Origin of the sequence: Eubacterium callanderi, assembly GCF_900142645.1 — a bacterium.
GTDB lineage: Bacteria > Bacillota > Clostridia > Eubacteriales > Eubacteriaceae > Eubacterium > Eubacterium callanderi.
The window spans coordinates 142,004-257,346 of the sequence record NZ_FRBP01000007.1 but is presented as its reverse complement, the minus strand read 5'-3'; the positions used below and the strand labels follow the sequence as shown (position 1 = coordinate 257,346).

General features: G+C 47.8%; 115 protein-coding genes and 1 riboswitch (2 of these 116 running past the window's edge). Of the genes, 33 read left to right on the top strand and 82 right to left on the bottom strand.

What is annotated here, in order from left to right:
- The 13 genes from BUC22_RS11415 to BUC22_RS11355 all read right to left on the bottom strand — a co-directional run.
- Positions 1–715: the 5' portion of a replication initiator protein A gene (locus BUC22_RS11415; protein WP_073382898.1), read on the bottom strand. The gene continues 65 nt to the left of window position 1, outside the view; the window shows 715 of its 780 coding nt (coding positions 1–715); its start codon is at positions 713–715; the stop codon falls past the left edge of the window.
- A gap of 90 nt (positions 716–805) precedes the next feature.
- Complete coding sequence (locus BUC22_RS11410) at positions 806–1,090, bottom strand: CD1845 family protein (protein WP_073382895.1); 285 nt, start codon at positions 1,088–1,090, stop codon at positions 806–808.
- 158 nt (positions 1,091–1,248) lie between these two features.
- Entirely contained in the window at positions 1,249–2,622 is a 1,374-nt protein-coding gene (rlmD, locus tag BUC22_RS11405) for a 23S rRNA (uracil(1939)-C(5))-methyltransferase RlmD (protein ID WP_073382892.1), read from the bottom strand.
- Between the two features lie 159 nt (positions 2,623–2,781).
- Positions 2,782–3,378 carry a GNAT family N-acetyltransferase gene (locus BUC22_RS11400; RefSeq protein ID WP_013382757.1) on the bottom strand — a complete coding sequence of 199 codons (597 nt, stop codon included), beginning with the start codon at positions 3,376–3,378 and terminating at the stop codon, positions 2,782–2,784.
- Between the two features lie 99 nt (positions 3,379–3,477).
- The gene (locus tag BUC22_RS11395; RefSeq protein ID WP_013382758.1) at positions 3,478–4,275 is read right to left on the bottom strand and encodes an ABC transporter ATP-binding protein; all 798 of its coding nucleotides are present in this window, start codon (positions 4,273–4,275) and stop codon (positions 3,478–3,480) included.
- Positions 4,262–5,158 carry an ABC transporter permease gene (locus BUC22_RS11390; RefSeq protein ID WP_013382759.1) on the bottom strand — a complete coding sequence of 299 codons (897 nt, stop codon included), beginning with the start codon at positions 5,156–5,158 and terminating at the stop codon, positions 4,262–4,264. Before BUC22_RS11390 ends, BUC22_RS11395 begins: the two co-directional genes overlap by 14 nt.
- 165 nt (positions 5,159–5,323) lie before the next feature.
- Positions 5,324–6,331: an ABC transporter substrate-binding protein gene (locus tag BUC22_RS11385; protein WP_013382761.1), complete on the bottom strand. Its 1,008-nt coding sequence runs from the start codon at positions 6,329–6,331 to the stop codon at positions 5,324–5,326.
- 546 nt (positions 6,332–6,877) lie between these two features.
- Positions 6,878–7,699: a MurR/RpiR family transcriptional regulator gene (locus tag BUC22_RS11380; RefSeq protein WP_013382764.1), complete on the bottom strand. Its 822-nt coding sequence runs from the start codon at positions 7,697–7,699 to the stop codon at positions 6,878–6,880.
- Positions 7,700–7,759: 60 nt separating this feature from the next.
- Positions 7,760–8,653, bottom strand: coding sequence for an ROK family protein (locus BUC22_RS11375; RefSeq protein ID WP_041689960.1), 894 nt, complete (start codon positions 8,651–8,653; stop codon positions 7,760–7,762).
- A gap of 12 nt (positions 8,654–8,665) precedes the next feature.
- Positions 8,666–8,899, bottom strand: coding sequence for a YhcH/YjgK/YiaL family protein (locus tag BUC22_RS11370; protein WP_013382767.1), 234 nt, complete (start codon positions 8,897–8,899; stop codon positions 8,666–8,668).
- A complete protein-coding gene (locus BUC22_RS11365; protein WP_013382768.1) occupies positions 8,896–10,425 on the bottom strand; it encodes a sodium:solute symporter family protein in 1,530 nt (509 codons plus the stop codon). The genes BUC22_RS11370 and BUC22_RS11365 overlap by 4 nt, the downstream gene beginning before the upstream one ends.
- Positions 10,426–10,464: 39 nt before the next feature.
- Positions 10,465–11,334, bottom strand: coding sequence for an N-acetylneuraminate lyase (locus tag BUC22_RS11360; RefSeq protein ID WP_013382769.1), 870 nt, complete (start codon positions 11,332–11,334; stop codon positions 10,465–10,467).
- A gap of 50 nt (positions 11,335–11,384) precedes the next feature.
- A complete protein-coding gene (locus tag BUC22_RS11355; RefSeq protein WP_013382770.1) occupies positions 11,385–12,062 on the bottom strand; it encodes an N-acetylmannosamine-6-phosphate 2-epimerase in 678 nt (225 codons plus the stop codon).
- A gap of 247 nt (positions 12,063–12,309) precedes the next feature.
- Here BUC22_RS11355 and nagB point away from each other — a divergent pair, with 247 nt between their 5' ends.
- Entirely contained in the window at positions 12,310–13,050 is a 741-nt protein-coding gene (gene nagB, locus BUC22_RS11350) for a glucosamine-6-phosphate deaminase (protein WP_013382772.1), read from the top strand.
- Complete coding sequence (gene nagA, locus BUC22_RS11345; protein WP_013382773.1) at positions 13,047–14,162, top strand: N-acetylglucosamine-6-phosphate deacetylase; 1,116 nt, start codon at positions 13,047–13,049, stop codon at positions 14,160–14,162. Before nagB ends, nagA begins: the two co-directional genes overlap by 4 nt.
- A 60-nt stretch (positions 14,163–14,222) precedes the next feature.
- Here nagA and trxA (BUC22_RS11340) read toward each other — a convergent pair whose 3' ends face one another.
- The 6 genes from trxA (BUC22_RS11340) to rd all read right to left on the bottom strand — a co-directional run bounded on the left by trxA (BUC22_RS11340) (position 14,223) and on the right by rd (position 20,435).
- Positions 14,223–14,546: a thioredoxin gene (gene trxA, locus BUC22_RS11340; RefSeq protein ID WP_013382774.1), complete on the bottom strand. Its 324-nt coding sequence runs from the start codon at positions 14,544–14,546 to the stop codon at positions 14,223–14,225.
- A gap of 11 nt (positions 14,547–14,557) precedes the next feature.
- A complete protein-coding gene (locus tag BUC22_RS11335; RefSeq protein ID WP_013382775.1) occupies positions 14,558–15,115 on the bottom strand; it encodes a flavodoxin family protein in 558 nt (185 codons plus the stop codon).
- Positions 15,116–15,156: 41 nt separating this feature from the next.
- Complete coding sequence (locus BUC22_RS11330; protein WP_013382776.1) at positions 15,157–18,327, bottom strand: AAA family ATPase; 3,171 nt, start codon at positions 18,325–18,327, stop codon at positions 15,157–15,159.
- Positions 18,324–19,487, bottom strand: coding sequence for an exonuclease SbcCD subunit D (locus BUC22_RS11325; RefSeq protein ID WP_013382777.1), 1,164 nt, complete (start codon positions 19,485–19,487; stop codon positions 18,324–18,326). The genes BUC22_RS11330 and BUC22_RS11325 overlap by 4 nt, the downstream gene beginning before the upstream one ends.
- Before the next feature lie 145 nt (positions 19,488–19,632).
- Positions 19,633–20,145 (bottom strand): hypothetical protein, encoded by a 513-nt coding sequence (locus tag BUC22_RS11320; protein ID WP_013382778.1) that lies wholly within the window; start codon positions 20,143–20,145, stop codon positions 19,633–19,635.
- 128 nt (positions 20,146–20,273) lie between these two features.
- Complete coding sequence (gene rd / locus BUC22_RS11315; protein WP_013382779.1) at positions 20,274–20,435, bottom strand: rubredoxin; 162 nt, start codon at positions 20,433–20,435, stop codon at positions 20,274–20,276.
- Between the two features lie 177 nt (positions 20,436–20,612).
- Between rd and BUC22_RS11310 the strand changes: the two genes are divergently transcribed.
- The 5 genes from BUC22_RS11310 (at position 20,613) to BUC22_RS11290 (ending at position 28,210) form a co-directional block, all read left to right on the top strand.
- Positions 20,613–21,512, top strand: coding sequence for a DMT family transporter (locus tag BUC22_RS11310; RefSeq protein ID WP_013382780.1), 900 nt, complete (start codon positions 20,613–20,615; stop codon positions 21,510–21,512).
- Between the two features lie 365 nt (positions 21,513–21,877).
- Positions 21,878–23,287, top strand: coding sequence for a trimethylamine methyltransferase family protein (locus BUC22_RS11305; protein WP_013382783.1), 1,410 nt, complete (start codon positions 21,878–21,880; stop codon positions 23,285–23,287).
- A 105-nt stretch (positions 23,288–23,392) separates the two neighbouring features.
- Entirely contained in the window at positions 23,393–24,673 is a 1,281-nt protein-coding gene (locus BUC22_RS11300) for an MFS transporter (RefSeq protein WP_123876106.1), read from the top strand.
- Positions 24,674–24,839: 166 nt separating this feature from the next.
- Complete coding sequence (locus BUC22_RS11295) at positions 24,840–26,459, top strand: BCCT family transporter (protein WP_013382785.1); 1,620 nt, start codon at positions 24,840–24,842, stop codon at positions 26,457–26,459.
- 164 nt (positions 26,460–26,623) lie between these two features.
- On the top strand, positions 26,624–28,210 hold the full coding sequence (locus BUC22_RS11290) for a BCCT family transporter (protein ID WP_013382786.1): 1,587 nt from the start codon (positions 26,624–26,626) through the stop codon (positions 28,208–28,210).
- Positions 28,211–28,308: 98 nt separating this feature from the next.
- On the opposite strand, the gene BUC22_RS11285 is transcribed toward BUC22_RS11290, so the two are convergent.
- The 20 genes from BUC22_RS11285 to BUC22_RS11190 form a co-directional block, all read right to left on the bottom strand.
- Complete coding sequence (locus BUC22_RS11285) at positions 28,309–29,742, bottom strand: sigma-54 interaction domain-containing protein (protein WP_013382787.1); 1,434 nt, start codon at positions 29,740–29,742, stop codon at positions 28,309–28,311.
- Positions 29,743–29,853: 111 nt separating this feature from the next.
- Positions 29,854–31,218, bottom strand: coding sequence for a lipopolysaccharide biosynthesis protein (locus BUC22_RS11280; protein ID WP_013382788.1), 1,365 nt, complete (start codon positions 31,216–31,218; stop codon positions 29,854–29,856).
- A 4-nt stretch (positions 31,219–31,222) separates the two neighbouring features.
- Positions 31,223–32,317: a glycosyltransferase gene (locus tag BUC22_RS11275; protein ID WP_013382789.1), complete on the bottom strand. Its 1,095-nt coding sequence runs from the start codon at positions 32,315–32,317 to the stop codon at positions 31,223–31,225.
- A 13-nt stretch (positions 32,318–32,330) separates the two neighbouring features.
- Positions 32,331–33,404, bottom strand: a complete 1,074-nt coding sequence (locus BUC22_RS11270; protein WP_013382790.1) for a glycosyltransferase — start codon at positions 33,402–33,404, stop codon at positions 32,331–32,333.
- A 3-nt stretch (positions 33,405–33,407) separates the two neighbouring features.
- Positions 33,408–34,601, bottom strand: coding sequence for a glycosyltransferase (locus BUC22_RS11265; protein WP_013382791.1), 1,194 nt, complete (start codon positions 34,599–34,601; stop codon positions 33,408–33,410).
- Positions 34,588–35,844 carry a hypothetical protein gene (locus tag BUC22_RS21860; RefSeq protein WP_013382792.1) on the bottom strand — a complete coding sequence of 419 codons (1,257 nt, stop codon included), beginning with the start codon at positions 35,842–35,844 and terminating at the stop codon, positions 34,588–34,590. The genes BUC22_RS11265 and BUC22_RS21860 overlap by 14 nt, the downstream gene beginning before the upstream one ends.
- Positions 35,845–35,883: 39 nt before the next feature.
- Positions 35,884–36,858, bottom strand: coding sequence for an SDR family oxidoreductase (locus BUC22_RS11255; RefSeq protein ID WP_013382793.1), 975 nt, complete (start codon positions 36,856–36,858; stop codon positions 35,884–35,886).
- A 1-nt stretch (position 36,859) separates the two neighbouring features.
- Positions 36,860–38,173 carry a nucleotide sugar dehydrogenase gene (locus tag BUC22_RS11250; protein WP_013382794.1) on the bottom strand — a complete coding sequence of 438 codons (1,314 nt, stop codon included), beginning with the start codon at positions 38,171–38,173 and terminating at the stop codon, positions 36,860–36,862.
- Positions 38,151–39,239 carry a glycosyltransferase family 4 protein gene (locus tag BUC22_RS11245; RefSeq protein ID WP_013382795.1) on the bottom strand — a complete coding sequence of 363 codons (1,089 nt, stop codon included), beginning with the start codon at positions 39,237–39,239 and terminating at the stop codon, positions 38,151–38,153. The genes BUC22_RS11250 and BUC22_RS11245 overlap by 23 nt, the downstream gene beginning before the upstream one ends.
- Positions 39,239–40,366 (bottom strand): non-hydrolyzing UDP-N-acetylglucosamine 2-epimerase, encoded by a 1,128-nt coding sequence (wecB, locus tag BUC22_RS11240; protein WP_013382796.1) that lies wholly within the window; start codon positions 40,364–40,366, stop codon positions 39,239–39,241. The genes BUC22_RS11245 and wecB overlap by 1 nt, the downstream gene beginning before the upstream one ends.
- Positions 40,323–41,519: a polysaccharide biosynthesis C-terminal domain-containing protein gene (locus BUC22_RS11235; RefSeq protein WP_013382797.1), complete on the bottom strand. Its 1,197-nt coding sequence runs from the start codon at positions 41,517–41,519 to the stop codon at positions 40,323–40,325. The genes wecB and BUC22_RS11235 overlap by 44 nt, the downstream gene beginning before the upstream one ends.
- 10 nt (positions 41,520–41,529) lie before the next feature.
- On the bottom strand, positions 41,530–42,573 hold the full coding sequence (locus BUC22_RS11230) for a polysaccharide biosynthesis protein (RefSeq protein ID WP_073382890.1): 1,044 nt from the start codon (positions 42,571–42,573) through the stop codon (positions 41,530–41,532).
- Positions 42,574–42,581: 8 nt separating this feature from the next.
- Complete coding sequence (locus BUC22_RS11225) at positions 42,582–43,778, bottom strand: glycosyltransferase family 4 protein (protein ID WP_013382799.1); 1,197 nt, start codon at positions 43,776–43,778, stop codon at positions 42,582–42,584.
- Positions 43,775–44,431, bottom strand: coding sequence for a sugar transferase (locus BUC22_RS11220; protein WP_013382800.1), 657 nt, complete (start codon positions 44,429–44,431; stop codon positions 43,775–43,777). The genes BUC22_RS11225 and BUC22_RS11220 overlap by 4 nt, the downstream gene beginning before the upstream one ends.
- A 405-nt stretch (positions 44,432–44,836) precedes the next feature.
- Complete coding sequence (locus BUC22_RS11215; RefSeq protein WP_013382801.1) at positions 44,837–45,007, bottom strand: DUF362 domain-containing protein; 171 nt, start codon at positions 45,005–45,007, stop codon at positions 44,837–44,839.
- Positions 45,008–45,073: 66 nt separating this feature from the next.
- Positions 45,074–45,973: a PSP1 domain-containing protein gene (locus BUC22_RS11210; protein WP_070081186.1), complete on the bottom strand. Its 900-nt coding sequence runs from the start codon at positions 45,971–45,973 to the stop codon at positions 45,074–45,076.
- A 19-nt stretch (positions 45,974–45,992) separates the two neighbouring features.
- Positions 45,993–46,955 carry a DNA polymerase III subunit delta' gene (gene holB, locus BUC22_RS11205; RefSeq protein WP_013382803.1) on the bottom strand — a complete coding sequence of 321 codons (963 nt, stop codon included), beginning with the start codon at positions 46,953–46,955 and terminating at the stop codon, positions 45,993–45,995.
- Positions 46,956–46,967: 12 nt separating this feature from the next.
- Complete coding sequence (locus BUC22_RS11200) at positions 46,968–47,231, bottom strand: hypothetical protein (RefSeq protein WP_013382804.1); 264 nt, start codon at positions 47,229–47,231, stop codon at positions 46,968–46,970.
- Positions 47,218–47,904: a dTMP kinase gene (locus BUC22_RS11195; protein WP_013382805.1), complete on the bottom strand. Its 687-nt coding sequence runs from the start codon at positions 47,902–47,904 to the stop codon at positions 47,218–47,220. The genes BUC22_RS11200 and BUC22_RS11195 overlap by 14 nt, the downstream gene beginning before the upstream one ends.
- Positions 47,905–47,963: 59 nt before the next feature.
- A complete protein-coding gene (locus tag BUC22_RS11190) occupies positions 47,964–49,376 on the bottom strand; it encodes an aminotransferase class I/II-fold pyridoxal phosphate-dependent enzyme (RefSeq protein ID WP_073382887.1) in 1,413 nt (470 codons plus the stop codon).
- A gap of 97 nt (positions 49,377–49,473) precedes the next feature.
- Between BUC22_RS11190 and trxA (BUC22_RS11185) the strand changes: the two genes are divergently transcribed.
- The 3 genes from trxA (BUC22_RS11185) (at position 49,474) to BUC22_RS11175 (ending at position 50,950) form a co-directional block, all read left to right on the top strand.
- A complete protein-coding gene (gene trxA / locus BUC22_RS11185; RefSeq protein WP_013382807.1) occupies positions 49,474–49,797 on the top strand; it encodes a thioredoxin in 324 nt (107 codons plus the stop codon).
- A gap of 216 nt (positions 49,798–50,013) precedes the next feature.
- Positions 50,014–50,349 carry a helix-turn-helix domain-containing protein gene (locus BUC22_RS11180; protein WP_013382808.1) on the top strand — a complete coding sequence of 112 codons (336 nt, stop codon included), beginning with the start codon at positions 50,014–50,016 and terminating at the stop codon, positions 50,347–50,349.
- A 91-nt stretch (positions 50,350–50,440) separates the two neighbouring features.
- Positions 50,441–50,528: riboswitch (cyclic di-GMP riboswitch) on the top strand.
- An 89-nt stretch (positions 50,529–50,617) separates the two neighbouring features.
- Positions 50,618–50,950, top strand: coding sequence for a helix-turn-helix domain-containing protein (locus tag BUC22_RS11175; protein ID WP_013382809.1), 333 nt, complete (start codon positions 50,618–50,620; stop codon positions 50,948–50,950).
- Positions 50,951–50,989: 39 nt separating this feature from the next.
- On the opposite strand, the gene BUC22_RS11170 is transcribed toward BUC22_RS11175, so the two are convergent.
- From BUC22_RS11170 to BUC22_RS11135, 8 genes are all read right to left on the bottom strand, one after another.
- A complete protein-coding gene (locus BUC22_RS11170; protein ID WP_013382810.1) occupies positions 50,990–52,993 on the bottom strand; it encodes an LTA synthase family protein in 2,004 nt (667 codons plus the stop codon).
- A gap of 82 nt (positions 52,994–53,075) precedes the next feature.
- Entirely contained in the window at positions 53,076–55,019 is a 1,944-nt protein-coding gene (gene metG / locus BUC22_RS11165; protein ID WP_070081185.1) for a methionine--tRNA ligase, read from the bottom strand.
- A 564-nt stretch (positions 55,020–55,583) separates the two neighbouring features.
- Positions 55,584–56,414 carry a 16S rRNA (cytidine(1402)-2'-O)-methyltransferase gene (gene rsmI / locus BUC22_RS11160; RefSeq protein WP_013382813.1) on the bottom strand — a complete coding sequence of 277 codons (831 nt, stop codon included), beginning with the start codon at positions 56,412–56,414 and terminating at the stop codon, positions 55,584–55,586.
- A 14-nt stretch (positions 56,415–56,428) separates the two neighbouring features.
- Entirely contained in the window at positions 56,429–57,814 is a 1,386-nt protein-coding gene (locus tag BUC22_RS11155) for an NAD(P)/FAD-dependent oxidoreductase (protein WP_013382814.1), read from the bottom strand.
- A gap of 135 nt (positions 57,815–57,949) precedes the next feature.
- On the bottom strand, positions 57,950–59,290 hold the full coding sequence (dnaB, locus tag BUC22_RS11150) for a replicative DNA helicase (protein ID WP_013382815.1): 1,341 nt from the start codon (positions 59,288–59,290) through the stop codon (positions 57,950–57,952).
- A 57-nt stretch (positions 59,291–59,347) separates the two neighbouring features.
- Positions 59,348–59,797, bottom strand: a complete 450-nt coding sequence (rplI, locus tag BUC22_RS11145; protein ID WP_013382816.1) for a 50S ribosomal protein L9 — start codon at positions 59,795–59,797, stop codon at positions 59,348–59,350.
- Entirely contained in the window at positions 59,794–61,773 is a 1,980-nt protein-coding gene (locus tag BUC22_RS11140; RefSeq protein ID WP_013382817.1) for a DHH family phosphoesterase, read from the bottom strand. Before BUC22_RS11140 ends, rplI begins: the two co-directional genes overlap by 4 nt.
- Positions 61,770–62,738 (bottom strand): YybS family protein, encoded by a 969-nt coding sequence (locus BUC22_RS11135; RefSeq protein ID WP_013382818.1) that lies wholly within the window; start codon positions 62,736–62,738, stop codon positions 61,770–61,772. The genes BUC22_RS11140 and BUC22_RS11135 overlap by 4 nt, the downstream gene beginning before the upstream one ends.
- Positions 62,739–63,022: 284 nt before the next feature.
- Here BUC22_RS11135 and hslO point away from each other — a divergent pair, with 284 nt between their 5' ends.
- Positions 63,023–63,928, top strand: coding sequence for an Hsp33 family molecular chaperone HslO (gene hslO / locus BUC22_RS11130; RefSeq protein WP_013382819.1), 906 nt, complete (start codon positions 63,023–63,025; stop codon positions 63,926–63,928).
- A gap of 181 nt (positions 63,929–64,109) precedes the next feature.
- On the opposite strand, the gene pdxS is transcribed toward hslO, so the two are convergent.
- A complete protein-coding gene (gene pdxS / locus BUC22_RS11125; RefSeq protein ID WP_013382821.1) occupies positions 64,110–64,982 on the bottom strand; it encodes a pyridoxal 5'-phosphate synthase lyase subunit PdxS in 873 nt (290 codons plus the stop codon).
- Between the two features lie 125 nt (positions 64,983–65,107).
- On the opposite strand from pdxS, the gene pdxR reads away from it, so the two are divergent.
- The gene (gene pdxR / locus BUC22_RS11120; RefSeq protein ID WP_013382822.1) at positions 65,108–66,526 is read left to right on the top strand and encodes a MocR-like pyridoxine biosynthesis transcription factor PdxR; all 1,419 of its coding nucleotides are present in this window, start codon (positions 65,108–65,110) and stop codon (positions 66,524–66,526) included.
- 7 nt (positions 66,527–66,533) lie between these two features.
- Positions 66,534–66,806: an acylphosphatase gene (locus BUC22_RS11115; RefSeq protein ID WP_176731165.1), complete on the top strand. Its 273-nt coding sequence runs from the start codon at positions 66,534–66,536 to the stop codon at positions 66,804–66,806.
- A gap of 40 nt (positions 66,807–66,846) precedes the next feature.
- On the opposite strand, the gene rpsR is transcribed toward BUC22_RS11115, so the two are convergent.
- From rpsR to rpmH, 18 genes are all read right to left on the bottom strand, one after another.
- Positions 66,847–67,074, bottom strand: a complete 228-nt coding sequence (rpsR, locus tag BUC22_RS11110; RefSeq protein ID WP_013382824.1) for a 30S ribosomal protein S18 — start codon at positions 67,072–67,074, stop codon at positions 66,847–66,849.
- Between the two features lie 17 nt (positions 67,075–67,091).
- Positions 67,092–67,556 (bottom strand): single-stranded DNA-binding protein, encoded by a 465-nt coding sequence (locus tag BUC22_RS11105; RefSeq protein ID WP_013382825.1) that lies wholly within the window; start codon positions 67,554–67,556, stop codon positions 67,092–67,094.
- 10 nt (positions 67,557–67,566) lie between these two features.
- Positions 67,567–67,854 (bottom strand): 30S ribosomal protein S6, encoded by a 288-nt coding sequence (gene rpsF, locus BUC22_RS11100; RefSeq protein ID WP_013382826.1) that lies wholly within the window; start codon positions 67,852–67,854, stop codon positions 67,567–67,569.
- A gap of 124 nt (positions 67,855–67,978) precedes the next feature.
- A complete protein-coding gene (locus BUC22_RS11095; protein ID WP_013382827.1) occupies positions 67,979–68,182 on the bottom strand; it encodes a DUF951 domain-containing protein in 204 nt (67 codons plus the stop codon).
- Between the two features lie 12 nt (positions 68,183–68,194).
- Positions 68,195–69,076, bottom strand: coding sequence for a mechanosensitive ion channel family protein (locus BUC22_RS11090; protein ID WP_013382828.1), 882 nt, complete (start codon positions 69,074–69,076; stop codon positions 68,195–68,197).
- A gap of 12 nt (positions 69,077–69,088) precedes the next feature.
- Positions 69,089–69,739: a CvpA family protein gene (locus BUC22_RS11085; RefSeq protein ID WP_013382829.1), complete on the bottom strand. Its 651-nt coding sequence runs from the start codon at positions 69,737–69,739 to the stop codon at positions 69,089–69,091.
- A 2-nt stretch (positions 69,740–69,741) separates the two neighbouring features.
- Positions 69,742–70,818 (bottom strand): G protein-coupled receptor family protein, encoded by a 1,077-nt coding sequence (locus BUC22_RS11080; protein ID WP_013382830.1) that lies wholly within the window; start codon positions 70,816–70,818, stop codon positions 69,742–69,744.
- Complete coding sequence (locus BUC22_RS11075; RefSeq protein WP_013382831.1) at positions 70,805–71,704, bottom strand: ParB/RepB/Spo0J family partition protein; 900 nt, start codon at positions 71,702–71,704, stop codon at positions 70,805–70,807. The genes BUC22_RS11080 and BUC22_RS11075 overlap by 14 nt, the downstream gene beginning before the upstream one ends.
- Before the next feature lie 3 nt (positions 71,705–71,707).
- On the bottom strand, positions 71,708–72,472 hold the full coding sequence (locus tag BUC22_RS11070) for a ParA family protein (RefSeq protein WP_038353486.1): 765 nt from the start codon (positions 72,470–72,472) through the stop codon (positions 71,708–71,710).
- 302 nt (positions 72,473–72,774) lie between these two features.
- Positions 72,775–73,584 (bottom strand): ParB/RepB/Spo0J family partition protein, encoded by an 810-nt coding sequence (locus tag BUC22_RS11065; protein WP_013382833.1) that lies wholly within the window; start codon positions 73,582–73,584, stop codon positions 72,775–72,777.
- Between the two features lie 50 nt (positions 73,585–73,634).
- The gene (gene rsmG, locus BUC22_RS11060) at positions 73,635–74,354 is read right to left on the bottom strand and encodes a 16S rRNA (guanine(527)-N(7))-methyltransferase RsmG (RefSeq protein ID WP_013382834.1); all 720 of its coding nucleotides are present in this window, start codon (positions 74,352–74,354) and stop codon (positions 73,635–73,637) included.
- Positions 74,347–76,248 (bottom strand): tRNA uridine-5-carboxymethylaminomethyl(34) synthesis enzyme MnmG, encoded by a 1,902-nt coding sequence (mnmG, locus tag BUC22_RS11055; protein WP_013382835.1) that lies wholly within the window; start codon positions 76,246–76,248, stop codon positions 74,347–74,349. Before mnmG ends, rsmG begins: the two co-directional genes overlap by 8 nt.
- Before the next feature lie 9 nt (positions 76,249–76,257).
- On the bottom strand, positions 76,258–77,634 hold the full coding sequence (gene mnmE, locus BUC22_RS11050) for a tRNA uridine-5-carboxymethylaminomethyl(34) synthesis GTPase MnmE (RefSeq protein ID WP_073382885.1): 1,377 nt from the start codon (positions 77,632–77,634) through the stop codon (positions 76,258–76,260).
- A 180-nt stretch (positions 77,635–77,814) separates the two neighbouring features.
- Positions 77,815–78,441 carry an RNA-binding cell elongation regulator Jag/EloR gene (jag, locus tag BUC22_RS11045; protein WP_013382837.1) on the bottom strand — a complete coding sequence of 209 codons (627 nt, stop codon included), beginning with the start codon at positions 78,439–78,441 and terminating at the stop codon, positions 77,815–77,817.
- Between the two features lie 62 nt (positions 78,442–78,503).
- Complete coding sequence (locus BUC22_RS11040) at positions 78,504–79,427, bottom strand: YidC/Oxa1 family membrane protein insertase (RefSeq protein WP_013382838.1); 924 nt, start codon at positions 79,425–79,427, stop codon at positions 78,504–78,506.
- Positions 79,428–79,460: 33 nt separating this feature from the next.
- A complete protein-coding gene (yidD, locus tag BUC22_RS11035; protein ID WP_013382839.1) occupies positions 79,461–79,673 on the bottom strand; it encodes a membrane protein insertion efficiency factor YidD in 213 nt (70 codons plus the stop codon).
- Positions 79,666–80,016 carry a ribonuclease P protein component gene (gene rnpA / locus BUC22_RS11030; protein ID WP_224168776.1) on the bottom strand — a complete coding sequence of 117 codons (351 nt, stop codon included), beginning with the start codon at positions 80,014–80,016 and terminating at the stop codon, positions 79,666–79,668. The genes yidD and rnpA overlap by 8 nt, the downstream gene beginning before the upstream one ends.
- Before the next feature lie 94 nt (positions 80,017–80,110).
- Complete coding sequence (gene rpmH, locus BUC22_RS11025) at positions 80,111–80,245, bottom strand: 50S ribosomal protein L34 (protein WP_013378361.1); 135 nt, start codon at positions 80,243–80,245, stop codon at positions 80,111–80,113.
- A gap of 511 nt (positions 80,246–80,756) precedes the next feature.
- Here rpmH and dnaA point away from each other — a divergent pair.
- Complete coding sequence (gene dnaA, locus BUC22_RS11020; RefSeq protein WP_013378363.1) at positions 80,757–82,106, top strand: chromosomal replication initiator protein DnaA; 1,350 nt, start codon at positions 80,757–80,759, stop codon at positions 82,104–82,106.
- 102 nt (positions 82,107–82,208) lie between these two features.
- On the opposite strand, the gene BUC22_RS21855 is transcribed toward dnaA, so the two are convergent.
- Positions 82,209–82,367, bottom strand: a complete 159-nt coding sequence (locus BUC22_RS21855) for a hypothetical protein (RefSeq protein WP_013378364.1) — start codon at positions 82,365–82,367, stop codon at positions 82,209–82,211.
- A gap of 96 nt (positions 82,368–82,463) precedes the next feature.
- On the opposite strand from BUC22_RS21855, the gene dnaN reads away from it, so the two are divergent.
- The 9 genes from dnaN (at position 82,464) to BUC22_RS10970 (ending at position 92,103) form a co-directional block, all read left to right on the top strand.
- Positions 82,464–83,579, top strand: coding sequence for a DNA polymerase III subunit beta (dnaN, locus tag BUC22_RS11015; protein WP_013378365.1), 1,116 nt, complete (start codon positions 82,464–82,466; stop codon positions 83,577–83,579).
- Between the two features lie 216 nt (positions 83,580–83,795).
- A complete protein-coding gene (gene yaaA / locus BUC22_RS11005) occupies positions 83,796–84,014 on the top strand; it encodes a S4 domain-containing protein YaaA (protein ID WP_013378367.1) in 219 nt (72 codons plus the stop codon).
- Complete coding sequence (gene recF / locus BUC22_RS11000; RefSeq protein WP_013378368.1) at positions 84,011–85,126, top strand: DNA replication/repair protein RecF; 1,116 nt, start codon at positions 84,011–84,013, stop codon at positions 85,124–85,126. The genes yaaA and recF overlap by 4 nt, the downstream gene beginning before the upstream one ends.
- A gap of 130 nt (positions 85,127–85,256) precedes the next feature.
- Positions 85,257–87,179: a DNA topoisomerase (ATP-hydrolyzing) subunit B gene (gene gyrB / locus BUC22_RS10995; protein ID WP_013378369.1), complete on the top strand. Its 1,923-nt coding sequence runs from the start codon at positions 85,257–85,259 to the stop codon at positions 87,177–87,179.
- 179 nt (positions 87,180–87,358) lie between these two features.
- Entirely contained in the window at positions 87,359–89,854 is a 2,496-nt protein-coding gene (gene gyrA, locus BUC22_RS10990) for a DNA gyrase subunit A (RefSeq protein ID WP_050814089.1), read from the top strand.
- Between the two features lie 4 nt (positions 89,855–89,858).
- Complete coding sequence (locus BUC22_RS10985) at positions 89,859–90,314, top strand: PTS sugar transporter subunit IIA (protein ID WP_013378371.1); 456 nt, start codon at positions 89,859–89,861, stop codon at positions 90,312–90,314.
- Positions 90,315–90,364: 50 nt separating this feature from the next.
- Entirely contained in the window at positions 90,365–91,024 is a 660-nt protein-coding gene (rpe, locus tag BUC22_RS10980; protein WP_041689790.1) for a ribulose-phosphate 3-epimerase, read from the top strand.
- Positions 91,021–91,305 (top strand): PTS sugar transporter subunit IIB, encoded by a 285-nt coding sequence (locus BUC22_RS10975; RefSeq protein ID WP_013378373.1) that lies wholly within the window; start codon positions 91,021–91,023, stop codon positions 91,303–91,305. The genes rpe and BUC22_RS10975 overlap by 4 nt, the downstream gene beginning before the upstream one ends.
- 153 nt (positions 91,306–91,458) lie before the next feature.
- Positions 91,459–92,103, top strand: coding sequence for a DUF1638 domain-containing protein (locus BUC22_RS10970; RefSeq protein ID WP_013378374.1), 645 nt, complete (start codon positions 91,459–91,461; stop codon positions 92,101–92,103).
- Here BUC22_RS10970 and BUC22_RS10965 read toward each other — a convergent pair.
- The 12 genes from BUC22_RS10965 to BUC22_RS10910 form a co-directional block, all read right to left on the bottom strand.
- A complete protein-coding gene (locus BUC22_RS10965; protein ID WP_013378375.1) occupies positions 92,093–92,668 on the bottom strand; it encodes a chromate transporter in 576 nt (191 codons plus the stop codon). The two genes, BUC22_RS10970 and BUC22_RS10965, sit on opposite strands and share 11 nt — an antisense overlap.
- A 9-nt stretch (positions 92,669–92,677) precedes the next feature.
- Positions 92,678–93,244, bottom strand: a complete 567-nt coding sequence (locus BUC22_RS10960; protein ID WP_013378376.1) for a chromate transporter — start codon at positions 93,242–93,244, stop codon at positions 92,678–92,680.
- Between the two features lie 96 nt (positions 93,245–93,340).
- On the bottom strand, positions 93,341–94,234 hold the full coding sequence (locus tag BUC22_RS10955) for a hypothetical protein (protein WP_013378377.1): 894 nt from the start codon (positions 94,232–94,234) through the stop codon (positions 93,341–93,343).
- Positions 94,235–94,245: 11 nt separating this feature from the next.
- On the bottom strand, positions 94,246–95,349 hold the full coding sequence (locus tag BUC22_RS10950; protein ID WP_073382882.1) for an ABC transporter substrate-binding protein: 1,104 nt from the start codon (positions 95,347–95,349) through the stop codon (positions 94,246–94,248).
- A 12-nt stretch (positions 95,350–95,361) separates the two neighbouring features.
- The gene (locus BUC22_RS10945; protein ID WP_013378379.1) at positions 95,362–96,156 is read right to left on the bottom strand and encodes an ABC transporter ATP-binding protein; all 795 of its coding nucleotides are present in this window, start codon (positions 96,154–96,156) and stop codon (positions 95,362–95,364) included.
- Positions 96,153–97,196, bottom strand: a complete 1,044-nt coding sequence (locus BUC22_RS10940; protein WP_013378380.1) for a FecCD family ABC transporter permease — start codon at positions 97,194–97,196, stop codon at positions 96,153–96,155. Before BUC22_RS10940 ends, BUC22_RS10945 begins: the two co-directional genes overlap by 4 nt.
- Positions 97,186–98,583, bottom strand: coding sequence for an FAD-dependent oxidoreductase (locus BUC22_RS10935; protein WP_013378381.1), 1,398 nt, complete (start codon positions 98,581–98,583; stop codon positions 97,186–97,188). The genes BUC22_RS10940 and BUC22_RS10935 overlap by 11 nt, the downstream gene beginning before the upstream one ends.
- 1 nt (position 98,584) lies before the next feature.
- Positions 98,585–99,568, bottom strand: a complete 984-nt coding sequence (locus tag BUC22_RS22455; protein WP_278286329.1) for an NAD(P)/FAD-dependent oxidoreductase — start codon at positions 99,566–99,568, stop codon at positions 98,585–98,587.
- Positions 99,565–100,023 carry an NAD(P)/FAD-dependent oxidoreductase gene (locus BUC22_RS22450; protein WP_073382877.1) on the bottom strand — a complete coding sequence of 153 codons (459 nt, stop codon included), beginning with the start codon at positions 100,021–100,023 and terminating at the stop codon, positions 99,565–99,567. The genes BUC22_RS22455 and BUC22_RS22450 overlap by 4 nt, the downstream gene beginning before the upstream one ends.
- Positions 100,023–100,655 (bottom strand): Ig-like domain-containing domain, encoded by a 633-nt coding sequence (locus tag BUC22_RS10920; RefSeq protein ID WP_013378383.1) that lies wholly within the window; start codon positions 100,653–100,655, stop codon positions 100,023–100,025. The genes BUC22_RS22450 and BUC22_RS10920 overlap by 1 nt, the downstream gene beginning before the upstream one ends.
- Before the next feature lie 147 nt (positions 100,656–100,802).
- Positions 100,803–102,161 carry a radical SAM/SPASM domain-containing protein gene (locus BUC22_RS10915; RefSeq protein ID WP_013378384.1) on the bottom strand — a complete coding sequence of 453 codons (1,359 nt, stop codon included), beginning with the start codon at positions 102,159–102,161 and terminating at the stop codon, positions 100,803–100,805.
- 178 nt (positions 102,162–102,339) lie between these two features.
- Positions 102,340–103,131 carry an HAD-IIA family hydrolase gene (locus BUC22_RS10910; RefSeq protein ID WP_013378385.1) on the bottom strand — a complete coding sequence of 264 codons (792 nt, stop codon included), beginning with the start codon at positions 103,129–103,131 and terminating at the stop codon, positions 102,340–102,342.
- A gap of 263 nt (positions 103,132–103,394) precedes the next feature.
- On the opposite strand from BUC22_RS10910, the gene BUC22_RS10905 reads away from it, so the two are divergent.
- The 3 genes from BUC22_RS10905 to BUC22_RS10895 all read left to right on the top strand — a co-directional run bounded on the left by BUC22_RS10905 (position 103,395) and on the right by BUC22_RS10895 (position 105,487).
- The gene (locus tag BUC22_RS10905; RefSeq protein WP_013378386.1) at positions 103,395–103,769 is read left to right on the top strand and encodes a hypothetical protein; all 375 of its coding nucleotides are present in this window, start codon (positions 103,395–103,397) and stop codon (positions 103,767–103,769) included.
- 169 nt (positions 103,770–103,938) lie between these two features.
- Complete coding sequence (locus tag BUC22_RS10900; RefSeq protein ID WP_073382875.1) at positions 103,939–105,219, top strand: S-methyl-5-thioribose kinase; 1,281 nt, start codon at positions 103,939–103,941, stop codon at positions 105,217–105,219.
- A gap of 52 nt (positions 105,220–105,271) precedes the next feature.
- Positions 105,272–105,487, top strand: coding sequence for a sulfurtransferase TusA family protein (locus BUC22_RS10895; protein WP_013378389.1), 216 nt, complete (start codon positions 105,272–105,274; stop codon positions 105,485–105,487).
- On the opposite strand, the gene BUC22_RS10890 is transcribed toward BUC22_RS10895, so the two are convergent.
- Complete coding sequence (locus BUC22_RS10890; protein WP_073382873.1) at positions 105,477–106,376, bottom strand: LysR family transcriptional regulator; 900 nt, start codon at positions 106,374–106,376, stop codon at positions 105,477–105,479. The genes BUC22_RS10895 and BUC22_RS10890 overlap by 11 nt on opposite strands.
- A 178-nt stretch (positions 106,377–106,554) precedes the next feature.
- Here BUC22_RS10890 and BUC22_RS10885 point away from each other — a divergent pair, with 178 nt between their 5' ends.
- Genes BUC22_RS10885 through BUC22_RS10870 form a run of 4 tightly spaced genes read left to right on the top strand, consistent with a single transcriptional unit; the run spans position 106,555 to position 109,331 of the window.
- Entirely contained in the window at positions 106,555–107,238 is a 684-nt protein-coding gene (locus tag BUC22_RS10885) for a YeeE/YedE thiosulfate transporter family protein (RefSeq protein ID WP_013378391.1), read from the top strand.
- A gap of 42 nt (positions 107,239–107,280) precedes the next feature.
- Positions 107,281–107,508 (top strand): sulfurtransferase TusA family protein, encoded by a 228-nt coding sequence (locus BUC22_RS10880; protein ID WP_013378392.1) that lies wholly within the window; start codon positions 107,281–107,283, stop codon positions 107,506–107,508.
- A 26-nt stretch (positions 107,509–107,534) separates the two neighbouring features.
- Positions 107,535–108,083, top strand: a complete 549-nt coding sequence (locus tag BUC22_RS10875) for a YeeE/YedE thiosulfate transporter family protein (RefSeq protein ID WP_013378393.1) — start codon at positions 107,535–107,537, stop codon at positions 108,081–108,083.
- A 24-nt stretch (positions 108,084–108,107) separates the two neighbouring features.
- Positions 108,108–109,331: an FAD-dependent oxidoreductase gene (locus BUC22_RS10870; protein ID WP_013378394.1), complete on the top strand. Its 1,224-nt coding sequence runs from the start codon at positions 108,108–108,110 to the stop codon at positions 109,329–109,331.
- A 279-nt stretch (positions 109,332–109,610) separates the two neighbouring features.
- On the opposite strand, the gene BUC22_RS10865 is transcribed toward BUC22_RS10870, so the two are convergent.
- The gene (locus BUC22_RS10865) at positions 109,611–110,471 is read right to left on the bottom strand and encodes a LysR family transcriptional regulator (RefSeq protein WP_013378395.1); all 861 of its coding nucleotides are present in this window, start codon (positions 110,469–110,471) and stop codon (positions 109,611–109,613) included.
- 245 nt (positions 110,472–110,716) lie between these two features.
- Here BUC22_RS10865 and BUC22_RS10860 point away from each other — a divergent pair, with 245 nt between their 5' ends.
- From BUC22_RS10860 to BUC22_RS10850, 3 genes are read left to right on the top strand one after another with little or no spacing between them, the layout of a single operon-like run.
- Positions 110,717–111,814, top strand: a complete 1,098-nt coding sequence (locus BUC22_RS10860) for an alcohol dehydrogenase family protein (RefSeq protein WP_013378397.1) — start codon at positions 110,717–110,719, stop codon at positions 111,812–111,814.
- A gap of 44 nt (positions 111,815–111,858) precedes the next feature.
- Positions 111,859–112,908, top strand: a complete 1,050-nt coding sequence (locus tag BUC22_RS10855) for a proline racemase family protein (RefSeq protein WP_013378398.1) — start codon at positions 111,859–111,861, stop codon at positions 112,906–112,908.
- 19 nt (positions 112,909–112,927) lie between these two features.
- Positions 112,928–114,196, top strand: coding sequence for an MFS transporter (locus tag BUC22_RS10850; RefSeq protein ID WP_013378399.1), 1,269 nt, complete (start codon positions 112,928–112,930; stop codon positions 114,194–114,196).
- A gap of 123 nt (positions 114,197–114,319) precedes the next feature.
- Here the strand turns inward: BUC22_RS10850 and BUC22_RS10845 are convergent, their stop codons facing one another.
- Positions 114,320–115,343, bottom strand: the 3' portion of a protein-coding gene (locus BUC22_RS10845) for an RNA polymerase sigma factor (protein ID WP_158308573.1). Its footprint extends 221 nt past the window's final position; 1,024 of the gene's 1,245 nt are visible here — the last part of the coding sequence; the start codon falls outside the window, past its right edge — the gene reads right to left on this strand; the stop codon is at positions 114,320–114,322.

Below are 115,343 nucleotides of genomic sequence, written 5' to 3'. Positions count from 1 at the left end.
TTCTTCCCTGATCTTTATAGAACCAAGAAAGGATTGTTGCCTTATGGTCTTTATATGTCTTTCCGGTGCTTTTGATATATGCGGATAAGCGTTCGATGTAATTTTCAAGCTGCGAATTTAATGTAATTTGTAAATCGGATATATCTTCTGCCGTTAAAAATACATTTTGAAATGTTCCAAGTCCGTTTTTACCAAAACTATTATCTCTCTTACTATACTTACTCTTATTATTCTCTATATAGTTAGAGTCAACATTCTTAACCTCTTGAAGTTCATTTTCTTTACTTCTGAGGTCAATATTTTTTACTTCTGAAGTAAAGTTTTTTAACTTCTGAAAGTCATTTTCTTTTACCTGAAATACACTCATAAAATCTTTGACATAAATAATGTTTGGCTTTCCAAGTCCAAGCCTTACTCTTTCAATCAGTCCAATTCCTTTTTTCATATCAAGCTCATCCAATGTTTTTATGGCAGTCGGCTTTGAAATATTTCTTTTTTTCATAATTTCTTCGACTGTGAAATAGATAAATACTCTGCCCTCCTTATCCACCCAGTTATTCTTAAAGGACATACCTGTGCGTTTTAAAAGCATGGAATAAAGGATAATTGCTTCTGCCGATAATCCCTTAAATTCTTCTCCATCAACTAATATCTCCGGAACTTTCAGGAAATTAAATTTCTCAGCTTCTCTGTTATAGAAATAGTCAAAGTCCATACAGGATCACCTCCCTCCTTAAAATTTTGCAAAGAAAAAGACGATAGTTTTTTTCTCTATCGTCTTTGGTAACCATTTGTATGAAATTTTTTAGATTGATTTTATTACTTCGTTTATACCTTTAAGGAAGGCTAAAACTGTTGCTCCAACCATAGGTATTCCATAAGGACTTAACAAAAATCCTAATACCAGTGCTTCAATGCCAAGTGATATATCTTTTTGCATAAATGATCCTATTGCAGTAACAATACACATTAGCATTAAGAAATACAGAATAGTTGTTCCTATGCCGAGCAGGAATGTTAGAAAGGCTGTGAGGATACTAAGTAGCAAGCTGAATGGAAACAATATTATTTTTATTATCCACCTAATCATTTCTTATTCCTCACTTCCCAATTCATTCCTTGTATCTCCACACACCATATCAATGCAAACATAAACATCAATATAATTTTTTAGGACTTTTTTTCTTCCTCCATCGCCATCTTCATTAAAGACATAATGCTTGTAAAACTGCTTAAAATGCAGGATTTTTATGATTTCACTCTTTGTATCAACGCTATGCACTCCACATGTCCCACATGCGGAAACATATCCACACAGCAGACTTTCTCCACCCCATACCCTGCTTCCTTAAAAAACGGCAGGTCCCTCGCCAGGGAGGTGGCTTTGCAGGACACGTAGATAAAGGTATCAGGCTTGAAGCCGATAATTTTAAAGATCGCTTTGGGATGGATGCCATCCCTCGGGGGGTCGAGGATGATGATATCGGGATTGTCGGGCAGCTCGGCTACTTTCTCCATAACATCGCCGGCGATAAACGCGCAGTTGTGCAGGCCGTTGGCTTCGGCGTTGATCTTTGCGGCTTCGACGGCTTCCTCGATAAGCTCGATACCGATGACTTTTTTCGCCACCGGGGCCAGGACCTGGGCGATGGTGCCGGTGCCGCAGTACAGGTCGAAGATGGTCTTATCCTGGCGGTCTCCGACGTAATCGCGGACAACAGAATACAGCTTTTCTGCGCCCAGTGTATTGGTCTGGAAAAAGGAGAAGGTCGAGATTTCAAATTCCAGGCCGAGGATTTTGTCGTGAATACAGTCCTCGCCGTACAGAATATGCAGGTCATCTTTTTTTACCACATCGGCCACTCCATCGTTGATGGTATGGAGGATGCCCTTAATTTCGCCGGACAGCTCAAGGGTCAGAAGTAGCTCGGTAAAATCCGCGCTGTCCAGTTCTGACTGGGAGGTGGTAACCAGATTGACGAGGATTTCTCCGGTCTGCCTGCCTTTCCGGATAACCAGATGGCGCAGGAAGCCCTCATGGCTCCGCTTGTGGAAATAGGTCTGGTCTTTTTCCTGAAAATAGCCGAGGACGGCTCGCTGGATAATGTTGAAGTCTTCGTCTGTCAGGCGGCAGCAGTCGGTTTTGACAATGTTGTAAAAACTGCCGCGCTCGTGCATGCCCAAAAGCAAGGGGCCGTCCTTCACGTCGTCGCCAAAGGAGTATTCCATTTTATTACGGTACTCAAACACTTCCGGGCTGGGGATAATCCCTCCAAACTCGAAGCCGTCGATTCCGGCTTTACCCAGCAGGCTTAAAACATAATTGGCCTTTAGCTCAAGCTGTTTCTCGTAGGGAAGGCTCTGGTAGGTACAGCCGCCGCATTTGCCAAAGGCCGGGCATTCTGCTGGAATTTCCAAGGGGGAGGCCGACAGAATTTCCAGGGGCTGCCCTTCGATTTTCTTACTGCGTTTTTTGGTAATCCGGGTTTTAACGAGCTGCCCGGGAATACCGTTTTTAATCACAACCTTTTTGGCGCCGCTCTCTTCCTCCACCATTCCCCAGGATTTCCCCGGAAATTCAATGCCTTCTATTCTAATATCGATAATATCGCCTTTTTTCATTGGTTCCTCTTTCTCGTATTTAAATATATTGATAATTTATTGTATCATCTTTGGGTAAAAAAAGAAACGCCGCGGCTATATTAACAGACAAAAGGTATAACCTGCTGTGAAACAGAAAACACGTATAAAAAAACGGAGGATCATTATCCTCCGGGTTTTTTATTCGTATAACTCTTTTTTCATAATCAGCAGCTTACGGATGCCGGCTATGCGCAGCAGCAGGTTGTCCTGTATTTCTGTGGTCTTAAAACCCAGATGGCGGTACAGGCGTATGGCATTTCCATTGCCGCCGATCACGTCCAGGCTCAGACTGGAAATTCCGGCATTTTCAGCCACATAATTGATCATCTTTGTGGCAATGCCCTGTCCTCTGCAGGCCGGGTCAGTGGCCAGAAAATCGATGTAGCCCTCGTCGTCCCTTTTCACAGCGGGCTTTCCAATGATAAACATAAGCTGCGTCTTGATGACTCGGCTCTTTACAGGCCCAAACACCCGGGACACCCCGCTTCTTTCTATATCAAAGGCGCGGCGTTTATTGTCGGAGTAAGCCAGAAGCCCCACAACCTTTTCGCCGTCAAGGCAGACGTAGGCCATATCATTTCGCAGCGCTGGCTCAAAAAGCTGAAACAGCACATCCTTATCAGCTGAAATGGACTTGATCATATCGTAAAAGCCCTCGACAAACAAGCGGACAGCCTGGTGCCGAAAGCCGGACTCCAGTGTGTTGAGTTTGGTAATTTTATAATCTTTCTTCATGATTTCCTCCCGGTGTTAATACAATCATTATACCCCGTCTCGCTTAAAGAAAAATCAGACCGTTTAAAAAAAGACCTGTTTTCGCAGATCCTTTTCTTTTTATAACGAATTGCCATCCTCAATACTGATTTCATTAAATTTATCCGTCAAGTCTCTGACCACCAAGGCGTCCTTCATATCGTCGGATTTATCAATCACGATATTGCCGCGGTGCATCATGACCAGCCGGTCGCCGTAGTTGATGGCAAATTTGAGGTTATGCGTCACCATGAGGGTGGTCAGATGTTTTTCGCGCACCAGCTTTTCGGTGAGCTCCATGACGTTCTCGCTGGACTTTGGATCAAGGGCGGCAGTGTGCTCGTCCAGAATCAGCAGGTCAATGGGCGTCATGGTGGAGATGAGCAGCGCCAGCGCCTGACGCTGGCCGCCGGACAGGCTGCCGACCTGCAGATCAATTTTATTCTCCAGCCCCAGCTTTAAAAGCTCCAGCTGGCTTTTATAAAAATCAATACGCTTTTTATTGACGCCAATGCCCAGTCCATAGGGCTTGCCCTTCCGGTCTGCCAGCGCCATATTTTCAAGGATGGTCATGCTGGGGCAGGTACCCAGGGACGGGTCCTGGAACACACGGCCGATAAAGGCGGAGTGCTGGTATTCCTTGAGCCCGGTAATGTCCTTGCCGCCGACATATATTTTCCCCTGATCCACAGGCAGGCTGCCGCAGAGCAGGTTTAAAATGGTCGTTTTTCCAGAGCCGTTGCTCCCGATGACGGAGACAAAGCGGCCTTTTTTAATGCTCAGGTTAAAATCCTCAAACAACACCACTTCGTTGACAGAATCCGGATTGAAGGTTTTGTAAATATGTTCCATACGGACAAGAGGTTCATGATTCTGCATGGTTTTTCTTTCTCCTTTCCGGGAAAAGCTTGCCGCCTACCAGAGCGATGGTAAAAATAACGGCCATGAGCAGCTTGAGGTAGTTGGTCGGCAGGCCGATCTGCATGGCGATGGCCAGGCAGGCCTTGTAGATGATGGCCCCGAAGATCACCGCGAGGGTCGGTTTTACAAAGGATACCCGCTTGAACAGGTTCATCCCAATGATGACTGAAGCCAGTGCCATAACGACCATCCCTGTCCCCACAGCCACATTGGCGGATTCGGTCTGCTGTGCCAGAATACAGCCGGACAAGGCTGTACAGCCGTTGCCGATGGCCAGACCGATGATTTTCATCTTTCCGGGATCACGCCCCTGTGAGACAACATACTGCGGGTTATCCCCGGACGCCCGGAGCAGCATACCGGACTGGGTTTTTAAATACAGGTCAATGAGCAGCTTGACCACAATACAAATCACTGCCACCATGATGACAAGACCGTAGCCTGAGGGCAGAACGGCTGCCAGCCCGGTGTTAAAAATGGTGGGCATATTGTAAAAGGGCAGCACTGCGCTGCCGCCGGTCAGGGCCAGGTTGATACTGTAAAGCCCTGTCATCACAAGAATTCCGGAGAGCAGGTCGGTGATGCCGAGCTTCACATGAAGAAAACCCGTAATACAGCCAGCCGCCGCTCCCACAACAAAGGCCGCCACGCACGCAAGCCACGGATTGACCCCGGCAGTAATCAGCATGGCGGTAAGACACATCCCCAGCGGGAAGGTTCCGTCCACTGAAAGGTCGGGAAAATCCAGAACTGAATAGGTAATGTACACCCCGACGGCCATAATCCCGTAGATAAAGCCTTCCTCGAGGACGTTGATAACTAATCCGGATATGATATCCATTGACATTTTCCTTTCAAACTTAAAATTTTACACACTGCTAATGGAGAATTGAGAATGCAGAATGGAGAATTAAAGGTGCGAACCGGCTTTGCCGATTCGATCATCATCAAAACCACTCTGTGGTTTTGTTCCTGTAATTCTCCATTCTCAATTCTTCATTCTCAATTATTTACTGACCACGGTCGCTGTGCTTAAATCCTGGGGCAGTGTTAAACCGAGGGTTTCCATCACTTCTTTGTTATAAACCGGTGAGCTTTCAGTCACTTCCTGAACCGCCATATCGGAAGCTTTTTCTTCACCCTTTAAGATTTTAGCGGCCATTTCCCCGGTCTGTTTTCCAAGGGCGACATAGTCGATGCTCTGAGAAGCCAGGCAGCCGTTTTTAACCTGTTCCTCCTCTGAGCCAAACACTGGGATTTTCGCGTCGTTAGCCGCTTTTAACACAGTGCTCAGATTATCGACAACATTGTTATCGGTAAAGTTGTTAATGCAGTTGACACCCTTTGACACCAGTGTCTGTGCGCCTGCGGCAACCTCTGAAGCGTTGGTCACGCCCACAGCCTCTACCTCAAAACCGTAGTTCGGGGCAATCTGTTTGAATTTTTCCAAATGCGATACGGAGTTCGGCTCGCTGGTGGTGTACAGGATACCGATTTTCTTGGCGTCTGGAAGGAAGGAGCGGATCATTTTAATCTGGGCTTCCAGAGGCAGCACATCGGCCGTACCGGTGCAGTTGTCGCCGGGTTTTTCCATGGACTGGACGATCTTGGCAGATACCGGGTCTGATACTGCGGTAAAGACCACTGGAATATCACCGCCCTTTGTGGCAGCATAGGCGGACATCGCTGCTGGTGTGGCGATACCGGCAATCAGGTTATCCTTTTTAGACACCATATTTTTCGCAGCCATGTCGGCATTGGCGACATCACCCTGGGCGTTCTGGAACTCGATGGTGAGGTTCTCGCCTTCTTTAAAGCCGCCGGCTTCCAGGCCCTGCTTAAAGCCCTCATAGCAATTATCAAGGGACGGGTGTGTGGCGTACTGGATGACCCCGACGGTGACCTTGCCGTCGTCCGACGCGCTGCCGCCATTACTGCTGCACCCAGCTGTAAAACCTGCCACCATCGCGACACTTACCACACCAACCATTACTTTTTTAAATAATTTATTCATTTCTTTTTTCCTCTTTCTGTTTTAATTTTCTTTTTTCCGTTTTTTATCTTTATCGTATTTTATATTGATTTTCCACCAGCCAACCATATGGCATCAACTCCTTTTTTTGTTATGGATCATATTTTGTTGCCGTTCGTCCGCTAACGCTCCTTACTCACTGCCAGATTCCCATGGAATTTGGACAAAACATCAAAAAGAGCCTGCCCCTTACACAAGGGACAAGCTCCATAAGCCTGCGGTACCACCCAAATTGACGATAAATCGCCCACTTAAGTCCGTATACTAACATACACGCTCCCTTTGTAACGGGTGGAGATCCCGTCAGAGATACTCGGACCACTGTCCTTTTGCTCTGCCCTCATAAGCCCATTCAACGGACCGCACCTCACCGCTTTTCCACCGTCCGCGGCTCTCTATCCAGATGACATGCCTGTTTACTTACTCTTAATCACAGGTTTATTTTTTTGTTATTGTTCGTATTATATGCCTGCCTGTGTCTTTTGTCAAGCCTTAAATTTTTTACCCTGTTTTCTGTCATTTATTCAGCTATTCTTCTGGCACTTTACTCAGCGCCCCCAGGGTGTTTAGATACAGCGCAGATTTGCTGACCAGATCCGTATTTAAAAAATAAGCGTAAAAAATATCAACCATGACTAAAATGGGAAACTGCGGAGAAATAATATTTCCACCTTCCAGATTTTTGGTAACAGCTATGGGCAGGATTTCATCGCAGTAAGGGTAACTGCCAGCAGCATTTCCGGTAATTAAGACTGTTTTCGCGCCATGCTCCTTGGCCGCCCTGAGCGAGGAGAGAACCTCCGGCGTTTTCCCCCGGATACTGATCCCGATAACCAAAGATTTCTCATTGACGAGCACTGAGTTCATTTTCATAATATGGGTATCCACGATGGCCTCGACATCCAGCCCAAGACGCATGAACCGCAGCTTTACCTCCTGAGCTGCCATACCAGAGCTCCCCTTGCCGTACACAAAAACCCGCGGATTCCTGCCCAGGCGCAGAGCGATCCGCTGCATCTGCTGCTCATCCACCAAAGCGTAACTTTTATTCAGCAGCTCCTGATAGGTATTCAGCACACCCTTGGTCAGGTTGTCCACGACCTTTTTATTTTGAGTAAAGGTGCTGTCGTAGTGATACAAGAACTCCCGGTATCCCTTAAAACCGCACTTCTTGGCAAAACGTGACAGCGACGCCTCTGAAACGAAAAGCCGCTGCGCGACACGCTTCGCCGCAAAATCCATCCTCTCGTTATTGTTAATAAAAAAATCCGCAATGGTTTTCTCCACTGCAGTCATACTGTCATAGGCCGCCTCGATTACAGGAATAACCGTCCTCTGATAATCACTCATTGTTACAATCCCCGTTCATGATTCTGTTATTAAAGATCATATCAGAAATACTGGCTTTTTTCACCTACTTTTTTCTTCTTTTAACAAATTCAGCAGCGCGCCTACCATGCCGGCATCATTTCCATTTTGGGCAAAGGCCAGACGGGTGTTTCTGTAAACAGCGGGAATAATTTTTTCGCTGAGCGCAGCTTGCAGCCGCTTCTCCAGATATTCCCTCTGAGTCATAATTCCTCCTCCCAAAACAACCACTTCCGGATTCAGAATATAAACCATGTCTGCAATTCCGAGGGATAATGCTTCAACCATCTCGTCAATGGCCTGGACACAGTCCGCGGCTCCCTTTTGCGCTTCACTGAAAATCTGTTTTCCGTCAAGCTGATCCTCTGAAATTCCGCGCAGGTCCGCTATCTTCCGTACCAGCACACTGGCGGCAGCTTTTTCCTGAAGGCTCTCTCCTCCCACACTCAGATAACCTGCCTCGCAGGCGCTGTTGCTGAAGCCATGGTAGATTTCTCCGTTCAGAATCAGACAGCCGCCAACACCCGTACCGACGGTCAGGCACAGACAGCTGGACGCCCCCTTTCCGGCGCCAGTCACACTTTCCGCAAGCCCCGCGCAATTTACATCGTTCTCCACGGCACAAGGCAGCCCAGAGGCTGCCTCCACAATTTTTTTTAATTCTGTGCCTGTATAACCGGGTATCAGCTCACAGGAATAGATGATTCTTCCCTCTTTTGGTTCCACCATACCCGCAGTGGAAATTGCCACGCCGGAGATATCGTAGCAGCGCCGCCAGTTTTCTACAAGCTTCAGGACTTTCTTAACAATTCCCGGCCCTCCGTCAACCTGGCTTTTGGTTGGTATCTCGCTTTTTTCAAGCAGCCTCAGCCCTTCATCGGCCACCCCATGCTTAATGGCAGTGCCGCCAATATCAATACAAATATACTTTTTCATCATAGCCTCACTTTAAAAATCGCCTTGCGGATCATCTGAGGCGTCTCTGTCTGAATCCCGGGCTTTTTCCGCCCGGTCACCTGTCTCATATTCAACAATATTCACAAAAATATTTTCACCGCTGATCTCATGGGAGCCCTTTTCCAGTTCACCCAGTTTTCCGCTCTGGCAGCAGTCAAAGCACTGCAGTACCGAAGGCGGCAGAAACTCGATATGTTCTCTGTCTTCTATTCTACCAAAGATCATGCTTTTTCTCCTGTTTCCTGTTTATCTTTTTTGAAAAAGATGGTGGTCCGGTCATCATAATTGAAGCTCTTTTTGCTGACTGCCCGGTGTACCGCGCTGATGATATAACCGACTATGAGTGATACAAAAATTGAAATAATGGCGTAAGCCCAGATTGAAACTTCCGGCACATTGTACTTCAGATAGATCACTACCGCTGCAGATACCGCAAAAGCCGCATATGCCCCGATATCTGTAGCCTTTTTAGTAAAAGCCCCCAGCACAAAGGTTCCGCCCAATACACCAAGGACAAGCCCCATAAATCCATTAAACCATTCATAGGCAGACTTAATTTCTCCATTGGCTAAAACCATGGAAACCACAATGGCAATGATCCCTACTCCAAGGGTAATAAACTGGGCAATCCGGGTCTGATTTTTAAAGCTCATCTCCTTTTTGCTCACCATGGTCTGGATATCAAGGGTCCAGCTTGTCGCCACAGAGTTCAATCCTGTGGACAGGGTTGACTGAGAAGCCGCGTAGATAGCCGCCAGCAGAATGCCCGTAATGCCCACAGGCAGCTGATACGCGATAAATGAGCCAAAAATCTGGTCCTGCTGAGCGGTCTGAGCCAGCGCAGGGTTTTGACCGTAGAAAACATAAAGGCCCGTACCAATAAGGTAAAAGACTGTTGCCACAAAAATGGACAGCGCGCCGTTTGTCAGCATCATTTTGTTCAGCTTTTTAACATCTGTTGTGGTCGTAAAACGCTGTACAATATCCTGACTTGAGATATAGGATGAAAAGGTATTAAAGCCCGCGCCCACCAGGATGATCAAAACACTGTCCTTCCATATTTTCGGATCAATAAGCATCTGGGTATCGGACAAAAATTTCCCATTCGCCAGCTCACCCATCACAGCGCCCATGCCGCCATCGATGCTGCAGATCAGGAAGATCAAAGCGAAGACAACGCCGGCAATCAAAACACAGCCCTGAATAAAATCGGTCCATAAAACAGATTTTATCCCACCAGCGTAAGAATAGGCAATGGCCACAATGCCCATAAGAATAATCAGAATATTGACATTGATATTCATCAGGTTAGCCAACACCATGGATGGCAGGTACATAATGATGGACATACGGCCGATCTGGTAAATGATAAACATAATGGCCCCGAGAATACGGAGACCCCTGCTGTCAAAACGCAATTGAAGATACTCATAGGCCGTGTCAATATTCAGGCGGCTGTACATGGGCAGGAAAAACCGGATGGTGACTGGAATGGCAATCAGCATACCAAGCTGCGCAAACCACAGAATCCATGTGCCGGCATAAGAATTTCCCACCAGTGACAGAAAAGAGATCGGACTCAACAGTGTGGCGAAAATCGAGACAGAGGTCACCCACCATGGAATCGTTCCGTCCCCCCTGAAGAATTCTTTTCCCTGCATGTCTTTCTTTGCAAAAGCCAGCCCGATAACCAGGACAGCTGCCAGATAAACGATCAGAATAATTAAATCAATTGTTGTAAAACCCTGCATTTATTTTCCCCCCTGTAAAAACAATCTTTTGGTTTCTTTTTATTTAATATACTGCTTGTAAATTTCTCTGGCGCGTATACGCGCTTCCGGTGTGGCGCTGGCCATCGGCTTACGGCAGCAGCCCGCGTGCACGCCCTGTTCCTCAAGAATACATTTGATGGTGGGATACAGGCCATTGTCCAAAATAGCGGCAATCAGATCATTGGTGGTATGCTGGATTTCTCTGGCTTCCTCAATTTTTCCAGCTTTTGCCAATTCATAAATCTGTCTGGCGCGTGGGCCGTTCACATTAAAGGTTGAGCCAATGGCTCCATCTACATCCAGCACCGCCGCTGACAACATCATCTCGTCAAATCCGGCAAAAATCAGCTTATCAGGGTAAGCTTTTCGCATTCTTTCCAGTAAAAAGAAATCCGCCGCGGTAAATTTAACGCCAATAATCTTTGGATTTTCAAAAAGCTCCCCAAACTGTTCAACACTCATGTCCACACCGGTTAAAAACGGAATGGAATAGATAATCAGCCTGTTGTCCACACTGTCAATGATCATATTGTAATAGTCCTTGATTTCCTCAAAACTGAATTTATAATAAAATGGCGTTACAGCCGAGATCGCGTCATACCCCAGCGCAGTGGCATGCTTTGCAAGGTCAATGGACTCATAGACGTTAATAGAACCCACCTGGGCAATCAGTTTAACCTCACTGCCCGCTTCGTCCTTGGCAATTTCAAAAATCTGTTTTTTCTCCTCGGTCGACAGCATAAAGTTTTCACCGGTACTGCCTCCAACGTACAGCCCGTCAACCATCATTTTGTCAATATTGTGACGAACGATTTCCCGGACCCCCTGTTCGTTAATCTTTCCCTGTTCGTCAAAGGATGCCAGCAATGCAGAATAAATACCTTTCATTTTATAACTCCTTCTAAAAAATTATTATATTAAACCTGAACGCAGTGACCTTACCGCGCCTCAATGGCTTTTACAAAATTACGGGTGATGACTTGCGGCCTCGTAATAATCGACCCCACCACAACGCTGTAGCAGCCGAGCTCCAGCACTCTCGCCGCTTTCTCCGGCGTATTGATATTGCCTTCGGCAATGACCGGAGTCTTGCTTTTTCTAAGGATTTCCCGAATGATTTCGAAATCATTGTTTTCAATTCTCATTCCCTCGCTCTGTTTTGTATAGCCCACCAGTGTTGTCCCGATAAAATCAAAGCCAATGGCCGCGGCGTGCAGGGCCTCCTCAACGGTCGAGCAGTCCGCCATGAACATCTGGTTTGGATATTGCTCTCTGGCTGTCTTAAAAAATTGATCCAAAGTTATCTTTCCCGGTCTCAGGTTAACCGTTGCGTCCATAGCGATGATCTCTGCCCTGGCTTCTGCCAGCTCCTTCACTTCCGCCATGGTGGGCGTAATGTAAACCTCGCTGTCAGCATAATTTTTTTTGACAATTCCAATCACTGGCAGATCTACGTTTTTCTTTATCTCAGTAATGTCGGCCTTTGTGTTCGCGCGGATCCCCCTCGCGCCACCTTCCTCTGCTGCTTTGGCCATCCGTCCCATAATAAATGAGGAATGCAGCGGCTCGTCGGGCAGGGCCTGGCATGAAACGATTAAATGATTCTGTATATCCATTTTAAAACTCCTGTTCCTTTGTACTTCTTGCTGTTGAAACCAGTATATTTTCTTTGAACTTTATTTTCAATATTTATTTATTTTTAGAAAGTTCTTTCTTATTTATGCCTGAAACCCTTTAATATTAAAATCTAAACGTTTTCCTTTGAAAGTTCTTGCTAAAATTTTTCTTCCGTTGAAATTTTTCTTTATCCTACCTATAATGGACACAACAAACAAAACAAGTTAACCAGAAAGGCAAAACACAATGAAAATATATTCTGCGGAAAATTATGAAGATTTAAGCCGAAAAGCGGCAAATATTGTTTCGGCACAGATTATCATGAAACCTGACTGTACCCTTGGACTGGCCACTGGTTCAACCCCTGAGGGGCTGTATGCCCAGCTGGTGGAATGGTATAAAAAAGGTGACCTGGATTTTTCCGGGGTGCGCTCGATCAACCTGGATGAATATAAGGGCCTTGCCGGCAGTCATCCCCAGAGCTACCGCTATTTTATGGACAGCCACCTGTTTGACCACGTCAATATCAAAAAAGAAAACACCCACCTGCCAAACGGCATGGAGACCGATACCCACAAAGAATGTCTGCGCTACAACGCTCTTCTTGCAGAGTCCGGCGGCATTGATCTCCAGCTCCTTGGCCTCGGACGCAATGGACATATCGGCTTTAACGAACCCGGCGAAGCCTTTGAAAAAGAGACCCACTGTGTCGCGCTGACCGAAAGTACCCTCCAGGCCAACGCACGCTATTTTGAAAGTCCTCAGACAATGCCGCGCCATGCCTATACGCTGGGAATTAAAGCTATCATGCAGGCTCACTGTATCCTGATGGTCGTCAGCGGGCCAGCGAAAGCCGAGGCCCTTTGCAAAAGCCTTTATGGTCCCATCACGCCACAGGTTCCGGCATCCATTTTACAGCTCCATAACCATTTGATAGTCGTAGCGGACAGAGCGGCCTTGTCCATTATTAACGAGGTCCGGAGATGATTCTAAAGAACGCTTTGATCTATACGCCGGAAAATACCTTTAAAAAAGGGGATTTGGCAGTAAACGGCAGCGTGATCTCTGAGCCTGCTGCCGGGGATTCTAAAATTTTTGATGCCTCCGGCCTCTACGCCATTCCCGGGCTCACCGATATCCACCTTCACGGCTGCATGGGCCATGATTTCTGTGACGCCGCCGAAGATACTCTTGAGGCCATAGCGGCTTACCAGGCACGCAGTGGTGTGACAGGCTTTGTGCCTGCCTCCATGACCTTTTCTGAAAAAAAGCTGTCCGGCATTTTCGAAAACGCTGCCCACCAAGAGCAGGAAGCCGGCGCCATGCTTTTGGGCGTCAACATGGAAGGGCCTTTTCTCGCCGAAAAAAAGAAAGGCGCACAAAACGCCCGTTATCTTATGCCGCCGGATATCCCGATGTTCCGCCGGCTGAACGCCATCTCAGGCGGCCGTATCAAGCTGGTCACCCTGGCGCCTGAGCTTGCCGGCGCCTCTGAGTTCATCACTGCCCTGAAAGATGAAACCGTCATTTCACTCGGCCACACCGAAGCCTCTTTTGAGACAGCCTCCAATGCCTTTGATCTGGGGGCCTCCCATGTAACGCACCTCTTTAACGCCATGCCGCCCTTTAACCACCGGGAGCCTGGGCTCATCGGCGCGGCCTTTGACCATCCCGGCGTTACGGCCGAGCTCATCTGCGATGGTGTTCACGTCGCCCCGGCTATGGTCCGGGCGGCTTTCAGGCTTTTCTCAGCCGAACGCATTGTTCTCATCAGCGACAGCATGCGGGCCACAGGTCTGGACGACGGCGACTATACTCTCGGCGGACAGTCTGTACATGTCCACGGAAACCGGGCAACCCTTGCGGACGGCACTTTGGCAGGCTCAGTTACCAATCTTATGGACTGTCTGAGAAACGCTGTGGCCTTTGGCATTCCTCTGGCAGACGCGGTACAGGCTGCGGCTGTCAATCCGGTGCGCGTCATCGGTGAGTCTGACCGTCTGGGCAGTCTGGAACCCGGCAAGCTCGCCAATATGGTGCTGCTTGATAAAAGCCTGAATGTTGTGAAAGTTTTTATCAAGGGAAAATCCATGGTATGAAAAAGCCCCGGTCAGGACTGCTCTTGGCAGCCTTGACCGGGGTCTCTGTTTTTTATTACTCTATTCCGCTGAGTAGTAATTCAGCTTATCTCTGAGCTCGGACTCTGGTCTCAAACCAACCAGGGTCTCTACCACCTCACCGTTCTTGAACAGCTTCATGGTCGGGACACTCATGACACGGTATTCTGTGGCCAGGGCGCTGTTTTCATCAATATCAACCTTGACGATCTTTACTTTGCCGCTCATTTCCTCAGACAGCTTGTCCACAATGGGTGTTAAAGCCTTACAGGGTCCGCACCAGGTCGCGAAAAAGTCGACCAGGACAACGCCTTTATGATCTAAAACTTCACTCTTAAACTCGCTTGAATTTACTTTCTTTGCCATTTTAATGCCTCCTATAAATTTTTAATCTGCTGTGCCTGCGCATCCAGCTCTGCGACAGCTTTTTTATTTTCAAGTGCCGGCGTCTCATCGGTGTGGGAAATCTCCACAAAACCCATGGGTACGGCGTTCAGATTTTTCAAATACCATTCCAGCGTGTATTCCATGCCTTTGAACTGGTGCCCGTAGGACGGGGCGCCGCCCACTCCGATAAAAATGATTTTCTTGTTTGGAATATGGGAGTGATCCCCCAGATTATAGATCATCTGGGTCCGGTCAATAACAGTTTTCAGCTTGGAGGGAAACGCGGTAAAGTACACAGGGCTTGCGATGACCAGCAGATCACAGTCCATAAAATCGTCGTAGATCCATGTCATATCATCGTCCTTGATCACACACTCGCCCTGATGGGGAATGCAGTAATCACAGCCCTTGCAGTGCTCCACATGCACCTTGTTTACATTGATGAGTCGGAGCTCGTTATCCTCCCGGATCTGCTCCAGAAAATAATTCAGTATTTTACTGGTGTGGCCATTATTCCGATGGCTTCCCATAATCGCGGTAATTTTCATTCTTTTCTCCTCGTCCTGTTGGTAACTCTATCCTAAACCCTTTAACAGGAAATGTCAATATGACTTCCCGCTTCGGTTTTTTCCACAATAATTTTGGTATCAATACGGTCCTTAAGCTCTTCGACGTGAGAGATGATGCCCACGGTACGGCCGTCATTTTTGATGGACAGCAGACAGCTGATGGCATTATCAAGGGCCTCTGGGTCCAGGGTGGCAAAACCTTCATCAATAAAAATCGTATCCAGTGAAATGCCGCCTGCGTAGGACTGGACAATATCCGAAAGTCCGAGGGCCATGGACAGTGCCGCCATAAAGGTTTCCCCGCCCGACAGGGTGTTGGCGCTGCGGCGCAGCCCGGTATAGGCGTCGACCACCTCGATTTCAAGGCCGCGGTTGCCGGATTGCTTGAAGTCACCCATGACCTCCAGGCGGTAACGTCCTGAGGACATTCTTTCCAGAAAAACATTGGCGCTTTCCAGAATATCCTGCAAATACGCAGACAGGATATACCGCTCAAAGCTGATCTTTGGCTTTCCTGCCAAGGTTCCCTTGATGGTCTGGTCCAGATGGGTGTAAATTCCCTGAAGGCGCTCGACCTCTTTCAGTTCCTGTACCAATCCCTCTATTTTCCCGATCTGCTGACGGTTCTGGGTGATCTTTTCATTCAGAATCGTTATCTCCCGGCGGTAGCCTTCGATCTGCGCTTCCAGTGCCTGCTGGTCTTCACGGTAACGCGTAAGCTCAACGGGTTTCTTATCCCTGAGCCCGTCCTCAAGCTCCTGCACCCTTTCGGCAGTGCTTTTGAGGTTAAACCGGTACTGCTCCAGCCCGGCTTCCATTGTCTGGATCGCTTCATCACTCATGTTATGGCAGCCCGCATAGATTTCCGATGTAAGCCCCGCATCTCTGAGGGCTCTGCTGTAGTCTTCACTCTGCTTGATTTCTTCCTCGGCGGCCTTTTCCAAAGCCTGACTGCCATTTTTGAAGTTGGCTGCCTGTACGGCTTCCTCCTGCAGCAGCTTCTGGTGGTTGGCCTGAATGTTATCTTTATACCCCTTCTTTTCAGCGATTAACGCACTGGTATTGCGCTCAAAGCTTTCAACTTTTTTCAAAAACGCCTTTGGGTTTTCCATTTCGGGCGGAAATCTTAAAGCCTCCGCCAGATTTGTTATCTGTTCCTCCATCTGGGAGAGCTGCCCGCGCAGCAGCCCAGTTTCTTCCCGGGCTTCCCTCAGCTGTCCCTCCAATGCCCCGTAGCTTTCCAGCTGAGTTTTCAGTTTCTTTGCCACAGACTCCAGGCCGCCTTTTTCCTTCTGCCTGGCCTTGAGCTCCTTCTCAGCATTCTGACATCTGGCGTGCAGAACCTCAAAGCTCTCCTCCAGATGCTTTTGCAGTCTGGTCACTTCCACTTTATCTGGAAGCACATTATCCACGGTATCCATCATTTCCGCAAGTCGGCCTGAAAGCTCTTTCTGGCGTGTCTCAATTTCTTTGCGCTGCAGGGTACCCTCATTTTTCAGGGAGCCGCTTTTAATTTTGAGTGTATTCAAAGCCTCTGTCATCTCGGCCAGAGCCGACGCATCGACAGACTCCTGGAGCTCGGCCTTCCGGGGATGGTGGACGCTGCCGCACACCGGGCAGGGCTGTCCCTCCTCAAGCCCTGCGGCCAGTCCCGCGGCGGTTTGCTGCCGCTGCTTCTCAATTAAAGCCTGACAGGCGGCCTCCTGTGCCTTGATGCGGTTCTGGTTTTCCTTCCATTCCTTTCTCAGGGCTGTAATCCGGCGCTCACGGTTTTCGATGACACTGTAAATTTCCAGAGCCTCCTCCACCCGCTTCTGCCGGCTAGTCAGATTTTCCAGCTCATGGCCGCTTCGCTGAAAAGCTTTTTCCAGCTCGAATATTTCCTTATCCAGCGTGTAGCTCTCATGCTCCAGCTTTTTTAAGGACTCACTGTCTTCCTGCTGGCGTTTTCCTTTTTCCTCGAGCTGTGCCAGCTCCCCGCTTCGTCTTTGTAATCCAGTGTGCTTTTCCTCAAAAGCACGCAGGCTTTCGGACAGCCTCTTTTCAATGTCGAGCTTTTCCTGAAGCTGCTCAACAACCGCGCTGTATGCGGGTGCGCTGACTGCCTCGTATTCTGCTTTTGATTTTTCAAGGTCTTTCTGACAGCTTTCCAGCCGCTCTTTAATCATTTCAAGCTCTGCCGCTGCCCCTTCCTTCTTGCGGTAGGCCCGGTTCCAGGCTTCCTCATAGGGTTTGACCGACAGTGCTTTCTTTGACAGGGCCAGGGCCTCTTCTCTTTCCCGGATAACATCCTGCTCATCCTGCAGCGCCTTCAGGCGTTTCCTTTGGTTTTCCAGCTGTTCAAACCGGCTGTTAATCTGCTCGCCGGCGGTCAGAGTGATGCGCAGCTGCTCCAGTGACCGGACAGCCTCTTTCTCCTGTTCTGCCAGCGCATCAATTTTGGCCGTGTCAGCCTCGATTTCTTTCCGGGTTAAATCCAGCACGTAATCCATGGTTTTATCATTCTGTGTCAGGGTGTCCGCAAGCTCGGAGTCTCCGCCGCATTTGATGTGCTGGCGCTCCGTTTCCATCTCAACGCTTAAGTCATTGTGGCGCCCTCGGATTTCCCGCAGGCCTGAGGCTACCTTATCCTTGAGGTTATTGTACAAATCCATCCGAAAAATACTTTTTAAGAGCTCAACCCGTTCCTCCTCCTTTGCTTTCAAAAGACGGCTGAACTCCCCCTGAGGCAGCATGACAATCTGGCGGAACTGGTTGGCATTGATGCCGAGGATTTCCTGGATCTTTTCTCCCACCTCAGCTACTGAGGCGGAAATCAGTTTTTCCTCACTACCCGCTATCTCGTACAGCGCCGCCTCGTGCTTTTGCCGGGCAGTGCCCTGTCCACGCTCTTTTTTCCGATCCTGCTCAGGGATTCGCCTGATACGATAGGTCTTTTCCCGCAGCTCAAAGGTAAAATCCACCCACATCATTTCCAGCGGATCGCCAAACTGGCTTTTCATCTCTCTTGACTGCCGGAAAGTATTGCTGCCCTCGCCGTACAGCGCGTAACACAGCCCGTCAAAAATAGTGGTTTTCCCACTGCCGGTGGGGCCGGTAATCAGAAAAAGTTCCTTGTCCAGCTTTGTAAAATCAATCTGCTCCTCCATAAAAGGGCCAAAATGGTGCATGTAAAGGGCAATGGGTTTCATCTTTCTTCCTCCATGGTGGTCTCAAGCAGCTCCGTAATCACTGCCTGCTCGTCCGCCTGCATGGCCTCTCCGTTGACAAAGGCGTAAAAATCCTCGAACAGCTTCAGCGGGTCCTGTATCCGCTCCTTGATACGGCGACTGCTCTTCTGAGCCTCGGTTTTCTCCCGTTTCTCATAGGCCATCTCCAGCACATTCGGATAAACCCTGCGGAGCTTGTCCATTGGGTTTACCAGTCGCTCCTGATCCTCCAGAATCACCTTCAGATAATCTTCCCGGCCTTCGGCTTCATAGGCCTCAAGGGCCGTCAGTTCTTCAAGTCTTCCGTGGATGACGCGCAGGTCACGCATCGGCTTAAAGCTCACCGGCTCCAGACTCAGCGCGCCCTTTTCACCAAGCTCCACCAGCGTTACGGATTTTTTCTGGTTCCACTCCGAAAAGGAATATTTCAGCAGAGACCCTGAGTAGCGCACTTTGTCCCACAGCGCCTTCTGCGGCCTGTGCAGATGCCCCAGTGCTACATAGTCAAAGGCCTCAAAGATCTCGGCGCAGGCGTACTCAATGCCGCCGATCTCAATGGGCCTGACTGAATCGTCAATGGTCTGAATATCCGCCATATTACCTAAAATCAAGCCGTGAGAGACCAGGACGTTACGTTTGGATGTATCCATACGCCCGGTGATCTCAGCGGTAATCTCCCGGTACATCTCATCGTAGCCCATGGGCTTTTCAAGCTTCATCAGGCTCCGGTATTCCACCGGCTTGATGAAAGGCACACTCCAGAAACAGACCTCGCCCCAGTCATCGCTCAGTGTCACAGGCTCCTGCCCCGGCAGATAATTTCCCGCGATATGGAGTCCCTGCTTTTCAAGAATACCACCATTCATGGCCAGCCGCTCACGACCGTCGTGGTTGCCGCCGATGAGCAGAACCGGTATCCCCAGCCTGAGAATAATTTCAGAAAGTACTGTGTCCACCAGCCCCAGCGCCTCCCTGGAAGGGACCGACCGGTCATAGATATCGCCGGCGACTAAAAGGATGTCCGGCCGCTCCCGGTCAAGCCAGGTGAGCAGCTGTGTGAGCAGAGCCTCCTGATCCTCCAGCAGGCTTTTTTCATTGAGTGTCCGGCCAATATGCCAGTCTGAGGTGTGTAGTATTTTCATGATCGTTCTCCTTTATGACAAGTATAGCGGATTCAGGCAAAAAACACAAAAGCCGGAGTAAGAATACTCCGGCTGGTTTGTAAAAATTTTGAAAGAGGGTAACTTGTTTACGTCATTATCATACTGCTTTTTGCTTAATTACCCCTTAAGCTTTTTTGGCGTTTTTGTTCTGGCTGACCACGCTTTTCAATGCCTTGTGAAATTTGGAAGAGCACTGGATTTTGGCGCCGCGTACCTGGTCTCCCTCCCGGTAGAGTACCACATACTTGGCTTTATTCTCAATCCGGGCAACGGTATAATTCTTAACCTTGCCATTAATCCCCTTAAAGGCATCTTCCGGCACCACATCAAACATTGCCTTGACCGGAATATCTGCAACTTCCTTGCGCCAGAAAAAGATTTTCCGCTCAATGTTCAGGCTCTGATGCGTCAGCAGCATAAAGAACCCGGTGGTAATAAACCTGAGAATCACGACAAACACTACAATCATCACGATCAGAGCCGCGATACCGATCCCTGTTTTTAAAGCGTAGTCATCCATCTGGCTGATGGAGCGGTTATAAATAAATACATAGGCCACGACAAACAGCCCGATAAGTATCATGCCAATGGCGCTGAACTCACGGCTGCGGACCTCTTCTCTTGCTTTAACTGCCATAATAATCTCCCTTGATAATCGATTCTTTTCAATTATCATACCCGATTTAGGGAAGTTTTGCAAGGCCGTCAAAAACCGAAAAAAATAAAAAATCCCCGGCAATCCAGGGACTTATTCAAAAGCCTTAATTAAGCTTCCGGTGAAAATTCATCTTTGCTGACGCCGCATTCCGGGCAAACCCAATCTTCCGGCAGATCAGCGAAAGCTGTTCCAGGAGCTACACCATTATCAGGATCACCTACAGCGGGATCATAAACATAACCACAGATATCACATACATATTTTTGCATTTTTTTCTCCTCCTTCGAAGGTCTAGAATTTATTTATCTTGTATATACCCCGGAGAATTTGATTTTAAACTCCGTTACCGCAATTATAACGAAATTTTCGCTATTTTTCAATGGAAACTTAAATATTTCGGGATTTTAAGGTATAATAGTTTTCGACACCTGTCATCGGAGGCACTTATGCAAAAAATAAAACCCTATCTGGCTATTTCTTACACCCTGGTTTTCTGGGGCATTTCTTTTATCAGTACAAAAATCTGTCTTCAGGCTTTTTCGGTATACGCTTTAATTTTCGGACGCTTTGCCATTGCGGCGATCATTCTGTTTCTGGTCAAGCGAAAGCTCGAACCAGAGCAGCGGCTTCTGAAAAAGGATCTTCCCCGTGTTTTAATCGCAGGGCTTATCGGCTTCACAGGCTATTATGTGTTTGAGGCGGTGGGTGTAGACCTGACCGGAGCCTCCATGGCCTCCATTTTATTGAGTCTTGTGCCGATTTTCTGCATGCTCATTGACACGGTAATTCTTAAACGGCGGTTTACTTTCATAAAGGCAGGTGCTGTGGCCTTTTCCGTAGTGGGCGTTATCATGATTGTGGGGCTTTCTGAGATTGAGATCAACCCCTGGGGATGCGGCGCCATGATTTTATCAGGCCTTGGCTGGCTTTTATATAATTATTTGGCCAAGCCTCTTTACAGCCGTTATACAGGGCTGGATATCACCACCTACCTCTCGGCCTGCATTGCGGGAGTTACACTGCCGCTGGCCTTCGCCTTCCCACCGGACTTCAGCCTTTTTACCGGAGAGATCATCATCAATTTCCTGTTTTTGGCTGTACTGGTCTCCGCCACGGCCAACCTCACCTATATGTATGCCTTGCGGAGCATCCCTATTCTTACTGTGACCATCCTCGTCAATTTTGTGCCGGTCGTCACCATTGTCTTCAGCGCCCTGGTGCTCGGTGAGACATTCACGGCGCTGCAGCTGCTCGGCGCGGCTCTGGTGATTGCATCAGTCTGTCTGACCGCACTGCCGGAAAAGCCTTCGGGCAATTCTGAAGATGAAATCGAACCTGAAGGCTGATTTCATTTTTGAATTTTTTTAACTTTAAATTTTATTTTCTGCCGGAGAGCGCGCTGCGTTTTCCGGCTTTATATTTAGCTTTTCATCTCCTGTAAATATCTCTGTCCTTCCTTATTATATATAGGGCAAACCATTTTCTTTCAAAAAGATTTATTCTATTTTTCGTAAAATATTGTAAATTTTAAAATAGAAATCTAAAAACATGGATAAAAATCTTCATATTTCATCTTTGAAATCCTTTAAAATTTATTTTTACAAAAAACGGCTGATTCTAGCCATTCCTTCGCTTTTGATTTTTTGGCACGGGACTTGCGTTATATAAAGGCATAAGAAAAAACACATAATGATCATGGAGGGTAATGATTATGACACGTAACTTTTATTCCAATTTATTCACTCGCAAAGAGGACATTGAACTCATTCACGACAAAAGCTTGTATCTGCTCGCAAATAAGGGGATTTTATTTGATAACGAAGAAGCACGCGATATTTTAGCAAAAGCAGGCTGTAAGGTAGACGGCAAGATCGTTTATATCGACAAAGACCTGGTCGAAAAATGTGTGGCTCTGGTTCCAAAGACCTTTGATATGTATTCAAGGGGTATGAAATTCACAACAGGTGTTGGTCAGGAAATGATGGTTCAGTCTTCACTGGGTCCAGTCAATGTTCTGGATAACGGCGAATACCGCAAGGCCAACGCTGAAGATTATATCAACTTTATTAAAATTCATCAGGACAGCGACATCATGCACCTGATCGACGCGGATATCGTCGTGCCAAACGATATTCCGACTAAGATCCATACCGAATGGACAACACTGGCAAACTTGAAATATTCTGATAAATTAATCGGTGGTCACAATGGTACCAAGGAACGTTGTGAAAAATTCATCAAGCTGGTTCAGGACTTCAATGACGACCACGAACACTGTCAGACCATTACTCTGGCCACCAACTCCGCTCCATTTGCATGGAACAAGGAAATGTGTGATACCATCATCACCTACGCCAGAATGGGCCAGGCCCTGGTTATCACAGGCGTTGGCTTAGCCGGTATGACTTCTCCGCCGACCCTGGCTTCCACCACTGTTCAGAACAATACCGAACTGCTGGCCGGTCTCGTATTGTCTCAGCTTGTTCAGCCAGGCGCACCGGTTATTTACCAGTTAAGCTCTCTTGAATGTGACTTGAGATACTCTCTGTGCGTATGTGGCGGACCTGAAACCTTCCAGTCCTTCTGTACCATGCGTGAACTGGCAGACTTCTACGGACTGCCTTGCCGTGCCAACGGCTGTCTCGCAGACGCCAAACAGGACGACTACCAGAGCGGCGCTGAATCCATGCTGATCTGCTTATCCGGCTATATGGTAGAACCTGAACAATTATACATGCTCGGCGGTATCTTAGATTCCTACGGTGCTTTAGGCTATGAAAAATATATGCTCGATGAACAAACTGCCCGCATTGTCAAACATCTCTTAAAGGGAACCACCATCAATGACCAGACACTCATGATGGACAAAATGGAAAAAGTTGAACACAAAACAAACTATATCGCCCGTACCAATAAGCTGTATAAGGCGGACTACTTCCTGCCACCACTGTACAACCGTCAATCCATCGGCAACTGGGAAGCTGCTGGCAGTCCAACTGTACAGGAACTTGCACGCAAAGCCTGGCAGGACCGCGTAGCCAACTACGAACTGCCAACCAAGCTCGAAGCATTCCAGGAAAAAATGATTGCAGATTTGATTCCTGAAGAATTCAGATTCTAAATTCCTTAACGAATTAACTAACCCATTTTATTAGTGCAAAATAGGGATTCGGCAATACCAGAACTTATTTTGCACTAATTTTTTTATCAAGGAGAGAGGAGACCTATGATGAATAAAAGTGTTATCAATAAGGACGATTTAAGCAAATTCAGAACCATGCTGATTGTTTTCCTGGTCAGCTTCGGCTCGGCCGTTCTTTTTCAGATTATTTACTTCCGTTTTTCGTTTTATGACACCATGATGACAAGCCTGAACATCAACAACGCCCAGCTCGGCGCCACCGGTGGTATTTACGGCCTGGTCGCCACGATCTGCTATCTTCCGGGAGGGATTATCGCAGATAAGATCCGGGCAAAATATCTTGCAGCTGTTGGTTTTTTCACCACCGCTGCCGTTATCTGCTGGTTCGCGACGCTTCCGTCCTACACCAGCATCATGATCATTTTTGGCCTTCTCGGCGTTACCAGTACCCTTATTTTCTGGGGTATCCGTTATAAGCTGATCCGCCTGGTCAGCGATGACAGCACCTATTCGCGAAACATTGGCCTGAGCTACGGGATTTATGGCGTCGGCGGCCTGCTTTTGGGCTTTGTCTCTCAGCAGATTTTCAACGCCTTTGTATCTGACTCCGCGGCTGGCTTTATTGTTGTCTTGATTGTCAGCGCTATTTTAAATGTTATTTTTGGTATCGCCACCTTGCTTTTTGTTCCAAAATTCGATGATGAAATCAAAGAGGGACAGGGCTTTAACCTCAATGAATTTAAAGAAGCCATCAAGCATCCTGGTGTCTGGCTGACCACTGCGTCCATGTTCTTTGTCTACTGCGCCTATGCCGCAATGGCCTATACCACACCATATCTGACTGACGTCTTTGGCGCTTCCATGGGTATTACCTCAACCGTTGGCATGATCCGTACATATGGTATCGCCCTGCTCTCTGCGCCCATCATCGGCAGTATTGCCACAAAAATTAATTCACCGGCCAAGGTACTCATTTTGATCATGGCCTTAACCGCTGTGTGCTCAGCTATTCTGATCTTCCTGCCAACCACAGCCGCTATGCTGATGATCGCCATCATACTTATTCTGGCGGTTGGTTTCTTCCTGACCGGCGCTTATGGCGTTGCGTCCTCACAGTTCACTGAGTCTGGTGTTCCCACTACCATCTTCGGTGCCGCTACAGGTATCCTGTCGGTTATCGCCTTTATTCCGGATATGTTTGTACCAGTTATCACTGGTAACTGGCTGGATCAGCATCCGGGTATGCTTGGCTATCAGATGAGCTTTGGATGTTTCCTGATCGCAGCTTCCATCATCGCGGTACTCTGCTCGGTGGCTATCCGTATCTATGTTAAGAAAAAGAATATTCAACCTGAAGATAAATAGCATACACCTGCGCGGGGAGGCTACGGCCTTCCCGCAAAAATATAAAATAGCCTGTTTACCATAATTTATCCGTTAAATCATTGGACTAAACCATCAAATCGTAGTAAGATACAATTATCTTACGAATGCTAATGTGTGATTGTGAAAGACAGAAGGGGGCGGACTTATGAAAAAATTTAAAATCGACAAATGGGCTATTATTATTACGCTGATCATTGTACTGGCGCTCAGTATCTACATTGTACTCCTGCCGGAGCAGGCAACTGCAACGCTCAATAACCTGCGCGTTTTTACAACATCCAAAATGGGGTTTTACTTTGTTTTGATTACCATCGGTATTTTTGCTGTAAACATCAGTCTTGCCTTCTCTAAATATGGAAACATTAAACTCGGCAAGGGCGACCCAAATTACAAAACCTTTAGCTGGATTGCCATGATCTTTTGTGCCACCATGGGGACCAGTATTCTGTACTGGGCCACACTGGAATGGGTTTATTATTATACCGGTCCGCCAATGGGGCTGGACCCGCAGAGTATGGCCGCCGCGGAGGTTGCCGTATCCTACAGTTTTTTCCATTGGGGTATTCCGGCCTGGGGGATCTATGCCATTGGCACAATCCCCATTGCTTACCGCTACTACATCCGCCAGAAAGACGGCCTTTCTCTGGCCGGTGGCTGTGAAGGGGTTACGGGCGGAAAGCCTGTCTGGAATAAAATCATCAATATCGTTTTTATTTTTGGTATTGTATCCGGCATTATCATCAGCTTTGGAACAGGGATTCCAATGCTGGTCAATAATCTGCACAACAGCGTTGGAACGCCAGATACCTTCATCATGCAGGTAATCATGGTGGTGGTCGTCACTTTTATTTTTACGCTCAGCTCATATGCCGGCCTTGACAAAGGGATGAAATTCTGTTCAGATTCTACAACATACCTCTTTTTTATCCTTCTGGCTTTTGTATTTATCTTCGGGAACCCTTTATTCCAGATTGAAAATACCATTAAAAGCCTCGGACTTATGATTAACAACTTTGTCCCGATGATCTTTGAGACAGAACCTATTGTTAAAACTGGATTCACCGCAGACTGGACGGTCTTTTACTGGGCCTGGTGGATTACACTGGCGCCCTGGATGTGGATTTTTATCGCAAAAATCTCCAAGGGCCGCACCATCAAGCAGGTCGTTCTCACCATATCCCTGGCCGGTCTCATCAGCACCGTACTCTTCTTTGGTATTCTTTCAAACTACGGCTTGAATTTACAGCTGACCGGACAGTTTGACTTTGTCTCCATTCTGCAGAACCAGAGTCCTGAGCAGGTCATCTCCTCGGCTATTATGGCACTTCCGCTCGGCAAAATTGTGCTCTTTGTCTGGTTTATCGTCGGTCTTATGCTGCTGGTCACTACGCTGGACTCTGCTGTGTTCACACTGGCGGCTGCCTCAGTTACCAACCTGAAAACTGATGAGATACCGCCGAAGAGCCTGAAGCTTTTCTGGGCTGTCATCATCGCTGCGATTCCGCTGTGCCTGATGTTTGCCAAGGCTCCGCTGGATTCGCTGAAATCGACCATTATCATCACAGCGATTCCGGTTTCCATCACGCTGATTTTCTGCATCATTTCCATTTTTAAATGGCTGAAGCAGGATTACGGTGACATGACAAGAGATGAAATCACCCGCAAGGAAAAGGAAACGGTTCCAGACTTCCCTGAAAAAGAACCGCTCTCCCCGAGTTCATGTGAAAAAGCAAGTGTGATCGATGCGTTGAATGAACACGAGTGATGTTTATAAAGCCTGGATGTTTTTATAGCATCCAGGCTTTATTAGTAACTTTAATGAAGGAGCATTGGACAAAACACCAAAAATATAGTAAAATAATAATACCTTGCGAATGTAAAGATTTTCCTAGCTAGCTTATCTTTGCATATCAAAGGAGGTATAAACCCATGAAAAAATATAAAATTGACAAATGGGCAATCATTATCACTCTGGCACTGGTTGCTGTCTTCAGTGTGTATATCATACTGATGCCCACAGCAGCGACGGAAATTCTGAATAATATTCGAATTTTCATTACAACCAAGATGGGCGTTTACTTTATTGTAATCACTATCGGTATCTTCGTCTTTAACTTCGCCGTTGCTTTTTCCAAATTTGGGAATATCAAGCTTGGCAAGGATAAGCCGGAGTACAAAACCTTCAGCTGGATCGCCATGATCTTCTGCGCAACGATGGGTGCTGCGCTTTTGTACTGGGCCGTTCTCGAATGGGTCTATTACTACATCACGCCGCCCCAGAGCATTACACCCGAGAGCATCGCTGCCGCGCAGGTCGCTGTATCCTACAACTTTTTCCACTGGGGCGTTCCCGCCTGGGGAATCTATGCCATTGGCACCATTCCTCTGGCCTACCGTTTTTATGTCCGCAGACAGGAGGGCCTCTCACTGGCAAACGGCTGTGAAGGTGTTACCGGCGGCCGGCCAATCTGGAATAAGATCATTAACATTATTTTTATTTTTGGAATCGTTTCAGGTATTATTTTAACCTTTGGAACAGGGGTTCCAATGCTGGTCAACAATCTGCACACCAGTCTCGGCACACCCGATAACTTTATCATGCAGGTCGTTATGGTGGTCGCAGTCACCATATTCTTTACCGCCAGTTCCTATGCAGGGCTTGAAAAGGGAATGAAATTCTGTTCAGACTCCACCATTTACCTGTGTTTCTTTTTACTGGCTTATGTCTTTATTTTTGGCGGGCCTCAATTCCAGCTTGAAAATACCATCAAGAGCTTTGGGATGATGCTCTCTAATTTTGTGCCCATGATCACCGAAACTGAGCCCATTATCAAGACTGGTTTTACAGCAGACTGGACCGTTTTTTACTGGGCCTGGTGGATTACCCTGGCGCCCTGGATGTGGATCTTCATTGCTAAAATCTCCAAGGGGCGGACCATCAAAGAGGTTATCCTGAGCATCACTGGCGCAGGTATGCTCAGCACACTTCTGTTCTTTGGTGTATTGTCCAACTACGGACTCCAGCTGCAGCTTACCGGCTCCTTTAACTTTGTCGAAATCCTCCAGACCCAGAGTCCGGAACAGGTTATTTCAACGGTTATCGCGGCCCTGCCTCTCGGGAAAATCATCCTGCTTGTATGGTTTCTCACTGGCACCATGCTGCTCATCACCACTCTGGATTCCGCTGTCTTTACTCTGTCCGCGGCTTCCATCAAAAATATTAAGGATGACGAAATCCCGCCGAACCATCTCAAACTGTTCTGGGCCATTGTCATTTCCGCGATTCCGCTGTGCCTCATGTTTGCAAAGGCGCCGCTGGATTCTCTTAAATCGGCCATTATTATATCAGCGCTCCCGGTGTCTGTAACGCTCATCCTCTGTGTTGTATCTCTGTATAAATGGATGAGAAAGGACTTTGGAAGCCTGACGCGGGCGCAGATTATTGAAAAGGAAAAAGACCCCACACCAGATTTTGAACCGGGTGATTTTACCTTACCACATGCTGACAAAAAATAAAAAAAGGCAAAGTAAGCGATCTGTCTCAGAACGCCTTGCTTTGCCTCTTTTTTATTTTAATGCTGATATTTTTTTAATAAACACTTAATCTAAATTCTCTATTTTTTCATTAAATCCTTACAGTATTCACTTACCAGCCGAAAAGCCTTGGAATGGCTGATGTCCAGATCTTCAGCGACCTTTTTCATGTTTCTGTGTTTTTTATAGGACTCACGGATCAGCTGTTTCCCAACGCTTTCCAGAATATAATCATAGCTTTCCTTATAGGTCTCCTCTGCCATGGCCGTACCCTCGATCATAAATTCTGGCAGCTCTTTCGGCGCAACCGGGCCGCTGGTGGACAGAAGAACCGTCCGCTCAATGAGATTCTTCAGCTGCCGGATATTTCCCGGCCAGTCGTAGGCAATAAGGATCGCCATGGACTTGGGAGAAAAATCAATGTCTTTTCCATATTTTTTATTATATTTTTTCAGAAAATAGGCTGTCAAAGGAAGAATATCTTCCCGGCGCTCCCTGAGAGCAGGAATCTCAATATTGATGGTGTTGATCCGCCAGTACAGATCTGAGCGGAACTTCTTTTCCGAGACCAGTTTTTCGAGGTTGGCGTTGGTAGCTGCCACAATACGGATATCCACATGTTTCATTTCACTTCCGCCCACCTGGATAAAGCGCTTGTTTTCCAGAACGTCCAGCAGCTTGGCCTGAAGCCCCGGGGCCATCTCACCGATTTCATCAAGGAACAGCGTGCCACCATCGGCCAGTTCCACAAGGCCGACCTTCCCCTTGGCGCTGGCTCCTGTAAAGGCATGGGGCGCATAACCGAATAATTCCGATTCCAGAAGGTTTTCCGGTATCGTGGCACAGTTAATAGCCCAGAACGGCTTTGAGGCCCTCAGGCTCGTTTTATGCACATATTCGGCAATCAGTGTCTTGCCTACCCCCGACTCTCCGGTTAAAAGAATCGGGACGTCGGACTCTGAAACTTTTTTGATGGTCAGCAGAATCTTGCAGAAAATATAGCTCTGACCGACAATCTCATCATCGTCCTTGCCGTCCTCAGCCTCTATTGTGTGGGTTTTGCTCCTGCTCCCGGCTTTACTCTTTTCACCGTCCAGCTTTCGCCAGGTCATGTCATATTTTTCAGGGATTTCATTGGCAATGGTCACGACCATTTCAATCTCCCCATCCTTATCAAAAATGGGCGTGAGCACCGTTGAAACGCTTTTTCCAATGAGCAGATAGTTCTGCTCCGCAAAAACAGTCCGTTTTTCCCCGACACACTTTTCCAGAGCCGTTGGCGTCCACTTCCCTTTTCTGAAAGAGTAGTTATTCTGACCGATCATCTCTTTCGGGTCTACCCCATAATGGCGGATGGAATTGGGATTAACATAAATAATCTTCCCTTCTTTGTCCATCACATATACATCCGATGAACAGTTTTCCAGAATTTTAATATAGACGTCCACCGGAATGGAACGGAGATATTCTAGGTACTCCTCATCAATTCCAAATTCTTTGTTTATTTTTCCCATAAGGCACCTCTGTTGTCTTCTGAATCCTCTCAAACGCTATACGGTTTCAATAGAAGTATTATATCATAGAAAGACCCGTTTTTTCTACCTAAAATCACAGCCTGGCTGTTTTTATAAGAATACTTTCCGGGCTCTTAAAAAGGTGGGGACGGTGATAAAGAACAGATAAAAGACTGCCCCGGTCCAGGCAATGGCAGCGGGCCCCAGCATTTCCGCGAGAAAGATTTTCAGGGGCAGGGATACCGCCGCGAAAACCAGATACATGACCACCTGAAAACGGATAATTTTGGCGCCGTTGAGCACCATAAAAAAAGGACTTGTAAAAGACAGCAGTACCTGCATCAGACACATCCCCAGCAGCGTCCCGTAGGATACAGCAACTGCCCCGCCAGACAGAATATCCAGCACTGGCTTTGCAAACAACAGGCACCCGACCGACGCCGATGCTGAAAACAGCAGAGATATCCAGACGACTTTGCGGGTCGCCTTTTTTACCCAGTCATAGTCGCCCCGGCTCAGTGCTTCGCCGTTTGCTGTCCACATGGGTGTGCTGAGCATCAGCGTCACTGTGCTGATCATGCCTGCAATTTTATATTGCAGGGCATAAGGAGTCACCGCATCCATTCCGGCAGCCTTTCCCACCAGGTAATTGTCCAGAGACAGGCTCAGGGCTGTCAAAACAGACAGGACAAAAAAAGCAAGTCCGGTTTGCAGCAGCCTTTTCGATATCTGTGAATCAAAAAAGCGGAGTGACGGGCGGAGCCCGGGCTGTTGAAAACCGTAGTACACAAAGGAGTTTAAAATCGCAGTAACCACCGTCACAGAAGATACCGCACCAATCATAACCACCGGTCCCAGATTAATCTTTGCCACAAGCAGTACCAGTAAAAGCCCCAGACAGCTTCCAGCACACTGCCATAAATGGTAGCGGTATCCCTCCTGAAGAGCCAGCTGTGTCCGCTGGATTAAAGACGCGGGAATATTGATAATAGTCGGCACCACAATCACAAACAGCACACAGCCTGCCATCTGTGCACCTTCACCATCCTGGACGTTTAACACCGCGGGCCAGTCCACAAAGGAATACGCCAGCCCCCAAAAAACGGACATCAGGAATGCCACACCTGCCATCATGACATAGACGCTTGTTATAATCTTTCGGTTGACTTCTCCATCCCCAAAAGTTGCAGCACGGCTTAACTCTGTCTGCAGACCGCTTCCAAGCCCCAGATCCGCAAAGGAAAACATGGCAAAAAACGAGGTGGCCGCATTCCATAAGCCGTAGAGCTCTATCCCCAGATAATCCAGAGTGATCCGAACTGTAATCAGGGGGATCAATGTCATAAAAACTTTGGATACCGCTGCTGCTCCGGCGGTCAGAATAACACCGCGCTGCCTTTTTTGTTTTATTTCCGCCTCAGAACAGCTTTCCTTTTTTCCAAAAAACAATCTTACAATTCCCTCTATCCGGCTCACGCCATCACCTCATCTCATTTTCCATTACCGCCAGCCATTGATCCCGGATCACCGCTGGATCAAAAAGGCACTGGGCCATTTCTTTTGATTTCTGCCCCATTATGCGCCGTTCCTCCTCTGAGGTTCCAGCTATTTTCATGAGTGCCTCTGCCATTGATGGCACTTCATGGGGATCGCACAAGATCCCGTTGCCGTTCACAATAACCCTGTAGTCTGAGACGAAGCTCATGACAATGGGTTTCCCAAGGCACATCCCCTCGCAGATTACATTAGGCAGGCCTTCAGCCTTGCTGAAAAGTGCGACCGCATCTGCCTCAGCCGTCCTTTCATAAATAAACGGCGTCTCGCTGTGGAGATGGATTGTTTTTTCCAGACCATAATCTATAATCTTTTTATCCGCGTTGCGGTAGGTCTGATCATCTCCCCGTATGGCTTCCTTTCTGCCATACCAGTCAATTCTCAGCTTTTTCCGGACAGCTTCTGGCAGAGTGTGGACCGCCTCGATCACCCCGACCACATTTTTTATTGGCTGATAACTTGCGGCGACCAAAAGCCGGACAACCTCCTGCTCCTCAGAAGACCTTTTCTGACCGTATCCGGTCAGGCTCACGGGATTATAGATTACCTTCAGCTTATCGGCATAATCCGGGTAATGCCTGAGCCACATACCGCGCGCCCTCTCTGAATTGCAAATTTTAGCGTCTGCTCTGCGCTCGAGTCGGTTTGCCACCTTTCTTTTGAACGACTGGAAAGTTTGCTCCCGGCTGCTGCTTTCCGTTGTGATCAGCTTCCAGCCCGTTGACTTTATCTTTGCCAGACAGGCCAGAGCATTAGGGGACTCCATCACAGAAATTACCACGTCACCGTCAAAATTCCTGAGAAAACGGATGATCTGTAAAAATTTAAAAACCTTGGAGGGGACGCTGATTTTTGTCACAGGAATTTCGGCTTTATCCAAAGTTTTTTTGAAAAAATCACCCTCGCTGTAAGTCAGGAAGGAGATCTGATGCCCCGCTTTTCTGAACAGCACCGCCAAATTCGTGAAGCGCCGCTGGGCGCCGCCAGACCCCAGGTTATCGATAAAGCATAAAATTTTCATTCGTTAAACCTCCTCAGCAGATGGCCTCCCCGATACACTTCTTCCAGATTTTTAAAACCCGCTCCGGACGGTAGCGCTTTAATCTGCTCAGAGCCTCCTTCCCCATCTTTTCCCGAAGTTCGCTGTCTTGGCATAATAATAAAGCTTTCTTCATAAATTCCTGCTGGTCGCCCGGCTGTACGGCAAAACCGCCTGCCCCCACTAAGTCTCTGATGCCCTCATGGCATTCAAAAACTACTGAGGGCAGTCCCACAGCCATGGCTTCCCCAAGAGCATTGGGAAATCCCTCCTGCTCTGAGGTCATCAGATAGATATCATTCTTTACAAGCTCAGCACAAGGGTTGCTGGTCTTTCCTCTCAGCAGCACCGTGTCCTCCAGTCCATAGCGGATGACCAGCCCCTGCAGGTATTTTCTTTCCCTCCCCTCGCCGTAAATATTCAGCTGTGTCCGGGGATTATGGTCATGAATTTTTTTAAAACACTCAATCATCGTATCAAGCCCTTTGACCGGGACAAGGCGGGCGCAGGAGACGAAGTGGATAACCGGGGTATCCTCCTGTCTCCGGTAATCTTTGACCGCCGGGGCCGCCTGTATGATATTCGGCGTCACCACTGTTTTATGCCTGAAGCGGCCTTTATCAAAATCCCGGAAATGTTCAAACTGTACCGTCACACGGGAGGCTCTGCAGTAGGCAAGCCGCATCAGAAGCCGCCACATTCCTTCAGGTATCCGGGCTTTGATATTATACCTTTCCGAGGCGATCACCGGCATCTTTTTCCCAAGCAGAGCAAAAACAGCCAGTATACTGTTGTTGGTGATAAAGGAGACCACTGCGTCAAAATCCTCAGCCGCCACCGTTCTCCGGATAAAAACCATGGCTCTCAGAAGATTCAGAACCCTTGATTTTAGGTTTGCCGCACGGTTTTCAAAACATTTAATCCCACTCAGGTTATACCGGGGACGCGACTTTACCCAGAGCGGCAACAGGCTCACGTCAAGACCCTGCTTTTTTCCATTCAATGCCAGCAGCTGCGCCATATTTCCCGCGCCGCCACTGTAATCATCCACGATAATTAACAGCCTCATTTTTTACCTCTTTTCCATCAGCTTAAGCAGCGGAGCCGCGTAAGCCGCTGGCGAAAAAAGCACCTTTGCTTTTTCCCGGGCCGCTTCTTTTATCTCTTTAATACGGTTCTGCTCCATGCCCGCAACCTTTTCCAACATCGCTTCAAGCTCCTCCAGACCCGCGATGACAAAACCCTCCCGGCCATTCACCAGCAGCTGCTCCGGCCCGGATACATCGTTGCAGATCATCGCTGTGCCGCTGCTCATGCACTCAGCCATTTTGGTGGAAAATCCTGCCCGGGCATAACGTTTGGCTTTTCTAAGCAGCACACAGAAATCCGCCCGATATCCAAGGAGAAGGGCCTCCTCGCGGCTGACTCTGCCATGAGCAAAAATGCCCAGTTCACTGTAGCTTCCATGTTTCCATACCACTTTCAGATACTCCTCTCCCACACCCGCGATGTCCAGCCGAAACCGCAGCTTTTTCCGGTTAAGGTGTTCCACTGCCTCAAACAGCGGCACCAGCAGATCCTTCTCCCCGGGTGAGCCCGTATAAACCAGATTGATAACCGGATGTGTGTAATAATGGTACTTAACAGCTGTTTGCTGGCCGCTGCCCTGCATAAGCGGAGGAATAAAAATGGTTTTCATGCCTTTTCTGCGGTAATAATCATATAAAAAAGGGCTCACCGCTATCACTCCGTCGAGACAGCATTTGTCCAGCCTCCGTATTCGGTGGCCGACCATCAAAGGCATCAGCCGCTCGCCAATTTTACCTCTGCTTCGCGGCGCATACCACTCGGTAATGTCCCCGATAAGCTGGACACACTGCTGCGCGCAGTATTTTCTCAGTCTCCAGGTCAGCGGGCCGGGGTCATTGTACAAAACAAACACATCATATCCTTCGGCACACTGGTGTTTTTTCACCCGGCGGCAGAGCCTTTCGGCGGTGACCAGCTCAGCAAGGTTTCTGAATCTGCCTCTTTCAGAGGGCTCTGGCACAAAATAGCGAAAGCCCTGATAGCTGTAAACCCGGTCTCCGGTCTGCTGGTCATGTCCATGGTTCGCCGCACCTTCGGCAGCCACAGGGTCCGCGCAGAGAAAATCCACAATATATCCGTTTTTCTGAAGCAGGCGCGCCATTTGGAAAACACGAATCCCAGCCGCGCTTTCGGGAAGTCCGCAGCGGATAATATATAAAATTTTATGGTCTGGCATCTGTTTTTGCTCCCTTCTCTGATTTTTTTCTTTTTTCCCGGTGAATAGCAAGGCACCGCCCGATAACGACTGCGATGGCCAGACATTTAATATCAAAGACCAGCATTGTATATACAGACAGCCCGCCGAGAGCGCACATCCACATGATAAGCACAAAGCTGTACCCCCGGACCAGCCGTTCCTTGTTGTAAAAAAGGCTGTTGTAAATCCCCATAACCAACAGCAGTACATAAGGCAGGCAAATGGAAATACCGTAACGCATCATCAAAAACAGGTAGCCGTTATCAATATAGCTGTAAAAGCCACCCATCGTCGGTGAGTAGTACTGAAAAGCATAACCCTGCCCGATGAGAAAGTCCTTCAGATTGGTCTGGGAAAAAAGCTCAATATATTGGAAAGACCGGGTATCCCGGTCGGTTTTTTCCATAAAAGTCTCAAACAGGTGCGGCTCAAAGTTTGCCACAAATGCAAAAGCCAGTCCTCCGATGACCACAGCTGCCCAGACGCCCCTGAACCGCCCCCGTTTCCCCTTCTGTGTCGTGATATAAGGGAACACCAACGTCCAGATAAGGCTTTGGATCACGTAGCTTCTGGCGTTAAACAGAAGCGCCAGCACCATACATATGGTCATCAGAAAACAAATGAAAGCTCTCTTTTTCCTTTTCTTAAAATAATCAATGCTGCCGATAACCACAAGCCAGAAGCCCTGGACATAAAGGATCAGGGCCGCTGTATTCCCCATAAGTCCAGAGGGGTGTTTACTAAGAAAAAGCAGATAGGAAGTCAGGCTGGCCGCCAGAGAGAAAACACCCATGCGCAGGGCTATTCTGCTGAAGCTTCCATAGAGCTTGTCGTCCACACCTACCACCACTGCCAAAATGGTCAGATAGACCTCGGGCGTGGTCTCCGAGTACAAAACAGTCTTTGCCCCATAACGTATGAGGGTAATAAACGCCCAGCACACCACTGCCCCGGTCATGACCAGCAGCGCGGTCATTCCAAGCTCAGTCAGCTTCCGGATAATTTTGGGGTATTCCACCAAAAACAGTGTGATGAGCAGTGCCAGCGCCAGGTAATCCAGAGCGATGGTGACACCCCCAATCCTCGGCAGCTGCTGGAAGCCATAGGTGCTGTTTTCAATCAGTGTATAGCCCATCCCTGCGTAACTGTAAAGCTGCTTGATCATCAGAATAAAAAAGATCAGATAGACCATGGCTTTTCGTACCGGTATTTTCTTTGGCATTTACCGCCTCGCAGTCCTTTGTGAATTCTCGTGTCCGTCTTATATATGCTCCCTGTACCATTCAATGGTTTTCTCAATACCATCCTCAAAGCTGTAATCCGGATCATAGTTCAGCAATTCCCTGGCCGCTGTAATATCCGCACAGGAATGGCGAATATCTCCCGGACGCTCTGGTCCGTAAACCGGGGGCAGCTCCCGGTTCAAAAGTCCGCAGAGGGTATAATACAGCCTGTTCAGGCTGATCTGGCCGCCGCAGGCAATATTGTATGCGGCTCCGGCCGCTTCCTTCGGTGCCAGCATTCCCTTCAGGTTTGCCTCCACTGCGTTTTCAATATAGGTAAAATCTCTGGACTGGCTGCCGTCGCCATTGATCCGGGGTGCCTCGCCAGCCATCAGGCTTTTGACAAATTTCGGTATAACCGCAGCGTAAACGCCTTCAGGATTCTGGCGTTTTCCAAAAACATTAAAATAGCGGAATCCGATGGTTTCAAGGCCATAAAGCCTGGTGTATAGCCCTGCGTATTCCTCCGCCGTTTTCTTGGTCAGGGCATAGGGCGACAGGCAGTTTCCCATTTGGCTTTCTGTTTTAGGGAGTCTCTCCTCATCGCCGTAAACCGATGAGGACGAAGCATAAACAAAACGCCTGACGCCCTTCTGTCTTGCCGCCTCCAGCATATTCAGTGTTCCCTTGACATTGATGCCCTCGTAAAGCAGCGGCAGTTTGATGCTGCGGGGCACGCTGCCCCAAGCCGCCTGGTGCGAGACATAGTCTATTCCTCCACATGCCTCCAGACAGATGTCATAATCCTGAATATCCCCCTTTATAAACTCAAAGCCGGGATTATTAAAAAAGGGCCGGATATTTTCTTTACTTCCAGTTGACAGATCGTCCAGACAGCGGACAAAATAGCCCATGGAAAGCAGTGCCTCGCAGACAGCGGAGCCAATAAAGCCCGCCCCGCCTGTCACCAGAAAGCGACTTCCCTTCGGAAATATCAAATGCTTATATCCCATCTTAAAGCCTCCAATAAGTATAATTCTGCGTTTCACAGTCCTTTTTTTCATAAACGCCCTTCAAGTCAAAAAGGATTTTTTTCTTTTTATTTTTAAAAAACAGGTTAAGCTCCTCAAGGGGTAATTCTTTAAAGCGGCTGTGTGCCACCGCGATGATCAAAAGATCCAGCTCCTCAAGATCAGTGATATTTGAAAGCTTTATATCAAAATGAGCCCTGGCCTCCGCGGGATCGGCCTCGGGGTCACACACCACTGGCTCAATGCCATATTCCCTGAGCTCCCTGATGATATCCATTACCTTAGTGTTCCGGCTGTCCGGGCAATTTTCCTTAAATGTAAAACCCAGAATCCCCACACGGGCCTGCGGAATAGTCACATCCTTTTTGATGAGCTGTTTCACAGCATTTTCAGCCACATAACAGCCCATACTATCATTAATCCGGCGCCCGGAGAGGATCACCTGAGATTTGTAGCCTAACATCTCTGCCTTATGGGTCAGGTAGTAGGGATCTACTCCGATACAGTGACCGCCCACCAGACCAGGGGTAAACTCCATAAAATTCCATTTGGTGCCTGCGGCTTCGAGAACGGCCTTTGTGTCAATACCCATCCTGTTAAACATGATAGACAGCTCATTCATAAAGGCGATGTTAATATCCCGCTGACTGTTCTCAATAACCTTAGCCGCCTCAGCTACCCGGATGCTCTCTGCCCGGTGCACACCAGCCTCTACTACCATGCTGTAAACCTCCGCCACTGTATCCAGAGTTTCAGCGTCCATGCCGGATACAATCTTGACAATATTCTCCAGCCGGTGTACCTTATCTCCAGGATTGATACGCTCTGGTGAATAGCCAATCTTAAAATCCCTTCCACATTTAAGGCCAGAGGTTTTTTCCAATATTGGGAGACAGATTTCCTCGGTAACGCCAGGATAAACCGTGCTTTCATAGACTACCACCGAACCCTTTTTCAGATTTCTGCCAAGAATCCGGCTGGCTGCCTTTACCAGAGAAAGATCCGGTGTTTTATCACGCCTGACCGGAGTGGGCACAGTGACGATATGGAAACGCGCTTCCCCCAGCCTTTTTTCATCCCCTGTGAAATCCACAGAGCAGTTCCTGACCGCCTCATCACCTACTTCCCTTGTGGGATCTTCACCTTGCCTGTAAACTTCTATTTTTTTCTGGTTCGTGTCAAAGCCGATGACAGGTACCTTTTTTGAAAAAGCCGCGGCTATAGGCAGGCCCACATAGCCCAGTCCGATAACAGATAGTTTTGTCTCTCTATTTTTAAGCGCTGCATAATGTTTCATTATTCCTCCATATCTCATTGTACAGTTCAATCACTTTTTCCAGATTGTACTGATTAGTCACTTTCACAAAGGCCCTGTCACCAAGCTTCTGCCGCAGCACAGCATTATCCATCAGTCCATCAAGGGCTTTCCTGAGATTATCCGGACTGTGTTTTTCAACCAATATGCCACAGTTTTCCAGCATATCTGGTATGGCCCCTACCCTGGTGGCAACAACAGCCTTTCCCAATGCCATCGCCTCTAAAACTGCGTTTGGAAACCCCTCAGTGTGGCTTGGCAGAACAAAAATTTCCGCCTCATTCAGGCGTTTTATTGCCTGAGTGTGCGGCAGCTCACCAACCAGCTCAACGCCTTCAAAGCTAAATTTTCTTTTTAAAGTCCTGGCAAAATCCTCCTGAAAAGGCCCTATAATTTCCAGTATCCAGTCTGGGTACTCCTGCTTTAAGTCCTGCCAGGCTTCGAGAAGCTCCCAGGTTCCTTTTTCCCGTGTCACCCATCCCAAGAAAACAATCTTCCGGCCTCTTTTTTCCCCGGGATCAGGAAGTTCCTCAAGATTGATAGGATTTGGCACATAAGACAGCTTTTCCTCTGGCAAGTAATGTCTTAGGCAGGCATAGCTTTTAGAATCAATGACAATTACCCGATCAGCCAGCCGGCAGGCCTTCAGCTGATACCTCCATTCCCCGGAATGCTCCTTTTCAAGCTGTGGGATTCTGCCGTAACGGATGTGGTAGTTTGTGGGAATACTGTTTTTCCGCGCGGTTTTCAGAAGCAGGCCATCCCGGATCAGGCCAAGGCTCCCGCTGGTGGTGAGATGAATGACATCAGGCCGTTTGTTTTTTATTTCACGGATTAGGCGTCGCTTCAGTCCCAGCATTTTTATGCCGCTGACCACCACGCGGTCCCAGAGGCTCCTCCCCTCGGTCGTCCTTCTTCCAGTGCCGGTATCTAAAATATTCAACTCAATATCCTGCTGCTTTTTCTCAATGTGTTCACTGATCAGCCGCGTCCAGTTGGCAATGCCGCCATAAGGTGGCGGTATGGGGGCAATTAAACAAAGTCTCATTATTTTTTCCTCCAGATTGTTTCATTTACAATGGCGGTATAACTCTGGACCAGCTTGACGACTTTGACGCTGACGTTGGTGTCTGTGTAATCCCCTGCCATGACCAGAGGTTCATTGTTTTCAGCCATCTGTACTGCCAGTTCAACAGCCTGCTCAATTTCCTTTGTGGTTATGCCGCCAATGACCATAGTCCCCTTGTCAAACACCTCCGGGCGTTCAGTCGATGTCCGGATCAGCACTGCAGGAAAATTCAGCAATGCGCTTTCCTCTGAAAGGGTGCCACTGTCTGACAGGACACAGCGGGCATTTTTTTGTAGCTTGTTATAGTCAAAAAAGCCCAGAGGTTTTATGGATTTTACCAATGGATGAAATACAAATCCCCGTTTTTCAATCATCTTACGGCTGCGGGGATGCGTCGGATAGACTACAGGCAGCTGATGCTTTTCTGCCAGCTGGTTGACGGCTGTCATCAGACTGAGAAAATGCCTTTCCTCATCGATATTTTCCTCCCGGTGGGTAGACAGCAGAAAGTAACCGCTTTTCTCCAGCCCCAGTGTTTCAAGAATCCCAGATACCCTGATGGCTTCCCGATGCTCCTCCAACACTTCACGCATGGGGCTCCCGGTGACAAAAATGGTTTTTCCATCGATTCCCTCCCTCAGCAGATAACGTCTTGAGTGCTCTGTGTAGGGCAGGTGAATATCTGCGATATGGTCCACAATGGTCCGGTTGACCATCTCCGGCACATTCCAGTCCCAGCAGCGATTCCCGGCCTCCATGTGAAAAATAGGTATTTTTAGCCTTTTTGCGCTGATGGCCGACAGGGCGGAATTTGTATCACCAAGAATCAGCAGGGCGTCAGGTTTTTCGCGCACCATTACTTCATAGGCTCTGGCAATAATATTCCCCATTGTTTCGCCCAGCGTTTCTCCTGCGCTGTCCAGATAGTGGTCTGGAGCGCGAAGCCCCAGGTTCTCAAAAAAAATCTGGTTCAGGGCATAATCCCAATTCTGTCCGGTATGCACAAGAATATGGTCAAAATACTGGTCACATTTTTTTATCGTTGCTGACAGCCGGATAATTTCAGGCCGTGTTCCGAGAATCGTCATGAGCTTCAGCTTTTTCATTCCCCCTTACCTCCTTTATGATTTCTGGTTCTACCGCCAATGAGTAGGTATCTGGCTGCTGTGGGTAGAATATCTCACAAGCCCAGATCAGCGTAACCATATCCTCGCTGCCGTCATTAACCAGCGCGTGGGTATAACCCGCGGGTATGTCCATCACCTCCAGCTGCTCACCAGATACCGGATATTCCAAAATCCGGTCACTTCCAAGCCGTCTCAGCCTTATCCGCCCAGTTCCTCTGACCACCAGGAACTTTTCATTTTTTGTGTGGTGCCAATGGTCTCCGCGTGTCACGCCTGCCTTTGTGATATTGACTGAAAGCTGTCCGCGGTCTGGTGTTTTAATGAACTCCGCAAAGGCACCCCGGGCATCGGTATGGGTTTTAAGCGGCTGGCTCAGATTATCCACCGACAGGTAGGTCAGGTAAGCCGAGTAAAGTTTTTTGGTCAGAGGATCTGCCATATCCGGTACCTCCAGCTTTTCCCTGTTTTCTCTGAAACCTTCTATCTTCTCGGCAAGACTGCCCACTGTCACCTCATAGGTTTCTGTAATACGGTGATCTCCTCCAGTCAGTGCGCCCAGCATTGCCGTAATAACATCATCGATATAAGCCAGCTGCAAAACCGCTTCCGGGTTATTAATATGGATCGGTAGCCCCCGACTGATCTGATGGCAGAAAGTGGCGGCTACACTGTTATAATAAGGGCGGCACCATTTTCCAAAAATATTAGGCAGGCGGTAAATAAAGGTCTCAACGTCATTTTTCCTGCCGTAACGTGTCACCAGTCTTTCGGCTTTCTTCTTACTTTTACCGTAAGGATTATCCTTTTCAGCCTGAACTGAGGATGCCAGTACCACCGGGGCTTTGTTGCCGTGCTTTTCAAGCAGAGAAAGCAATTCGCAGGTCAGGCCAGTATTGACCTCTTCAAAAGCTTCGGGCTTTTCCGGCCGATTAACCCCTGCCAGATGATAGACAAAGTCACACTCGGCGGTATAGCGCTCAAGAGTTTTCTTTTCCGACTCTCGGCCAAAGCACAGAACCTTCACAATTTCCTGCCCCAGTTCTGGACAACTGCCAGAAACGCCCACATGTTCCAATGCGGCCACCAGATTTTTTCCGATAAAACCTCCCGCTCCTGTTACAAGTATCTTCATTTTTATTCTCCTAGGCTGTAAGCCGAATGTGCTTGCCGCTCTGGATGTACCACTGCGCCAGCTCATTCTGAATATACGGCAGGTTCCTCAGTTTTTCCATCACCTGCTCCACATTAAGTATTTCTGCACTGTCTGAGGTGAATTCCTCAGCAATTACCGTTTCCCCCTCCGAAAAATATTTTTCATAATTGAGGTCACGCTGATCCATGGGCACTCTGAAAAAGCCCCCGTGGTCGATGGCGCGTGATGCCTCCTCCCGTGTCAGGAGTGTTTCATGAAATTTCTCTCCGTGGCGCACACCGATTGTCTGGATTTCCCTGGTTACCCCAAAGAGCTCTTGAACTGCTTCAGCCAGTGTGCCGATGGTACAGGACGGTACCCTGGGAATCATGATATCCCCCGGATCCGCGTTCTCAAAGGCAAAAAGCACCAGTTCCACCGCCTCCTCAAGGCTCATGACAAAGCGGGTCATGGACGGGTTCGTCACTGTCAATGGCTCACCGGCCTTTAGTTTATCAATGAACAAAGGCACCACAGACCCTCTGGAACACAGAACATTCCCATAACGGGTTCCGCTGATAACCGTGCGCTCTGGAGCCACCGTCCGGGATTTCGCCATAAACATTTTCTCCATCATGGCCTTAGAGGTTCCCATAGCGTTGATGGGATAAGCCGCTTTGTCCGTTGACAGGCAGACAACTTTTCTTACTCCAGCCTCAATGGCGGCGGTCAGCACATTGTCTGTCCCCAGCACGTTGGTTTTAACCGCCTCCATGGGGAAAAACTCACAGGAGGGCACCTGCTTCAGGGCCGCAGCATGAAAAATATAATTCACACCGTAAAGAGCGTGTTGGATGCTTGCCTTATCCCGGACATCCCCGAGATAGAATTTGATTTTTTCGTTTCCGTAAGCCCTGCGCATATCATCTTGTTTTTTTTCATCTCTGGAGAAAATCCGGATCTCCTTAATATCTGTAGCCAAAAAACGTTTGAGCACCGCGTTGCCAAAGGACCCGGTTCCTCCTGTAATCATCAGTGTCTTATTTTTTAACATCTTTCACCTCATTGTATTAATTCGCCCAGCTGTTTTTCAAGCTGGTTTAAATGCCGTTCTTCTGTAAAATGCTTCTTGACGTACGCGCGTCCCCGTTCGCCACAGCTGCTGTACTGCGTCGTATTTTCCATAAACCGCAGCAGCAGCTCCGCGAGACCTTCCGCATCGCCGGCCCCAGTACAAAGACCACAGCCGGATTCTGTAATCACCTCCCGGACAGCGCCGTCTGCAGCTGCGATCACTGGCTTCCCCGCCGCCATATATCCCTGGAGCTTGGCTGGAAGTGTCAATCCCACTGCCGTATCCCCATTGAGAGTCAACAGACAGGCGTCCGCCAGCCGGTAGTAATCTTCCATTTCCTCGTGAGGACGTCTGCCGTAGAACAGTATCTGATTTTCCAGAGCCTTTTCACGAACCAGCACACGGCACCGCTCCGCGTCCGACCCATCCCCCACCAGATGAATCCTAAAACCGGGAGTTCCCTTCAGCCTGTCTGCTGCTTCAATAATACAAGCCACATCCTGAGCCTTTCCGATATTTCCCATGAACACAAAATTCGTTATACCATCCGGCTCTGTAGTTAAATCCTGTGATAAATAATCGTCACCGGCTTCCTGAGGCAGGTACTCCATCTTTTCAAAGGGAACATCATTGACATAGTGCAGATAGTCGATAAAGGGCTTTGATGTAACGGCAATATGGTCGCACTGGCGATAAAGACCTCTGGAAAGCCAGCTGATTATGCTGTAAAAAAGACTCCCTTCCCCGATGCCATAAACCTTCACGCATTCTGGCCATATATCCATACAATAATAGAACAGCTTCTTGTTTGAAATCTTTTTAAGCACAGCAGCAGGAAAAATCACTGTCACCGGCGAGATCCCGTACACGTAAATCACATCAAACTGCCAACGCATAAACAGACAATAAATGGCCGCTGTCAGCGCAAAGGAAAGATAATTCATACAGCGGAAGAAAGCACCGCTTCTCCGAGCAATCACCGGTATACGGACCACCTCCACCCCATCAATCCACTGCCTCCGATTCTTAAAATACCGATATGCCTCTGGCACCCGGGAGGTTGTGTAATCCGGAAGTCCAGTCAATATCCTGACCTGATGTCCCCGCCTCACAAGTGCTGCTGAAAGGGCAGTAACCTGGAATGTATCCGGGTAATAATGTGGACTCACCATAAAAATTCTCATTGATTGTCCTCCTGCCATTTCCGGAACGTTTTTGGCGCTTGCCCCAACTTCTGGCACTCCTCCTCCAGCATCCCTTCATAAATATCCTGTCGTTTTATAACATAACGGATCGTTTTGAAAAAAATGGCTGCATCTGTAAGAAAACAGATATTTTCAACATACTTCCTGTCAAAAACCACTTTCTCGTCATTGCTAATGAGGTTGCGTCCATTGATCTGTGCCAGGCCCGTGATCCCCGGCCTCACTGCTGTTATGCCAGCTTTTTCACGGGCAGCCAGCACCTCCCCCTCCGCCAAGAGAAACGGACGTGGACCAATTAAACTCATCTCTCCCTTTATCATATTAAAAATCTGAGGCAGCTCGTCCAGACTTGTCCTGCGCAGCACCCGCCCGGTTCTGGTGATATACTGCTCTGGATTTTTCAGCTCTTTCACCGGCCTGTCATATGGAGCAGTTTTATACATTGTTCTGAATTTATAGATCAGAAAGGTGCGCCCATACTGTCCGCAGCGTTTCTGCTTAAAAAGCACCGGTCCTTCCGAGTCCCACTTAATAGCAGCGGCGATAACACCAAACACCGGCATCAAAGCGATCAGCGATAGCACTGCTACAAAAATATCAATTAGTATTTTTATATAGCATCTATAGACCATTCCCCCCACACCCTTTCTCTGATTTGCATTTTGCTTTCATCTTTTTTAAAAAGTTACTCTTTTCTGCCAAAAATATCCTTTCAGCGAAAAACAACTTTTTCTATCTTTTTTATATACAGCATATTCTATTATAAAGTATATTTTCTTTGATTATATAGCTTTTGACAATTTTCACGTTTGAAAATTGACCTGTTTGTGACAGTTTTTGCCAGAAATGCGTATGATTATCTTTGGGAATATCCTTAAAATATAAAAAAAGTATAAAAAAAATATTTTAGCTTTATAGCTGAAGAATCCCTTAAAGTTTACAGAGCAATGAAATCCTGGTCAAAACAAAAAAAGAATATAAAAAACGCCATCCCTTAAAGAATGGCGTTTTTTATATTCTTCATCATTGTATTCTTATTAGTCTTCAGGTACAATTGCTTCTACTGGGCACTGATCAGCACAAGCGCCGCAATCTGTACATAAAGCTTCATCAATTTCGTAGATAGAACCTTCAGAAATTGCTTCTACTGGACATTGATCTGCGCAAGAACCGCAAGCGATACATTCGTCTGTGATTTTGTAAGCCATTTAATACACCCCTTTCTGAACAACATTTATTTTATTATATCTTATTCTTGATTTAAAGCAAGACAATTATTTATCTTTTTTGCCTTTTTCAGGTTTTTTTTCGGATTTTTTTTCGCGTTTCCGCTCGGGCTTACGCTCCGGCTTTTTTTCCTGCTTTTTCTTCTGAATATCCGCTAACAGATATTTTCGGACTTCGGTTTCATCCTTTTCCAGCTGCATTTTGACAAAGACCGTTTCCTCGAGAATGCTCAGTTTAAACACCTCGCCCTCGCCGTCCGGCGTAATGACCTGCTGGCCGACTCTTGGCATCTTCTTGGTGACTTCCTCATAAAATTCCTGTTCATAGGTCAGGCAGCACAACAGCCTGCCGCAGATACCTGATATTTTGGTGGAATTCAGCGATAAGTTCTGCTCCTTGGCCATTTTAATGGACACAGGGGTAAAATCGCCCAGCCACTGAGCGCAGCAGGTGGTTCTCCCGCATACGCCCAGCCCTTTGAAAATCTTGGCCTCATCCCGGACGCCGATCTGGCGCAGCTCGATGCGCACCTTAAACACCGCTGCCAGATCCTTGACCAGATCTCTGAAATCCACGCGGCCGTCGGCCGTAAAGTAAAAGATCGCCTTTTTCTTGTCAAAGGTATATTCCACATCAATGAGCTTCATCTCAAGCTTGTGGGCTTTTGCCTTTTCGATAAAAATATCCTTTGCTTCAATTTCCTTGCGCTTCAGCCGCTCAAAATCCGATGTATCCTTATCGGTGGCTTTCCTTATAACGGGCTTGATGGGCGCTGTGATCAAATCATCCTCAATCTCCCTCGGTCCCAGGGCAACCTCGCCGTACTCCACGCCGCGGACCGTCTCGACAATGACATGGTCGTACTGCTCTACTTCCAGATTCTGCGGATCAAAATAATAAATTTTACCGACTTTTTTAAATCGGACTCCAACCACTGATTTTGCCATCTATAGTATCTCCTGTAATTTATATTTTTAATAGGGCGCTTTCCCACTGCAGCCTCAGGTTGACATTATACTGCAGGGTGTTCATAAACTCAAAAAGGATCTCTGCGATCCGGCTGTTTTGACGCGGCGTCAAAACCGAAGCGTATTTTACCTGCCAGCTGTAATAAGGATTTCCTTCATCCTCCGCGCCTTCTAGAAACAGCGCCATGCTGTGAAACCAGACAAGCAGAAAATTCAGGACCTCAGCACTGGCGTTTTTATCCTTCCCTATTTTTTCACTGAAAGCGAACGCCTTAAAGGTATCTCCCTTAAGTATAGCATAAAATACATTGAGTGCCTCAATTTTTAAGCTTTCCAGCTCGGTATTTTCAAGAAATTCTAAAGCCTTTCCCGGGGACCCCTCACAACTGTAGATGGCCTGATCTACGGCCTCGCCCGGGGCACAGCCCTTCTGTTTCAAAATCTCACGGATGCCCGCATCCGAGACCGGCTCAAAGCCCAGGACCTGGCAGCGTGAACGGATGGTGTTCAGCATTTTTTCCAGGTTTTCCGCTGTGATGATGAAAACATTATGGGGCTCCGGCTCCTCCAGCGATTTCAGCAGGGCGTTCTGAGCCTCTGGCGTCATTTTATCGCCGCCCTTTATAATGCTGACCCGCAGCTCACTTTCAAACGGCTTGACCGGCAGCGTGGCGATGAGCTTACGTACCTGGTCAATTTTAATGGCGCTCTCACCCTTTCCAGGCTGGGTAATCAAAACATCCGGGTGGTTTCCGTGCTCGATCTTCTCACAGGGAATGCAGGTGCCGCAGGGCTTTTCATCGCCCCGGCACAAAAGAGCCTTTGCAAACTCAAGGGCCATCATGGTCTTGCCAATGCCCTTTTTTCCCACAAAGAGATAGGCGTGGCTCACCTCATGATTGGCAATGCTCCCCGCCAGAAGCTTTTTGATCCGCTCCTGTTCAACAACTGCCTTAAACATGCCTGCTCCTCCCTAGTGCCATTCTTCCTCGGCTAACTCCGAAAAATCTGTTTTTAGCAGTTTTTTTGCTTCCTCAAGATCTCCCGGGTCCACAAATATCTCAATGTTGGCCGTGGTGAAGGTTCCCATAAAAATACTGCGGATCGGGCCGCCGAACCCCTTTTCCCGCGAGGTTACCTTAATGCCGTTCGCCTCCAGAAAACTCCGCGTCACGGCAAATTCCATGTCCGAATAGGCTACCTTCAAAAGCGCGTAGCGATCCTCAAACCGTTCCACTTGTCATCACCCTCTCATATATTTCTTCGTGTATATCCTCAATGCTGCGGAGCTTTCCCTCCGAGACGCATACGATCTCTGTCCAGTTATATTTTTCAATGAGCTCAAGGGCATTCTGGTATGCGTGGAGCAGATGCTCTGGGCTTTTTTCATGTATATCCTTTTCCGCCTCACCTGTTATTTTATTGGCGCGGCCCTCCATCAGCTTGAAGTTGATCTCCGGCGGTATATTCAAAAAGAAAACCGCGTCGGGCACAGGCAGCTCCATCTTATTAAACTCATAATCTGACAGCCAGTCCATAAAACGGACGCGCTCTTCCGGATCACTGATTTTTCCCGCCTGATGAACCATATTCGAGGTGGTGTAGCGGTCAGCGATCACAATGCCGCCATCCCTGTAAAAAGTCTCGTAATCCTCCTTATAGGACGCATAGCGGTCAGCTGCATAGAAGGTCGACGCGATATAAGGACTGATGCTGTCCGGGTCATTTCCAAAAGCACCGGACAGGTACAGCCGCACCATGGCGGAGGACGCCTTATCGTAACGGGGATAGGAAACCTTCATGACCCGCTGCCCTTCCCTTTTCAGGCGGTCGTAGAGCTTTTCTGTCTGTGTCTGCTTACCGCTGCCGTCAACACCCTCGATGACAATCAGCTGTCCTTTATTTTCCATTGATAAACCTTCTTTTCTCATTTTATTTCAGGCATTATTATATCATAACGACCCATGCATTAAAACGAAGAATTGAGAATGACCTCAATCCTTCCCTCACTGTCGATTCCCACAACGGCCTCGCCATTTCTCTGCCGCCTGAGCAGCTCTGCGGCAGTTTCCTCTGTGACCAGGCTTCCCGGCAGCAGCACTGGTATTCCCGGAGGATACGGGATAACAAAGCCCGCCGCCGCTCTGCCTGCAGCATCCGCCAGAGGCATTCTCCCAGTTTCCATATTGCAGAGCGCCTGCCAAAGCGGATATTTCTCCTCGTGCTTCCAGAGACTGACAAATCCGACCTGTGGCAGCTCTGTGACCTCCGGGCAGTCTCTGTTCATATCTGCCACTGCTGCCATCAGCCGGTCCAGTTCGTCAACGGTAGTTCCGATTCCTGTCATGGCCAGCACATAATTAAAACCAGACATCTCACACTGGATGTTAAACTCTGTAAGCAGCCGCCTTTCAGCAGCCGTTCCCTGTCCGTCCTTCACCATTAGCAACCATTTGCTTTTATCGTAGAGCTGCTCTTCTCCCGGAGTGTACAGGGCGATGCAGTCACCTGCTCCCACCTGTTTCCGGTAATAATCCCAACGCTCTGCGATTGCCTGAAAAACGGCTTCTCCCTTTTCACAGGCTTCATCCACAGCGTTTTCCACACTCATCATCAGAAGATAGCTGGGGCTTGAAGATTGAAGCATGGCCAAAAACTTTTTGACACGGCTTCTTTCCACCAATGTTCCCTGCATATGCAGCAGGGAGCTCTGGGTAAAAGCCCCTAAAAGCTTGTGTGTGCTCTGGATAACTATATCTGCCCCGCAGCTCACCGCGTCCGGCGGCAGCGCAGCACAAAATTTCAGATGCGCTCCGTGAGCTTCATCCACGATCAGCACCTTTCCCTTTTTGTGAAGCAGCTCCGCTATGGCGGCCACATCACTGACAGTGCCGTAATAGGTGGGATTGACCAGGATCATCCCCTTCACCTCTGGATGCTCCTGCAGCTTTTTCTCTACCTGCTCCGGAGTAATGCGTTTTCCAAAGCCCAGCCAAGCATCGTATTCCGGTTCAAAATAAACACCCTTTACCCTGCCCAAAGCAAGCCCCGCGTAAACAGAGCGGTGACAGTTCAGCGGCACCAGGAGGCTGTCGCCCTCTCTGCACACACCCATGACGGCGCTCTGTATGCCGGCTGTGGTACCGCCCACCAGTATGCAGGACTCCTCTGATCCATAAGCCTCTGCCAGTTTTTCCTGAACCCTTAAAAGAATATCGGAGGGATCATGCAGGTTATCCGCCCCAGGCACTTCTGTTGTATCCAGGGTTGCCCAGTTCTCATTATCAAAGCAAATTTTTCCCTTGTGCCCTGGCATATGAAAGCGCAAAGTCCCTCTGTCACTCAGTTCTTGTAATCTTGTATATAAAATTCGTTTTTTCATGGATTTATTTTATCATAAAATCCGGATTTTTCCCCTTTATTTTTAGATGGATTATTGATATGATAATCACTGTAAAAAAATTCAAGGAGTGAAAAAGATGGCAAATATCATCTCTGTCGATATGACTAACTTTGAAGCGGAAGTGCTAAACTATACGGAAGGCCCTGTCATGGTCGATTTTTGGGCTGAATGGTGTGGCCCCTGCAAGGCTCTTCTTCCGATCATCGAAGAAATCGCCGGCGAAGTCCCTGCAACCGCCAAGATCTGTAAGCTGAACGTGGATGAAAATACCGATCTGGCCAGACAGTTTCATGTCATGAGTATCCCGACCTGTGTATTTTTAAAGGACGGCAGTGAAGTCGAGCGTTTCGTGGGAAGCCGCGACAGGCAGGAATACATTGATACCCTAAAAAATTTATAAGTTTTTTCAGACTGTGCTCCGGGCACGGTCTTTTTTTATCGAACTACTTTTTATTAAATTTTCTCTTACAATACAGGGCATTTCTCTTTTCATTCTATTTTTATAACTATTATTTCGAAAATCCTTGAACCTTTTTTGAAAATATGTTACTATGAAAATTATTTATAGATTCCTTATTTTCAGTCATAACTGTCAAACCCTCGGGAGGAACTCCAGATGAACACTAAATACCTCGGGCAGCGGCTTCGCCAGTTCCGAAAAGACGCCCATCTTACACAAAACCAGCTGGCTAAAAAGGCCGGTATTACCCCCACCTACCTCAGTATCATTGAAAGGGGCGCGCAGCTGCCCCGGCTGGAAACCTTTATCAATCTGGCCAATGTCCTGTCTGTTTCCGCGGACGACCTTCTGATGGAGGATCAAACGGAGTCTCGGAAAAATTTGTATCCTTCTTTCTGTGTTCCGTCTGACAACCTAACAGATGAACAGCTCGTCTTGGTTCAGGAAATGATCAAGCTAATGTGTGACCACTTCAAAAAAACAAATCACTGAATTATTTGTTTAAATTCTTGGACAAAACTATAATTGAATATTGACTTCATTCGCATTGTGAGTTATAGTAAATAATATACATCCGAATCATTTTGAAATAGGGCAAAACTACTGAAAGGTAGTGACGCAAAGCCAAGGGTCTAATTCATCTCAAGATGAAACGACAGCCGGTTGCTCGGGTATTAAACTTACTGAATGCAATCTCCCTGCCTTGGTTTATGCCGGGGTCTTTTTATTGCCCCAATCTCACGCAGAGGAGTTAATCACAATGGATAACAAAGTTATTGGCAGGCATATTCGTGAAGCCCGTCTTGATAAAAAACTGACGCAGTACCAGCTCGCGGAACGTGTTCATATTACACCGAATTATCTGAGCATGCTGGAACGCGGCACCCATCTGCCCAAACTTGAAACGCTCATCACCATCTCCGAAGCACTGGAGGTTCCTGTCAGCGCACTTCTTACCGATTTCCCCGTCGAATCCTTTACCAGCCGGATTCACTTTCTGTCCACTGCAATGGAAGGGCTCGATGACGAGCAGTCCAAGATCGTGTGCGATGTCATCAAGGTGATGACTGACGGCTTTAAATTGAAAAAATAAGTAAAAATCCCCGGATCAAATGATCCGGGGATTTTTTAGTTAAAAGTCTGAAGCCGGGTAAAACAAATCGTTTCGCCGCCTCGCCGTATCCAGCATGTTATTGTAGAGTATCTGCTGATACTCCAGAACCTCACGGTCATGGACGGTCGGATCACCCTTTCTGAAGTACTGCCCTTCCTTGTCAATGATCCCTACCGTATTGATGACCGGCAGTGTTTTGGACAGCTTCATTAAATAATCATTGTAGGGTGTCCCCTGGATACCCGCCTGCGCAAGCAGCAGGCTGGAAAGATAGTTTACACTCAGCTTATCCACCTGAGCTTCTGGGATGTCGTAATTTGCCCAGATGACAAAGGGGGTGACATAGCGCCTCTGCAGCTCCTCTGTGCTCCACTGGTCCAGAGGCTTCTGCATGAGCTCTTCATAAAAAGCCTGCTCGATATACGCCTGATGATCGCCAAACATGACCACCAGCGTGGGCTCATCCTGACTGCTGAAATAGTCGATCAGATTTTTAAACGCCGCGTCAGAGCTGCGCATCAGCGATAAATACTGCTCAGTTTCAGGATAACTTCCCTCCATCCCCTCCAGAAGCACAGGCTCCAGATCATCGGCATTCAGCTGGTAACCGGCATGGTTCTGGATGGTCACATCAAAGACAAACAGCGGATTGTCGCCTTTATTTTCATAAAGCTCAATGACCTTGTCATAGGTAGCCGTATCGCTGACCCATTTTTCTCTGATTGTCTGCGATTCCATAAATTCTTCTTCTGAAAAAAACTGCTGAAATCCAAAATTTGGATAAACCTTATCGCGGTTCCAGGCGTTACGCTCTCCGGGGTGGATGGCGTAGCTGCTGTAGCCCTCATGGTTCAGCGTCGACGTGAGCCCGGGAGCCGGACCCTTGATATAAAGCTGATAGGGCCTCGCGTTTTCCGGCAGATAAGCCGTGGTGTTTCCTGTCAGAAAAGCGTATTCGGAGTCACAGGTGCCACCGCCGAAAACCGACACGTAGAGATTCCCTTTAATGGTATTTTCCTTCAGACTGTCAATGAAAGGCATGTAGTCAATATTGGTTGAAAAATCCCCCACGGCCCGCAGGTCACTGAAAGACTCATTCATAATAGCAATGATATTGGGCTTATGGCTGTCTTTCATTCCAGGGCCGGCAGCGGCTTTTTCCGTTGTCCCGCCCCGGCCGACAGCTCCTGTGGTCATGGGCTGCTGTACGTTTTTGATGCTCTCACCCAAAAATGCCAGATCATATCCTTCAGGCTCTCTGACATGTGAGAGCTTGGCATTGACGGTAAAGGTATAAGGATAGCCGTTAACTGGCATATCCCAGGCATAGTAATACCGCTCCACATTGGTCTCGAAAAACAAACCAAAGGTGATGGTCAGGGCTGCAAAGGCCCTCAGGCGCAGCCTGCGGCTTTTATATTTATCCCGGACGCGTCTGTCTGCTTTAAAGGCCCAAAACAACAGCGCTGCCAGAACCAGCGCCGCCAGCAGAATCGTGCCGCTGAGCTCAAAGTGATAGGCTGAGGCGACCTGAAGTCCTGTTTTCGCTGAAAACAGATCCGTATAGAGCAGTGTATCTCCTCTGAACAGACGGACAAAGTAGCCCGCCAACCCAAAAATATACAGAAGAACTCCTCCGCCCATCAAGGATGCTCTCATCCGCCCTGTTAAAATATATAAAAAAACATAGACTGCCATACAGCAGGCCAGATTTAAAAACAGGCGGATTCCCTCTGTATCAAAGGGTGCTTCCTGAAATATCTGGAAAATGGTATAAGAAAAGGCTGAGGTCAGGACAAGCAGCAGCACATTCCACAGAGCCGCTGCACGCTCCCTGCACTCTATATTTGAAAAGACAGCCAGACCGATCATAAACACACACAGCCCCGCTGTGTTCAGGTAACGTTCATCAAACCCCATCATATGATAGCAGAGCGACAGGCTCAGGCTCAGCACCGCCACTGTCGCCAGTGCTGCCAATATTCTTTTTTTACTCGTTGTCAAATTGATTACAGAATCCAAAAAAAACCTCCTGTTCTCTGACTATTATATCATTAAACAGAAGATTTTGTGTTATTTTCAATAGAAATTAAGTTTTATCCTTTTAGCTTACTTTGCCGCCAGCCGGGATTACATCGCCGTCGACTGTTAAAATACTCAGCTTTTTCCCCTTAACAGCGGAAAGAATCATCCCGTTGGACTCCAGTCCCCTCAGCATGACCGGCTTCAGATTTGTACAGACAATAACCTTTTTGCCCACAAGGTCTTCAGGCTTATAGTATTTGGCGATTCCAGAGATAATCTGGCGCTTTTCTGTTCCCAGATCCAGCTGGAACACCAGCAGGCGGTCTGCGTCAGGATGCTGTTCGCAGGAGATGACCTCTGCGACTTTCATCTCAACCTTGGCAAAATCATCGATGGTGATCAGGCCTTCTGGCACCGCGGCTTTTTCTTCCTTCTTGGCCTGTTTTTCCTTTTTAGGCGGCTGTTTCTGTTCTTGTTTTTCCTTCTTCACTTCAATTCTCGGGAAGATTGGTTCACAGCGCTCTACCTGGATGCCGTCCGGGTATTTTCCAAAGGACTGGATACTTTCCCAGGTCCTGAGTTCTTCTGGTACCTTAAGTTCATCGGCAATCTTAACGCCGGTATCGGGCATTGCAGAGCTTACGAGTACAGAAATTATTCTGAGAGACTCTGTCAGGTTATACATCACCATTGCCAGACGGGCTTTCTTTTCAGGATCTTTGATCAAAACCCATGGCTGTGTCTCATCAATGTATTTATTGGTGCGGGAAACCAGCTTCCAGACCGCTTCCAGCGCGCGGCTGAAATCCAGCTTATTCATGTAATCTTCCACAACACCTGGAGTTTCCTCTGCCAGAGCAATGAGCTCGGCGTCAAAATCACCGCTTTCACGCTCAGCTGGAATCACGCCGTCAAAGTATTTCACGGTCATGGCCACTGTCCGGCTCAGGAGATTGCCCAGGTCATTGGCCAGGTCAGAATTGATGTGGCTGACCAGCAGATCTTCGTTATAAATACCGTCTGCGCCGTAGGTCATTTCACGCAGCACATGGTAGCGCAGTGCATCCACGCCATATTTTTCAGCCAGCTCTACCGGGTCGACAACATTGCCTACAGATTTGGACATTTTTCCACCCTTTAATAAAATCCATCCGTGGCCGTATACGTGTTCCGGCAGCGGAAGGTCCAGTGCCATGAGAATAATCGGCCAATAGATGGTATGAAAGCGGATGATGTCCTTACCGACCAGATGCACATTCGCGGGCCAGTATTTATCCATGAGCTGCGGCTTGTCATTCAGATAGCCAAGAGCCGAGATATAGTTCGGCAGAGCGTCGATCCAGACATACACCACATGCCCCGGGTCAAAGGTTACCGGAACGCCCCAGCTGAAGGAGGTTCTGGAAACGCAGAGATCCTGAAGGCCGGGCTTGATAAAATTGTTGATCATTTCATTCTTCCGGGATTCCGGCTGAATAAAATCCGGATGGTCTTCGATGTACTTAAGTAAGCGGTCTGCGTATTTTGACATCTTAAAGAAGTAAGCCTCTTCGGAAGCTTTTTCAACCGGACGTCCGCAGTCCGGGCAGTTGCCGTCCACCAGCTGGCTTTCCGTCCAGAAGGATTCGCAGGGAGTGCAGTACCAGCCTTCATATTTTCCTTTGTAAATATCGCCCTGGTCATAAAGCTTTTTAAAAATCTGCTGGATGGTTTTCTCATGTTCCGGGTCTGTGGTACGGATAAACTGGTCATAGTTGATGTTCATCAGCTTCCACAGCTCTTTAATTCTTCCCACCACGTCATCCACATAGGCCTGTGGGGTGACGCCCTTTTCCTCAGCAGCCTTTTGAATCTTCTGGCCGTGTTCATCGGTACCGGTCAGAAAATAGGCATCGTAGCCCGTCAGCTTTTTAAAACGGGTCAGAGTATCGGCGGCTACGGTGGTGTAGGTATGGCCGATGTGTAAATCCCCGCTTGGATAATAAATCGGGGTTGTCACATAAAAAGTTTTCTTTTCTTCCATCATATTTCCTCCTTGAAAATTTCTAAAAATAAAGAGAGCCCCTCCATATAAGGACGAAGCTCTCGTGTTACCACCTTACTTTCCGCCTGTCTCACGGCAGACGGCTCAGCTAATAAACCGGCAGGGTTTATTATTTGTTTTTAACGCTTTCCGCGGCCCTGGCTTAGGCGGCAGCCCTCACCAAAGCATGCTCCGAGGCCATCTTCCATTCCTTGTCCACAGCCGGCTTTCACCTTTCCCGGTTCTCTGTATGCTTCCTCCGAATGTACTCTTCTCTTCATCGCAGTTCATATTCAATTTATTACTATACTATTATATCCAAATATTTTTAAAATGCAAGCACTTTTAAGGCAATGGAAAATTAACGAATTCTTTTAAGGGATTAAAAGGGCGGCCACCGCACTAAAAAGTGGCAGAGCGACGCCCGCAAATACCCGAGATGTCTGCCCCTAACTTGCTTTAGCATGGCGTTCATGCTGATCTCTAAAGCGACTTAGTCCCATCCAATCAAATCTGCCAGAGGCAGATTTGTACTATAATTTTCCATTTTCAATTGTTTTCAAATTACCGTTTGATCAGATTATAGATATCCCGCTTGCTCACGCCCCGGTCTCTGGCCACCTGCTTCATGGCTTCCTTTTCGCCCATGCCCTGGTCTTCATAATGGGCCATGTGCTCATCCAGAGAAAGGGCTGTCAAATCCTGGCTGTCTGACGGAAGGCCATCGCCTCCTTCAATGACCAGCACAAACTCACCTTTGGGTGGATTTTCAGAATACCAGTCCAGATGCTCCTGAACTGTGCCCATTCGGGTCTCTTCATATTTTTTTGTTATTTCCCTGGAAATACTCATTTTTCGGTCCGGAATGACCTGAACCATAGCTTCCAGTGTTTTCACCAGTCTGTGGGGCGTTTCGTAGAGAATAACCGTATTTTCAGAGGCGGCTATTTTCTCAATACCCCCGCGGATCTCTTTGTTTTGTTTTCCTAAAAACCCCATAAAGGTAAAGGCCCGGGCATCAATGCCTGAGAGCACGAGTGCGCAAAGTCCGGCGTTTGGTCCGGGTACCACCTCCACCGGGATTCCAGCTTCATTACACCGGCTGACAATAACCGAGCCAGGGTCAGAGATAACGGGCATTCCCGCGTCGCTGACCAGGGCAATATCTTTACCCTCTGCCAAAAGCTCCAGCAGCTTTTCACTTCCGCTCTGCTCATTGTGCTGATGATAGGCCAGCAGGTGCTTCTTAAGCTCAAAATGATTGAGCAGTTTGACCGTATGTCGGGTGTCCTCCGCGGCAATCACGTCCACTTCCTTCAAAATCCTGAGAGCCCTCAGCGTAATATCCTCAAGATTACCGATGGGTGTTCCGACAATGTATAGTTTTCCCGGCATGTCATTCTCCATTTTTAATCAAACAAATTTCGCGCCACATAGACGCCGTTGACAGAGGCCTGCATCAGGCCGCGGGTGATTCCAGCCCCGTCGCCCAGCACGTACAGGTTTTTAATATTAGTCTGAAAATTTTCATCCACAGCCACCTTGTTGGAGTAGAATTTGACCTCTACTCCGTAAAGCAGGGTCTCATCACTGGCCAGACCCGGTGATACATGGTCCAGCGCCTGGATCATTTCGTCGATATCCTTCATAATGCGGTACGGAAGCACCAGACACAAGTCTCCCGGCACTGCATCCTTGAGAGTCGGTCGGATATTGTTTCGGTGAAGCCTTTCCTCGTTGGTTCTCCGGCCTCTGATAAAGTCGCCGTAGCGCTGCACAAGAATCTTATTCCCGGTCAGCATGTTTCCAAGGCTGGCAATGTGCTTGCCGTAGGCGATGGGCGCGTTAAAAGGCTCGGTAAAGCCTTTGGAAACCAACAGCGCAAAATTGGTGTTGTCTGTTTTTAGAGTGTCTGATTTGTAGCTGTGGCCATTGACCACTGCCAGATTGTCATCATAGTATTCCGTTGAAACAACTCCGCCGGGATTTGAGCAGAAGGTCCGCACTGCGTCGTCAAAGGTTGGCGTATAGTAGACCAGCTTACCCTCATAAAGGGCATCGTTAATTTCCTTCATGATTTCGTTGCGGGTTTCAAGCCGGATACCGATATCCACCTTGCCCACTGTGGTGTCTACGCCGTAGGTGTCGCACATGGCTTTAAACCATTCCGAACCCTCACGGCCTACACCGGCTAAAATTTTGTCCGCGTAGTATTCGCCGTCAGCGTTCACACCAACGGCCACGCCATCCTCCACGATCAGGCTTTTTACCGGATCGCGGAACTTGATTTCTACTCCCAGATCATGGATCAAATGATCCTGAATGCGCTTATAGATGGTGTAGCCAACCTCTGTCCCCATGTGGCGTATGGGGCATTCGATAAGCTTTAGATTACTCTGGATGGCCTTTGTTCTTATCTCGCGGATTTTCTCCGGATTATCGAGACCATGTACCTTGGGATCTGCCCCAAAACGCAGATAATGCTCATCCACATAGGCGATAAGTTCTTCGGTTTTTTCATAACCGATATAATCCGGCAGCTCTCCGCCGACATCCGGCGACAGCGAGAGCTTCCCGTCTGAGTAAGCGCCCGCTCCGGCAAACCCCGTCGTGATATTGCAGGGCTTACATCCCACACACACGCCGGTCTTCCTTTTTGGACAAATCCGTTTTTCGATGGCATTACCCTTTTCCAGCATTAAAATACTGAGCTCAGGTTTTTCCTTTTTAAGCTCAAGCGCAGCAAAAATGCCGGCAGGGCCGGCGCCGATTATGATTACATCATACTTATTCATATGAAACCCTTCTTACCCTGAACGCCAAGGTAACCTTCAATAAAAAAATAATTTCCATTCTCCATTCAATAACCACAGATTTCCATTGTACCGCAGCTTGAAAACCGCCTCACCATTCCCGCTGCACCACCAAATTTAGTACCCCGGGTCCTCATAAAAATCAGGCGCAGGATCATTGAATTTGGTGTATTCAGGCAGCCATGCGAGCTTCAGGCGGCCGGTCGGGCCATTACGCTGCTTGGCAATATCGAGCTCGGCGATATGAGGCTCAGATTCTTTGTTATAGTAGTAGTCACGGTATAAAAACATAACCACATCGGCATCCTGCTCGATGGAGCCGGATTCACGGAGGTCGGCAAGCATGGGATGATGGTCTGTCCTTGCATCCGGCGCACGGCTGAGCTGTGACAGGCAGATCAGCGGGCAGTCCATTTCACGGGCAAGCCCCTTCAAACCTCTTGAAATCTCCGAGATTTCATTCTGCCTGTTCTCCGCTTTTCCCCTGCCGCTCATGAGCTGAAGGTAGTCGATAAGAATCAAATCCAGTCCCTTTTCTGTTTTGAGACGGCGGCATTTTGACCGTACCTCTGACAGGGTCACCCCTGGGGTGTCGTCAATAAAAATATTGGTATTGTATAGATGACTATAGCCAAGGGAGATACTCTCCCAATCCTCTGGTGAAAGCTCCCCTGTACGGATCTTATTGCTGTCGACCAGGGATTCCGCGCAGAGCATACGCTGTACCAGCTGGGCCTTGGACATTTCAAGACTGAAAATAGCGACTGCGGCATTTTCCTTCAGGGCAGCGTTCTGGGCCAGGTTTAAGGCAAAGGCCGTTTTACCCATGGAGGGGCGCGCCGCCACGAAGATCAGGTCAGACCTCTGCAGACCAGAGGTATAAAGATCAAGCTCTGAAAAGCCTGTGGTCAGGCCGGTCAGATTCCCCTGGTTCTGCTGAATGGTCTCAATCTGCATCAGGGTTTCACCAAGGGTTTCGCTGATAGGCTCAAAGTCTCCGCGTTTTTTTCCCTGCGAAACCTTAAAAATACTCTGCTCGGCACTTTCAATGACAGATTCCACATCATCATACTGGCCGTAGCTTTCATTGAGGATTTCGGTGGCGGTGTCAATCAGGTTGCGTATGACCGACTTTTCCTGAACAATCTTACAGTATTCCTCATAGTTTGTATACATGGGGACCTGGTCAACCAAGCCCGCGATATAGGACGGCCCGCCGATTTCTTCAAGAACGCCCCGGTTTTTAAGCATATTGATCAGAGTTACGGTATCGATTGGCCGTCTTTCATCATGCAGCGCCAGCATACACTCAAATATCCGGGCATTGGCGGTACTGTAAAAGTCGTCCGGCGACAGCAGTTCCTCTGCCCTGGCAATATTGGATTCTTCCAGCAAAATCGCCCCGAGAACCGACTGCTCTGCTTCAAGGTTATGGGGCGGAGTCTTCGGGTTAATCACCTGATTTCACCTCCTTTTCAAAAAAATTTCCCAGGAAATCGGCACGGATTTCCAAATTTATTTTGCAGCTTCAACCACAACTGTCAGGTTGCCTTCAACGCCGGCATAGGTTTTAACCTTTACCTCAATGCGTCCGACATTTCTGACCGGCGCGTTTAAAGCGATCTTGCGTTTGTCCACTTTGATTTCTTTCTGGGCTTCCAGGGCTTCAGCAATATCCTTGCTGGTGACAGAGCCAAAAAGCTTTCCGTCTTCCCCTGCTTTTTCAGCGATGGTGATGGTCGTGTCGTCAATGACCTTTGCCAAAGCCACAGCAGCCTGGCGTTCTTCTTCCATCTGTTGTTTTTTCAGAGCCTGGGCTTCCTCTGCCTTGGCAATATTTTCCTTTGTTCCCGGAAGACCCTTGTTGGTTTTAATCAAAAAGTTACGGCCGTAGCCATCCTTAACATTGACAATTTCGCCGGCTTTGCCGACATTTTGAACATCTTCTAATAAAACTACTTTCATTTTTCTTCTCTCTCTTTCATATATTCTTCAATGGCACTGAGCAGCATCTGTTTTCCGACATCCAGATCATTGATATCTGGAAGCTGGGCGCCTGCAATGGCCAGATGGCCGCCGCCGCCCATTTTTTCAAGGATCAGCTGAACATTGACCTCACCCATGGAACGGCCGCTGATAACCAGCCCGCTGCCGCTTTTTAACAGGATGAAGGACGCGTTGATTCCCTTGATATTTAACAGTTCATCCGCCGCCTGGGCAGCAATGATCTTGGCGTATTCCGATTCGTTTTCCAACTGGGAAATGGCAATGCTGTCAAAATAGATCTTCGCGTTCCGCACCGCTTCTGACCGGGTGGCATAGGTTGCGAGGTCATCCTGTAGCATGGTTTTGGCGATAATGGTGTCCGCACCTTTACGGCGGAGATAAGAGGCCGCCTCAAAGGTACGTACCCCTGTTTTAAAGGTGAACATCTTTGTGTCCATACACATACCTGCCATAAGGGCGTTTGCCTCGGTTTCGTTCATACTTTCCTTTTCATCAAGGTACTGAAGCAGCTCGGTGATCAATTCACAGGTCGATGAGGCATAGGCCTCTGTATAGTTAAGCACCGTTTTTTCAATGAATTTTCCAGAACGCCGGTGATGGTCAATGACCACAATCTTTTCGATTTGGTCGATCAGCTCTGGAACCTCGAGATAATTGGCGTTCTGAGTATCCACAATGATCAGCAGGGTATTGGGTGTAATGTAGTCCTCTGCTTCCTTTGGCTTGATAAAGGAATCCCGGTACTCGTCGTTTTCCATCAGGTACTGGAACAGCTCCTTGATGCTGTAGTTAATCTCTTTGATGACAATTTTACCGGTTTTATTGAGCGCCTTGCAGGCGCCCAGAAGGCCGACTGCTGCGCCGAGGCAGTCCATATCCGGTGTCTGATGCCCCATGATCAGGACATTGTCGGATTCGCGGATAAGCTCTCTGAGGCCGTGGGCTTTTACCCTGGCTTTCACCTTGGTTCGTTTTTCCGTGGCTTCAGTGGTTCCACCATAAAAGGCCATTTTTTCATCCTGTCTGACAACAGCCTGGTCGCCGCCGCGGGCAAGGGCAATATCCAGCGCCGCGTGGGAAAGCTCATCGGCCTCACGGATGGCCAGCGGCTCATCAGACACACCAATACCGATACTCAGGGTCACCTGGGATTTTTCTTCTGTTTCTGTCTCCCGGATTTCATCGAGAATACGGAAACGCTCTTCTTCCATGGCCCTCAGCTTTTCTTTTTCAAAAATCATTAAATAGTGGTCATTTTCATACTGGATGATCACAGCCCCGACCTTCTTTGCCCATTCGTTGATCTTCAGGTCGATCTGGCTCAGAACCGCAGACCGCTCGTGGCTGGGGAGCTGCTCGATGATATCGTCATAGTTGTCGATTAAAATATAACAGAAAACCGGTTCGTTTTCCTTGTAAATTTCCTGCTGTTTTTTCTGGATAGTGACATCGAAAAAATGCAGCAGAATCAGAGTTTCGTCCCCGTCGCTGAAGCTGTTTGACACAATGGTATAGTCAATATCCCTGTGATTAAAGTCCTGTTCCTTTTCCTTAAGCAGAGTTTCGAGGTCGATCCCCAGTTCCTCCTGAATTTTTTTCCCGAAAAAGTTGGCTGTCGTATCCTTCTTCTTAAAGTTCCGGTCAAAATACTGATTATACCAGCAGATTTGTCCGTCTTCATTGACAATGACCAGGGCAATCGGCAGCTCATACATCCGCTCCTGGTTTAAACGGTCAATATCGCCATAGATGGTCTCAATGGCTTTCTGAAGTCTCAGATTGGACTGCTTTTCCTCCTGGCTGTCACGCCAGAAGCAGATGCCGCAGAGCAAAACGCCCAGACACCCCAGGGGGATATTGTAGAACAGGAGAATCAGCGACAGCAGAAAAATCACTAAATAGAGCTTCGACGCGATTGATTGCTTCTCTTTCATATGTTTGTACCATCTCGATTTTCTATAAATTTTCGTACATCAATGTAAATATCCGCAACACCTACAAAGGAAATGATATAGGAAATATACGGTATAAACAGACAGAGTACGACGATCAGAATCTTCAGGCCCATGGATTCCTTTGCCCGCTTGCGGTTTATCAGCCAGTATACAAAGGATATCCCCATTAAAAAGTACAGAAGATAGATGATCATCATCAGCGTATAGGTGTAGACCGCCGGAATCGCATCAATATGCGCCAGGTCAATGACTAAAAGGACAATGACCACCATAATGAGGAAATTCTTAAAGGATCTCGGCAGACGCCATTTACTGAGCTGTGGAAGCGGCTTTACTGGCAGACGCATCCGTTTCAAGATGGTGTCAGAAATCAACACATTCGCCCAGCCAATAAAGAAGGGCGAAATCAGAAACGCCAGTGGAATAACCATTTTCATGGTCTCCTTCATCTGGTCGACGGCTGTCTGCAAAAGGCTCAGCTGATCCTCTGGAAAAGCGCCCAGAGATCGGTAAACATCCATTACCTGCGCCGACGAGGTGTCAATGGTTTCCGTAAGCATTGCGACGAAATTCTGTCCTGTCAGAACCTGCAGCAAAATGATAATGAGAATGATCGCTGCAAAAACCCCCGCATAAGCAACTGCAAGTTTAAGAAAACCATCCTTACGCTTGTAATACATATACCCAAGACTACAGCCCACAAAAATCATATAGATACCGTAGCCCCCGGCTGTAAGCGGATCCATAAACATAAATAAAATCAGCGTTGCCGCCAGGCCCGCGATAAGTGTCACCTTAAAGCCCTGTTTTTCCGCCAGTATGACCATTGGCACTGGAATCAGGAAAAAAAGCAGCAGTAAAAAGGGAACATAAGAAGAAAACAGAGCGATGATTACCGCCAATGCACACAGCATTGCACCCTCTGTTATGGCCTTTGTTTTCATTTTTTCATACCTTCCTTTTCAAGGCATATATATCCAATTCTATTATACATAATACACCTTGAATTAGTTTTAAAATCCCTGTTGTCCTTAAAAAAGACTAAAATGAACCTAGATATTATACCACATTCCCAGCTTAATGAACACATTTCTGTAAATTTCACAACATTTTTGCAACATTCTTTTTATCTTTATAATTTTGTGGTATAAATAATATCAGCATTTAATTGAAGATTCTTTTACGAAATGTTAAACTATTTTTAAGTGGATAACTGAAAGGAGAAACAATGTCTGATTATATTGTAAGAGCCACAGCTGCCGATGGCCAGATCCGCGCATATGCCGCGACGACCCGGGAGCTCTGTGCCCATGCGCATAAAATACACAACACCTCCCCCGCTGCCACCGTAGCCCTCGGCCGCCTGCTGACAGCCGGCAGCTTAATGGGAAGCATGATGAAAAACGATGATGAAGTACTGACCCTGCAGATCAAGGGCGACGGTCCCATCGGAGGCATTACCGTTACAGCCAACAGCAAGGCCGACGTCAAGGGCTTTGTCTTTGAACCCCAGGTAAAAAGCGAAAACCCGCTCGAAACGGAAAAGGTCATTGGGAATGGAAATTTAAGCATTATTAAGGATATCGGTTTAAAGGAACCCTATGTGGGCACCTCACCGCTGGTAACCGGAGAAATCGCCGAGGATTTAACTTATTATTACGCTTTTTCTGAACAGATTCCAACCTCTGTGGCACTGGGCCTTACCTTAAAGGAAGAAACCGAGGTCAACCAGGCTGGCGGCTTTATCATTCAGCTGATGCCTTACACCTCTGACGAAATCATCGACCAGCTTGAAAAAAAATTAAGTCAGGCTGAATCGGTCACTTCACTCCTGGAAAAAGGCCAGACCCCCGAAGAGATTCTGGAAATTATACTGGGCGATTTCGGCGTAAATATCATTGACCGTCTGCCTACCCAGTTCAAATGTGACTGTTCCAGAGAACGTGTCACCAAGGCCCTCATCAGTGTTGGCGAAAAAGACCTTCAGGAAATGATCGACGACGGCAAGACCATTGAGGTCAATTGTGATTTCTGCGGCAAGCATTACTACTTTACCCCTGAGGAGCTGCAGATCCTGCTCCAGCTGGTGACAAAGAAAAAGATGCAGAAATTTAAGGTTGTGGACGCAGAATAATAAAAGCAATAAAAAACGAACTGAAAACTCAGTTCGTTTTTTTAGTGGATGCCGGAATGAACCTCTGGTATCCGGCCTCTTCAATCATCTTCAGGAAGCAGCAGTACACACCCACAACAGCCTGCCGATGGTCATGCTCTTCCACTGATCCCTGGAGTGCCAAACCCCCAATATGCGGTTTTTACCATCCCCGGCCTGCATAGCGCTCTTCCTCGCCCAAATCCTTCAAATCGACGCCGGACATGGCTTTTCCGAGATTCTCGCTGACCTCTGCCAGAATTTCCGGGTCGCTGTAGCAGGCAGTTGCCCGGACAATGGCCTTTCCAACCTTTTCAGGATTTTCTGACTTGAAAATGCCTGATCCCACAAAAACACCCTCACTGCCTAGCTGCATCATCAGCGCTGCGTCTGCCGGCGTGGCAATGCCTCCGGCAGAAAAATTGACCACGGGCAGGCTGCCCGTTTCGTGGACATCGCATACCAGATCGTATGGCGCACTGATCTCCTTGGCATAGGCCATGAGCTCCTCTCTGCGCATTCCGGCCACCTGGCGCATATCTGCCTGAATGGTCCGCATGTGGCGCACGGCTTCCACGACGTTGCCAGTGCCTGCTTCACCCTTTGTACGGATCATGGAAGCACCCTCCCCGATGCGGCGCAGCGCCTCTCCGAGATTTCTCGCGCCGCAGACAAAGGGTACCTTAAAGGCTGATTTGTCAATGTGAAAGCTCTCGTCCGCAGGCGTCAGGACTTCGCTTTCATCAATATAGTCAATTCCCAGCGCTTCAAGAATCTGCGCTTCAGCGATATGGCCAATCCGCACCTTTGCCATGACCGGGATGGTCACTGCCGCCTGAATTTCCTTAATCATCTTCGGGTCGCTCATTCTGGCCACACCGCCCTCCTTTCTGATATCTGAGGGAACACGTTCCAGTGCCATAACCGCTACCGCACCGCATTCCTGGGCGATTTTCGCTTCCTCCGGTGTGGTGACATCCATGATTACCCCGCCTTTAAACCTCTGGGCCAGGTTTTTATTTAATTCATTTGACATGATTTTTCTCCAATTTATATTTTTTATTGACAGATATCTGTAAGCTTGGGTATTATTATAGTTAAGAACTGACTCCTGCACAATAACCAGATTTAAAATAATTAATAGTATCAGATTGGAGAATTATGCTGACTTTTATTCTGAACCCCGATCATGAAATTCCACTGTACCAGCAGCTGTACAGCTTTATCCGGAAGGAAATCGAAACCGGAAGGCTGCGGCCCGGTGAAAAACTGACCTCAAAACGAAAGCTCGCCGCCCATCTGAAAATCAGCCAGAATACTGTGGCCACAGCCTATGAGCAGCTAGCCGCAGAGGGTTATATCATCTCTAAGCCAAAGAGCGGCTATTATGTGGCTGTTTTGGAGGATATGCTGCCCGATATACCAGAAACCCCTCCTGAAGGAATTATTCAGGCCGTTGAAAAACCTGACCGCGAGCAATGGCTTTATGACTTTAAAACCAATACCGTTGACGCTAACTTTTTTCCTTTTCCTACCTGGGCAAAAATCTCACGGGAAATCCTCCACAACCGAAACCGCAATCTGCTGCGGGCGGTAGACCCCCGAGGGTATTATCCCCTGAGAAAGGCCATCGCGGACTACGTGCACCAGTACCGCGGGGTCAACTGCACACCGGAGCAGATTATCATCGGCGCAGGGTCAGAATATCTGCTGGGGCTCGCGGTACAGCTTCTCGGCCGGAAAAGCCGCTACGCAGTGGAGAACCCCAATTACAATAAGGTCTACAAGGTCATTAAAAGCAACGGGGCTGATGTAAGCCTTATGTCTTTGGACGATGACGGTGTTTCCGTGGAAAGCCTGAAGTATTCCGGGGCGGAAATCCTTCATCTGACACCATCGCACCAGTTTCCATTGGGCATCGTCATGCCTGTGGGCCGGCGCATGGCGCTGCTGAAATGGGCGCTGGAATCCCCGGATCGCTATATTCTTGAGGATGACTATGACAGTGAATTTCGTTTCAGCGGCCGACCCATCCCTGCCCTGCAGGGGCTGGACACAGCGGATAAGGTCATTTACTTTAATACCTTTACCCGGAGCCTGGCGCCCTCCATGCGTATCTCATACATGATTCTGCCCGAGCGGCTGCTTCACAGTTACTGTGAGGATTTTTCCTTTTATTCCTCAACCGTTCCCCGCTTTGAGCAGCACACACTGCACCAGTTTATGGAGGGCGGACATTTTGAGCGCCACCTGAGCCGGATGCGTAAAATCTATAAGGTGCGGCGGAATAAAATGCTGGCGTGCATCCGCAGTCTGCCCATGGCAGATAAAATAGAAATCACAGGCGAAAACGCTGGTCTTCACCTGCTGCTGAAATTTGAGCCTCCCTACACTGAGAAAGCCCTTGTTGAACATGCAAAGGCGGCTGGCATCCGGGTTTATGGGCTGTCAGAATATTATATTGAGCCCGAGGCCAGGATGCCGCGCAACGTCATTGTCATGGGTTACGCCAGCTTTACAGAGGAAGAAATTGAATCAGCCGTAGCGCTTCTGGGTCATGCCTGGAGCGCGATTAACTGAGGAGGAAATTATGAAACGTTATTATATCATTGTTGAGGGCCGTGTTCAGGGCGTTGGTTTCAGGTATTTTGTCCAGTCCATTGCCGCGGGCTATGGACTGACCGGCTGGGTCCGCAATCTGGAAAATGGCATGGTGGACATGGAGGTTCAGGGTGAGGACGCCCTGATCCATAAATTTATGACCGCCGTCCGGAAGGGGAACCACTTTATACGTGTGGAGGACTACTCCATGAAGCCTATCGCCCTGGGCGTGGACAGCAAATTTAAAATAAAGTATTAAAAAAACACCGGGATCCCTGGATTCCGGTGTTTTGTACTTTTTAGTTGTTAGATGTGTATGGTAATAATGCGATATTACGTGCACGTTTAACAGCTTCGGTTACCTTACGCTGATGTTTTGCGCAGGTTCCTGTAGCTCTTCTTGGTAAGATTTTGCCGCGTTCAGAAATGTATTTCTTTAACGTAGCCACATCTTTATAATCGACTTCTGTTTCATGTCTTTCACAGAATTCGCATACTTTTCTTCTTCTTTTAAACGGTTTTGGCATTGTTTTATCCTCCTATCTTAAAAAGGTACTTCGTCATCGTCTGCCATCAAATGGAAATCGTCGTCGAAATCTAAAGGCATATTATTGGCTGGCTGCGGTGCTGCTTTTGCCGGCGCCTGATTATAGCCGCCGCCAAAGTTATCGTTATAGCCGCTTCCGCCGCCATCGTTTTTGCTACCGATGAAATCAAATTCTTCCAGAACAACCTCTGTCACATAACGTTTAGAGCCATCCTGAGCGTCGTAGGAACGGGACTGTAATCTTCCGGTCAGAGCGATTTGTCTGCCCTTGCCAAGATACTGGCAAATGACTTCAGCCTGTCTTCCCCATGCAACAATATTGAAAAAGTCGGCAGTTGGCTGACCTTCCTGTTTAAACCGTCTGTCAACAGCTAACGAAAATGTCGCCACTGATTTTCCGGTGTTAGTTGTGCGCAGTTCAGGGTCTCTTGCTAATCTTCCTACTAAAATTACTTTATTCACGGTTTAACCTCTATTTTTCTTTTTTAACGATGATGCTTCTGATGAACTCTTCATTCATCTTGAATAAGTAGTCAAGGCTGTCTAATACAGACTGTTCAGCTTTGAATTCAATCACAACATAGTAACCTTCGGTATACTTTTTGTCGATTTCGTAAGCTAACTTTCTTTTACCCCATTCATCAACAGTTCCAACTTCACCTGCTGCTGCAATGGCGCCTTTAACCTTCTCAATCCAGGAATCTGTAACTTCCTTTTCTAATTCAGGTTGTAAAACAAATACTGTTTCGTAAGCTCTCATTTCAATTCACCTCCTTGTGGACTATGGCGCACCGCTTCTGCAATGCGCAAGGGTACAGTTCAATAGTATATCATAAAAATAAAAAAAAGCAAACTCTTTTTTAAAAAAGAATTTGCCGTCTTTGCTATTTATTGTTCTCGTTGTGTTCGACAACTTTTTTGATCATCTTATTGAACTTGGACCGCGGCACCGTTACCATATGCTCACAGCCTGTACACTTTAATTTGATTTCTCCTCCCATACGGAGAATTTTCCAGTTGTAGCTTCCGCAGGGATGCTTTTTCTTCAGCTCCACAATATCCCCGAGACCATAATCCCTGTTTTCCATGCTGGCTCCTTTCTACTTTTGCATAATTTGCGGCTTAGACTGTCCATTGGAATAGACAACATACTTGCCATAAGGGATCTCAATTCCCTTCTCGTCGAAAACTTCCTTAATACGTTTTCTGAGCGCGGTTTCTGCCCTGACCTTTCTGGCTGCATCCTCATCGGCGATGATACGGATATTCATGGACGATGGGTCCATGCGGGTTACCCCCAGTACCTCCGGCCTCCCGACAAATAAAGTCTCGTTGGCGTCGTAGACTTCCTCGCAGATTTCCCGTAGTACAGAGAGTACATAATCAATATTTTCTTCATAGGCAACCCCGACATCAACCACAGCCTTGATGGTTCCCTTGGAGTGATTGATGAGCCGGTCGATTTTCCCATTGTGAATAATAAACAAACCACCATCCATTTCCCGGACAGACGTTGTCCGGACGCCGATGGTCTCCACTATCCCGTAGTGGTCATTGTCAATGGTGACATAGTCTCCGACAGAAAACTGATTTTCAAAAATGATGACAAAACCGCTCATGACATCCTCCACCAGGCCCTGAGCGCCGAAGCCAATGGCCAGAGTTCCAACTCCGGCAACCGCGAGAAGGGCCCCTACGTCGGTGAAAAAAGATAAAACGGTCAATAGTTCTGTCAAAAGCAATGCCGTCCTTAAAAACGTCTTTAAAGCCTTTTTAAGGGTAAGTACTCTTTTTCGCTCCTGTGGAGTGATGTTTTTCTTGTTTTCATTAAAAAATTTATTAACCAGCCCATTGCTGACCTTGATGAGAATAAAAAAGACAATGACCGTGATGACAACTGAAATAATTTTTTCAGTCAGCTCGCTCAGATCTATTCCACTCAGCAAATGCTGCCAGAGATCTCCAACATTTTCGTATACCATAAATCCTCCTTTCTAATGAAGATACAATGCGACCGGTCCAGTGAGCACACCGTCCTTTACCATCTGCACAATGGTGACGTCTCCTGAAAAAATACCATAGTACAATACAACAGCAATCACAATTACCGCGATGACCAGTCCAATCACTAACCCAATGGCCAAACCTGCCACGCGGTTGGCTGTGCCGATAACCGGCACCCGGTTCATCCCCTTCCCAATATGTCTTATAATACCAAAAGCGGCGCTGCATAACAGCAGCAGGATGAGGAATACAAAGCCGTTTGCAATCTGATAGATGACTGGCTGAAGTGCCTGGTTGACTGCCTGGGCGGCGGCAGTGCTGCCCGAGATCACGGATGTGTCCGTAATACCAGACAGAAAATCCAGCCCTCCAATCCCCTGGAGATTTGTAAGCGCCTCACTTCCATACTGTCCCAGAGCATTTATGGCATTTTGGGTGATCGTGTCATTTATAAAATTTTTTACGGGTTCTACATTAAGTAGCCAGTTTGTTACCGGTGCTGAAAAGATCCTTGCTATGACAAAAGATGCAATAAATCCCGCCAGACCAATGAGCGTATTTATTGCACCTTTTATATAACCGATCATTCCAACTCCGATCACCAGCACAATGCAGATGATGTCAAGAGTTGTCATATTCATATTTATTTCCTTTTGTTTTTATCATTCTGGGACATCAGTTTACGGATATGTTCCAGCTCTGCTGTGATGTCCTGTGTTTCTGATTTTTCTCTGTCCAGCACCTTATCTTTTTCACGTGGCGCTCTTCCCGGCTGCTTCGCTGCCTTAAGGCCTCTTTGGGTTTCAGCTATGGCGCGGTTAACAGCTTCCGTATCAATTTCATCGATCAGACCTTTTTCCACATGATCCAGTATCTCCTCTGTTTCACCTGAGGGAGTGGCTGCTTCGGCCATTTTATCTTCAAGGTTTTCCCGCTTACGCCGTTCTGCTTCTTCAAGCATTTCATCGGTTATCACGGAAAAAGCTTCGGTATAAATAATCTGCGGCTGATCATCGTCATCGCCAAATGGATCTTTGGGGTCAGCCTTTTTAGGCTGTGGCTTTGGTGGTGCTTTTTTCTTTGGTTTCTGTGGCGCGGCCTGCTGGCTGGCAGCTGGTCTTCTTTTTTTGTTATAAGGTTCAATGACCTTTTCAACGCTGATCTGTTCTTTTTCTTTTTCCCGTCTTTCTGCACGCTCGCGCAGTTTTTTACGTCTGCCGGAGCCCATCGCTATACCGATCCCCTGAAAAACAATGACCAGTATCAGGCAGATGATAAAATACACAACAATGGGAATGGCAGAGCCAATAAAATGATAGATCAACCCATAAGGCAGATACCAGAAAATTGTCGGTGCTACCAGAAAGGTAAATTCATTCCAGGCGCTGGTGAAGTTTGTCCCTGGCGCTGCGTAGATCACTATTGTAGATACGATGGTAAAGACCAGTATGGGCAGCAGACTGAAAAATATGTATTTTGCATAACTCCCGTCCTGATGGCTTGCCGGATTTCTAAATAAAAACCAGTTCAGGATTATCCAGTAGCCTGCCGTTATCACCAACTCGATGGCGCCAAACCAAAGCTTATAGTTGCCATCATTTCCTATAAGGTCTAGAACATTTTTCAAAATCAGAACAAGCACGATATAAATCAGGTTGCCGAGCAGCGCTGTCTCTATCGGACTCATCCTTTTTTTAATGTGGTAATTATTCTGATTCATCATTACTCCCGTCATTTTCATATCCCAAAAGATCCAGAATACGGTTCAGGTCTTCGGTGGAATAGAATTCCAGCTCAATTTTCCCCTTATCCTTTTTCCCTGAGATTTTTACTTTGGTGGCAAATTTCTGTTTCAATCCGTCCTCAACTGCAGTAATGTACGGATTTTTTTCAGGCTTTGCCTTGTCCTCTTTTGGAGGATTTTTCAGCAGCTTCACCTTTTTTTCAGTTTCACGTACGCTGAGTTTTTTATCAATAATCTTTTCACACAGGGATTCCATCTGCTTCTGATCCTCCAGTGACAAAAGAGCTCTTGCGTGACCCGAGCTGATGTGGTCATCCAGAACCTCCTGCCGCACCTTATCCGGAAGATTTAAAAGCCGCATGGTATTTGTAATCGCGGCCCGGCTTTTGCCGATACGGATACCAATCTCTCCCTGCGTCAGATTAAAATGCTCCATTAACGCGCCGTAAGCCTCAGCTTCCTCGATGGCGTTCAAATCCTCTCGCTGAACATTTTCGATAAGCGCGAGCTCCATAACATCCTTGGCCGGCAGGTCTTTCACAATAACCGGAACCTCTTTCAGCCCAGCCATGGTGGCTGCACGCCAGCGGCGCTCCCCTGCGATAATGGTGTAGCCATTATTTTCCGGCCTCACCACCAAGGGCTGCAGGATACCGTGCTCTTTAATGGAAGCAGCCAGCTCTTCCAGTTTTTCCCGATTAAATTTCTTGCGGGGCTGGTCGGCATTTGGTCTTATCTTGTTGATCTGGAGAAAAAAGACCAGCTTTTCGGCATTTTCGGTATCACTGTTGTCAATGCTCATAAAGCTTTCATCGGGAATCAATGCCTTCAAACCCTTTCCTAATCCTCTGCTTTTCGCCATGATCTACTCCTGCCTTTTTATAAACTCTTGTGAAAATTCCGAATAGGCCTGCGAACCTTTTGAGTTGATCGCATATTCAAAAATCGTCTGACCATAGCTCGGCGCTTCCGCCAGCCGGACATTTCTGGGAATATAGGTATTATACACTTTGTCCTTGAAATATTCCTTTACCTCATCCACAACCTGGAGCGAAAGATTGGTGCGGCCGTCATACATGGTCATTAAAACCCCCTCAATTTCAAGCTTGGGATTTAAACCTTTTTTTACCAGACCTACAGTACTCATCAACTGCCCAACCCCTTCCAGCGCATAAAACTCACACTGGATCGGTATTAAAACTGAATCGGAAGCTGCCAGAGCATTGATGGTTAAAAGCCCTAGGGATGGCGGACAGTCAATGAAAATAAAATCATAAAAATCCTGAACACTTTCGAGACTGTGTTTCAACCGAAGCTCCCGTTGGCTCATGTTTGTCAATTCAATTTCGCTTCCTGCCAGTTCCAGATTGGATGGAAGAATATGAAGGTTTTTATACGAGGTTGTCAGTATAATCTCTTTAGGGTCATCCCCGACTATGAGCGCATCGTAAATACTTTTTTCCAGTTCATTTTTATTGATGCCGAAGCCACTGCTTGTATTCCCCTGGGGATCGGTATCAACGGTCAGTACTTTGTAATTCATCATGCTTAGCGCAGTGGTGAGATTCATGGTTGTCGTTGTCTTTCCGACACCACCCTTTTGATTAAAAATCGCAATAGTTTTTGCCATATCAGGGTCCTTTCCAGTATGTTTCACGTGAAACATATATAATCTCGGCACAGTTTGTACTCTAACATTATAATAAACAACAGACTGGTTTGTCCATTTTTTATTGGTATCTTAAATATTTTTTTGCATAAAAATGCTTCTTCGAATGAAGAAGCAAAATGTTTTCAAATTGTAATGAATATTCACCAAGGTAAGCTATTGATACGAGTTGGTGCATCTGGGTTATGTTAATTTTTTATACATCATACTGAACTAACCCGTTTTAATCGGCATCCCGTAGGTCCCTTAGCTATGGAAATCTCCTATTTAGGAATAATTATTTTAATCTCAACGTAGTCTTCCCGTTCAATCTCTTTATATTCTGCTGTGTTCCGGCTTTCCTTAACAGCCTTGAATGCTGTTTTGATGGTATTGATATAGATCTGAGCATTGATAAAGGATTTGACACGGGCCTTCTTTTCCGGCGTCAGCTTTTCATCATAATTATTGGTTAAGACATCCTTACGGATTTTCTCAACCAGCTCTTCAGTTTTTTTAACAGTCATATCTTTTTTGACAACCTGTTTCAACACCTCTTCTTGAAGCTCTGTATCGGGAATCCTCAAAAGCGCCCTTGCATGGCGTTCTGTAAGATTGTTTTCAGTCAATGTTTCAATAATTGAGGGGTCCAGCTTTAATAGGCGAATTTTATTTGCGACGAAGGATTGAGATTTTCCCAGAAGCTCAGCAATGCGGTCCTGAGTTAAATTATAGTATTCCATGAGCTGCCGATAGCTTTCTGCCTCTTCAAAGTAAGTCAAGTCCTCACGCTGAACATTTTCCATAATGGCGATCAAAGCGGAATCCTGATCAGACATTTCCACGATAATGGCCGGGATGGTTTCCTTCCCGGCCACCTTACTGGCTCTCAGACGCCGTTCACCAGAAACGAGTTCATAAAACTCCTCACTGATCTTCCGAACCTGGATAGGCTGAATGATACCAAAGGACTTAATGGATTCCGCCAGCTCAGTAATGGCAGAATCTTCAAAATGTTTTCTTGGTTGATTTGGATTTGGAAGGATTTTATCAACTGGTATCTGTTCAACAATTGATTCAATAATACTCTTCATTTGATTATCTCCTGCATGTGTTTCATATGATATGTTTCACGTGAAACATCTTATCCCGGAAAAGGTTCCTTTTTGATTTTACCAAAGGATCTTGGAAACTTCTCCGGTGTTTTTTTAACTTTGTCAACTAATATTATAACATGAACCAAGTCGCTTTGCAGTAACAAACAGGATTCTATTCCGGTTATTTTTCCGCCAAGAACTTTAATGGCTTTTTCTCCCTCATCCATCTCTTCCAGATAATTCTTTCCTTTAAGAGCAATAAACTGGCCACCTTTTTTCGCTAAGGGGAGACACAGCTCCGAAAGCAAACATAAGTTCGCCACCGCGCGGGAGACAATACAATCATAGCCCTCACGGTAGGCAGGGTCTTTTCCTAAATCCTCAGCCCTGCCGTGGAGAAACTCCACATTTTTTATTCCAATCTCACGACAGATATCTTCAATAACCTTCAGCTTTTTGCCAGTAGCATCCATCATGGTAATCTCTGCTTCCGGCAGCATAACGGCAAGGGGCACACCCGGAAAACCACCGCCAGTACCCACATCCAAAATTGATTTCACATCTTTATGAATAAATTTCAAGCAGGTCAGGGAATCGATCAGGTGCTTTTCAATAAACTCGTCCACATCCGTAATGCGGGTCACATTGATCTTTTCATTCATAACAAGCAGCTTTTCCATATAAAGAATCATCAGTCGGCTTTGTTTTTCATCAATGGCGATCCCACATTTTTCACCGGCAGCCATCAGCTTTTCCATATTACTCATTTTCTTCTTCCTCCACCGGCGCCTGTCTGCGGTTCTGCTCCAGATAAATAAGCAGTACAGATAAATCTGCAGGAGATACACCCGAAATACGCGAAGCCTGTCCCATGGATTTTGGCTGAATGTCCGTCAATTTTTCAACAGCCTCAAGACGAAGACCGCCGATGGCAGTGTAGTCAATATTTTCTGGTATCAGCTTTTTTTCCATTTTCTTAAACTGCTCTACCTGGGCTACCTGCTTTTTAATGTAGCCGTCATATTTAATCTGAACCTCTACCTGTTCACAAACAGCGTCAGAAAGCACCGGACGCTCAGGGTCAAGCGCTGCGGTATTGGCATAGCCTACCTCTGGCCGGCGGATAAGCTCTGCCAGAGTCACACCGCTTTTAATGGGTGAACTTCCAATACCTTCAAGTACCTTATTAGTGTGTTCACCGGGTTTAATCATTAACCGGGTTAACCTTTCTTTTTCCTGCTCAACCGCTGCTTTTTTGTGAAGAAAAGCGGTGTAACGTTCATCAGAAATAAGACCGATCTCATGACCAATGGGGGTTAACCGCAGATCCGCGTTATCCTGGCGTAAAAGCAGGCGGTACTCGGACCGGGAAGTCATCATACGATAAGGCTCTTCTGTTCCTTTGGTGATAATATCATCAATCAAAACACCAATATAGGCCTGTGAGCGGTCAAGAATAACCGGCTCCTTACCCTCGATGCAGCGCACCGCATTGACACCTGCAATGAGCCCCTGGGCTGCCGCCTCCTCGTAACCGGAAGTCCCGTTGATCTGCCCTCCGAAGAAAAGCCCCTTGATATCTTTAGATTCAAGACTGGCCTTTAACCGTGTGGGATAAATACAGTCGTACTCAATGGCATAGGCTGAGCGCATAAACTCAACCTTTTCCATTCCCGGAACCGTACGGTAAAGAGCGATCTGCACATCCTCAGGAAGACAGGAGGACATTCCCTGAACATAGACTTCGTTTGTGTGCAGGCCCTCAGGCTCCATAAAAATCTGATGCTGAGGCTTATCGGCGAAACGCATGACCTTCGTCTCAATGGATGGACAGTAGCGCGGGCCAACCCCCACAACATCCCCAGTATACAGCGGTGACCGCTCCATATTTTCATTAATAATCCGATGGGTTTCCTCGTTGGTGTAGGTCAGGTAGCAGGGTACCTGGTCAATCTCAATTTTCTCCGTCTCAAAGGAAAAGGGGACGATTTTTTCATCGCCGTTCTGAACCTGCATCTTGGAGTAATCCACGGTTTTAGCATCTACCCGGGCAGGGGTGCCTGTCTTAAAACGCTGCAGCTCAATGCCCTGCTCAAGAAGGCTGTCAGACAGCTGCATGGCCGGAAAAAGCCCGTTAGGCCCGCCGTCATACTGAACCTCACCGATAAAGATTTTTCCTTTAAGGTAAGTACCAGTACAGATAACGCAGGATTTGCACTGATAAACCGCCCCGGTCTGTACCTCAACTCCGGTGATCCTTCCGTCCTCCACAATAATACGGGTAGCCTCCTGCTGCTTTAACAGCAGATGCTCCTGATTTTCAATCACTTCTTTCATTCGGAACTGGTAGGCCTTTTTATCCGCCTGCGCCCGTAAGGAGTGAACTGCCGGCCCTTTTCCTGTGTTCAGCATCCGGCACTGGATCATGGTAGCGTCGATATTTTTTCCCATCTCGCCGCCCAGAGCATCAATCTCACGTACAAGATGCCCCTTACCCGTTCCGCCGATGGATGGGTTGCAGGGCATCATGGCAACAGAATCCAGATTGATGGTTAATAATAAGGTTTCAAAGCCCAGACGCGCCGCCGCCAGAGCCGCTTCCGCACCGGCGTGTCCGGCGCCGATGACGACAACGTCAAAGCTTCCTCCATGATAGTTCATAATATTCCTCTACTTTCCAATGCAAAAATTCTTAAATATCTGATTGATAATATCCGAACCCACCGAACGGCCGGTAATTTCACGGATCTTTTCAAGCCCGTCCTGGATATCAATGGAGACAAGCTCCAGCGGCATTCCCATATCGATGGTTCCGAGAGCGTTTTTCAGGCAGGCCATGGCTTCCTCCAGCAGGTGGACATGGCGTACATTGTTGACGATATAATCCGCCTCCTGATCCACTGAGCCGCCCATGACCATTTCAAGCATCTTATCCTTAAGTGCCTCGACGCCTTCATCCTCTTTTAAGGACAGCGGCAGCCATCCCTCTGGCACATCGCGATTCTCAATCATACTGTCCGTCTTATTCGCGATAAAAATGGTTTTTGAAGGGTCCAGCTCTTCAATAAGCGTCTTTTCCTCTTCAGAGAAAGGACGGCTGAGGTCTGTCATAAACAGAATAAGGTTCGTATTTTTAATAAGCTGACGGGATTTTTCCACACCGATCTGCTCAACCAGGTTATCCGTTTCGCGGATGCCGGCGGTATCGATGATTTTAAAAGGAATTCCGCCGATGTTGATATACTCCTCAATGATGTCACGGGTGGTTCCCGGAATCTCTGTGACAATGGCCTTGTTTTCCATCAAAAGGGTATTGAGCAGAGAAGATTTCCCGACATTGGGCTCTCCAAGAATCGTGGTGGTGATTCCCTCGCGGTAGATTTTTCCTGTCTCCGACGCCTTCAGCAGCATATCCACCATGTCCATGGCCTGATGAATATGGGCATTCAGGTAAGCGGCGGTCACTTCCTCAATATCGTATTCCGGGTAATCAATATTCGCCTCCACATTTGCCATGACATCAATGAGCAGGTCATCGATGGCAGTCAGGCGCTGAGAAAGCTTTCCCTCAAGCTGTCCAACGGAATACTCCAGGCTCTTCTCCGTTTTGGCTGAGATAATGTCCATGACTGCTTCAGCCTGGGCCAGATCGAGACGTCCGTTTAAAAAGGCGCGCTTGGTAAACTCGCCTGGCTCTGCCAGACGGGCGCCAGAACGGATGACGGCATCCAGAATTCTTTTCAGTGACACAATCCCCCCGTGACAGTTAATCTCCACCACATCCTCCGCCGTGTAGGAAAAAGGCCCTTTCATTTTTGAGACCAGAACCTCGTCGATGATCTTTCCATCCTCAGGCTCAAGAATATTGCCGTAAAGCAGCTTGTGAGATTCTGCACCCTCCACGGTTTTGCCGGCATGATTCACAAAAAGCCGGGTGACAATATCTACTGCTTCTGGTCCGCTGACACGTATAATGCCAATGCCCGCACCGCCGAGTCCTGTGGCGACCGCTGCGATGGTATCTTCATTTAATAATGCTTCGTTCATTTTTATTTCCTTTACTCGTTTTAACAATTAGCAATAAATAATTTCAAAAATTGTTCATTGGTAATGGCTAATGAAGGCCTTAATTCAGAAAAAACACTTTAATTCTATGAGAATCAAAGTGTTTTTCCTTAACATTATAGCATAGTTTTTTAAATAAACCTATAACAGTGCTTTCTTCCTCTACTTATCCTTTAACTGGATAACAACGTGGCGGTAAGGCTCATCACCCTCGCTGAAGGTAAAAACCTTATCACTGTTCTGAAGCTTCGCGTGGATGATACGTCTTTCAGATGGATTCATAGGCTCCAGAGACATTTTCTTTCCATAGCGCACAGCCTTTGAAGCCATTTTTTCAGCCAGCGCTTCCAATGTTTTCTGGCGCTTGCTGCGGTAATTTTCCGTATCCAGAACCACGCGGATGTATTTTTCACCGGAACGGTTGACCACCAGGCTTACCAGATACTGAAGGGAATCCAATGTCTGGCCGCGGCGGCCGATCAGAATGCCCATATCCTTCCCCTCAAGCTCAACATGAAGCACATCGTCCTCCAAATGTGAGGTGATGGTGCATGGAATATTCATGGCATCCAGCATTTCGCCCAGGAAAACCTCTGCCGTTTTGCCCGCATTGTTTAAAACCGTGACCTCGACAACCGCTTCCTTTTTTCCAAAAATACCAAAAACGCCGGATTCCGGTACCTGAACGACGTTGGTTTCCACTTCGTCCAGCGTTACTCCCAATTCTTTTAAACCTGCATTAATGGCATCTTCAATGGTTTTTCCTTTACCAACTACCATTTTATTCATGATTCTTCTCCTTAGCAGATATCCTGACTCCGGCCAGGGACCAGAGCCTCATTCCCATAATCCTATTTGTTTTTTGGCTCCTCCACCGTTGCATCCCTTTCAGGAATTTTTGTGATGGTCTGGCGTTTTACCTTTTTACTGGAAGCCGGTCTTGTGAGAGGCTTTTTGTCGGTCGGCTCTTCCTTCTTTTTCACTGGCTTACCGGACTGAGCCGCCATGGCTTCTGCTCTGGCTTCACTCTGCTGCTTGCGTTCTTCTTTCTTCTTTTTGATCTCTTCACGTTTTGCCTCTTCAACACGTCTTTCAGCTTCACGCGGATCGATCTTTTCAGCAGGTTTGCGCAGCATGATAAACTGCTGGACAAAAGTAAAGACGTTCTGAACAACCCAGTACAGCGCCACACCGGCCGGCATGCCAATGGCTGCGAAACCGATGAAGATCGGCATAATGTAAAGCATCATGTTCTGAGTTTTTTCAGCAGACGGGTCCATGGTCCCCTTCTGTACAGACATGGTGAACTTCTGTGTAATGAAGGTAAAGACCACACAAAGGATTGGCAGAATGTACCACGGGTCCGGGTTCCCTAAATCAGGAATCCATAAAAACTGCTGGCTGATAGCTGAAACATCGCCATTGGTAAATACCCATTTTCCAGGATCTCTCAAAGCTCCAAACAAAGCGTAAATAATGGGCAGCTGGATCAAGAGCGGCAGACAGCCGGCCATTGGGCTGACATTGTAAAGCTTGTACAGCTTCATGGTTTCCTGATTGAGCTTTTCTGGATTATTTTTATACTTTTTCTGCAGCTTCTGCAGTTCAGGCTGTAACGCCTGCATTTCTCTCATGGATTTTGTCTGCTTGATGTTCAGTGGTAAAATACAGAATTTTACCAGAATGGTAAACAGAATAACGGCCACACCGTAATTCTGAACAAAATTGTAGATTTGAAACAGCACAAACCCAAATGCCTGATATAAAATATGCATGCAATAGCTCCTTTAAAATTTCCCCTGAAATTATCAGGGGAGCGGATCATAGCCTCCCGGATGAAAGGGATGGCATTTTAAAATTCTTTTAGTACCGAGGAACAGTCCTTTAAATATACCGTATTTTAGTACGGCCTGGTAGCAATACTCTGAACAGGTTGGTAAAAATCGACATGAATGCGGCAAACAGGGCGAAATATAACGCTGGTAGCCGCGTATCAATTTTAAAATAAACCTTTTAATCATGATCCTGCCTCATAAGATTCTTCTTATAAAATAAATGCTTTAAAGATTTTTCGATAACCGGATATTTTTCATCTTTACAGCTGGCTTTGGCAATTAATACTAAATCATATCCCAGTGCAAACTGATTTTCATTAAGCCTGTAGGCTTCCTTGAGCTGTCTCCTGATACGATTGCGCACCACCGCGCGGTTGGAAACTTTTTTGCTCACTATGATACCCAGACGATTGGTATCTTTCCCATTTTTTAAATAATGCATCACAAGATTACGATTGCCAAAGACCTTCCCTTTTTGGTACACAAGCTTAAAGTCTTTCTGCTTTTTTAATGTACAAATTTTTGCCAAAAAGATTACTCCTGACATTGAGTTTTTACCCGATTTACAGGTAAGCCACAGTAAACAAAAGACCGTTCAAGAAGCTTAAACGGTCCATACAAGTCTATGCAGATAATTTTGCTCTACCTTTTGATCTTCTTTTCTTTAAAATCACACGACCACTTGTGGTAGACATTCTTTTTCTGAAACCATGTTCTTTTTTACGCTGTCTTACTTTTGGTTGAAATGTTCTTTTCATTACGACACCCCCTGACTTTCCGATTTATCATCATTTAGTTTTCATAAGCATATTAGACTTTTACTTTAGGATTATATAATTTTGGCTCCCTGTTGTCAAGAAATTTTCTCAAAAAGGCATGTTTTCCTTTGTTTTTTTCATGGCTTTTATAATGGTATTTTTTGTCCGAATCTGGTAAAAACCCATTTTTTTATCCACAATCTCTTTTAATCTTATTGAATTATCCACAGGACTTTGTTATACTGTACTATACTGTTAATAAATATCCACACTTTTCCACAGCTTTTGTTTTTTGTTTACTAGTCTATGGATAAGCTGTGCACAACTTGATAAAAACACTGAAACCGGCTTGTTTAGGCGGTTTTTCTTGCGGATAAAACCTTAATCTTTTATTAACATCTGTGTTTACAATTAAAACAATTTAACCTCTGTGCACAACTCTGTTCAATTTTTGTGCATAGAATCTTAATTAAAATATCCTAATACTCACAAACAAATCGGAGGTTGACCTGTGGATGATTCAATTGTAAAAATCTGGGAGAAAGCGCTGAGCCTTATTAAGGAAGAGATGTCTGAGCTCAGTTACAATACCTGGTTTACGAATACAAAACCGCTGAAAATAATTGGCGGCACCTTTTATCTTATTTCAGATAATGATTTTGAACGGGGCATGCTTGAAACCCGCTATAAGGCTTTGATCACCAACGCACTGAGCCAGGTTATGGAACAGGAGTGCAAAGTCCAGATCGTTTTATCTGAAAAGGAAGTACCGGATACTGCTGAGCAGAGCGCTCCCATGCCTAAAAACGAGGGGAATACCAAATCTTCAAACAACGGCGGCAGCATGAATCCCAAGTATACCTTTGAAAAATTCGTCATCGGCGAAAACAACCGCTTTGCCCACGCTGCCTGCGTCGCTGTATCAGAAGCGCCGTCAGAACGCTACAACCCCCTGTTTATCTACGGGGGCGTCGGTCTCGGGAAAACCCATCTCATGCAGGCCATCGGGAATTATATTCTCTCTTATGCGCCCACCAAAAAAGTGGTTTATGTGTCCTGCGAAAAATTCACCAATGAATTCATCGACGCCATCCAGAACCAGAATAACATTGACTTCAGAAATAAATACCGCAACGTGGATATCCTGCTCATTGATGATATTCAGTTCCTTGCCGGCAAGGACGGAACACAGGAGGAGTTTTTCCATACCTTTAATGCCCTGCACGAGGAAAACAAACAGATTGTCATCAGCTCAGACCGCCCGCCAAAGGAAATTCCAAAGCTGGAGGAACGCCTGCGCTCACGCTTTGAAATGGGCTTGATCACAGACATCTCTGCCCCGAACTTTGAAACACGAATTGCCATCCTGCGCAAAAAAGCCGAATCCTATAAGGAAGAGATTCCGAATGATGTGCTCAGCTTTATCGCGGACAGCATCCACTCAAATATCCGGGAGCTGGAGGGTGCTTTAACCACAGTGGTCGCCTACTCCAAGCTCCATGGCGAGCCTATCTGCCTGGAAACAGCCAAAGACGCTTTAAAGGATATTTTCAAGGCCAAGGAAAACATCGTCATCAACAGTACCTATATCAAGGAAATGACCGCCAAATATTTCAATGTTACCATTGAGGACATCGATTCCAAAAAAAGAACCAAGGCCATTTCACTGCCACGGCAGGTGGCCATGTACCTGACCCGTGATTTAACCGACCTTTCTCTTCCAAAGATCGGCGAAGAATTTGGCGGCCGTGACCACTCCACCGTCATCCACGCCTGCCAGAAGATCAACGAGGAAATGGAAGCGAACACAGACTTTAAAAACCTGATCATCCGTATACAAAAAGAGATTACAGGAAACTGACGCCGAGTCCAAATTTTGAAAAAATTTGGCAGAACACAAAAAGGGAGCGGCAGCTCCCGGGGGTTCGGTAACGAGGCTAATGCATTTTAACTAAAAAATCTTTTAATATCCTTCGGATGATTTTTTAGTTAAAATACGATCCTTAACCCCTGTGGATAACCCGTTTTTTCTCAACAGAATATGACGCTGTTTATCCACACCTTGTCCACTGTAAGTAACTTCAAATTTCAGCGGCCTTTCGCTGTTTTCTGAGTTATCCACAATCTACACATCCCCTACTACTATTATTACTAAAATAAATACTTATATAATATCTAATATTCAGGGAAGCAGCCTTCCCAAAAGAGAGGTGCCTTTATGAAATTCAGCTGCTCGCGTGACGCGCTTATCAACGCTTTATCCATTGCCCAGAAAGGGGTATCTAATAAAACCACCCTTCCTGTTCTTGAGGGAATCTTGTTTCAGGTATACAATAATCAATTAGTTTTAACCTCCACGGATCTGGAAATCGGCGTTCAAACCAGTATTCCGGCCAATGTGGACATGGATGGTGAGATTATTTTATCATCCAATCTGATTACTGAAGTGATCCGGAAATTATCGGGAGAAGAGGTTTTTTTCCAAAAAGATGACTCGAACCAGGTGAAAATTGAATGCCTCCTGTCAAACTTTACCATTAAGGGCTTCCCGACCGATGAGTTTCCAGAATTTCCGGAAGTCATTGAGGAGCACAGCTTTGTCATTGAAGCAGGTGTTCTGAAAGAAATGATCCGCGGCACCATTTTTTCGGTGGCTGTCAGCGAAAACATTCCAGTGCTCACGGGGCTTAAAATGGAAATTGAAAATGACGCCATCAGCTTAATCGCCCTGGACGGATACCGCCTTTCCTTAAAGAGAGGTAAGCTCAAGGAAGCCATTGACGGCAGTATTTCTGTGATTATCCCGGGAAAGAGCATGAACGAGCTCAATAAGCTGTTATCCGGTTATAATGAAAATGTCATTGTGAAATTCTCAAAAACCCAGATTTTCTTTGAAATGGGCAATACCCAGTTCACCTCCCGCCTGCTGGAGGGTGAATTCATCAATTATAAGCACATTATCCCAACAGAAAAAGCCACCCAGGTCAAGGTTTCCAGAAAGCTACTTTTAGAGAGCAGTGAACGCGCTGCCCTTTTGGCGAGAGAGGGTAAGAATAACCTCATTAAAATGGACTTTAACATTGACCAGCTGATTTTGACCTCCAATGCTGAAATCGGGGATGTCTTTGAGGTGATTCCAATTGAAAATCAAGGCGATCCCATCAAAATCGCTTTTAACTCCAAGTTTTTCATCGATGCGCTGAAGGTTATCGACCGGGATGAGATGAGTATTGAGCTGACCACCTCTGTTGGACCGGCGGTGATCGTACCGGCAGACGGTTCAGATGAATTTATTTACCTGATTCTGCCAGTCCGGATCGCTGAGGAAGCCTGAGTTTTTTCTAAAATAGAAACTTTGAGAAAAATCTGTATTATCATTAAGAAAAATCATGATTTTAAAGGATTTGTTTACAAATCCTTTTTTATTTGTGGTATACTATCCTATGTATGCTATTTTTATTGCTGTTTTTTAAGCGTATTTCCAATTTTAAGGGGAAAACGCGAGAAAAACTATTTTTTAAAAGGCTTACAGACTTAAAGAGGAATAAATATGGAAATTATCGAAATTAACACGGAGTTCATAAAGCTGGATCAGCTTCTTAAGTTTGCCGGGCTGGTTGGTAATGGCAGCGACGCAAAAATGGTGATTCAGGATGAAATGGTACGTGTAAACGGAGAAATCTGTACCATGCGCGGTAAAAAACTTCGTCCCGGAGATGTGGTTGAGGTGGAGGACGCCGGAAGCTTTGAGGTTGCCGCTGCCCAATGATTCTCACCAGGCTGCACCTTGTCCATTACCGGAACTACAGGGATGAGACCTTAGAATTTTCGCCTGGCATCAATGTCATCTGCGGCCAGAATGCCCAGGGAAAAACCAATTTAGTCGAGAGTATTCACCTGCTGTCCAGGGGCTATTCCCATAAGACGGGAACTCTGATGGATATGGTGGGCTTCGACGAATCGGGTTTTTTTGTGCAGGCGGATATTGTCAAGGAGGACACCTCCCATACCCTGTCCATTAAGATGCAGGATAAAAAAAAGACGGTTCTTTTAAATGGTAAGAAGGAAACCAGGCGAGATGCTGTGCTGGGGGTCCTGACCACCATTCTTTTTGAGCCTGATGACCTGAAAATCGTTAAGGAAGGGCCTGAAAAAAGAAGGCGTTTCATGAACAATGAAATCAGCGGGTTTAAGCCCAATTATCCCTATATTTTGAAGAATTACGCCAAAATACATAATCAGCGCAATGCGCTGCTTAAAGAAATAAAGTACGACAGCACTCTGGCCCTTACCTTGGATTCATGGGATGAGCAGCTGGTCAAATACGGTTCGATGCTCATGCGCTACCGCATTGATTACCTCAGGCGGCTGAATGTAAAAGCCCGGGAGCTTCACCGTGAGCTCAGCGGCGGCCAGGAGGAGCTGGTGCTCTTTTATCAGAACAACGTGCTCGAGAATCCCCAGGAGTTTTCTGACCTTGAGAGGATTTTCAGAGAAAAGCTTCAGGCCTCCCGGCAGGAGGACATTGCCCGTGGGTCTACCACCTACGGGCCCCATGTGGACGATATCATGATTCACCTAAACGGTAAGGACGCAAAAAAATACGGCTCACAGGGACAGCAGCGGACAGCTGCTATTTCTTTGAAGCTTTCTCAGATAGAAATTTACAGGGAGAGCACCGGGGATTATCCGGTGGTGCTCCTTGATGATATTTTGTCCGAGCTGGATGACAGGCGTCAGCGCAACATTCTTTCCATTCTTGGAAAGACCCAGGCGTTTATCACCTGTACGGACCCATCTTTTATCGAGCATTACAGCGAACTTCCATCTAAGATTTTAAAAATAGAGGATGGACGGCAATTAAAACAAATTGAGAATTGAAAATGGAGAATTGAGAATTAAAGGAACGAACTGCCAGGCAGTTCGATTATAATTAAAATCGCTTTGCGATTTTATACCGATAATTCTCAATTCTCAATTCTTCATTCTCCATTGAAATACGGAGGTTTTTATGTCAGACAATTTAAAAAATGAGAAAAATGATTATACTGCCGACCAGATACAGGTGCTGGAAGGCCTTGAGGCGGTCCAGAAGAGACCTGGGATGTATATCGGGAGCACCGGCAAGCAGGGGCTCCACCATCTTGTCTATGAAGTCGTGGATAACTCCATCGATGAGGCGCTGGCGGGTTACTGTAAGAATATTGTGGTCACCATTGATAAAAATAACGGTATCACCGTTGTGGATGACGGCCGTGGTATTCCGACCGATATGAACCACAAAATGAAAAAGACCGGGGTTGAGCTGGCACTGACGGTTCTGCACGCCGGCGGTAAATTTGGCGGTGGAGGGTACAAGGTATCCGGCGGCCTTCATGGCGTTGGGGTTTCCGTTGTCAACGCCCTCTCCTCTGAACTGACTGTTGAGGTCAAGCAGAATAAAAAGATTTACCACCAGACCTTTGCCAAGGGTAAAAAGACCTCTGAGCTTGAAGTGACTGGCAACACCAACCGGACGGGTACCACTGTCCATTTCCAGCCCGATCCGGATATTTTTGACGAGCTGGTGTATGACTTTGATGTTCTGGAACACCGTCTCAGAGAGCTGGCATTTTTGAACAAAGGCGTTTCCATCACCCTGGCCGATGAGCGAGAAGCTGAAAAGCGCAAGGAAACCTACTGCTACGAAGGCGGTATCCGTTCTTACATTGAATACATGAACAAGAATAAGGACCCTCTTTATGAACAGATCGCATATTATGAAAAGGAAATGGATGATTACAGTCTGGAAATCGCTTTTCAATACACAGCGGGCTATTCCGAAAATATCTATTCCTATGCCAACAATATCTATACACCCGAGGGCGGGAGCCATTTAAACGGGTTTAAGAGCGCTCTGACCCGTACCATCAACACCTATGCCAGAAAGAATAATTACATCAAGGGAAATGACAAAAACCTGACTGGTGAGGATGTGCGTGAAGGCCTGACAGCCATTATCAGTATTAAGCTGCTGGATCCGCAGTTTGAGGGCCAGACAAAAACAAAGCTTGGGAATCCTGAGGTCAAGGGAATTGTTGAAACTATTGTCGGCGATGAGCTTTCAGCTTTCCTGGAAGAAAACCCGACCATTGCCAAAACCGTTATCGAAAAAACACTGAGCGCTTCCAGAGCCCGTGAGGCAGCCAAAAAAGCCCGTGAGCTCACCAGACGTAAAAGCGCTCTGGACACCACAGCGCTGCCGGGCAAGCTGGCGGACTGCCGCGAAAAGGACCCGTCCATGTCTGAGATCTTTATTGTGGAAGGGGACTCCGCGGGCGGCTCGGCCAAGTCTGGTCGAGACTCCAGAATCCAGGCGATTCTGCCGCTGCGTGGTAAGATCCTGAACGTTGAGAAATCCCGTCTTGACCGTATCCTGACAGCGGATACGCTGAAATCCATGATCACTGCCTTTGGCACAGGGGTCGGCGAGGACTTTAATGTTGAAAAAGCCCGCTACCACAAGATCATTATCATGACAGATGCCGACGTTGACGGCGCCCATATCCGTACGCTGCTTTTAACCTTTTTCTACCGCTATATGCGCGGCCTGATCGAGGAGGGCTATGTGTACATTGCCCAGCCGCCGCTTTTCAAGGTAGCCAGGGGGCAGCATGTCGAGTATGTCTACAATGAAAAGGCCCTTGACAAAATGTTCGAGGACAAAGACCGCAGCAAGTACACCATCCAGCGTTACAAAGGTCTTGGGGAAATGGACGCCCATCAGCTGTGGGAAACCACCATGGACCCCTCTGTCCGTATCCTGAACCGCGTCAACATTGAGGACGCCGCCTATGCCGACGAGGTATTCACCATTCTCATGGGCGACAAGGTACAGCCGAGAAAAGAATTTATTGAACGCAACGCGGCTAAGGTTAAGAATCTGGATATATGACGCCGAATCCAAATTTTGAAAAAATTTGGCAGAACACGAAAAGGGAGCGGCCGATCCTGGGTGTTCGGCAATGAGGCTAAGGCATTTTGTATAAAAAATCATCCGAAGGATGATATAAGATTTTTTATATAAAATACGATCATTTTAAACTTGGGAGTTAAACTTAAAATATGGATGAAATTATAGAATATGACCGAATAAAAGAAGTAAATATTGAAGAAGAGATGAAGTCCTGCTATGTGGATTACGCCATGAGTGTTATCATCGGGCGTGCCCTGCCGGATGTGCGCGACGGCTTAAAGCCTGTTCACAGACGTATCCTGTACGCCATGAGCGAGCTTGGCATGACGCCCGACAAGCCGACCCGTAAATCTGCCCGTATTGTCGGGGAAGTTTTGGGGAAATATCACCCGCACGGCGATACCGCGGTCTATGACGCCATGGTGCGTATGGCCCAGGAATTCTCAACCCGTTATATGACTATCTACGGACAGGGTAACTTTGGCTCCATCGACGGTGACGGCGCTGCTGCCATGCGTTACACAGAGGCCAAGATGTCCAAAATCGCGCTGGAAATGCTGCGTGACATCAATAAGGACACGGTTGACTTTATTCCGAACTTCGATGAATCTGAAATGGAACCGGAAGTCCTTCCGGCCCGTGTCCCCCATCTGCTGGTCAACGGCTCTGCCGGGATTGCGGTCGGGATGGCCACCAACATTCCGCCTCACAATTTAGGCGAGGTGGTCGACGGCACCATCGCTTATATTGACAACCCGGACATCACCATCGATGAGCTTATGGTTCATATCAAAGGGCCGGACTTTCCAACCGCTGGTATTCTGCTTGGAAAATCCGGTATTAAGGAAGCTTACCGCACCGGGCGCGGACGTATTAAGATACGTTCAAAGGTTGAGATGGAGACCACCAAAAAAGGCCGTAAACAGATCGTTGTCACCGAGATCCCTTACATGGTCAATAAGTCCAAGCTGGTGGAAAAAATCGCTGAATTGGTCAAGGAAAAGCGTGTGGAGGGCATTGCAGACCTCCGCGATGAAACAGACCTTAAAAAAGGTATCCGCATTGTGATTGAGCTCAAGCGCGACGCCAATGAGACCATCATCCTGAATCAGCTGTATAAGCACACACAGCTCCAGGATACCTTCGGCGTCATCATGCTGGCGCTGGTGGGCAATGAGTACGATAAGAAAAAGCTTGAGCCCAAGGTTCTGAACCTGAAGCAGGTGCTGCACTATTATGTTGAGCACCAGAAGGAAATCATTACAAGAAGAACCATCTTTGATTTGAAAAAGGCAGAAGCCAGAGCGCATATCCTGGAAGGTCTGCGCATCGCCCTTGACAACATCGATGAAGTCATCGCGCTGATCCGTGCGGCTAAGGACGGCAAGGAAGCCAAAGTCCAGCTCATGGAACGCTTTGCCCTGACCGAAATCCAGGCGCAGGCGATTCTGGACATGCGTCTCCAGCGCCTGACCGGTCTGGAACGCGAAAAGATCGAGGAAGAATACGCTGAGCTGCAGAAAATGATCGCTGAGTACAAAGCGATTTTGGCAGACGAACAGCTCGTGTTAAACATCATCAAGGATGAGCTGACAGAAATCAAGGAAAAATATGGCGATGAGCGGAGAACCTCCTTTGACATCGACGTGGAAGACTTTGATGTGGAAGACCTCATTGAAGAGGAGGAAGTGGTCATCACCATGACCCATATTGGCTATGTCAAACGGATTTCGGCAGACACCTACCGCTCACAGAAGCGCGGCGGCAAGGGGATCACTGCTCTTTCCACCCGTGAGAACGACTTTGTGGAACACCTCTTCACCACCACCACCCACCACTTCCTGCTGTTCTTCAGCAACAAGGGCAAGGTGTACCGCCTGAAGGCCTTTGAAGTGCCTGAAGGCGGCCGTACCGCAAGAGGGACTGCCATTGTCAATATTCTTCAGCTTGATCCGGATGAAAAGATCACGACCATGATTCCGGTTAAAGAATTTACAGCGGATAAATGCCTGATCATGGCGACCAAGCAGGGGATCATTAAGAAAACCGACCTCACGGAGTATGATTCTTCCAGAAAGAACGGCATCATTGGCATTAACCTGCGCGAAGGTGATGAGCTCATCAACGTCCGTCTGGTGGAAGAAAACGAGGATATTGTCATGGGGACACAGAAGGGCTATGCTATCCGGTTTACCTCAAAGGAAGTGCGTCCGCTGAAACGTACCTCCATCGGTGTCCGCGGTATCGAGCTGCGCGATGACGACGTGGTTGTGGGTATGGACATTGTATCGGATGACTTGTTTGTGCTCTGCGTATCGGACAACGGCTATGGCAAGCTGACCTCCGGTGACCAGTACCGTTCCCAGAAACGCGGCGGCAAGGGCGTTCAGACCTATAAGGTGACCAAGAAAACCGGCGAGCTGGTGGGCTTCTGCGTCATCAGCCGGGACGGTGAGATCATGATGATCAATAACCAGGGTGTGGTCATTAAGCTGGAGGGCAATGACATCTCCACCGTTGGCCGTAATACCCAGGGTGTCCGCCTGATGAAGCTTCAGGCCGGCGAACAGATTGCGACCATTTCCAAGGTTTATAAGGAAGACCCGGAAGAAGACATTGAGGACGGCCAGGTTTCCATTCTGGACGAAAAATAAAAAAATGCTGATTAATCAAAAATACATTCAGATTAATGTAGAGGCGGCGGACTGCTTTCAAGCGATAGAGGCCGCCGCCTCTCCCCTTTTAAGGGACAATCGAATTGATGAGGGCTACATCACCGCTGCCTGTGAGCGGGAGAAAATTTTCCCGACAGGTCTGCCGACGCCCGTCGGCGTCGCCATTCCCCACGCCGAGCCTGACAATGTGCTCGAGGAGGCGGTATCGCTTATCACTTTAAAAAATCCTGTGGTTTTTCACGGTATGGGCGCGCCTGAGGAGTGTATCGATGTCTCCATCGTCTTTCTTTTAGCCATAAAAGACGGTGAAAAGCAGATTGAAACCCTGCAGAAAATTGTCCTGATGATACAAGATGAAATGGTTTTACAAAAAATAGCAGGTGCAAAAAACCCTGAGTGGATATATAATTTAGTAAAAGATATCGACGGGCTGGATTAGCTTCTCAGCCGATCGTTAAGATGATCATTAATAAGAGAGAGGTACTCATTATGAATTACAAAATTTCCCCATCAATGCTGAGCGCGGATTTTGCCAATCTGGACCGTGATTTAAAATCCGTGGAAGCCGGCGGTGCGGACTGGCTTCATGTGGACGTGATGGACGGCCATTTTGTTCCAAACATTACCATCGGGCCAGATCAGGTAAAATGCCTCCGTAAAACCATCGGCCTTCCATTTGATGTCCATCTGATGATCAGTGAACCGCTGAAATATATCGAACGTTTTGCTGACGCCGGAGCGGATATCATCACCGTGCATGTTGAAGTCGAGGACGATACACAGGAATGTATTGACCTGATTAAAAAATCCGGCTGCAAGGCAAGCCTGGTCATTTCCCCGGACACGCCAATCGATGTGCTGGCTCCTTTCATTGACGATATTTCCATGATTCTGGTCATGGGCGTTTATCCAGGCTTTGGCGGGCAGAAGTATATTCCCGAAACCACAGAACGTTTAAAGGGAATCCGGGCCATGATCGGCGGCCGTGATGTTGATCTGGAGATCGACGGCGGCGTGAACTTTGAAACCCTGAGCACTGTTGTCGAAGCTGGCGCCAATGTCATTGTATCCGGCTCCTGCCTGTTTAGCGGCGATATGAAAGAAAATATCAGCCATTTCAGAAAAATAATGGATGGTGCAAAGAAATGAAAACTGTTTTAGTGGCCTGCGGCGCCGCTGTGGCGACTTCTACCGTAGTGGCCAAAAAAATTGAAAAAATTGCGTCAGAAAATGGTGTTGAACTGAAAACCGTCCAGGCAAAAGCATCGGAGGTGGCTCAGAAGGCTGCCGAGATTAAGCCCGACATTATTGTATGTACCTGTCAGCTCGAGGGCGACGTTGATATTCCAGTTATGAATGGCCGTTCCTTTTTAACAGGCATCAATCTTCAGAAGACAACCGGCGAGCTGCTGGAAATTCTGAGAGGATAACAGACAGACGAGTTTTTTCGAATAGGATTTCATTTATAAGCGGCTTTGGCCGCTTTTTTGTATTCTTTTTTTGCAGGATTGACAGGACTTTCGCATGTTTTTATAATGGCCTAAAGGAAAGCTGTCAGAAAGGCGGCGCAAAGGAGGAGAAAAATGAAAAAGGTGGTTATCGGATGCAGCGTGCTTCGCAGAGAAATTGAAGCCGGGCTGGAGGATCCGTCGGATTTTAAATTTAACTGGCTGGAGGACCAGCTGCACAATGTGCCGGAAACCCTTCACGAAAAGGTACAGTCCGCCATTGACGCGGAGACCGGCGCAGACAGGATTTACCTGCTTTATGGGCACTGCGGACAGGCCATGACCGGCATACAGGCAAAGAACTGCCCAGTGGTGCTGCCAAAGGTGGAGGACTGCATCGATGTTCTGCTCTGCCATAACCCCAACACCGCCGAATTGCGGCGGACCTCGTATTTCGTCTCACAAGGCTGGTTATGGGGTGAAGAAGGCCTTGGATATGAATATGACCGCATGAAGGAAAAATACGGCGAAAAAAGGGCTTTACGCGTCATAAAAGCCATGTATAAGAATTATAAGTACCTTATGTTTGTCAAAACCGGCGTGGAGGATCAGAATGTCCGTGAAAAATGCGCTGGGGTGGTCGAAAAGCTGGACCTCGAGCTTCAGGAAACCGAAGGTGACGTGAAGCTCGTCATCGAGATGCTGAACGGCAGCAGCGATGAGCGGTTTATCGTGATTCCGCCGGGCGAGACCATCCGGGAGGAAATGTTCAGGCCATAAAATTAAGCGCCGCATATATCCCCATGCCAATGACCCCGCACCCCAGCATGACGTAGATGGGATTAAGCTTGAATTTCCGGAGGATAAAAAGGCTGACGGCAAAGAGGACCACCGCCACAAAATCAATATTGTCCGCTGCAAACTGCACCAGGCCGTTTTTAAAAAAGGCCACGATGACAATGGAGAGGCCGGCTGAGGCGATGAGGGCCACCACAGCGGGACGGAGGCCGGAGAGGACGCCTTTGATGGTGTTTAAATTGCGGAAGCGGTAGTATACCGCGGCCAGAATCAATACGATGATGCAGGAAGGTGTGACGCAGCCGACAGTGGCGATGACAGCGCCGCCGATCCCGGCGGTCTTGATGCCCACAAAGGTGGCGGCATTGATGGCGATGGGGCCTGGCGTCATCTGGGAAATGGTGATGATGTCAATGAACTGGGTCATGTCCATCCAGCCGTGGAGGTTGACGACCTGCTCCTGAATGAGCGGCAGCGCCGCGTATCCACCGCCGATGCTGAAGAGACCGATCTGGAAAAAGCTGATAAATAACTGAAGATAAGTCATGGCCGCCTCCTATAAAAGATTTTTTCCGGTGCGCCTGGCTGTAAAGGTCACAAGAGCGCCGATCAGGCCGCAGATCAGAATGAGGATAATCACGTTCATTTTTACAAAAGCGCTGAGGATAAAAACCACAAACATCATGATGACCGGCAGCGCCTTGCGGGATTTAAAAACATCTCCCCCCATGTCGATGACAACATCCACAATGACAGCGGATACCCCAGCCTGCATGGCTTTAAGCAGGAACCCCACGTAGAGGTTGTCGCGGAAGGCTGTGTAAAACAGTGAGATGACGGACAAAATGATCAGCGGCGGCAGCACGGTCCCGACAATGGCCACAAAAGCGCCGGTAACACCCGCGACTCGGTATCCGACCAGAATGGAGGCATTAACGGCCATGGCGCCGGGAGAAGACTGGGCGATGGCTGTGAGATCCAGCATTTCCTGTTCCTCGATCCATCCCAGCTCTTTGACGAATTTTTTGCGCATGAGCGGCACAATAACGTAGCCTCCGCCAAAGGTAAACATGCTTAGACTGAAGGTTGAGATAAACAATTTAAAAAGTTTCTTGGCATCCATATAAAAATCCTTTGTGTGAGATTTGATGATTCTATTGTACTTTAGTGGAATGAGTTTGGCAAATAGTATTATATAATTAAAAAGATAGGCAAAAGCCTATCTTTTTTCAATGCTGCACCGATAGCCTTCCTTTGTCCATCGCCGGTAAAGACAGTTACAGCAGGTTTTATCCAGATCGTCCAGGCACTCTTCCTCATCATTGTCACGCTTGAAAAAAGCGCAGCCCAGTTCCCAGCCGCCTGTTTTTTTATCCCCGGTATAGAGATCGGATTTTTTACAGAGCTCAAAGCCATCTGCTTCGTTTCTTTTTGCCACGGCCACCAGCTGGTGGCCGAGCAGAACGATTTTGGCATAATCTTCAATGTAAACCGGGGTATCCGGCGGAAGCACAGCGCCTGAGCGCTCGATGATGTGCGATACGCCAAGGCGGTTCTGCATTTCAGCGGCGCTCAGGGTGGTCTGGCATGTGCCAATACCGGATTTCCCCCGGATACTGCCATCGTTTCCACTAAGCCTCAGCCCTGCGCCGGCCAGGGCGCCGATGACGCCGATACCTGTGCCGCCAAATTCCTCAAGGCGTGTGCCGCCGACGCTGCGAGCGAGATCATAAGCTTCCTCCTTTTTGATGACGCTGCGCTGTGCCTTTTTTCCAAAAGTCAGCAGTTTCTCCGGAAATTTCAGCTGATCCAGACGGCAGAGACAGAGGCCTGGGTCAGCTGTTTCAGCTTTTTCGGCCATGATAATTTCTGCAGCTTTTTCCCACAGCCTGCTGAGCTGGCCTTCGGAGAGACTGCCCGAAAAGCACATGGAGCTGTTGTGGGAGGTGTAGGCAATTGCGTCGTCCAGAAGCAGCTGGTGCCGTGTGATGCCGTAATCAATGACACTGCCGAGGGATTCGGCCTCTTTTTTGATATGCTCGGCTATTTTTCCGGTACTGGTTTTTTTGGTCAGGTCATCGGTGTCATCGACACAGAGGTAATATCTAATCATTTTTAAGCTCCTTATTTTCCTGAATTCTTGCCGCCCTGGCGGATATCCCTGCCGGAGAGTATTTTATCCCAGAGGGCGTCGTCTACCTGGATACCGGCAACATTCTGGTAAAAATCCGTCACCTCTGCGCGGAGGTCAATGTCGCCGTAAACTTCCGGATAGACAGTGGTCCCAAGCCAGAGCATGCCAAAGAAGGTTTCACAGCTTCCCTGATGGCCCCAGCGGGTAAAGCCAATGGGGATATTATAGACCTGGTTTTCACGTACTGCCCGAAGGCCCTGAAATTTTTCATTGGTCTTGAAATATTCCGCTGTGCTGGCGTCATTACAGATCACCACATCCGGGTCCCATACAAAAATCTGCTCAATACTGGCATAGTAGTCATCCCCTTCAGATTTGAGCTCTGAGCCGACAGATACATCGGTACAGCCCACGGTTTTTATCCAGTCACTTCCGAGAGAGTTTTCACCATCTGTCCGCACAGCCTCTGTGATGGAATGGTAGACTTTCACGCGTTCACTCTCAGGAATTCTGGCGCTCCGCTCTTCACACAGAGTGATGACCCTCTCGTATTCCTGGCAGAGGGTCTCCATGTTTTGAGCAACCCTTCCCCCCATGACTGAAGCGATCAGCCGCAGGGCTTCTATCTGCTCAGCCATATTGTCATAGCTCACCACCACATAGGGAATTCCCAGCTTATCCAGCTTTTGCGCCTCAGCCTCGCTCTGGTAGATTTCACGCTTGATTAAAACCACATCCGGCTTGAGTTCCATCAATGCTTCGGCGTTAATGACCCCGCTGCTGGTGACTGTGACGGCATTTTCAATTTCAGGATAAATTTCTTTGAGCAGTACATTGCGCTTCGTACCGGCAGGACAGCTGACAATCTGCTCACCGCCCTGGCTCATGACAATGGCCTCTGTCATAAAAGCGTCGAGAACCGCGGCCTTCTTTATTTCCGTGGGAATTTCCACCTGGCGGCCGGCGCTGTCGGTAATGGTGTGTGTTGGAGTGTTATCTGAGGCGGTGATTCCGGGCTGGGAGCACCCGCTCAAAAGCATTGTGATAAAAAACAGAGCCAGCGTAATACGGACATATCCTTTAATCTTTTTCATTTTTTAACTCCTTTATTTTAAAGTACCTACAGGCATTACCTGCTTTGTCTCCCCAGAATCCAGAATACGTGCTTCGATATTATAAACCTGCCCGAGATTTGCAGACGTCAGAGTTTTGGCAGGCGGCCCTGTTTCGATAAGTTTTCCGTTGCACATCAGACCTACACGGACAGGGATTCCGCGGTTTTCGAGGTAAAAAGCCTGATTGGGCGAGTGAGTTGCCATGAAAATGGTCTGCCTGCCATCCTTAACCAGTGAGGCGATGGTCTCTAAAAATAAAAGCTCATTATAGTAGTCCAGGTGGGCGGTGGGCTCATCCATGAGAATGAGCGGAGCTTCCTGAGCCAGGGAACGGGCAAGCATGACCATCTGAAGCTCTCCGCCGCTGAGCTGGGTATACGGCCTGTCGGAAAGGTGGGTGATGCCGATTTTGTTAAGGAGATTTTTGACAATGACCTTATCCTCCTGGGTGGGAGAGCCAAAGCGGCTCATATAGGCGGTTCTTCCCATGAGCACAACCTGGAGCACCTTGTAAGGGAAGGAATGCTCGTGGCTCTGGGGCAGGTAAGCCATCTTCTTTGCCAGCTCAGCGGGCTTGTAGGCATCGACACTTTTATCAGAAATTTGGATCGTGCCTTTTTTCAGAGGATGAATGCCCAGAATGCAGTCCAGAAGGGTGCTTTTTCCACAGCCGTTTCGTCCCATCAGGCAGAAGATTTCACCTGGCCGGGTTTCAAGTGTAATATCTTGAAAAATAAGCTGCTCGCCGTAGGCAAAAGCAGCATCTGTAATTTTTAACACACTCACATCTGCCACCCCCCTCCTTTTGTTTTCTTAAGCAGAAAGACAAAAAAGGGCGCGCCCACAAGCGCTGTCAAAACGCCCAGAGGAATTTCGGAGGTGGTGACGCTCCGGCTGATGGTGTCAATGGTGACCATGAACACAGCCCCCAGACTCATGGAAACCGGCAGAAGCTTACGGGTATCATTGCCGATGAGCATCCGCCCAATATGCGGGATAATGAGTCCGACCCAGCCGATAATACCGGAAATGCACACTGCGCCAGCCGTTGCCAGGGTCGCGCAGGCAATGATCATGCGCTTGCTGAATACGACATTGACGCCCATGGTGCGGGCTTCCTTTTCCCCCATGGAGATCACATTGATCTGCCAGCTGAAAAAGGCCAGCCCGACAATTCCCGCCAGAATGACCAGAACAGCCCAGAAGTCCTTATAGCTGACGGAGGCCACACTTCCCATGAGCCAGTAAACAATGGCCGGAAGCTCGCTGTTGACATCGGCAATGGATTTGAGAAGGGTCAGCAGTGCGCTGAAGACTGAGGAGACAATCGTGCCGCCGAGAATGAGCATAATGGTGGGAACAGCCTTATAGATTTTAGCGATCAGGTAGCTGAAAATAACGGCTAAAACACCGAAAGCAAAGGCAAAGCCGTAGGTGGCAAGGCTTGTGCCAAAGAGAAGAATAGCAAGACCTGCTCCGAAGCCGGCGCCGGAATTAACCCCCAGAAAGCCTGAGTCGACGAGTGGATTGCGGAAAACCCCCTGAAAAGCAGTACCGCTGGCGGATAGTCCCGCGCCCACAAAGGCAGCGGCGATGGCCCTCGGCAGTCTCAACTGCAGTACAACGGTCAATGTTTGTGGTGAGATGCCAGCCCCGCCGGCAAAGGGGCTGGCAAGGCTTCTCAAAACCTCAGAAACCGACACGCTGTAACGGCCGATAAACAGCGCGGTAAAAATAAAAGCCAGAGGAATCACCAAAAGCAGAAGAATAAAGATGACTTTTTTTATAAAATGCCGATGATCCTGTAATGCCGTCTCAGTTTTCATGTGCTTCTCCTGTTGTGATAATGTCTGCTCCGCTGTTCAGGATATTTTTGCAGATAATGGTGCCTGGCGCAACAGACGATGTCAGTGTGATTTTCCGTATTTTTTTCATCGCCTTTAGAAGTGATCTTTGAGGAAGTGGAACGCTGCTTTTGACTGGAACCAGCCCGCCAGCGGCGGTTTTGACCGTGGTGGTGAGCATCCGCCTGGGGGTCTTCCACTCCTCCCGGCCATGATGGAGGCCGCGCCTGCATCTGTATCCTGTGATTTCCGGTGGTTCGCAGGCAGTGTCGAAGCTCAGGATACAGCCTTTTGGGCACAGAACACAGAGGCGTTCATTTTCCTTCAGGCTGTTCAGGACTTCACAGGTCGGTTCCTTTTCAAGGTAAGCGTCCGGAAGCTTTTCACCCGATGCGGCTGGCTTTCCGGCGAGGAAGGATGCAGCAGACTCGCCGGCCTGTTTTCCGGCCATGCTGACTTTGTCCACAAGATCGTGGACGCCGGTCACATTGCCGCAGGCAAAAAGTCCTGGAACACTGGTTTGCCCATTGTCATAGACATTAATGCCGCCATTTTTGTCAAGACGGACAAAATCCGAATCCAGTATATCTGTTTCCGGAATCAGCCCGGCAGCTACCAGCAGGGTATCGCAGGGAACATATGTTTTTTTGGAAAGCTCGGGCCGTCCGTCTGCCAGGACCGGGGCAATGCTCACGCCTTTCAGACGCTTGTATCCATGCACAGAGACGACGGTAAATCCAAAACGGATGGGAAGGTTAAAATCCTGGATGCACTGCAGATGGTTGCGGGCCAGCCCTGTGGCTTTTTCTCCAAGCACCAGACTGACTCTGGCGCCCTCCAGTGTCAGCCGTCTGGCCATAATGAGACCAATATCACCAGAGCCGAGGATCACCACGTTTTTTCCCGGAATCAGGTTCTGGATATTCATCATATACTGGGCTGTACCGGCAGTATATATGCCGGAAGGACGGCTTCCGGGGATACGCAGCTGCCCAAGGGTTCTCTCGCGGCAGCCCATGGCCAGAATAACCGTGTCCGCGGTCAGACGGGCAGGCCCCTCCGTTTTGCTGAGATACTTGACGCTGAAAGCCCCGTATTCTCCGGAGAGCTCTAAAACCGACGCGCTTGTTTTTATTGTGACCGGTGTGTTTTTTAACTGATTTTTAAAGTGAGCGGCATATTCTGGACCGGTGAGCGATTTTTTCAGATAGAGCGTGCCGAAACCATCGTGAACGCACTGGCGCAGAATACCGCCCACAGCAGGGTCACGCTCCAAAAGCACGATTTTTTCCACGCCCCTTTGGGATGCGGAAAGAGCGGCGGCCATACCGCCAGCGCCGCCGCCAATGATTGCGCAGTCATAATGCATTTTATTTCACCCTCCCTTTGACAAACGGGCTGCCCGGCGCTTCTTTCATAATCTTTTCAGGCGGTACCGACCATTCTCTCGACAGTATTTCAAGAATCCGCGGTGTGCAGAAGCTTCCCTGACACCTTCCCATGGTGGTGCGGAGCCGTTTTTTAAGCCCGTTCATGTTTTTGGGCGGCAGCGGCTCACGGAGCACCCGGAGGATATCCCCCTCTGTAATCCCCTCGCAGCGGCAGACCAGATTGCCGTAACGGTGGTCCTGTTCATACCATTTTTTCTGTATGTTTTCAGTCTGTTTTAAAAAGGGTTTGGGGAGGTCCAGCACCGGACAGTAATCTGGATTGGGAGCAGTGCACAGCCCGTCTTCGATGAGCAGGTCAAGAATCATCTGACAGAGATACGGGGCGGCGGTCATTCCCGGGTTTTTAATGCCGAGAGCGCTGACCATCCGGGGGACTGAACGGCGGATGATAAAGTCCTTTTCCTCCTTGACAACATTTTTGATATTTGCGCGCACACCGGCAAAGGAGGTGATGACCTTTCCCATGTCCAGATCAGGCAGTATCTTTTTTGCTGTTTTTTCAATGTGATGAATCCCCCAGTCAGTGGTTTCGACATTTTTATAGTCCGGTACATCCTGCGAGGTAGGGCCAGCGATGATATTTCCCTCGGTGGAGGGCGCCAGCAGACAGCCCTTTTCATCAGTCTCCTGAGCCTGATAGAGTACATGGCGGATGCCGTCTTTTCCCTGACGGTCAAAGACTAAAAACTGTCCGCAGCGCGGCTTAATGATCAAATCCTGAGGTCTTACGCCGCTTTCGACAGCCATGGCCATTCCACCCGCGGTGTTGACCACATAACGGGCGTTCAGCGAGCGCCGGCCTGTTACCACCTCAAAGTGGTTTTCGTGCTCGATAATTTCCTGTACCTCTTCATCAAATGCAAAGTGAACCCCGTTTTTTTCAGCTGACTGAGCTGTTCTCAGCAGAAGGGAAAAAGCTCAATAATCCCTGTGGTCCTGGCATAAAGGGCCATGGTCACCCGGTCAGAAAGCCCCGGCTCCAGCGCGCGGCTTTCACTGCCAGACAGAATCTCCATATCCGGCACATTATTTTTCAAGCCCTTTTTGTATTTTTCACGGATCATCTCCTCCCCTTCTCTGTGAAAGGCGACGAAAAGTGATCCCGGATAGGCGATTTCGACGCCGAGCTCTTTGCAGATCTGGGGATACATGGCATTTCCACGCACACAGGAGATCCCCTTCAGGCTGCCGCCTCTGGGATGAAAGCCAGCGGCCAAAACAGCGCTGTTAGCCTTGGAGGCGCCTTCTCCCAGGTCGGCACCCTTTTCAAGGACAAGCGTGTCCAGGTTGAAACGGCTTAAAAGCCGGGCGGTGGTAACCCCGAGGATACCACCGCCGATAATGATTACATCCAGCATTATTTTTTCTTTTTAACGAACACAACGACAACAATCGCAATGATAACCACTGCGGCGACACCTAAAAGAATGTAAAGGGTGGTATTATTCGAGGCTGGCTTTTCAGCAGTTGTTTTTTCCTCGCTGGCCGCTGCAGGGGCTGTACCGGCAGTTTTGAAGCGCAGTGTCTTTTCTTCTCCCAGGGCTGCGCCGCTCTTTGCTGTTAAGGTTCCGGCTATTTTAACCTGATATTCGGTTCCGGGTTCCAGAGGGCTTGAAGGCGTGATGGTTATAAAGTTTCTGAGATCAGGCTCAACCTGGTCATCAGTCATGGTGACTTCAGCCGCAACAGGTGTGCCGTTCTTATAAAGTACAACGGCTGCCATATTCCCGTCCTTGACTTCAGCGTTGACAACATTTTTGCTGAATTCGAGCTTGATGGGGTCACTGACAGAAGCTGAGGTTTCACCATCTGCCGGGGTAGAGGAGACAATTGTCAGGGTTTCATCGCTTCCGCCCCCGTTTCCCCCGCCGCTGCCATTACCGCCGCCACCACCGCCGCCATTGCCACCGGCAGCGAGCGCGGTATTTCCAAAGCTGAGGGCCAACAGCAGCGCAACGAGAATACTTGCCAATTTAAATTTTCTTTTCATTTTCTACAAATCCTCCATTTTTTGATTATGAGTTTGATATTATCGCAATTCCGCGTCTTTGTAAAGGTCTAACAACCAAAAGATTGTTTTTTTAAAAATACCAGGCCAATAAAAAAAACACTCCTGAAACAGAAGTGCTTTTTAATGTCAGTGATTTGGATGGCTTTCATTCCAGAGACGGTCAGCGTTGACCTTCCATGCTTTTGCGGCATCCAGGCATTTGTCGGAAAGTGCCTTGACATCCTCAGGGTGGGTGAGGTCAGTGGAGTGGGCCCCGGACAGCTCAACCATGCTGGTCAGGCGGCCTGGGTTATCGAGCAGTGGACAGGGGCGCAGATGATTCTGGTTGAAGGGCTGGTTTCTATGGTACTGCATGAACAGCGGCCGCCTGTAAGCCTCCAGCAGGGTTTGCTCATGGATATTGGAATCGGAGTAATGGATAAAGGCGCAGGGCTCAATGTCGCCGCCGGCATTGATGTGCAGGTAATTGCGTCCTCCTGCGATACATCCCTTGACGTACTCGCCGTCGTTCCAGAAATCCAGGGTAAACAGGGGCTTGGTAGCCCGGAAGCTGCGAATTTGGTGATACATGTACTCCCGCTGGTCCGCGGTGGCCATGAGCTCGGGCACAGCATCCACGCCCACGGGCATGTAGGTAAAAAACCAGCCAAACTTACAGCCCTTTTCGATCATTGCGTCAAAATACGCCTCACTGCCGATGACATCAGTATTCTGGCGGTGATAACAGGTGGAAAAGCCAAAGGGCAGCTTTTTAGCCTTTAAGATATCCATGGCTTTTACGACCGCGGCATAGGTTCCTTTACCACGCCGCATGTCGGTCTCTTCCTCAAATCCTTCGACGCTGATGGCCGGGATAAAGTTCTGAACCCGTAGCATCTCATCGGCAAAGTCCTCGTCGATGAGGGTGGCGTTGGTAAAAGACAGAAAGGCACAGTCATCGTGTTTTTCACACAGCCGGATAATGTCCTTTTTGCGCACAAGGGGCTCTCCTCCCGAATAGATATACATATAAGTCCCGAAGGCTTTTCCCTGCTCGATGATGCTGTCCAGTGTATCGAAATCCATGGACATTTTATCCCCGTACTCCGCGGCCCAGCAGCCTGTACAATGCAGATTGCAGGCTGAGGTAGGGTCCATGAGAATGGCCCACGGGATATTACAGTCATATTTTTCCTTGTTTATGTTCTGGCGTTTACAGCCGATAATGACACTGTTGACGATAAAATTGTTAAAAAGACGCTTTCGGACGCCGGGATCAATGTCTGTCCATAAGCTTTTTACCAGCCGGTTCCAGTTATTGTTTTCGTCGGCCAGGGCCTCCTTGACAACCTTCATCTGCCCGGCTATGGTCTGGTCCTTATCAAATTTTTCGACCCATTCGATCACTCTCGGGATATTTTTATCTGGATCTGCATCCAGATACTTAATGACCTGTTTCATTCCAAAGGATTTGATGTTTTCACTTAAACTCATGTTTGATGCCATTTCACAGCCTCCATTCTGTAAATCCTGACTACATTTGCTACCTGGTTTTCTGATTTTACTATAACACCAAGAGAGTTGCATGTAATTAGACAAACAAGAGTTTTGTATAAGATTTAGACAGATTCTGAGATTTGTCAAATAAAAAAAGCGGCCAGAAGGCCGCTGAAAAGTAATCTTACTAATTGGTCGGGATTTCCCCCACCCCGTTTAAAATAAACTGCGGGCGGTATGGGAATTCCTGAACGGTTTCGGGAGTGGACACGCCGGAGAGCACCAGGATGGTGTGCATACCGGATTCAATACCGGAGATAATGTCCGTATCCATGCGGTCGCCGACAATGGCGGCATCCTCAGAATGTACACCGAGCATGCGGATACCGGTGCGGACCATGAGCGGATTCGGCTTTCCGACAAAATAAGCGGATTTTCCGGTTGCCAGCTCGATGGGAGCGGTAAATGCGCGGCAGGCCGGTACCAGGCCGCCTTCAGCAGGACCGGTGAGATCCGGGTTTGTCCCGATGAGCTTAGCGCCATTTAAGACAAAACGAACAGCTTTCAGGATGGTGTCATAGTTGTAGTTATAGCTTTCACCCACAACAACATAATCCGGGTTCATATCGTTCATGGTAATGCCAGCGCTGTATAAAGCGTTGATGAGGCCCGGTTCGCCGATAACATAGGCAGAGCAGCCCGGGGACTGTGTGCTTAGAAATTTAGCGGTGGCCAGGGCACTGGTATAGAAATGGCTCTCATCAATATCAAGGCCCAGGCGGGAAAGCTTTTCCTTTAACTCAAGGGGCGAGCGCTCGCTGGAGTTTGTGAGGAAGAGAAAGTTTTTATCCTCCCGGTACAGCCAGTCCACAAACTCGGGAACGCCAGGAAGAAGGCGGTTACCATGATAGATAACGCCGTCCATATCACAGATAAAACCTTTGATGCTGTCAAGGGTTTCTTTTAATGCTTCATTCATCAATATTACCTCCAAAATTGAAAATCGATCCTATATAACTTTATTATATACGCTGTTGCTTAAATTTGTAAAGATAAAAACCGTTAATTATATCCTTAAAGAAAGGTTAATTCCCAAAAAATCATAAAACTATCACACCACGTGTAAATAATTATGATATAATAAAATCCATTAGGAACTTCCAAAAACTATCACACCACGTGTAAATAATTATGATATAATAAAATCCATTAGGAACTTCCAATGGATTTGAGGAGATTTAAATGGAGAAAAAAAAACTTGCCATCGGCATTGTGGCGGTTGCTGTGCTCAGCCTTGTGCTGGCGCTGCTGACTACCGGTATCAGTACAAAGGTTAAAACAGGTTCAGAGGCTGCAAAGGATGAAAAGCTGATTCTTGGAGCGTGGGCAGATGATTCTGGCGTCAATATTGAATTTGTGGATAACAATGTATTTAGAATGTTTGGCGACGATGTCGCAACCTATACAATGGACACAAAGGAAAAAAACGTGGACATGAAGTATGCTCAGGCCTACGGCGGACAGACCACCCATATGTCCTATGTCATTGACGGGGATACCCTGACTCTGACAGACCGGGATACAGGCGATGTCCATGTTTATAAAAAGACCCAGTAACACAGGCAGCGCTTCCGCCAAAAATGGCGAAAGCGCTGTTTTTTTATTTTACGAAAACTAACCGGAGTCAAAAAATAGCCTTTATGAGCACAAAAAGTGCATTTAACCGGTGACACCAGAGTGATATAATAAATAAGTAAAAGTTTAGTATCAGCTTGGGGGAATTGCCATGGGGTGTAAAAATTTTAAAGACATAAACAAAGAAACCGTTAAGGACTATTTAAAGGAATGTACAGATTATTTTGCGCCGGACGCGCGGCTGAGCGTGTACGAAATCGGTGAAAGCGAGGAAGACGGCGACGGCTTCATCAATTTTCTGTACCGTGTCTGGGACGAAAACGGAAAATCCGTGATCGTCAAGCAGGCCAAAACCTATTATAAAGCCTTTGAGGAAGGCGTGGGCCCCTTTGTACAGGACCGCAACGCGCTGGAGGCGGATGTCATGCGCATCAAGGGTGCCATTACACCCGAATATATTCCAAAGGTCTATCAGGTAGACCTGGATAACCATATTTACCTCTGTGAGGACTGCAGCGATTTAAAAATCCTGCGTTTTGAACTCATGAAAGGAAAAAAATTCCCCGAATTCCCGAAAAAAATTGGGGAATTTATCGCCAAGTCCAACTTTTACACTTCTGAATATTATTTAGACGCAACGGTCTATAAAGAGCTTCAGGCAAAATTCCTGAACCCCAGTATGCGTCTGGTTTTTGAGATCGGCCTGTTCCTAAAAGATGAGCACGCTATCGACGACCATGACCCGCATGATGATCCGAATGCGGATCCCGAACGGCTGGCCATGGGTGACGCGCCCTGGAAAAGCACGGCTTTCCGCACCGAGATGCTCAAACTGCGCGACATTCACATGAAGCACTGCGAATGCCTGGTACACGGCGATCTGCACACCTCCAACATCATGATAAACGATAAAAAGATGAAAATCATTGACCAGGAATACGCCTTTATGGGGGCTTCATCCTCCGATACAGGTTATCTCATGGGCAGTGTGCTCTATGAATACATCCGCTGGTTTTATATGGATGATTACCCTGAGGATTTCTGCAAGGATTTCCGGGAAACCATTCTCGGCTATATGCGGGACATTATCCATACCTACAATGCGGTTTATACCGAGTGCTGGAAAAAGGACGCAAAGGTTACCTACCGTGACTTTGACGACTTCCGCGAGTCCATCCTCAAAAATTTCATTCAGGAGGTCTGCGGCTTTACCGGCTGCCAGATCACCAGCCGTGTGGGCGGTCTTGTTCCTCTCCCCGACTTTGATACCATTGAGGACCGGGATAAACGCAACGAGGCCTGCCGCCTGTCCCTCACCATCGCCAACTATCTGATCATGCACCGCATGGAAATCGGAAGCATCGACGACATGGTGGACACCATTGTGCGGATAACAGAAAACTTTTTTAAGCTCATAAAGATTGTTAACTAAACATAAACCCCCATATGAAAAGCATGTGGGGGTTTTGTATAAGGAGAAACCAATGAAAAAAATTGATTGTCTCGGCGATATGTGCCCGGTTCCGGTCATGAAGCTTCAGCGGGAAACGCGAAAGATGAAGCCTGGCGAGCGTGTTCTTCTCATCACAGACCACAGCTGCACGGTCAAAAGTGTCCGGGAATTCTGTGCGGGCATGCAGATGGCGTGCGTCTGTGATGAGGTTATGAACGGGGTTTGGGAGATCACGGTCAGCAGATAGTGTCGGCCAGGATCTTTTCAATATAACAGATCAGCTTCAGGAGCGTGCGGTCCCGGTACTCCGAAGCCTTTTTCTTAATAATGTAGTAGTCGTTCTGCAGGGTAAGCCCTTCAACGCTGATGATTTTGAGCTGTTTATGGTACAGCTCTTTTTTTATGCACATATATGGCAGAAAGGCCATGCCGTAGCCGTTGATGGTGGAAAGCTTAATGGACTCAATGGAATCCTGTTTAAAAAGGATCATCAGGCTTTCGACATCCACCCCTTCGTCTGTGAGGCGTTTTTCGAGATGCTGTTCTGTTTTCTGGTCAGTGGTCAGGGTGAGCAGCGGATAGCGGCTGAGATCCTCTTTTAAGATATGGTCTTCAATTTTCATATCGCTTCCGGCCACGAGAAAGACATCGTCTGAAAAAACTTTTTGCCCTGTCAGTGAAGGATCCGACGGCGGGCCCGTGATAAAACCAATGTCGCCCTGGTCACAGTTGACCTGCTGCTCGATCCTGTGGCTGGCCATGGATGAAATCTCCAGCGAATAGGTCGAGAAATTCTTCTTAATATAATAAAGCGTGCAGGGCAAAGCATAGGAAGCGATGATTGGCGTGGACAGAATATGGAGCACACGGTTGCTCTCTTCATTCTCCTGAAGCTCCCGGATCATGCTGTCATAGGTAGAAGTCAGGTGTAAGGCATATTCATAGACGGTTTTTCCGCTGCAGGTCAGCGTTACGCCCTTGTTGCTGCGCTCAATGAGGCTGGTGTTAAAAAGCTGTTCCATGGTTTTGATCTGCTGGCTTAAGGCCGACTGTGAGATAAAGGTCTGCTCCGCGGTTTTGGTGATGCTTCCGTTATCTGCGATTTTGATAAACATTCTTAAAGACTCGATATTCATCCTCTCGCCTCCTTTGTGATTGATTACAGTATATCACAGAACAGGAGCAAGGTAACGAAATTTTATCATCAGTTTTTCTTATGCAGAATCGCTTTTCGATGTTATTAAAATTAGTGATGAGATGCTATAATGGAATCATCAAAAGTTGATAGATTTTTAACAAAGGAGGGGAAAGGATTTGGAAGAAGAAAAGATTCAGCGGTCTACGAGGACACGCGCGCCAAGAAAACCGAAAAAGAACCAGATACCCATCGCCATTGTGGTAACGATTTTAGTCGTGGCCGCAGGCGTCTATCTTGGACTGGGAAGCGAGAAGCTGCCAGTATACTGGATTATTGGGCTCTGCTTTGGTTTTATCCTTCAGCGGGCGCGCTTCTGCTTTACTGCGTCGGTGCGTGACCCAAGCCTTACCGGGAGCACCTCACTGACCCGGGCGGTACTCATTGCATTCGCGGTAACGACCATTGGTTTTACAGCCATCAAGTATGGCGCTTACATCAATGGCCAGGAAATACCGGGCATGAGCTCCGTATCACCCATCAGTCTGCCTTTGGCGCTGGGGGCGGTATTCTTCGGGATCGGCATGGTTATCGCAGGGGGATGCGCCTCTGGAACGCTGATGCGTGTCGGTGAAGGGTTTACCATGCAGATGCTGGCTTTGGTGTTCTTTGTGGTCGGTTCCTTCTGGGGCGCTCACGACATGGGATTCTGGGACGGTGTTTTTAACACCAATGCGCCTAAGATCTTTTTACCAGATGTGTTTGGATGGTTCGGCGCTTTAGTCGTCCAGGGATTAATCATTCTTCTTTTGTATATTGCCGCAAGGCAGTGGCAGAAAAAGAAAATGGGAACAGCGGATTAATTGGAATTCAAAAAAATATTATAAGAAAAAGGAGAAATTAAAATGAGTGAATATACGTTAGATTGTTTAGGTGAAGCCTGTCCAGTGCCATTGATGAAAACTGAAAAGGAACTTGAAAAGCTGAATGTAGGGGACCTGCTGATTGTCTCCATTGACCACAGCTGCGCGATGAAAAACGTGCCGGAATGGGCGCGCGCTCAGGGCCATAACGTTGAAATCGAAGAAGTGGACGACGGCGAATGGGAAGTTGTGATTGAAAAAACCAAATAACCCAATATGAGGGGGAGGTTGTTATTGTGAAAGAATTTTTTCAAAAGCTCAGTAAGAATGATTTTTATAAAAAATTGATGAAAGAGCCTTTGACCTATGTGGCCGGCGCGGTGCTGCTGTCTGTTTTCCAGATTGCGCATCTGGCGTCCCTCGGCAGTGCCTGGGGCGTCACCAGTGCCTTTGCGGACTGGGGCGCCTGGATTTACCAGGGCCTCGGCGGGGATGTGAGCTCCTGGGCTTATTTTGCCAGTGAAAAGGCGCAGCATACCCTGGCCGCAGGCTTCCTGCACGACGGAGGTTCCATCCGAAATATAGGGATTATCGTCGGTGCTTTACTGGCCACGCTCTACGCATCACAGTTTAAAATTAAGAAAATCAAGTCCATTCGCCAGGTAGTGGCCGCTGTCTTAGGCGGGCTCCTCATGGGCTATGGCGCCAGAATGGCTCACGGCTGTAATATCGGAGCGCTGTACAGCGGAATTGCTTCCCTGTCGCTTTCCGGTTGGATTTTCGCAGCTTTCTTAATGGTTGGTGCTTTTATTGGCAGCAAGCTGCTGGCAAAGTATTTTATGTAATCTGTAATCAATTAGGAGTATGGAATGAATAAGAAAACAGAGAAATATGATGTTGTAATAATCGGCGGCGGCGCCGCTGGCCTGACAGCCGGGATCTACTGCGGGCGCGCCCGTCTCAAAACCCTGCTGATCGAAAAGGCACTGGTGGGCGGCCTCGCCACCTATACCAGTGAAATTGAAAATTATCCCGGATTTCCAGAAGGCTCGAGCGGCCTGGGTCTCATGGATTTATTCCATGAACAGGCCAAAAAATTCGGCGTCAAGTTCAAGCTGACTGATGTGCGCTCCGTGGATTTCTCCGGTGAAACCAAGGTGGTTGAAACCTTCAGAAACCGCTTTGAAGCCAAGGTCGTCATTGTGGCTACCGGCGGAAAGCCCCGCCTGACCGGCGCCGAAAACGAGGATAAATATCTGTACGACAAGGGGATTTCCTTCTGCGCGACCTGTGACGCGGCCGCGAACACCGGAAAGACCGTGATGGTCATTGGCAGCGGCGACGCCGCCATCGAGGAAGGCACCTTCCTGACCAAGTTTGCGGACAAGGTCATCGTTTCCGTCATGCACGAGGAAGGCAAAATGGACTGTAACGAGATCGCCAAGGCCCAGGCTCTGGAAAACCCAAAGATGGAATTCATCTGGAATACCGTTGCCGAACGCTTTGAGGGCGACGAACACCTGGATACCGTTGTACTGAAAAATATTAAAACCGAAGAATCCATCCCCGTCAAGGTGGATACCTGTTTCCTCTTTATCGGCTATCTCCCCAATACCGAATGGTTTAAGGATATCCTGGATATGAACCGCGGCGGTTACCTCATTACCAACGAACGTATGGAAACCAATGTGCCAGGCGTCCTTGCCGCAGGCGATGTCCGTGATAAATTCTTAAAACAGGTTGCCACAGCCGTAGGCGACGGCGCCATTGCCGGCTATGGTGCAGAAAAATACATCTCAGAGCTGGAAGTCTACGAAAGCCAGGTGCTCAACAATGGCGAACCCTCCGTCGTCTATGTATGGAACGCGGTAGACCCCAAATGCCGTGAGCTTATGACCACCGTAGAAGCCTTCCAGGAAAAACACGCAGGTGATCTCCACGTCACCAATGTGGATATCTACAAATCCGACGGCATTGCCAGACGTTTGGGCATCTCCGAAGTGCCGGCGGTTCTCTACATCAAAAACAACGAAGTCCAGAAAACCCTGACCCAAAATATCTCCATGGAAGGGCTTGAAGGACTGGTAGATTAGACCGTAATCCATTATCAAGATTAAACCAACTCGTTAATACACCCAACTTAGACCACTTAGATAAAGCCCCGCTTTTTATAGCGGGGCTTTCAGCGTGTCAAAAAAGTGGCAGAGACCGAGACCGTGCCTTTTATCTAGATAAGAAAAAAGGTCCAGGCGTTGTGATAAACGGCCAGAAATCGTACCTCTTTACCGGAAAAGCTGGACATTGGCGAGATCAGGCATCTACTTTAGTGAAGAAGCTATCCGTTTGAGGGTGGTGTCCGCAGGATGCTTTTTTCAGCAGGGATATTTTTTCAGACTCAAAGTCACAATCTCCGTAATCTCCTCCAGCATCGCTTTATCCGCGTTTTCTCCCCAGGTAAGCCCGAATTTCAGGGTGAAGGGACAGGTGATAAAATCCTCAGACAATGTGCTAAAGGCATCTGTGATCAGGGATTCTGGCAGAAGGGAGACAGCGACGCCGCTTTTCACACAGTCGGCAATATTATCCAGCACTGTGCTTGTAAAAACGATCTGAAAATCGACATTTGTCTTTTTTAGGCAGTACAGGGAATGGTTGTTGACAATGCAGTTATCTGAAAAAAGCGCGACAGGGAGGCGTGAATCCGGCTTGTGGATAAAATTTTTTGAACCGACCCAGTACAGCGGCTCCTCCCAGAGAAAAATATCATCGGTATACTGCGGCTCCATGGCCACGATGGCAATATGGATTTTTCCCTCCTCAATCTGTCTCCGAATTTCCCGGCTTCTGGAGCAGACCGTCGTGAAATGAAAATCAGGATAAATTTCCGTTAGCCTCGGATAAATCGAGGTCAGGAACAGCTGGGCGTAATCGGTGGGTACGCCAAAGGTCAGCGCGCCTTTCCAGTCGGAATTATTGATGATATTAAAAGCTGAATCGTTGATCTCCAGAATTTTCTGGGCATACTGGTACAGAATCTCGCCTGATTTGGTCAGGGATAAAGCCTCCTTATTCCGGATAAAGAGGGGCGCGCCGATCTGCGTCTCCAGATTTTTTATTTGAGTACTGACCGATGAAGGTGAGCGGTACACCATCTCAGCTGTGATGTTTAGTTTTCCGGTTTCCGCCGCGGTTACAAAGGTGTTGAGGTATTCTAAATTAAAACGTTCCTGCATTGGCTTTCTCCTGTGCTTTCGGCTTGTGATGGCTTTATTATAGTACAGAAGAACCCATCCATCAATGCTTTAATGGCAATGCTTCAATTTTTTCGAATCCTGTATTCAATTCTAATTGATTGTGTTTTGAAAAAGCGTATTTTATAATGAGCTCAATACAGGTGGTAATAAATATTCGAATTTTTTGCGCAAAAGACTGAATTCATTAACCAGAATCCTGAAAGCTTAAAAATGAGGAGATTATTATGAACGAAATTCCAAAGAAGATGTGCGGCGTGTATTTAACCGGAAACGGAGGGTTTGAAAAGCTGGAGTATCGCACAGATATTGATGTTCCAAAGCCAAAGGCCGGTGAGGTACTGGTTAAGATCGGGGCGGCAGCCGTTAACAATACGGATGTCAACACCCGCATTGGCTGGTATTCAAAAAAGGTCAAAGAGGAAACAAACGCCGGCGGCGCCACCGGATTTAAGGAAGAGGTCAAGGACGATGGTTCATGGCTTGGTCAGGCAATGGTATTCCCGAGAATTCAGGGGGCAGACGGCTGCGGCACCATTGTTGCCGTTGGAGAAGGCGTCAGTGAAGATCGTGTTGGAGAGCGGGTTTTGATTCGGAGTGTTCAGGAGAGACCCTCCAGCCAGGATGGCGTGGAATGTATCACCTTTGGTTCGGAATGTGACGGGACCTTTGCAGAATACGCGGCAGCCCTCTCCGACGAGGCCTTTGTCATTCATTCAGAGTTATCCGACAAAGAGCTGGCAACCTTCCCCTGCTCCTACGCGACAGCGGAAAATCTTGTCTGCCGTGTGGGTGTCAAAAAAGATGATGTTGTTTTGGTAACCGGTGCGTCCGGCGGTGTGGGCTCTGCCCTTGTTCAGCTGGTGAAAATCCGCGGCGCAAAAGTGATTGCCGTCTGTGAACCAGACCAGGCTGAGAGGGTTAAAGGCTATGGCGCTGATGAAATTATTTTCAGGGGCGAAAGCTATATTGAAAAAATCGGAAAGATGAAAGTGGATGTTGTGCTGGATATGGTTGCGGGAAACCAATGGCCAGAGCACCTTGAAATATTGAAAAAAGGCGGAAAATACGGGGTCTGCGGCGCCATCGGCGGCCCGCTGGTTGAGCTGGATGTCCGCACGCTTTATTTAAAAGATCTGAGCTTATTCGGAACGACCTACCAGTCAAAAGAATCGTTTTTAAATCTGATCAGCTATATCGAAGATGGAAAAATCAAGCCTGTTGTCGCGAAAGAATTTCCATTAAAGGAAATCGTCAAAGCCCAGGAGGCCTTTTTATCCAAGACGCTGGTTGGAAAGATTGTTCTGGACGTCGCTTCAGAATAGAAAAAACGTTAAAAGCTCATTATAAAATTGAGAAGGAGAAAATCATGGGGTTTAAAAGAATGTTTAACGCTGTGGAGACACATTGCGGAGAGCCGATGCGGGTTGTCACAAGCGGCATACCGACCATTCCAGGAAATTCAGTTTACGAACAGTCCAACTGGCTGAAAAATAATGATGATCAATTCCGTAAGCTGATGCTGAGAGAGCCGAGAGGATATCCCCCGCTTTGCTGCAATTTAATTGTGCCCGCGAAAGATCCAAGAGCAGCCGCGGGATATATTATCATGGAACAGACAGAATACCCCATGATGAGCGGCGGGAACACCATCTCCGTCGCAACCGCGCTTTTGGAAACCGGGATGCTGCCAATGAAAGAACCCGTGACAGAATTTAATCTGGAGGCTCCGGCAGGCCTCATCGGTATAAAGGCGGACTGTAAAAACGGAAAGGTAACGCAGGTGACTTTTTCAAACGTCCCCGCCTTTGTGGTTTATCTGGATAAAGAGATCGACGTGCCGCATTTGGGCAAGGTCAAGGTGGACGTCGCCTGGGGCGGCATGTTCTATGTTTTGATTGATGTCAGGCAGTTTGAAGGGCTGGAGCTTGTGCCCGAAAACGGAAAGGAAATCGCGAAGGTATCTGCTCTGTGCATGAAGGCAGCGCAGGAACAGCTGCCTGTCGAGCATCCGGATTATCCAGGCATCGGGATCACCATCTCCGAGCTGCATGGGCCAACGGATAACCCGGACGCAGACTGGAAAAGCGTCAACACGGTTTTTACCGGTGACATTGATTTTGAACAGCCAGAGACCTGGACCGGCGCTCTGGACCGCTGCGCCTGCGGCACCGGCACCTGTGCGCTGATGGCCGCAAAGCATGCGAAGGGAGAGCTGAAAACAGGTGAAGCCTTCAGGCGTGAGGGCCTGCTGGGGATTATATTTACCGGACACCCCGTGGAGGAGACCGAGATACACGGCCATAAGGCCATCGTCCCAACCATCGGCGGACAGGCCTGGATTTACGGCTACAGCCAGTATGTCCTCGACGAGACAGATCCTTTTCCCGAAGGCTTTACAGTGGGAGATATCTGGTGATTGATTTGGGGAGGATATAATGAAAAATTTAAGCTTTCAGAAATTTATGGTGTTTTTTATACTGAGCTCGACCGTTGCGCTGGCCTACCAGATCCCTTATCTCCGGTATACCTTCTATGATCAGTTTGCAGCCGCCTATCAGCTGACCAACACACAGATGGGGATTTTAGCGTCGGCGTTGAATCTGACCAATGTCCTCTGCTACCCCATCGGCGGTTTTATCGCGGACCGGTTTTCAACCAAAACGCTGATCTGCACCACTTTGGCTGCCTTTGTGGCAGTCACCCTGGTCTTTGCCTTTACAACGAACTTTGTGGTGTGTCTGATCATCCATGTTTTATATGGCTTTTTTGGTATTGCCACATTGTGGTCCGCTTACCTCAACGGCATCCGGAATCTGGCCGACAAGGACAATCAAAGCAAAATTTTTGGGAGCAGCGAGGCCACCCGCGGCATTGTCCAGACAATTATGGGGTTTGCGTTTTTGGGAATTCTGGGCGTGACCACCAGTGCCGCAGCAGGAATGAAAGCTGTTTTACTGCTGGGAAGCGGCGCGTGCGCAGTGTTTTTTGTGCTGGCCATTGTCTTTTTGCCAAAGAGCGAAGTCCGGCACGATGACGGCGCAGCCGGAGAATCCGCAGAGAAATACTCTCTGATGGAAGTTTTGAAAAATCCCGGTGTCTGGGTCACAATATTCATCATCATGTTTGCCTACATCTCCTGGTCCATCGGCAACGGCTATCTGACCACCTACACGGTGCAGGTGCTCAACATTTCCCAGGGCACGGCCAGCGCCCTCGGCATTGTTAGGAGCTACATCATCGTGCTCTTAGCTGGGTTTATCGGCGGATTTATTCTGGATAAATTCACTTACAAGGGCACTGGGTTTTTAGTCCTGTTTGTTGCCATTATCGCGGCGATTATCGGCGTGATGACCACCTCAGCCATTATCCCCCTCTGTATCTCGCTGACACTGGTCATCGCCTTTCTGGCCAATATCATGAAGTCAACCTACTGGTCTGTGATGGACCAGGCCGGCGTGCCTGTCGGCATGACCGCCATCGCCACAGGCATCATCTCTTTTATCGCCTTTATTCCAGATTTTCTGGTGACGCCGGTCTGCGGAAAATGGCTGGATGACGCCGCGGCAGCGGGAAATGTGGCAGATGGTTTTGACAAAATCTTTATTTTATTGATAGCGTCGTCAGTGCTTGGAATTATCTCAGCCATCCTGCTGACGAGGAGGACTAAAAAGGTAAAGGCAATGGAATTTAATGAGGGCCTTTAGGATCAGAGAAAAAATTTAATATTGAAAAAGCTGAGAAAAGAAAAAAGCCAACGGACTGAAGTTGGCTTTTTTAATACAAAAAATTATCTGACCTGAGAAGACAGTGCAGTTGAGGTCTGCGGCCTACTCAGGGTTGTCCTCAGTGGGTAAATCTTTATCAAAAGCTGGGTTGGGTTCAATAACCATGCTTCCGCTGTTCCCTGCTTTATCGCAGATATTGACTGTTAAGGGCGTGTTTGAGATTTCAAAGGTCACCTGGTTTTCAGCTTCGCTGATGTTAACAGGAGGGACAGACCCATTATCCGAAGAGGCCGTTATGGCAGCGTAATCGACTCCGGAGAGATCATCCTTTAAAGTCAGAACAATGGTTCCGTCGATGCACTCATAGGAAACCAGTTCTGGTATTTGTGTGTCGGCGGGGGCACTTGCCGCTTCCGGACTTTCTTCAGCAAGGGTATAAGGTTCCGGTTCATGGGCTTCTGCTGTATCATCTGCTGTTACAATGCTCTGATGAATGGCCGATGGCGCAATCAGCACTGCTCCGGTCACCACTACCGTACAGGTTGCAGTGACAAGGGTCGAGGAGCTTAAGGATGAGAAAAAAGCAGAAAGCCTGGAGTTGGCCGATATGGAGGATACCGCGTGTGCGGAGATGCCGGCAGCGCTCCCCTGCCCTGCCAGCTCAGAACCATGTTCCATCAGCGCGTAAAGGATACGGTCTGCCCTTGCCGTGTCCATGGCAAAGTCAGTAAATCCGTTCTGGACAAGGGAAGCCAGCGTTCCAGTGAGCAGAAAACCAGGCATCCACCTGGGATGAAGAATATTTTTCATGTGCTCCCTGGCCGTTTGGATTTTGCGTTTAACCGTACTTTTTGACAGCCCGGTGGCAAGGACGATTTCGTTTATTTTCAGCTCGTCCACAAAGCGCAGGATAAAAATGGTCCGCTCGTCCGGCGGCAGCGTCTGGAGCGCGGCGTTCAGCTCATCGCTGGCAGCTGTGAGAATGGCATGAGATTCTGGAGAAGCGTCTGGCCGTTCATCCTCGATAAAACACAGAAGCTCTTCATCCGCCCGGCACTCATTTGTGTTGACAGGTGCGGAGATTTTATCGATACAGAGATTATAGGTAATCTGTTTCAGATAAGCG

Coding starts and splice junctions, on each gene's coding strand:
- BUC22_RS11255 (WP_013382793.1), bottom strand. CDS start 36,858: ATGGGATATAAGCATTTGATATTTCCGAAGGGAAGTCGCTTTCTGGTG.
- BUC22_RS11175 (WP_013382809.1), top strand. CDS start 50,618: ATGGATAACAAAGTTATTGGCAGGCATATTCGTGAAGCCCGTCTTGAT.
- BUC22_RS11215 (WP_013382801.1), bottom strand. CDS start 45,007: ATGGCTTACAAAATCACAGACGAATGTATCGCTTGCGGTTCTTGCGCA.
- BUC22_RS10895 (WP_013378389.1), top strand. CDS start 105,272: ATGAAAAAAATTGATTGTCTCGGCGATATGTGCCCGGTTCCGGTCATG.
- BUC22_RS11300 (WP_123876106.1), top strand. CDS start 23,393: ATGATGAATAAAAGTGTTATCAATAAGGACGATTTAAGCAAATTCAGA.
- BUC22_RS11290 (WP_013382786.1), top strand. CDS start 26,624: ATGAAAAAATATAAAATTGACAAATGGGCAATCATTATCACTCTGGCA.
- BUC22_RS11285 (WP_013382787.1), bottom strand. CDS start 29,742: ATGGGAAAAATAAACAAAGAATTTGGAATTGATGAGGAGTACCTAGAA.
- dnaN (WP_013378365.1), top strand. CDS start 82,464: ATGAAATTCAGCTGCTCGCGTGACGCGCTTATCAACGCTTTATCCATT.
- BUC22_RS11090 (WP_013382828.1), bottom strand. CDS start 69,076: ATGGTATACGAAAATGTTGGAGATCTCTGGCAGCATTTGCTGAGTGGA.
- BUC22_RS10870 (WP_013378394.1), top strand. CDS start 108,108: ATGAATAAGAAAACAGAGAAATATGATGTTGTAATAATCGGCGGCGGC.
- BUC22_RS10880 (WP_013378392.1), top strand. CDS start 107,281: ATGAGTGAATATACGTTAGATTGTTTAGGTGAAGCCTGTCCAGTGCCA.
- wecB (WP_013382796.1), bottom strand. CDS start 40,366: ATGAAAAAGCTGAAGCTCATGACGATTCTCGGAACACGGCCTGAAATT.
- rplI (WP_013382816.1), bottom strand. CDS start 59,797: ATGAAAGTAGTTTTATTAGAAGATGTTCAAAATGTCGGCAAAGCCGGC.
- rpsF (WP_013382826.1), bottom strand. CDS start 67,854: ATGAGAGCTTACGAAACAGTATTTGTTTTACAACCTGAATTAGAAAAG.
- BUC22_RS10975 (WP_013378373.1), top strand. CDS start 91,021: ATGAAAACTGTTTTAGTGGCCTGCGGCGCCGCTGTGGCGACTTCTACC.
- BUC22_RS10940 (WP_013378380.1), bottom strand. CDS start 97,196: ATGAAAACTGAGACGGCATTACAGGATCATCGGCATTTTATAAAAAAA.
- hslO (WP_013382819.1), top strand. CDS start 63,023: ATGTCTGATTATATTGTAAGAGCCACAGCTGCCGATGGCCAGATCCGC.
- BUC22_RS11140 (WP_013382817.1), bottom strand. CDS start 61,773: ATGAAAGAGAAGCAATCAATCGCGTCGAAGCTCTATTTAGTGATTTTT.
- BUC22_RS11295 (WP_013382785.1), top strand. CDS start 24,840: ATGAAAAAATTTAAAATCGACAAATGGGCTATTATTATTACGCTGATC.
- BUC22_RS11360 (WP_013382769.1), bottom strand. CDS start 11,334: ATGAAAGGTATTTATTCTGCATTGCTGGCATCCTTTGACGAACAGGGA.
- trxA (WP_013382774.1), bottom strand. CDS start 14,546: ATGGCAAAGAAAGTAAATTCAAGCGAGTTTAAGAGTGAAGTTTTAGAT.
- BUC22_RS11225 (WP_013382799.1), bottom strand. CDS start 43,778: ATGAGAATTTTTATGGTGAGTCCACATTATTACCCGGATACATTCCAG.
- BUC22_RS10920 (WP_013378383.1), bottom strand. CDS start 100,655: ATGAAAAGAAAATTTAAATTGGCAAGTATTCTCGTTGCGCTGCTGTTG.
- BUC22_RS11320 (WP_013382778.1), bottom strand. CDS start 20,145: ATGGCAGTTAAAGCAAGAGAAGAGGTCCGCAGCCGTGAGTTCAGCGCC.
- BUC22_RS11190 (WP_073382887.1), bottom strand. CDS start 49,376: ATGAAAAAACGAATTTTATATACAAGATTACAAGAACTGAGTGACAGA.
- yidD (WP_013382839.1), bottom strand. CDS start 79,673: ATGATTAAAAGGTTTATTTTAAAATTGATACGCGGCTACCAGCGTTAT.
- BUC22_RS11370 (WP_013382767.1), bottom strand. CDS start 8,899: ATGATCTTTGGTAGAATAGAAGACAGAGAACATATCGAGTTTCTGCCG.
- BUC22_RS11235 (WP_013382797.1), bottom strand. CDS start 41,519: ATGAAGATACTTGTAACAGGAGCGGGAGGTTTTATCGGAAAAAATCTG.
- BUC22_RS11220 (WP_013382800.1), bottom strand. CDS start 44,431: ATGGTCTATAGATGCTATATAAAAATACTAATTGATATTTTTGTAGCA.
- BUC22_RS22450 (WP_073382877.1), bottom strand. CDS start 100,023: ATGCTGGATGTAATCATTATCGGCGGTGGTATCCTCGGGGTTACCACC.
- BUC22_RS11400 (WP_013382757.1), bottom strand. CDS start 3,378: ATGAAGAAAGATTATAAAATTACCAAACTCAACACACTGGAGTCCGGC.
- nagB (WP_013382772.1), top strand. CDS start 12,310: ATGAAAATATATTCTGCGGAAAATTATGAAGATTTAAGCCGAAAAGCG.
- gyrB (WP_013378369.1), top strand. CDS start 85,257: ATGTCAGACAATTTAAAAAATGAGAAAAATGATTATACTGCCGACCAG.
- BUC22_RS10890 (WP_073382873.1), bottom strand. CDS start 106,376: ATGAATATCGAGTCTTTAAGAATGTTTATCAAAATCGCAGATAACGGA.
- BUC22_RS10865 (WP_013378395.1), bottom strand. CDS start 110,471: ATGCAGGAACGTTTTAATTTAGAATACCTCAACACCTTTGTAACCGCG.
- BUC22_RS10900 (WP_073382875.1), top strand. CDS start 103,939: ATGGGGTGTAAAAATTTTAAAGACATAAACAAAGAAACCGTTAAGGAC.
- BUC22_RS11385 (WP_013382761.1), bottom strand. CDS start 6,331: ATGAATAAATTATTTAAAAAAGTAATGGTTGGTGTGGTAAGTGTCGCG.
- BUC22_RS10850 (WP_013378399.1), top strand. CDS start 112,928: ATGAAAAATTTAAGCTTTCAGAAATTTATGGTGTTTTTTATACTGAGC.
- BUC22_RS11230 (WP_073382890.1), bottom strand. CDS start 42,573: ATGTTAAAAAATAAGACACTGATGATTACAGGAGGAACCGGGTCCTTT.
- BUC22_RS10915 (WP_013378384.1), bottom strand. CDS start 102,161: ATGGCATCAAACATGAGTTTAAGTGAAAACATCAAATCCTTTGGAATG.
- trxA (WP_013382807.1), top strand. CDS start 49,474: ATGGCAAATATCATCTCTGTCGATATGACTAACTTTGAAGCGGAAGTG.
- BUC22_RS11135 (WP_013382818.1), bottom strand. CDS start 62,738: ATGAAAACAAAGGCCATAACAGAGGGTGCAATGCTGTGTGCATTGGCG.
- BUC22_RS11305 (WP_013382783.1), top strand. CDS start 21,878: ATGACACGTAACTTTTATTCCAATTTATTCACTCGCAAAGAGGACATT.
- rsmI (WP_013382813.1), bottom strand. CDS start 56,414: ATGCCGGGAAAACTATACATTGTCGGAACACCCATCGGTAATCTTGAG.
- BUC22_RS11080 (WP_013382830.1), bottom strand. CDS start 70,818: ATGAATCAGAATAATTACCACATTAAAAAAAGGATGAGTCCGATAGAG.
- BUC22_RS10855 (WP_013378398.1), top strand. CDS start 111,859: ATGGGGTTTAAAAGAATGTTTAACGCTGTGGAGACACATTGCGGAGAG.
- recF (WP_013378368.1), top strand. CDS start 84,011: ATGATTCTCACCAGGCTGCACCTTGTCCATTACCGGAACTACAGGGAT.
- BUC22_RS11065 (WP_013382833.1), bottom strand. CDS start 73,584: ATGAAGAGTATTATTGAATCAATTGTTGAACAGATACCAGTTGATAAA.
- BUC22_RS10905 (WP_013378386.1), top strand. CDS start 103,395: ATGGAGAAAAAAAAACTTGCCATCGGCATTGTGGCGGTTGCTGTGCTC.
- yaaA (WP_013378367.1), top strand. CDS start 83,796: ATGGAAATTATCGAAATTAACACGGAGTTCATAAAGCTGGATCAGCTT.
- BUC22_RS10970 (WP_013378374.1), top strand. CDS start 91,459: ATGAAAAAGGTGGTTATCGGATGCAGCGTGCTTCGCAGAGAAATTGAA.
- holB (WP_013382803.1), bottom strand. CDS start 46,955: ATGTTTAAGGCAGTTGTTGAACAGGAGCGGATCAAAAAGCTTCTGGCG.
- mnmG (WP_013382835.1), bottom strand. CDS start 76,248: ATGAACTATCATGGAGGAAGCTTTGACGTTGTCGTCATCGGCGCCGGA.
- BUC22_RS11070 (WP_038353486.1), bottom strand. CDS start 72,472: ATGGCAAAAACTATTGCGATTTTTAATCAAAAGGGTGGTGTCGGAAAG.
- rpsR (WP_013382824.1), bottom strand. CDS start 67,074: ATGCCAAAACCGTTTAAAAGAAGAAGAAAAGTATGCGAATTCTGTGAA.
- jag (WP_013382837.1), bottom strand. CDS start 78,441: ATGAATAAAATGGTAGTTGGTAAAGGAAAAACCATTGAAGATGCCATT.
- BUC22_RS11270 (WP_013382790.1), bottom strand. CDS start 33,404: ATGAGGCTGTTAATTATCGTGGATGATTACAGTGGCGGCGCGGGAAAT.
- BUC22_RS10935 (WP_013378381.1), bottom strand. CDS start 98,583: ATGCATTATGACTGCGCAATCATTGGCGGCGGCGCTGGCGGTATGGCC.
- BUC22_RS11410 (WP_073382895.1), bottom strand. CDS start 1,090: ATGATTAGGTGGATAATAAAAATAATATTGTTTCCATTCAGCTTGCTA.
- BUC22_RS11310 (WP_013382780.1), top strand. CDS start 20,613: ATGCAAAAAATAAAACCCTATCTGGCTATTTCTTACACCCTGGTTTTC.
- BUC22_RS11250 (WP_013382794.1), bottom strand. CDS start 38,173: ATGAAACATTATGCAGCGCTTAAAAATAGAGAGACAAAACTATCTGTT.
- pdxR (WP_013382822.1), top strand. CDS start 65,108: ATGCTGACTTTTATTCTGAACCCCGATCATGAAATTCCACTGTACCAG.
- BUC22_RS11155 (WP_013382814.1), bottom strand. CDS start 57,814: ATGAATAAGTATGATGTAATCATAATCGGCGCCGGCCCTGCCGGCATT.
- BUC22_RS11075 (WP_013382831.1), bottom strand. CDS start 71,704: ATGGCGAAAAGCAGAGGATTAGGAAAGGGTTTGAAGGCATTGATTCCC.
- BUC22_RS11375 (WP_041689960.1), bottom strand. CDS start 8,653: ATGAAAAAGTATATTTGTATTGATATTGGCGGCACTGCCATTAAGCAT.
- BUC22_RS21860 (WP_013382792.1), bottom strand. CDS start 35,844: ATGCCAAAGAAAATACCGGTACGAAAAGCCATGGTCTATCTGATCTTT.
- BUC22_RS10910 (WP_013378385.1), bottom strand. CDS start 103,131: ATGAATGAAGCATTAAAAGAAACCCTTGACAGCATCAAAGGTTTTATC.
- BUC22_RS11390 (WP_013382759.1), bottom strand. CDS start 5,158: ATGGATATCATATCCGGATTAGTTATCAACGTCCTCGAGGAAGGCTTT.
- pdxS (WP_013382821.1), bottom strand. CDS start 64,982: ATGTCAAATGAATTAAATAAAAACCTGGCCCAGAGGTTTAAAGGCGGG.
- mnmE (WP_073382885.1), bottom strand. CDS start 77,634: ATGAACGAAGCATTATTAAATGAAGATACCATCGCAGCGGTCGCCACA.
- rpmH (WP_013378361.1), bottom strand. CDS start 80,245: ATGAAAAGAACATTTCAACCAAAAGTAAGACAGCGTAAAAAAGAACAT.
- BUC22_RS11245 (WP_013382795.1), bottom strand. CDS start 39,239: ATGAGACTTTGTTTAATTGCCCCCATACCGCCACCTTATGGCGGCATT.
- rd (WP_013382779.1), bottom strand. CDS start 20,435: ATGCAAAAATATGTATGTGATATCTGTGGTTATGTTTATGATCCCGCT.
- BUC22_RS11330 (WP_013382776.1), bottom strand. CDS start 18,327: ATGAAACCCATTGCCCTTTACATGCACCATTTTGGCCCTTTTATGGAG.
- BUC22_RS11325 (WP_013382777.1), bottom strand. CDS start 19,487: ATGAAAATACTACACACCTCAGACTGGCATATTGGCCGGACACTCAAT.
- rsmG (WP_013382834.1), bottom strand. CDS start 74,354: ATGAGTAATATGGAAAAGCTGATGGCTGCCGGTGAAAAATGTGGGATC.
- BUC22_RS10955 (WP_013378377.1), bottom strand. CDS start 94,234: ATGATTAGATATTACCTCTGTGTCGATGACACCGATGACCTGACCAAA.
- rpe (WP_041689790.1), top strand. CDS start 90,365: ATGAATTACAAAATTTCCCCATCAATGCTGAGCGCGGATTTTGCCAAT.
- BUC22_RS11095 (WP_013382827.1), bottom strand. CDS start 68,182: ATGGAAAACAGGGATTATGGTCTCGGGGATATTGTGGAGCTGAAGAAA.
- BUC22_RS11395 (WP_013382758.1), bottom strand. CDS start 4,275: ATGCAGAATCATGAACCTCTTGTCCGTATGGAACATATTTACAAAACC.
- BUC22_RS11040 (WP_013382838.1), bottom strand. CDS start 79,427: ATGCATATTTTATATCAGGCATTTGGGTTTGTGCTGTTTCAAATCTAC.
- BUC22_RS10950 (WP_073382882.1), bottom strand. CDS start 95,349: ATGAAAAAGATTAAAGGATATGTCCGTATTACGCTGGCTCTGTTTTTT.
- rlmD (WP_073382892.1), bottom strand. CDS start 2,622: ATGAAAAAAGGCGATATTATCGATATTAGAATAGAAGGCATTGAATTT.
- BUC22_RS11265 (WP_013382791.1), bottom strand. CDS start 34,601: ATGCCAGACCATAAAATTTTATATATTATCCGCTGCGGACTTCCCGAA.
- nagA (WP_013382773.1), top strand. CDS start 13,047: ATGATTCTAAAGAACGCTTTGATCTATACGCCGGAAAATACCTTTAAA.
- BUC22_RS10860 (WP_013378397.1), top strand. CDS start 110,717: ATGAACGAAATTCCAAAGAAGATGTGCGGCGTGTATTTAACCGGAAAC.
- BUC22_RS10965 (WP_013378375.1), bottom strand. CDS start 92,668: ATGACTTATCTTCAGTTATTTATCAGCTTTTTCCAGATCGGTCTCTTC.
- BUC22_RS10960 (WP_013378376.1), bottom strand. CDS start 93,244: ATGGATGCCAAGAAACTTTTTAAATTGTTTATCTCAACCTTCAGTCTA.
- BUC22_RS11195 (WP_013382805.1), bottom strand. CDS start 47,904: ATGGAAAATAAAGGACAGCTGATTGTCATCGAGGGTGTTGACGGCAGC.
- BUC22_RS11355 (WP_013382770.1), bottom strand. CDS start 12,062: ATGGATATACAGAATCATTTAATCGTTTCATGCCAGGCCCTGCCCGAC.
- BUC22_RS11210 (WP_070081186.1), bottom strand. CDS start 45,973: ATGGCAAAATCAGTGGTTGGAGTCCGATTTAAAAAAGTCGGTAAAATT.
- BUC22_RS11180 (WP_013382808.1), top strand. CDS start 50,014: ATGAACACTAAATACCTCGGGCAGCGGCTTCGCCAGTTCCGAAAAGAC.
- BUC22_RS11365 (WP_013382768.1), bottom strand. CDS start 10,425: ATGCAGGGTTTTACAACAATTGATTTAATTATTCTGATCGTTTATCTG.
- BUC22_RS11275 (WP_013382789.1), bottom strand. CDS start 32,317: ATGAAAATTTTATGCTTTATCGATAACCTGGGGTCTGGCGGCGCCCAG.
- BUC22_RS11085 (WP_013382829.1), bottom strand. CDS start 69,739: ATGAATATGACAACTCTTGACATCATCTGCATTGTGCTGGTGATCGGA.
- BUC22_RS11380 (WP_013382764.1), bottom strand. CDS start 7,699: ATGAGTGATTATCAGAGGACGGTTATTCCTGTAATCGAGGCGGCCTAT.
- BUC22_RS10985 (WP_013378371.1), top strand. CDS start 89,859: ATGCTGATTAATCAAAAATACATTCAGATTAATGTAGAGGCGGCGGAC.
- metG (WP_070081185.1), bottom strand. CDS start 55,019: ATGGAAGAAAAGAAAACTTTTTATGTGACAACCCCGATTTATTATCCA.
- BUC22_RS11335 (WP_013382775.1), bottom strand. CDS start 15,115: ATGAAAATTACCGCGATTATGGGAAGCCATCGGAATAATGGCCACACC.